80 protein-coding genes and 4 pseudogenes (1 of these 84 cut by a window edge) are annotated in these 115,343 nt (G+C 73.7%); 54 read left to right on the top strand and 30 right to left on the bottom strand.

Annotation, left to right across the window (positions count from 1 at the left end):
• The 3 genes from ACZ5OX_RS23345 to ACZ5OX_RS23335 all read left to right on the top strand — a co-directional run.
• Nucleotides 1-2,722: the 3' portion of an ABC transporter permease gene (locus ACZ5OX_RS23345; RefSeq protein WP_465632615.1), read on the top strand. It extends 602 nt beyond the left edge of the window; the window shows 2,722 of its 3,324 coding nt (coding positions 603-3,324); its start codon lies beyond the left edge, outside the window; its stop codon occupies nt 2,720-2,722.
• Nucleotides 2,719-5,559 (top strand): hypothetical protein, encoded by a 2,841-nt coding sequence (locus ACZ5OX_RS23340; RefSeq protein WP_465632613.1) that lies wholly within the window; start codon nt 2,719-2,721, stop codon nt 5,557-5,559. Before ACZ5OX_RS23345 ends, ACZ5OX_RS23340 begins: the two co-directional genes overlap by 4 nt.
• A gap of 97 nt (nt 5,560-5,656) precedes the next feature.
• Complete coding sequence (locus ACZ5OX_RS23335; RefSeq protein WP_449790175.1) at nt 5,657-6,643, top strand: ABC transporter ATP-binding protein; 987 nt, start codon at nt 5,657-5,659, stop codon at nt 6,641-6,643.
• Nucleotides 6,644-6,707: 64 nt separating this feature from the next.
• On the opposite strand, the gene ACZ5OX_RS23330 is transcribed toward ACZ5OX_RS23335, so the two are convergent.
• Entirely contained in the window at nt 6,708-6,890 is a 183-nt protein-coding gene (locus ACZ5OX_RS23330) for a hypothetical protein (protein ID WP_465632611.1), read from the bottom strand.
• A gap of 165 nt (nt 6,891-7,055) precedes the next feature.
• Entirely contained in the window at nt 7,056-8,606 is a 1,551-nt protein-coding gene (locus tag ACZ5OX_RS23325) for an AMP-binding protein (protein ID WP_465632609.1), read from the bottom strand.
• Nucleotides 8,607-8,785: 179 nt separating this feature from the next.
• Here ACZ5OX_RS23325 and ACZ5OX_RS23320 point away from each other — a divergent pair, with 179 nt between their 5' ends.
• The 4 genes from ACZ5OX_RS23320 to ACZ5OX_RS23305 all read left to right on the top strand — a co-directional run bounded on the left by ACZ5OX_RS23320 (nt 8,786) and on the right by ACZ5OX_RS23305 (nt 12,666).
• Nucleotides 8,786-9,412 (top strand): AAA family ATPase, encoded by a 627-nt coding sequence (locus tag ACZ5OX_RS23320; RefSeq protein WP_465632607.1) that lies wholly within the window; start codon nt 8,786-8,788, stop codon nt 9,410-9,412.
• A 139-nt stretch (nt 9,413-9,551) separates the two neighbouring features.
• Complete coding sequence (locus ACZ5OX_RS23315; protein ID WP_465632605.1) at nt 9,552-10,304, top strand: thioesterase II family protein; 753 nt, start codon at nt 9,552-9,554, stop codon at nt 10,302-10,304.
• Between the two features lie 229 nt (nt 10,305-10,533).
• Nucleotides 10,534-11,769, top strand: coding sequence for a styrene monooxygenase/indole monooxygenase family protein (locus tag ACZ5OX_RS23310; RefSeq protein ID WP_465632603.1), 1,236 nt, complete (start codon nt 10,534-10,536; stop codon nt 11,767-11,769).
• Between the two features lie 384 nt (nt 11,770-12,153).
• The gene (locus ACZ5OX_RS23305) at nt 12,154-12,666 is read left to right on the top strand and encodes a hypothetical protein (RefSeq protein WP_465632601.1); all 513 of its coding nucleotides are present in this window, start codon (nt 12,154-12,156) and stop codon (nt 12,664-12,666) included.
• Nucleotides 12,667-12,860: 194 nt separating this feature from the next.
• Here ACZ5OX_RS23305 and ACZ5OX_RS23300 read toward each other — a convergent pair whose 3' ends face one another.
• Complete coding sequence (locus tag ACZ5OX_RS23300; protein ID WP_465632599.1) at nt 12,861-21,206, bottom strand: SpvB/TcaC N-terminal domain-containing protein; 8,346 nt, start codon at nt 21,204-21,206, stop codon at nt 12,861-12,863.
• A gap of 411 nt (nt 21,207-21,617) precedes the next feature.
• On the opposite strand from ACZ5OX_RS23300, the pseudogene ACZ5OX_RS23295 reads away from it, so the two are divergent.
• The 3 genes and pseudogenes from ACZ5OX_RS23295 to ACZ5OX_RS23285 form a co-directional block, all read left to right on the top strand.
• Nucleotides 21,618-22,000, top strand: a pseudogene (locus tag ACZ5OX_RS23295) (IS630 family transposase); the annotation flags it as partial.
• The gene (locus tag ACZ5OX_RS23290) at nt 21,988-22,173 is read left to right on the top strand and encodes a hypothetical protein (RefSeq protein ID WP_465632746.1); all 186 of its coding nucleotides are present in this window, start codon (nt 21,988-21,990) and stop codon (nt 22,171-22,173) included. The pseudogene ACZ5OX_RS23295 and the gene ACZ5OX_RS23290, both read left to right, overlap by 13 nt.
• 437 nt (nt 22,174-22,610) lie before the next feature.
• On the top strand, nt 22,611-25,877 hold the full coding sequence (locus ACZ5OX_RS23285) for a hypothetical protein (RefSeq protein WP_465632598.1): 3,267 nt from the start codon (nt 22,611-22,613) through the stop codon (nt 25,875-25,877).
• Nucleotides 25,878-25,894: 17 nt separating this feature from the next.
• On the opposite strand, the gene ACZ5OX_RS23280 is transcribed toward ACZ5OX_RS23285, so the two are convergent.
• Together ACZ5OX_RS23280 and ACZ5OX_RS23275 are read right to left on the bottom strand one after the other, a co-directional pair.
• Nucleotides 25,895-26,335: a hypothetical protein gene (locus ACZ5OX_RS23280; RefSeq protein WP_465632596.1), complete on the bottom strand. Its 441-nt coding sequence runs from the start codon at nt 26,333-26,335 to the stop codon at nt 25,895-25,897.
• 108 nt (nt 26,336-26,443) lie between these two features.
• On the bottom strand, nt 26,444-28,351 hold the full coding sequence (locus ACZ5OX_RS23275; protein ID WP_465632594.1) for a DUF4419 domain-containing protein: 1,908 nt from the start codon (nt 28,349-28,351) through the stop codon (nt 26,444-26,446).
• A 236-nt stretch (nt 28,352-28,587) separates the two neighbouring features.
• Between ACZ5OX_RS23275 and ACZ5OX_RS23270 the strand changes: the two genes are divergently transcribed.
• Both ACZ5OX_RS23270 and ACZ5OX_RS23265 read left to right on the top strand, forming a co-directional pair.
• Nucleotides 28,588-29,247 carry a hypothetical protein gene (locus tag ACZ5OX_RS23270; protein ID WP_465632592.1) on the top strand — a complete coding sequence of 220 codons (660 nt, stop codon included), beginning with the start codon at nt 28,588-28,590 and terminating at the stop codon, nt 29,245-29,247.
• A gap of 106 nt (nt 29,248-29,353) precedes the next feature.
• A complete protein-coding gene (locus tag ACZ5OX_RS23265; RefSeq protein ID WP_465632590.1) occupies nt 29,354-30,088 on the top strand; it encodes a DUF6928 family protein in 735 nt (244 codons plus the stop codon).
• Between the two features lie 246 nt (nt 30,089-30,334).
• Here ACZ5OX_RS23265 and ACZ5OX_RS23260 read toward each other — a convergent pair.
• A pseudogene (locus tag ACZ5OX_RS23260) lies at nt 30,335-30,868 on the bottom strand (NAD(P)-dependent oxidoreductase); the annotation flags it as partial.
• Nucleotides 30,869-31,483: 615 nt separating this feature from the next.
• Nucleotides 31,484-32,068 (bottom strand): hypothetical protein, encoded by a 585-nt coding sequence (locus tag ACZ5OX_RS23255; RefSeq protein WP_465632588.1) that lies wholly within the window; start codon nt 32,066-32,068, stop codon nt 31,484-31,486.
• Between the two features lie 9 nt (nt 32,069-32,077).
• On the opposite strand from ACZ5OX_RS23255, the pseudogene ACZ5OX_RS23250 reads away from it, so the two are divergent.
• From ACZ5OX_RS23250 to ACZ5OX_RS23240, 3 genes and pseudogenes are all read left to right on the top strand, one after another.
• Nucleotides 32,078-32,398 (top strand): annotated as a pseudogene (locus tag ACZ5OX_RS23250) (IS5/IS1182 family transposase); the annotation flags it as partial.
• Nucleotides 32,399-32,610: 212 nt separating this feature from the next.
• The gene (locus tag ACZ5OX_RS23245) at nt 32,611-32,832 is read left to right on the top strand and encodes a hypothetical protein (protein ID WP_465632586.1); all 222 of its coding nucleotides are present in this window, start codon (nt 32,611-32,613) and stop codon (nt 32,830-32,832) included.
• A 107-nt stretch (nt 32,833-32,939) separates the two neighbouring features.
• Nucleotides 32,940-34,790 carry an ABC transporter ATP-binding protein gene (locus ACZ5OX_RS23240; protein ID WP_465632584.1) on the top strand — a complete coding sequence of 617 codons (1,851 nt, stop codon included), beginning with the start codon at nt 32,940-32,942 and terminating at the stop codon, nt 34,788-34,790.
• Here the strand turns inward: ACZ5OX_RS23240 and ACZ5OX_RS23235 are convergent.
• On the bottom strand, nt 34,774-35,682 hold the full coding sequence (locus ACZ5OX_RS23235; RefSeq protein ID WP_465632582.1) for an HdeD family acid-resistance protein: 909 nt from the start codon (nt 35,680-35,682) through the stop codon (nt 34,774-34,776). The genes ACZ5OX_RS23240 and ACZ5OX_RS23235 overlap by 17 nt on opposite strands.
• A gap of 175 nt (nt 35,683-35,857) precedes the next feature.
• Between ACZ5OX_RS23235 and ACZ5OX_RS23230 the strand changes: the two are divergent.
• A pseudogene (locus tag ACZ5OX_RS23230) lies at nt 35,858-35,965 on the top strand (transposase); the annotation flags it as partial.
• A 333-nt stretch (nt 35,966-36,298) separates the two neighbouring features.
• On the opposite strand, the gene ACZ5OX_RS23225 reads toward ACZ5OX_RS23230, so the two are convergent.
• The 5 genes from ACZ5OX_RS23225 to ACZ5OX_RS23205 form a co-directional block, all read right to left on the bottom strand.
• Nucleotides 36,299-36,694 carry a hypothetical protein gene (locus ACZ5OX_RS23225; protein WP_392877646.1) on the bottom strand — a complete coding sequence of 132 codons (396 nt, stop codon included), beginning with the start codon at nt 36,692-36,694 and terminating at the stop codon, nt 36,299-36,301.
• Nucleotides 36,695-36,934: 240 nt separating this feature from the next.
• On the bottom strand, nt 36,935-37,840 hold the full coding sequence (locus tag ACZ5OX_RS23220; protein ID WP_465632581.1) for a ketopantoate reductase family protein: 906 nt from the start codon (nt 37,838-37,840) through the stop codon (nt 36,935-36,937).
• A gap of 77 nt (nt 37,841-37,917) precedes the next feature.
• Entirely contained in the window at nt 37,918-38,646 is a 729-nt protein-coding gene (locus ACZ5OX_RS23215) for a hypothetical protein (protein ID WP_465632579.1), read from the bottom strand.
• Nucleotides 38,643-39,233 (bottom strand): hypothetical protein, encoded by a 591-nt coding sequence (locus ACZ5OX_RS23210; protein WP_465632577.1) that lies wholly within the window; start codon nt 39,231-39,233, stop codon nt 38,643-38,645. The genes ACZ5OX_RS23215 and ACZ5OX_RS23210 overlap by 4 nt, the downstream gene beginning before the upstream one ends.
• 133 nt (nt 39,234-39,366) lie before the next feature.
• Complete coding sequence (locus tag ACZ5OX_RS23205; RefSeq protein WP_449790186.1) at nt 39,367-39,858, bottom strand: hypothetical protein; 492 nt, start codon at nt 39,856-39,858, stop codon at nt 39,367-39,369.
• Between the two features lie 113 nt (nt 39,859-39,971).
• Between ACZ5OX_RS23205 and ACZ5OX_RS23200 the strand changes: the two genes are divergently transcribed.
• The 5 genes from ACZ5OX_RS23200 to ACZ5OX_RS23180 all read left to right on the top strand — a co-directional run bounded on the left by ACZ5OX_RS23200 (nt 39,972) and on the right by ACZ5OX_RS23180 (nt 44,691).
• Nucleotides 39,972-40,208, top strand: coding sequence for a hypothetical protein (locus ACZ5OX_RS23200; RefSeq protein WP_465632575.1), 237 nt, complete (start codon nt 39,972-39,974; stop codon nt 40,206-40,208).
• 148 nt (nt 40,209-40,356) lie between these two features.
• Nucleotides 40,357-40,929: a HEAT repeat domain-containing protein gene (locus ACZ5OX_RS23195; protein WP_465632573.1), complete on the top strand. Its 573-nt coding sequence runs from the start codon at nt 40,357-40,359 to the stop codon at nt 40,927-40,929.
• A gap of 97 nt (nt 40,930-41,026) precedes the next feature.
• The gene (locus tag ACZ5OX_RS23190) at nt 41,027-41,791 is read left to right on the top strand and encodes an ABC transporter ATP-binding protein (protein WP_465632736.1); all 765 of its coding nucleotides are present in this window, start codon (nt 41,027-41,029) and stop codon (nt 41,789-41,791) included.
• A gap of 5 nt (nt 41,792-41,796) precedes the next feature.
• Nucleotides 41,797-43,188 carry an FtsX-like permease family protein gene (locus tag ACZ5OX_RS23185; RefSeq protein WP_465632571.1) on the top strand — a complete coding sequence of 464 codons (1,392 nt, stop codon included), beginning with the start codon at nt 41,797-41,799 and terminating at the stop codon, nt 43,186-43,188.
• A gap of 171 nt (nt 43,189-43,359) precedes the next feature.
• Nucleotides 43,360-44,691 (top strand): sensor histidine kinase, encoded by a 1,332-nt coding sequence (locus tag ACZ5OX_RS23180; RefSeq protein ID WP_465632569.1) that lies wholly within the window; start codon nt 43,360-43,362, stop codon nt 44,689-44,691.
• Nucleotides 44,692-44,731: 40 nt separating this feature from the next.
• On the opposite strand, the gene ACZ5OX_RS23175 is transcribed toward ACZ5OX_RS23180, so the two are convergent.
• Nucleotides 44,732-45,397 (bottom strand): response regulator, encoded by a 666-nt coding sequence (locus tag ACZ5OX_RS23175; RefSeq protein WP_465632567.1) that lies wholly within the window; start codon nt 45,395-45,397, stop codon nt 44,732-44,734.
• A gap of 158 nt (nt 45,398-45,555) precedes the next feature.
• Between ACZ5OX_RS23175 and ACZ5OX_RS23170 the strand changes: the two genes are divergently transcribed.
• The 3 genes from ACZ5OX_RS23170 (at nt 45,556) to ACZ5OX_RS23160 (ending at nt 48,337) form a co-directional block, all read left to right on the top strand.
• Complete coding sequence (locus ACZ5OX_RS23170) at nt 45,556-46,155, top strand: MarR family winged helix-turn-helix transcriptional regulator (RefSeq protein WP_465632565.1); 600 nt, start codon at nt 45,556-45,558, stop codon at nt 46,153-46,155.
• Entirely contained in the window at nt 46,152-47,735 is a 1,584-nt protein-coding gene (locus ACZ5OX_RS23165) for an MFS transporter (protein ID WP_465632563.1), read from the top strand. The genes ACZ5OX_RS23170 and ACZ5OX_RS23165 overlap by 4 nt, the downstream gene beginning before the upstream one ends.
• Before the next feature lie 188 nt (nt 47,736-47,923).
• Entirely contained in the window at nt 47,924-48,337 is a 414-nt protein-coding gene (locus ACZ5OX_RS23160) for a hypothetical protein (RefSeq protein ID WP_465632561.1), read from the top strand.
• A gap of 198 nt (nt 48,338-48,535) precedes the next feature.
• On the opposite strand, the gene ACZ5OX_RS23155 is transcribed toward ACZ5OX_RS23160, so the two are convergent.
• The 3 genes from ACZ5OX_RS23155 to ACZ5OX_RS23145 all read right to left on the bottom strand — a co-directional run bounded on the left by ACZ5OX_RS23155 (nt 48,536) and on the right by ACZ5OX_RS23145 (nt 52,057).
• The gene (locus ACZ5OX_RS23155; protein ID WP_465632559.1) at nt 48,536-49,534 is read right to left on the bottom strand and encodes a ScbA/BarX family gamma-butyrolactone biosynthesis protein; all 999 of its coding nucleotides are present in this window, start codon (nt 49,532-49,534) and stop codon (nt 48,536-48,538) included.
• A 207-nt stretch (nt 49,535-49,741) separates the two neighbouring features.
• Entirely contained in the window at nt 49,742-51,106 is a 1,365-nt protein-coding gene (locus tag ACZ5OX_RS23150; protein WP_465632558.1) for an SMI1/KNR4 family protein, read from the bottom strand.
• A gap of 204 nt (nt 51,107-51,310) precedes the next feature.
• Nucleotides 51,311-52,057, bottom strand: a complete 747-nt coding sequence (locus tag ACZ5OX_RS23145) for a TioE family transcriptional regulator (RefSeq protein WP_465632556.1) — start codon at nt 52,055-52,057, stop codon at nt 51,311-51,313.
• Between the two features lie 136 nt (nt 52,058-52,193).
• Between ACZ5OX_RS23145 and ACZ5OX_RS23140 the strand changes: the two genes are divergently transcribed.
• Nucleotides 52,194-53,387 carry an erythromycin esterase family protein gene (locus ACZ5OX_RS23140; RefSeq protein ID WP_465632554.1) on the top strand — a complete coding sequence of 398 codons (1,194 nt, stop codon included), beginning with the start codon at nt 52,194-52,196 and terminating at the stop codon, nt 53,385-53,387.
• Here ACZ5OX_RS23140 and ACZ5OX_RS23135 read toward each other — a convergent pair.
• The gene (locus ACZ5OX_RS23135; RefSeq protein WP_465632552.1) at nt 53,273-54,487 is read right to left on the bottom strand and encodes a LysR family transcriptional regulator; all 1,215 of its coding nucleotides are present in this window, start codon (nt 54,485-54,487) and stop codon (nt 53,273-53,275) included. The genes ACZ5OX_RS23140 and ACZ5OX_RS23135 overlap by 115 nt on opposite strands.
• A 71-nt stretch (nt 54,488-54,558) precedes the next feature.
• On the opposite strand from ACZ5OX_RS23135, the gene ACZ5OX_RS23130 reads away from it, so the two are divergent.
• Nucleotides 54,559-55,221, top strand: a complete 663-nt coding sequence (locus ACZ5OX_RS23130; protein ID WP_465632550.1) for a maleylpyruvate isomerase family mycothiol-dependent enzyme — start codon at nt 54,559-54,561, stop codon at nt 55,219-55,221.
• A gap of 10 nt (nt 55,222-55,231) precedes the next feature.
• On the opposite strand, the gene ACZ5OX_RS23125 is transcribed toward ACZ5OX_RS23130, so the two are convergent.
• A complete protein-coding gene (locus ACZ5OX_RS23125; RefSeq protein ID WP_465632548.1) occupies nt 55,232-55,453 on the bottom strand; it encodes a hypothetical protein in 222 nt (73 codons plus the stop codon).
• 407 nt (nt 55,454-55,860) lie between these two features.
• Between ACZ5OX_RS23125 and ACZ5OX_RS23120 the strand changes: the two genes are divergently transcribed.
• The 9 genes from ACZ5OX_RS23120 (at nt 55,861) to ACZ5OX_RS23080 (ending at nt 72,306) form a co-directional block, all read left to right on the top strand.
• Nucleotides 55,861-56,307, top strand: coding sequence for a tetratricopeptide repeat protein (locus ACZ5OX_RS23120; RefSeq protein WP_465632546.1), 447 nt, complete (start codon nt 55,861-55,863; stop codon nt 56,305-56,307).
• A gap of 233 nt (nt 56,308-56,540) precedes the next feature.
• Nucleotides 56,541-57,716 (top strand): PP2C family protein-serine/threonine phosphatase, encoded by a 1,176-nt coding sequence (locus tag ACZ5OX_RS23115; RefSeq protein ID WP_465632544.1) that lies wholly within the window; start codon nt 56,541-56,543, stop codon nt 57,714-57,716.
• Nucleotides 57,717-58,168: 452 nt separating this feature from the next.
• Nucleotides 58,169-59,536, top strand: coding sequence for an MFS transporter (locus tag ACZ5OX_RS23110; protein ID WP_465632542.1), 1,368 nt, complete (start codon nt 58,169-58,171; stop codon nt 59,534-59,536).
• 139 nt (nt 59,537-59,675) lie between these two features.
• The gene (locus tag ACZ5OX_RS23105; protein ID WP_465632540.1) at nt 59,676-60,989 is read left to right on the top strand and encodes a non-ribosomal peptide synthetase; all 1,314 of its coding nucleotides are present in this window, start codon (nt 59,676-59,678) and stop codon (nt 60,987-60,989) included.
• Between the two features lie 408 nt (nt 60,990-61,397).
• Nucleotides 61,398-64,499 carry a non-ribosomal peptide synthetase gene (locus ACZ5OX_RS23100; protein ID WP_465632538.1) on the top strand — a complete coding sequence of 1,034 codons (3,102 nt, stop codon included), beginning with the start codon at nt 61,398-61,400 and terminating at the stop codon, nt 64,497-64,499.
• The gene (locus tag ACZ5OX_RS23095) at nt 64,496-65,671 is read left to right on the top strand and encodes an acyl-CoA dehydrogenase family protein (RefSeq protein WP_465632536.1); all 1,176 of its coding nucleotides are present in this window, start codon (nt 64,496-64,498) and stop codon (nt 65,669-65,671) included. Before ACZ5OX_RS23100 ends, ACZ5OX_RS23095 begins: the two co-directional genes overlap by 4 nt.
• A gap of 35 nt (nt 65,672-65,706) precedes the next feature.
• Nucleotides 65,707-67,566: an AMP-binding protein gene (locus tag ACZ5OX_RS23090; RefSeq protein ID WP_465632534.1), complete on the top strand. Its 1,860-nt coding sequence runs from the start codon at nt 65,707-65,709 to the stop codon at nt 67,564-67,566.
• 70 nt (nt 67,567-67,636) lie between these two features.
• On the top strand, nt 67,637-69,475 hold the full coding sequence (locus tag ACZ5OX_RS23085; RefSeq protein ID WP_465632532.1) for a non-ribosomal peptide synthetase: 1,839 nt from the start codon (nt 67,637-67,639) through the stop codon (nt 69,473-69,475).
• Nucleotides 69,472-72,306 (top strand): condensation domain-containing protein, encoded by a 2,835-nt coding sequence (locus tag ACZ5OX_RS23080; protein ID WP_465632530.1) that lies wholly within the window; start codon nt 69,472-69,474, stop codon nt 72,304-72,306. Before ACZ5OX_RS23085 ends, ACZ5OX_RS23080 begins: the two co-directional genes overlap by 4 nt.
• 92 nt (nt 72,307-72,398) lie before the next feature.
• On the opposite strand, the gene ACZ5OX_RS23075 is transcribed toward ACZ5OX_RS23080, so the two are convergent.
• The 4 genes from ACZ5OX_RS23075 to ACZ5OX_RS23060 form a co-directional block, all read right to left on the bottom strand.
• On the bottom strand, nt 72,399-72,875 hold the full coding sequence (locus ACZ5OX_RS23075; RefSeq protein ID WP_465632528.1) for a hypothetical protein: 477 nt from the start codon (nt 72,873-72,875) through the stop codon (nt 72,399-72,401).
• An 87-nt stretch (nt 72,876-72,962) separates the two neighbouring features.
• Nucleotides 72,963-74,225 carry a vWA domain-containing protein gene (locus ACZ5OX_RS23070; protein WP_465632526.1) on the bottom strand — a complete coding sequence of 421 codons (1,263 nt, stop codon included), beginning with the start codon at nt 74,223-74,225 and terminating at the stop codon, nt 72,963-72,965.
• Nucleotides 74,226-74,302: 77 nt separating this feature from the next.
• Nucleotides 74,303-75,541, bottom strand: a complete 1,239-nt coding sequence (locus ACZ5OX_RS23065) for an AAA family ATPase (RefSeq protein ID WP_465632524.1) — start codon at nt 75,539-75,541, stop codon at nt 74,303-74,305.
• Nucleotides 75,542-75,693: 152 nt separating this feature from the next.
• Nucleotides 75,694-77,040, bottom strand: coding sequence for a hypothetical protein (locus ACZ5OX_RS23060; RefSeq protein ID WP_465632522.1), 1,347 nt, complete (start codon nt 77,038-77,040; stop codon nt 75,694-75,696).
• Between the two features lie 267 nt (nt 77,041-77,307).
• On the opposite strand from ACZ5OX_RS23060, the gene ACZ5OX_RS23055 reads away from it, so the two are divergent.
• A complete protein-coding gene (locus tag ACZ5OX_RS23055; RefSeq protein WP_465632520.1) occupies nt 77,308-78,003 on the top strand; it encodes a polysaccharide deacetylase family protein in 696 nt (231 codons plus the stop codon).
• A gap of 250 nt (nt 78,004-78,253) precedes the next feature.
• On the opposite strand, the gene tpx is transcribed toward ACZ5OX_RS23055, so the two are convergent.
• The 3 genes from tpx to ACZ5OX_RS23040 form a co-directional block, all read right to left on the bottom strand.
• The gene (gene tpx, locus ACZ5OX_RS23050) at nt 78,254-78,754 is read right to left on the bottom strand and encodes a thiol peroxidase (protein ID WP_465632518.1); all 501 of its coding nucleotides are present in this window, start codon (nt 78,752-78,754) and stop codon (nt 78,254-78,256) included.
• Between the two features lie 499 nt (nt 78,755-79,253).
• Complete coding sequence (locus tag ACZ5OX_RS23045; RefSeq protein WP_465632516.1) at nt 79,254-79,835, bottom strand: hypothetical protein; 582 nt, start codon at nt 79,833-79,835, stop codon at nt 79,254-79,256.
• Nucleotides 79,836-80,118: 283 nt separating this feature from the next.
• Nucleotides 80,119-80,631, bottom strand: a complete 513-nt coding sequence (locus tag ACZ5OX_RS23040) for a SigE family RNA polymerase sigma factor (RefSeq protein ID WP_465632514.1) — start codon at nt 80,629-80,631, stop codon at nt 80,119-80,121.
• Between the two features lie 252 nt (nt 80,632-80,883).
• Between ACZ5OX_RS23040 and ACZ5OX_RS23035 the strand changes: the two genes are divergently transcribed.
• Complete coding sequence (locus ACZ5OX_RS23035) at nt 80,884-81,672, top strand: hypothetical protein (RefSeq protein WP_465632512.1); 789 nt, start codon at nt 80,884-80,886, stop codon at nt 81,670-81,672.
• 186 nt (nt 81,673-81,858) lie between these two features.
• Here the strand turns inward: ACZ5OX_RS23035 and ACZ5OX_RS23030 are convergent, their stop codons facing one another.
• Nucleotides 81,859-82,980, bottom strand: a complete 1,122-nt coding sequence (locus ACZ5OX_RS23030; RefSeq protein WP_465632510.1) for a helix-turn-helix domain-containing protein — start codon at nt 82,978-82,980, stop codon at nt 81,859-81,861.
• 299 nt (nt 82,981-83,279) lie between these two features.
• Here ACZ5OX_RS23030 and ACZ5OX_RS23025 point away from each other — a divergent pair, with 299 nt between their 5' ends.
• The 7 genes from ACZ5OX_RS23025 to ACZ5OX_RS22995 all read left to right on the top strand — a co-directional run bounded on the left by ACZ5OX_RS23025 (nt 83,280) and on the right by ACZ5OX_RS22995 (nt 91,348).
• Nucleotides 83,280-83,858 carry a CHAP domain-containing protein gene (locus ACZ5OX_RS23025; RefSeq protein WP_465632508.1) on the top strand — a complete coding sequence of 193 codons (579 nt, stop codon included), beginning with the start codon at nt 83,280-83,282 and terminating at the stop codon, nt 83,856-83,858.
• Nucleotides 83,859-83,903: 45 nt separating this feature from the next.
• On the top strand, nt 83,904-84,305 hold the full coding sequence (locus ACZ5OX_RS23020) for a peptidase inhibitor family I36 protein (protein ID WP_465632506.1): 402 nt from the start codon (nt 83,904-83,906) through the stop codon (nt 84,303-84,305).
• Nucleotides 84,306-84,633: 328 nt separating this feature from the next.
• Nucleotides 84,634-85,881 (top strand): tetratricopeptide repeat protein, encoded by a 1,248-nt coding sequence (locus ACZ5OX_RS23015; protein ID WP_465632504.1) that lies wholly within the window; start codon nt 84,634-84,636, stop codon nt 85,879-85,881.
• A 115-nt stretch (nt 85,882-85,996) separates the two neighbouring features.
• Complete coding sequence (locus tag ACZ5OX_RS23010) at nt 85,997-87,118, top strand: hypothetical protein (RefSeq protein WP_465632502.1); 1,122 nt, start codon at nt 85,997-85,999, stop codon at nt 87,116-87,118.
• 758 nt (nt 87,119-87,876) lie between these two features.
• Nucleotides 87,877-88,296, top strand: a complete 420-nt coding sequence (locus ACZ5OX_RS23005) for a type VII secretion target (RefSeq protein ID WP_465632500.1) — start codon at nt 87,877-87,879, stop codon at nt 88,294-88,296.
• Between the two features lie 222 nt (nt 88,297-88,518).
• Complete coding sequence (locus ACZ5OX_RS23000; RefSeq protein ID WP_465632498.1) at nt 88,519-90,615, top strand: hypothetical protein; 2,097 nt, start codon at nt 88,519-88,521, stop codon at nt 90,613-90,615.
• 7 nt (nt 90,616-90,622) lie between these two features.
• Nucleotides 90,623-91,348, top strand: coding sequence for a hypothetical protein (locus ACZ5OX_RS22995; protein WP_465632496.1), 726 nt, complete (start codon nt 90,623-90,625; stop codon nt 91,346-91,348).
• 250 nt (nt 91,349-91,598) lie between these two features.
• Here ACZ5OX_RS22995 and ACZ5OX_RS22990 read toward each other — a convergent pair whose 3' ends face one another.
• Complete coding sequence (locus ACZ5OX_RS22990; RefSeq protein ID WP_449793472.1) at nt 91,599-91,799, bottom strand: hypothetical protein; 201 nt, start codon at nt 91,797-91,799, stop codon at nt 91,599-91,601.
• A gap of 839 nt (nt 91,800-92,638) precedes the next feature.
• Between ACZ5OX_RS22990 and ACZ5OX_RS22985 the strand changes: the two genes are divergently transcribed.
• Together ACZ5OX_RS22985 and ACZ5OX_RS22980 are read left to right on the top strand one after the other, a co-directional pair.
• Nucleotides 92,639-93,013: an aggregation-promoting factor C-terminal-like domain-containing protein gene (locus ACZ5OX_RS22985; RefSeq protein WP_465632494.1), complete on the top strand. Its 375-nt coding sequence runs from the start codon at nt 92,639-92,641 to the stop codon at nt 93,011-93,013.
• 440 nt (nt 93,014-93,453) lie between these two features.
• Entirely contained in the window at nt 93,454-95,247 is a 1,794-nt protein-coding gene (locus ACZ5OX_RS22980; protein ID WP_465632734.1) for a S8 family peptidase, read from the top strand.
• Between the two features lie 158 nt (nt 95,248-95,405).
• Here ACZ5OX_RS22980 and ACZ5OX_RS22975 read toward each other — a convergent pair whose 3' ends face one another.
• Both ACZ5OX_RS22975 and ACZ5OX_RS22970 read right to left on the bottom strand, forming a co-directional pair.
• Nucleotides 95,406-97,334, bottom strand: a complete 1,929-nt coding sequence (locus ACZ5OX_RS22975; protein ID WP_465632732.1) for a virginiamycin B lyase family protein — start codon at nt 97,332-97,334, stop codon at nt 95,406-95,408.
• Nucleotides 97,335-97,799 (bottom strand): Vgb family protein, encoded by a 465-nt coding sequence (locus ACZ5OX_RS22970; protein WP_465632492.1) that lies wholly within the window; start codon nt 97,797-97,799, stop codon nt 97,335-97,337. It abuts the gene before it with no gap.
• A gap of 479 nt (nt 97,800-98,278) precedes the next feature.
• Here ACZ5OX_RS22970 and ACZ5OX_RS22965 point away from each other — a divergent pair, with 479 nt between their 5' ends.
• The 8 genes from ACZ5OX_RS22965 (at nt 98,279) to ACZ5OX_RS22930 (ending at nt 115,205) form a co-directional block, all read left to right on the top strand.
• Nucleotides 98,279-98,974 (top strand): alpha/beta hydrolase, encoded by a 696-nt coding sequence (locus ACZ5OX_RS22965; protein ID WP_465632490.1) that lies wholly within the window; start codon nt 98,279-98,281, stop codon nt 98,972-98,974.
• 235 nt (nt 98,975-99,209) lie between these two features.
• A complete protein-coding gene (locus tag ACZ5OX_RS22960) occupies nt 99,210-99,611 on the top strand; it encodes a VOC family protein (protein WP_465632731.1) in 402 nt (133 codons plus the stop codon).
• A gap of 273 nt (nt 99,612-99,884) precedes the next feature.
• The gene (locus ACZ5OX_RS22955) at nt 99,885-101,420 is read left to right on the top strand and encodes a lipase/acyltransferase domain-containing protein (protein ID WP_465632488.1); all 1,536 of its coding nucleotides are present in this window, start codon (nt 99,885-99,887) and stop codon (nt 101,418-101,420) included.
• 117 nt (nt 101,421-101,537) lie between these two features.
• Complete coding sequence (locus tag ACZ5OX_RS22950; RefSeq protein ID WP_465632486.1) at nt 101,538-105,872, top strand: hypothetical protein; 4,335 nt, start codon at nt 101,538-101,540, stop codon at nt 105,870-105,872.
• A 138-nt stretch (nt 105,873-106,010) separates the two neighbouring features.
• A complete protein-coding gene (locus ACZ5OX_RS22945; protein ID WP_465632485.1) occupies nt 106,011-106,355 on the top strand; it encodes an Imm51 family immunity protein in 345 nt (114 codons plus the stop codon).
• A gap of 365 nt (nt 106,356-106,720) precedes the next feature.
• Entirely contained in the window at nt 106,721-109,591 is a 2,871-nt protein-coding gene (locus tag ACZ5OX_RS22940; protein WP_465632483.1) for a helix-turn-helix transcriptional regulator, read from the top strand.
• Nucleotides 109,592-109,600: 9 nt separating this feature from the next.
• Nucleotides 109,601-112,495: an AAA family ATPase gene (locus ACZ5OX_RS22935; RefSeq protein ID WP_465632481.1), complete on the top strand. Its 2,895-nt coding sequence runs from the start codon at nt 109,601-109,603 to the stop codon at nt 112,493-112,495.
• On the top strand, nt 112,467-115,205 hold the full coding sequence (locus tag ACZ5OX_RS22930; protein ID WP_465632479.1) for an ATP-binding protein: 2,739 nt from the start codon (nt 112,467-112,469) through the stop codon (nt 115,203-115,205). The genes ACZ5OX_RS22935 and ACZ5OX_RS22930 overlap by 29 nt, the downstream gene beginning before the upstream one ends.
• The last annotated feature ends 138 nt before the right edge of the window (nt 115,206-115,343 follow it).

The raw sequence follows: 115,343 nt of genomic DNA, 5'->3' as shown, positions 1-115,343 counted from the left end.
CACGCCGCTGACCGTCCGGGTCACCGGCGTCTACCGGGCCACCGACCCGACCGCCCCGTACTGGCGGATCGACCCGGTCGGCGGCCACGAGATCGAGGTCGGCGGCTTCACCACCTACGGCCCGATGATGGTCGACCAGAGCGCCTTCACCACGGCCGGCCTGGTCCAGAGCGGCCGCAGCTGGTCGCTGGACGCCGACTTCTCCGGCATCGACCGGGCCGCCGCGCAGGCCCTCGGCGACCGCGCCCAGAGCCTCGGCGGGGAGCTGCGGACCACCGCCTCCCTCGGCGCGAAGACCGAACTTCCCGACATCATGCACGAGTTGTCCGACAGCATGGTGGTCGCCCGGTCCACCCTGCTGATCGGCGCCCTCCAACTGGCGGTGCTCGCCGCGGCGGCCCTGCTGCTGGTCGTCCACCTGATCTCCGCGCGGCAGGAGTCCGAGAACGAGGTCCTCGCCGCGCGCGGCGCCTCCGCCCTCCGGCTCGGCTCCTTCACCGCCCTGGAGTCGCTGCTGCTGGCCCTGCCCGAGGCCGCGTTCGCGCCGCTGCTCACCCCGGCCCTGGTCCGCGCGCTGGGCGGCCTCGGCAGCTCCCACCAGGTCGCCCTGGACACCGGCATCAGCTGGTCGCTCTGGCCGGTGGCCGCGGCCTGCGCGTTCGCCTGCATCCTGCTGGCCACCGTGCCCAGCGTGGTGCGTGGCGTCGGTGCCGCCCTGCGCCGCCGGGCCGGCCGCCGGCAGGCCGTGGTCTCCGGCGTCGCCCGCAACGGCGGCGACCTCGCCGTGCTGGCCCTGGCCGTTCTCGCCTACCAGCAGCTCGACCAGTACGGTGGCGGGCTGTCCGCCGACTCCAGCGGCCGGCTCGACGTGGACCTGCTGCTGGTCGCCACCCCGACGCTCGCCCTGTGCGCCGGCACCCTCGTGGTGCTGCGGCTGCTCCCGTTCGTCGCCCGGTTCGGCGCCCGCGCGGCGGCCCGGGGCAAGGGCCTCGGCCCCGCCATGGTCGGCTGGCAGCTGGCCCGCCGGCCCGGCCGCGCCACCGGTCCCGTCCTGCTGCTCGTGATGGCCGTGGCCACCGGCGTGCTGGCGCTGGGTCAGCACGCCACCTGGACGGCCTCCCAGCGCGACCAGGCCGTCTTCGCCACGTCGGGCGGACTGCGCATCTCCGGCTCGCACAACGCCCAGATGGGCCAGGGCGGCCGCTACGGCAGCCTGCCCGGCGGCGACCGGCTGGTCCCGGTGGTGCGCGACGAGCAGCCGATGCAGGGCGGCGCCGGCGAGCTGCTGGCCGTGGACTCCGCGGCCTTCGCCTCACGCGTCCCGCTCCGCTCCGACCTGCTCGACGGCCACAGCGGCGCGGAGGTCTTCGGCACGCTCGCCACTCCCGCCCCCGCCCCCGCCATCCCGCTGCCCGGCCACCCGCTGCGGATCGACGCCGACATCGCGGTGAACCAGCAGGACCTGGGGTCCTCCTGGTCCGGCAGCCCGGTCCACCCCGAGGTCCGGCTGCTGCTGCGCGACCGTTTCGGCCTGGTCCACAAGGTCCCGTTCGGCGAGCTCCCGCTGACCGGCCAGGTCCGCGCCTCGATCCCGCTCGGCGCGCTGGTCGACGCCCCGGTGGGCTCGGTCGCCGCCCCGCTGACCGTGGTCGGCGCGACCGTCGGCTTCGGCGACCGCAGCACGGGCGAGGTCACCGTACGGAACCTGGCCGTCTCGGAGACGGCCGACGGACCGTCGACCGCCGTCCCGGTGCCGGCCGGTACCGGGTGGACCCTCAAGCCCCCGGCGCCCCGCCCCGGTGTCAACAGCTCCCCGAAGGCCGAGCTCGCCTCCGAAGCGGCCACCGCCGACAGCCTGTTCACGGTCCGCTACCAGTCCGGCCGCGGCATCGGCGACTCCGTGCGCGCCGTGCTGAGCCCGGCCGGCGCCGCCCTGCCCACCGCCCTCAACGGCGTCGCCACCCGCGACTACCTGAAGGCCCTCGGGGCCTCGGTCGGCGACACCCTCCAGGTCCCGTTCAGCGGGGTCGTCGTCCCGGTCAAGGTGACCGGCGCCGTCGAGGCCGTGCCGGTGGCCGGCCGCCGGGCGCTGGTGCTGGACCTCGACTCGGTCGCCCGGATGCTGTCCGCCCAGGACCGCAACCTGCCGACCCGCACCGAGTGGTGGCTGCCCGCCGCCGGGCCGGGCGACCGCGCCCCGACCGAGGCCGCCGCCGCCCTGCGCGGCGCCCCCGGCAGCCAGGACCTCGCGCTCTACGACGAGGTCTCCGAGGGCCTCCTCGGCGACCCCGTCGGCGCCGCGCCGCAGAGCGCGCTGATGGCCATCGCGATCGCCACCGCCGTGCTCGCCGCGATCGGCTTCGCCGCCGCCGTGGCCGGCTCCGCCCACGAGCGCTCCCGCGACTCCGCGCTGCTGCTCGCCCTGGGTGCCCCGCGCAAGCAGGTCGCCCGCACCGCCGCCATCGAGAACGCGGTGCTGGTCGGCCTCGGCGGCATCGTCGGACTCGCCCTGGGCACCCTGCTCGTCCGGCTGATCGTGCCCTTCGTGGTGCTGACCCCGGCCGCCCGCCGCCCGGTGCCCGAGGCCGTGGTCGAGCTGCCGTACGGTCAGGCGCTGCTGTTCGCGGCCGCGATCGCCGTCGTCCCGCTGCTGTCGGCCTTCCTGATCGGGCGCCGGCGTCGAGACGTGGCCGCCCGGCTGCGCCACGTGGAGGAGATGTGACCACCAAGGCCGGCACCACCGTGCCCACCCCCGCGCCGGCGCCCGCGCCCGCGCGCGCTCCCCGGCCCGCGCCCTGGGTCCGCACCCGGCTGCGCGCGATGCCGCTGGCCGCGCTGCTCACCGCGGCCCTCGCCTTCGTCACCGTCTTCCTGGCGGCCGCGTTCCCGCGCCTCGCGGACCGGGGCGCGGACACCGCGCTCCAGCAGTTCACGCGCAGCCTGGGCGCCAACGTGACCAACCTGGAGGTCACCTCGGGGACGGCCCCCGGCGACACCGCCACCGAGCTGGAGACCCTCCAGCAGAAGCTCGACGCCCAGATCGGACGGCGGTTGCCGCTGAGCCCGGTCGGCCGGGTCTTCGGCACCCGGGTGAAGAACGAGCGCTCGATCTTCAACCCCGGGTACACCCGCTTCTCCCCGAACGCCAACCCGGTGCTCGGCCTGTTCTACCTGCACGGCCTCGCCGACCGGGTGACCCTGACCGCGGGCACCTGGCCGGGCCCCGCCCCGGCCGACGGCCCACTGCCGATCGTGCTGAGCCAGCAGGCCGCCGAGGCCATCGGCATCAAGATCGGCGACGTCATCGAGAGCGGCACCGACGGGCCCGTCCCGCTGCGCAGCACCGTGACCGGCCTCTACCGGGTCAACGACCCCCAGGACCCGTTCTGGGAGGGGCTCGGCTGTCCGGCCAGGGCCTGCCTGGGCCTCAAGGGCGACGAAGCCTGGTACTGGACCAGCGGCTTCGTCGACGGCGGAAGCCTGACCGCGCTGAGCCGCTGGGGTTCGGTCGGCCAGAACTTCTGGCGGCTGCCCGTCGACGCCGGCTCGCTGCGCGCCGACCAGCTCGACCGGACCCGTCAGGCCATCGGCTCGTACACGGCCGGCCCCGGCATGACCAGCCTGATCGACACCACCCTCCGGGCCGACCTGCACGCCACCTCGCTGATGCCGGACGTCCTCTCCCGGGCCACCGACCGCTACCAGGCCGCGGCCCCGCTGGGCGCCATCGGCCCGGCCGGCGTCGCCGGCGTCGCGGTCGTGGTGCTCTGTCTGGCCGCGGCGCTCAGCACCGACCGGCGCACCGCCGAGATCCGGCTGCTCCAGGCCCGCGGCGGCTCGCGCAGCGGAGTGCTGCTGCGGCTGCTCGGCGAGGGCACGGTGACCGTCCTGCCCGCCGCCGTGCTCGGGACGGTCCTCGCGCTGGTGCTGCTGCCGACCCCGCGGTGGGTCGAACCGGTGCTGGTGGCGCTCGCCGTGACCCTGCTCGCGATCCTGGCCTTCCCGGCCCGGGCCGCGCTGCTCTGGCGCCGCCCGCGGGCCGTCGGCGGTCGGCGCCGGATGGTCGGCGAGCTCGCCGTGCTCGCCGTCACCGCCGCGGCCGTGGCCGAGGTCCGCCGTCGCGGTGTCGGTCACCCGGGCGGCGGGGTGGACCCGCTGCTGGTGGCCGCCCCGCTGCTGCTCGCCGTCTCCGGCGGCCTGCTGCTGGCCCGGATCGAGCCGGTCGTGGTCGGCTGGCTGGCCGCACTCGCCGCCCGCGGCCGCGGACTGGTCGGATTCCTCGGCCTGGTCCGGGCCGCCCGCGACGACTCGGGCCGGCGCCGGCCCTCCGTACTGCCCCTGCTCGCCCTGCTGATCGCCGTCACCGCCACCGGGTTCGGCGCCACCGTGCTCGACACGGTGGACCACTCCCGGACGCGTGCCGGGCGGATCGCCACCGGCGGCGACGTGTCCGTCGGCGTCCCGGTCTACGCCAACCTGCCGGAGGCCTTCACCAAGGAGGCCGGCGAACTGCCCGGCGTCCGGGCCGCCACCGGCGCCTGGATCGAGGAGCGGGCCACCTTCATCGGCGGCGACCGGGACACCACCGACGCCATCCTGGTGGTGGTCGAGCCCGGCGCCTACGCGGAGATCTCCCGCACCGTCGGGGTCGGCGGGTACGACCCGGCCAAGCTGGCCGCCGCCCCGGGCGGCAAGGACGCCCCCGTACCCGCGCTGTTCAGCCAGGACCTGGCCAAACGCCTGACGGGGGGCGCGCCCCAGGTGCGCACGCCCAGCGGCAGCCAGATGACCACCACCGTCGCCGGGATCGTCACCGCCACCCCCGCCCTGCCGGACCCCGGCAAGCCCTTCGTGGTGGTGCCGGCCGGCCCCGCCACCGAGCACCTGCCGGAGCTCAAGCGGGCGACCAGGGTGAACAAGTGGTTCGCCGTCGGCGACGTCGACCCGGACCGGGTGCGCGCCCTGCTGCGGGAGCGCGGCATCGGCAGCAGCACCCAGGTGTCGGGCATCGCCAAGCTGGTCAACGACGAGGCCACGGCGGCGGGAAGGACCAGCTCCGGCCTGCCCCCCGGCTACGTGGTGCACAGCAGCCGGGAGAAGACCGCCGAGCTGGCCGACGACCCGGTGCAGCTCGCCGCCGGACGGCTGTTCTGGTACGCGGGCCTCGCCGCCGCCGGGTTCGCCCTGCTGGCCGTGCTGCTGACGCTGCTGCGGGCCGCGCCGGACCGTACGGCGGTGCTCGCCCGGCTGCGCACCATGGGTCTGCGACCCCGGCAGGGCCTGGCGCTGATCATCGCCGAGGCGCTGCCGCAGACCCTGGCGGCGGCCGTCGGCGGCGGCCTGATCGCCGTCGCGGCGGTCGCCCTGCTCGGGGGCGCGTTCGACCTCTCGGCGCTGGTCGGCGCCCCGGTCGGCGAGACCCTGGCCCCGGCGCTGCTGCCGGTGCTGCTGCCCACCGCCGGCCTGACCCTGGTGGTCTGCCTCGGGGTGGTGCTGGAGACGCTGGTCGCCGGCCGGCGCCAGATCGCCTCCGAACTGCGGGCGGGGGAGCGGCAATGAGGCCGGGAACGGCGGCGCGGTCGGGACCGGCGCCGGCCGTCCGGGCAGTGGAGAACGGTGCGATGAAGCGGACAGTCGAGACAGGAGACGAGCGGTGATGAGCACTCCCCAGGAGCGGACGGTCGCCGAGACCCCCAGCCTCCAGGAGCTCCAGCAGCGGGCCCTGGCCGCCGCGGCGCCCAAGGCGCACGGCGAGGGCGCGGCCATCGTCTGCGACCGGCTGGTGCGGATCTTCAGCGCGGAGGGGGTCGAGGTCCAGGCGCTCCAGGGCCTGGAACTGACCATCCGGCAGGGCGACCTGGTCGCCCTGGTCGGCGCTTCGGGCAGCGGCAAGTCCACCCTGCTGACCATCCTCGCCGGCTTGGACGTGCCGACCGCCGGCACCGCCACGGTGGCCGGCTGCGACCTGCTGGAGATGTCCGTCAAGGAGCGGCTGCGCTACCGGCGCGAGGTGGTCGGCTTCATCTGGCAGCAGACCGCCCGCAACCTGCTGCCCTTCCTCACCGCCGCCGAGAACATCGCCCTGCCGATGCAGCTGCGCGGCCGCCGCTCGGGCGCCGGCGGGGCCAGGCAGCAGGCGGCCCGGGTCGCGGAGCTGCTGGAGGCGCTGGAGATCGGGGACCTCGCCCACCGCAGGCCCAACGAACTCTCCGGCGGCCAGCAGCAGCGGGTCGCGATCGCGGTGGCGATGGCCAACAACCCGCCGGTGCTGCTCGCCGACGAGCCCACCGGCGAGCTGGACTCGGAGACCGCGGGGGTGATCTTCGAGTCCTTCCGCACCGTCAACCGGGAGCTCGGCGCCACCGTCGTGATCGTCACCCACGACCCGATGGTCGCGGGCGAGGTCCGCCGCACGGTCGCGATCCGGGACGGGCGGACCGCCAGCGAGGTGCTGCGCCGCACGGTCACGGACGAGCACGGCGAGGAGTCGGTGAACGAGCGCGAGTACGTGATGCTGGACCGCGGCGGCCGGGTGCAGCTGCCGGTCAAGTTCCTGGAGTCGCTCGGCATGGAGCACCGGGTGGCCGTGGACCTCGCGGCCGACCACATCGAGGTCCGGCCGGACGACCTCGCCGGGCACTGAGCCGTACGGGTCAGCGCCCGGGGACGGGTGTCCGGGAGGCGGAGGCCGCCGCCTCCCGGGGTGGTCAGCCGTCGCCGCCCATCCGTTGGAAGAGGCCGCTGCCCTCGGCGTCCGCACGGAGGTCGGGCGGTGCCTCCTGCGCGGCGCGCTCGCCGCGGGAGGTGGCGGTGCAGAGCGCGAAGACGATCAGGGCACTGGCCGCCACGGTGAGGATGCCCAGTGCGGTCAGGACGCGGAGCCAGGTCAAGGAGTGCCTCCCGGGGGATGGTGCGGCCCACACCGACGTGCGCGACGCTGCCGGGGAGGTATCGGCAGGTCGGGCCGCACGGTCGAGTGCCCACGGACGGTTCTTCCCGCCGGGTGGCGCACGAGAGGCCGCACACGTGGGCGCTCGATGCACTCGTAGGGCGCGTCACGCCATGTCGCGCGCCCCAGTGGTGGCGGCCGCCCGTCCCGTCCCGCCGTCCACCCGGGCCCGCAGGGCGTCGAGGTCCGGTTTCCCGAGGCCGTTCAGCGGGATCGCGGGCAGCAGCAGGAGCGTGTCCGGGGCGCTCCGGCCGAAGCCGTGCGCCCGCCCCCACCGGCGCAGCTGCTCGGCCGTCAGCCGCGAGCCGGGCGCCAGCGCGACGGCGGCGTGCACCCGCTCCAGGCGGTCCGGGTCGGTGGTCGTGAACATCACCGCCTCCCGGACCTCGGGGTGGGTGCGCAGCGGCTCCTCGATCTCGCGGGGGAAGACGTGGCGCCCCTCGACGATCGCCATCGGGTCGCGCCGCCCGGCCACCGTCAGATAGCCGGCCGCGTCCAGGCTGCCCAGGTCGCCGGTGTGCAGCCAGCCGTCACTGAGCACCCGCTCGGTCAGCTCCGGGTCGCGCCAGTAGCCGGCCATCGCGGTCGGCGTCCGCACGCAGATCTCCCCGGTGCGGTCCGGCGGCAGCTCGACGCCGTCCTCGTCCAGGATGCGCAGCCCGGTGTCCGGGTACGGGCGGCCGGCGGTGGTCAGCAGACGCGGTGCCAGGTGCTCGTCCGGACTCAGCCGAGTGACCGGCCCGCACTCCGTCAGGCTGTAGGTCTGGTGCAGCACCCGGCCCAGCCGCCGGGTCGCCTCGGCCAGGCGCCGCGGCGCGGGCGCGCAGCCGGTGTAGCCGACCCGGCGCAGGCTCCCGGTGTCGGTCGTGGGCAGCAGCGGGTGGTCCAGCAGCCGGTACAGCAGGTGCGGCGGCAGGAACAACCGGGACACCCGGTGCCGCTCCACCGCGGCCAGCACGGCCCCGGCGTCGAAGCCGTCCTGCATCACCACGGTGCCGCCCGAGGCCAGGGCCAGGTCCGCGGTGGTGCCGCCGCCGTGGCAGAGCGGGGTGCACAGCAGGAACACCGAGCCGGACAGCAGCCGCGGGCGCGGCGGGCGCGCGAAGCGGCGCAGCACCCCCTTCGGGCGCCCGGTGGTGCCGCCGGTGAACTTCACCGCCATCACGTCCTCGGGCCGGTAGCGGGGTTCCAGCGGGGCGGGGGAGCAGGCCGCGGCGAGGTCCAGCAGGTCCGCGCCGAGCCCGAGCGGCGAGGGCCCCAGGGCGAGTAGGACGGCCGAGGGCACGGCCCGCGCGATCCCGTCGGCCGCCGCCGCGCACCGGACCGGGTCGAAGACCAGTGCGGAGGTTCCGACGAACTGCGCCTGCGCCACCTGCTCCGCGACCGGCCAGTCCGGGAACGGCATCGCGACCCGGCAGCCCAGCAGGTTCGCGGCCAGTCGCACCAGCAGCGCCTCCGGCCGGTTCCCGGCCAGCACCGTCACGCCGTCCCCGCGCCCGAGCCCGGCCCGCTCCAGGGCCCGGGCGGCGCGGTGCACCAGGTCCAGGCAGCGCTGCGCGCTCCACACCTCGTCCCCGTAGCGGATCGCCACCCGGGCGGGATCGCCCGCGAGCCCGTCCAGCACCAGCGCGGTGTACGTCGGAGCCGCCTCGGCCATGGCCCCTCCTCCTGTATGACGGGGCGTCAGCCTAGTGGATGCCGGTCCCACGGATGCACTGCGGCGACCGGGGCCCCACCGGCACCGACAGGCGCGCGGGCGGGGGTGAGCGGTGTCGGCGGTTGTTGTTAGGGTTCCCGGTCGGACGTGAACGGGGGCTCGGGCTGGTGGGCGGCGGGGTGGAAGTGGATGCGGTCGTGGCGCCGCGCGGCGTGGTCGATCTGCGGGGCCAGGACGGGGCAGGGTTCGTCACCGTCTACCCGGCCGACGCCGTCGTGGTGGTGTCCGGGCTGCCCGGGGCCGGGAAGAGCACGCTGCTGCGGCGCTGGTCCGGGGTGGCCGTCCGGGCCGTGGACCCACGGACGGTGCACGAGGCCTGCGAGGCCGTGATGCCCGCCGCCCTGCCGTACGCGGTGTACCGGCCCTGGGCCCGGCTGGAGCACTTCCGGCTGCTGCGCTCCTCGGTGCGCGGCGGTGGTCCGCTGCTGGTGCACGACTGCGGCAGCCGTGCCTGGATGCGGCGCTGGCTCGCCCGGGAGGCGGGCCGACGGGGCCGCGAACTGCACCTGGTGCTGCTGGACGTCGGCGCCGCCACCGCGCTGGACGGCCAGCGGGCCCGCGGCCGGCACGCCTCCACCCGGGTCTTCGCCCGCCACCGCCGGGGCCTGGAGCGGCTGCTGGCCGACTTCACCCGGCACGTGCGCTCCGGCGGCCCGATGCCGACGCCCGAGGCCTCGTCCGTGCTGCTGCTGGACGCCGTCTCCCGCTCCCGCGCCGAGGCGGTGCGCTTCGGGCCCGCCGGCTGACCACCGGCCACGGGCGGGGCCGCCACGGGCGAGAACCGGCCTACCCGTGGTCCATGATCGCCGGTTGGCCCCGCGGCGGCGCCCGGCACTGCCAGACTGGGGCCGGCAGAGTTCGACACCGAGAGAGGCCACACCCCGCATGTCCAGCAGCGCCGTCGTCGAGAATCCGTGGTTCCGCAGGTTCAACCCGTCCGACTCCGCGCCCGCCCGGATCGTGATCTTCCCGCACGCGGGCGGCTCGGCCAGCTACTACCTGGAGTACGCCAACGCGCTGGCGCCGCACGCCGACGTGCTCGCGGTCCAGTACCCGGGCCGGCAGAACCGCATCTCCGAGCCGACGATCCCCTCGGTGGCCGGGCTCGCCGAGGAACTCGCCCGGGAGCTGCGGGAGTGGGCGGACCGGCCGCTCGCCTTCTTCGGGCACAGCATGGGCGCGGCCGTGGCCTTCGAGACCGCCCGCTGCTTCGAGCGTGACGGTGTGAAGGGCCCCGACCGGCTGTTCGTCTCGGCCTGCCGCGCGCCCCTGCTGGCCCGGACGAGCAGGATCCACCAGCTCCCGGACGACGAACTGCTCGCCGAGATCTCCGCGCTCGGCGGCACGGACGAGCGGGTCCTCGCCGTCCCCGCCCTACGGGAGTTGATCCTGCCGAGCCTGCGGGCCGACTACACGGCGATCGAGACCTACCACAGCTCCCCGGACGCGACCGTGTCGCTGCCGATCACCGCCCTGGCCGGGGAGTCCGACTCGAACGCCGATGTCCACCAGGTCGGCGAGTGGGAGCGGCACACCACCGGCGCCTTCGATCTGCGGGTCTTCCCAGGCGGGCACTTCTACCTGGCCGACCGGACCGCGGACGTGGTGGAGGTGCTCACCGCGCACCTGCGCGGCTGAGCCGGTCCGGGCGGGCACACCCGGGGCGCTCGGGCGACGGCGGCAGCGGGAGCGGGGGCCGGCAGCGGCCGGCGGTGCGGATCGGACACCGCGCCGGTTCCCGTGCCGGTTCCCGTGCCGGACATCGCTCCGACTTTCGAACCGGTGTGCCCGTACCGGTGACCGGAGCGTGCCCGCTCGACTACTGTGCCTGCTTGACGGGCCATCAGTGGATCACCGGGAGGAAACCGTGCGCCGGATCGCCGTTGTCGGAGCGGGCCAGGCAGGCCTCCAGCTCGCGCTCGGGTTGGTGGCGGACGGGTACCAGGTGACGCTGGTCGCCGAGCGCACCCCGGAGCAGCTGCGCGGCGGCCGGGTGCTGTCCACCCAGGCGATGTTCGGCCCGGCGCTGCGGATCGAGGCGGCGGCCGGGCTGGACCTCTGGGCCGAGCAGGCGCCGGCCGTCTCCTCGGTGCAGGCGGTGCTGGCGGCGCCCCCCGGCGTGCGGGCGCTGGAGTACGCCATGACGCTGGACGAACCCGCCCAGTCGGTGGACCAGCGGCTCAAGCTGGCCGCCTGGCTGGAACTGCTGGCCGAGCGCGGCGGCGAGGTCGAGTACCGCACGCTGGACCGCGCCGGACTGCAGGAACTGGCCCTGCGGCACGAGCTGACCGTGGTCGCGGCCGGGCGCGGCGCCCTGTCCGGGATCTTCGAGCGCGACGCCGTCCGCTCGCCCTTCGACCGGCCGCAGCGGGCACTGTCCTGCCTGTACGCCCACGGCGTCGGCTCGCCGGACCCGGCCGCCGGGCCGAGGGCCCGGATGAACGCCCTGCCCGGCCTCGGCGAGCTGTACCTGCAGCCGGCGCTCACCCTCTCCGGCCCCTGCGACATCCTGCTCTGGGAGGCGCTGCCCGGAAGCCCGCTGGACGCGTTCGGCGACGCCCCGCCGCCGGACGTCCAACTGGCCAGGATCCGCGAGCTGTTGGGCGAGTACCTGCCCTGGGAGGCGGAACTCTGGACGGAAGCCGAGCCGACCGACGCGGGCGCCGGACTGTTCGGCGCGGTCACCCCGGTGGTCCGCCGCCCGGTCGCCGAACTCGGCTCGGGCGTGGACGCCGTCCACGTGCTGGGCCTCGGCGACGCGGTGGTGGTGACCGACCCCATCACCGGACAGGGCGCCAACAACGCCGCCCGCGCGGCCGAGGCCTACCGCCAGGCCGTCGTCGAGCACGGCGACGCCCCCTACACGGCCGACTGGATGTGCCGCACCGCCGAACGGTTCTGGCAGCAACAAGCCCGCCACAGCGTGGAGTTCACAGCCGCGATGCTGACCGTTCCGGCCCACCTCCAGGACGTGTTCGCGGCCGCCGCCGAACACCCGGAAGTCGGCCGCCGGCTCGCCAACACCTACGCCGAACCCAGCGACCACGCCGCCTGGCTGGCCACCCCCGACCTGACCGCCGCCTACCTCGCCACGTTCGGCTAGCACTGCGGATCCCCAGGCCTGCGCCTTCGGGGTCCGGCGGGGCAGCGGCCGTTCTCTCGTGCTTCGTGACTCGACATCTCGAAGCGTGGAGAACGGCCGCCTCCGCTGTCTCGGGAAGAACCGCAGATCAGCAGGTCGGGTGACCTGCGAGGTTAGACGCCAAGCTGAGAGTCGGTCGGCGCGGGGAGCCGGCCTGGCGCTGACGGTCGGTCGGTGCTGACGGCGGGGTGTGCGGGTGGGGCGGCCGAGGCCCGGGTGGGTCGGCGACGCTCGGTGGTCGGAAGGTCTCGATCTGCCAACGAGTGGGGATTCGGTGGACGGTGCGTGTGCGGTTCCTGCTTGAATCGCACGACTCATCCAAACGGAACGGAGCGTTCTCCACCCATGCCTTCACGGATACCCGGTCGCCGCAGGGCCGGCCCGGCCGGATTCGCCGGACTCGTCCTCACCGTCGGCCTGGCGCTGACCGGTTGCGACCCGTCAGCGGCCGACAGCGCCGCCACGGCCTCGGCCACGCCGACCGCGGCCGCCACCACGGCCGCGGCCGCGGTGACCACTCCGCCGGCGGCGCCCGCGGCGCCGGCCCCGGTCAGCACCCCGCCGGCCGAGCCGGCGCCCGCCGCCCCCGTGGCCACGCCCCCGCCCGGTGCCCACTCGCAGGCGCCCGCCACCAAGGCGCCGCAGCCGAAGGTGACCACCGCCCAGCCGCCGACCGACCCCGAGCCCCCCGCGGCGGCCGGGGCCGGCGCCGGGTGCGAGATCCGCTCGAACGCGGGCAACTGCTACGAGGCCGGGCAGTTCTGCCGCAACGCGGACCTGGGCAAGAGCACCCACGAGGCCGGCGGCCGGGTGATCTACTGCCGGATGGTCAGCGGGAAGCCGCACTGGCAGGCCTGAGGCCCCTCGGCCCGGGACGGTCCGCGCTCAGGCGTCGATGACGCCCAGGGTGTCCCAGAACAGGTGCTCGTAGCCCTGGAGCAGCAGCCCGCCGTGTATGGCCGGGGCCACCCCGTTCCACCGGCACTTGGCGGTGGAACGGGGTGGCCCCCGTTCACGGCTACTCGATCGACTCCTGGGCTCACCGGTCCGGGCTAGCTCTTCACGATGCTGTATTTCGGTTGGGCTATGCGTTCGAAGTCGGGGACCGCCGCGAGCGGGATCGCCGTTTCGGTTCCGCCCTTCACGTCGGAGTTGTTGAGGATGGGCACGTTGTACTTGACTTCCGGATGTGCGAGGACAAAGTTCTTGAAGTCCTTGACCTTCACGTCGATCTGGATGATCCCGCGGCCGCCTCCTCTCCTGCCGCCGTCGCTGGCTAGGCCCGCGTAGTAATCGGCCGTCTCCAGCTGCTGGGTCATGTACAGGGCCTCCCCCCTCTCACCTGGTGCCTTCTGCTGGTTCATCGTGAGCCGGCCGAGATCGAGGTGCTGTTCCGCGACGATCTGGTCGGCGTCATAGCTGGTGGTGCCGCGGTAGAACGTGATGGTCGCGTCGTCGTCCGGCTCGTTGGTGGGGGCGGGCGGTGGCGCGGGGACCGTTCCCGGCGTTGCGGCGGTGGTGGGTGCCGGCGGCGTCGTGGTGTTGGTGGGCGGGGTCGCGAGATGTGCGTTGTCGCCGGAGTGGTCGGTGCCCCCGTTCAGCACGCCGACCGTGAACAAAGCGGCGCCCACCGCGATGACGCCCACCACGGCGCCGACAACGGCTCCCGGCGGTCCGCCGAGTGCGGCGCCGGTGCCCGCGGGGACGAGAACCACCCCCACGAGCTTGCCGGTCGGGTCGTTGTAGATCAGGGGGTTGTTGCGTGCGTAGGTGTAGGCGGCCAGGTCGCGGGGCTCGTTGCCGCCGACGCCGTCCAGGTAGTCCGGGAGCATCGGGTCCGTGCTCGCCCACAGTTGGGTGCGCGGGTTGTAATAGCGCGCCCCGTAGTAGTAGAGGCCCGTCTCCGCGTCGAGTTCTTTGCCGGTGAACTGGTACGGGGTGTCGGCGGCGCCGGTGTGTTCCTCGACCCAGGTCTCGCCGTACGGGAAGTACTCCAGGTGCTCCGTCACCTGGCCGTTCTTGTCGGTGACGTAGCCCGAGGAGCCGAGGTGGTCGGAGTGGAAGAACTGCTGCTCGTCCTCGATGCCGGCGGTCTTCACCGTCTGGGTGGTGACGCGGCTGTCGCCGATGAAGATGTGCTTGTAGCCGGTGGTGTCGCGTTCGCTGTAGTAGCGGTTCGGGTAGAGCGACAGGCCCGCGGTGCCGGCCTTGACGACGCGGTCGCCCTTGTCGTCGTACGTGTACGCGACGGTGGCGCCGGCGCAGCCGCCGGGGTCCTGGGTGACGGTGCCCGCCGCGGTGTCCTGGTTGCAGGCGAGGCGGTTCTCCTCGTCCCAGACGTACTGGCGGTGCTTGTCGGCGGCGGCGGTGTTGCGGGTGCCGGTCAGGTTGCCGTTGGCGTCGTAGTCGTTGGCTATCGGGCCGACCGTGCCCGGGCCGTGGGGCTTGCCGGGGCGGTCGTAGGAGTAGGTGTAGTCGTAGGTGGTGCGGTCCTGGACGTCGGGCCCGTTGTTCGGGTCCTCGACCGGTTCGATGGGCCCGGTTCCGCCGCCGGCCGGGAGGGCCGGGGCGCTGCCGCCGATGATCTGGTGGGTCTGGGTCTTGCGGGTGGTGTTGTGGATCGAGTCGTATTCGAGGCTGAGTGTGTAGGAGTTCTTCGCCGCGTTCTTGTCCGTGTAGGTGCCGGACGCCGAGGTGAGTCGGTACAGGTCGTCGTAGCCGTACGTCTGGGTGCTGGGCCCGCCGATGGCGCCGCCCTGGGGCGCGTTGTTGGTGAGCGAGGTGACGTTGCCGGTCTTGTCGTACGTGTAGCCCAGGTCCTGGAAGGCCGTTCCGCCCGACGGCGTGGACTTCAGGGTGGCGAGGCGGCGGTCCTCGGCGTTGTAGGTGTAGGTGGTGCGGACGCCGTTGCCGGCCTGTTGGAGGACCTTCTGGCCGAACTTGTCGTAGGCGATCCGGTCGACATACGGGTAGGTCTCGCCGTTCTTGGTGCCGGTGGCCCGGGTGACCTTGCCACCGGAGTCGTAGCCGTAGGTGAGGGTCTCCCCGTCCGGATAGACCATCGCGAGGACGCGGTTGGTGGCGTCGTAGCGCCAGGAGGTCTCGTAGGTGCGGGGGGCGCCCTGCACCGCGGTGACGGTGCGGGTCTCCTTGGCGACCTCCCCGAGGGCGCCGTAGACGCGCTTCACCGTGCCGGCGGCGTCGCGGACCTCGGTGACGCGGGAGGCGGCGTTGCCGGGGGCCCCCGGGGCTCCGTACTCGTAACTGACGTCGTTCGCGGGGAAGGTCGGGTATCGGATGGCCTTGAGGCGGGAGTACTCGTACTCGTACTCGACGGCCTTGTCGGCGGCACGCAGGTTGGCGGTGATCTTGGAAGTGACGTTCCCGGCGAGGTCGTAGCGGGTCTCGGTGCGGCCCGCGTCGGGGCTGTCGTAGGAGACGCGTCGGCCCAGGCCGTCGTACCCCGCCCTGGTCACGTTGTTCTTGTCGTCGGTGACGGCCGTGATCTGGTTCAGCGGGTCGTGGGCGTAGCTCGTCCACACCGGCTGGGTGTCGTGGAACTCCTTGACGGCGGTGGTCACTTCGCGCGCGTCGGTGTAGGTGACGCGCGTCCTGCCGTTGGCGTCGGTGACGGTGGTCGCGAAGCGGGTGGCGCCGGACCGGTCGGGGCCGAAGCCGTGGGCGGTGCTGGTGGTGGCGCCGTCGGGCTGGACCGTCTTCACCGGCCGGTCGAGGACGTCGAAGGTCTGCTTCGTCGGCGCGACCGTGTCGTAGGCCGGGTTGAAGGTGGTGTTGGCGGCGCCCTTCGGCTCGGTGAGCGGGTAGTACGACGCCACCGTGCGGCCGAGGGCGTCGAAGGTCATGCGGCCGGACACCGTCATGACGTCGCTCGGGTCGGCGCCGGGTGAGGCGGCGACGGAGGCGTCCTTCTTCTCCTGGAGGAGCCGTTGGAGGCCGTCGCTGAAGGTGACCGTGTCGATGGTGTCGTCGCGGACGCCGTCGGCGGCCCGGTCGAGATGCCGCGTGGTGGCGTACGGGACGGGCGCCTCGGGGTGGTACCCGAAGGTGATCGTCGCCTGGCCGGTGCCCTGCTCGTAGGGGCTGGTGACGGTGGCGAGGCGGCCCGCGCTGTCGTACGTCATCGTCACGGACTGGTTGTTCTGGTCCGTGGTCCGGGTGGGGGCTCCGTACCGCAGGTCGTAGGCGGCGGTGGAGCGGTAGCCGAAGTTGTCCTGGACCGACTCGATCTGGACGCCGACGACGGGGTCGTAGGCGTAGGTGAGGGTGGAGCGCTGGCCCGCGGCGTTCGGGGGTTTGGTGACCGTCTTCAGGTTGCCGTCGAGGTGGTAGGCCATGTCGGCGACCGCGGCGGTGGTGCCGTCGAGGTACTCGCGTACCTGGCGTACCTCACCGGTGGCGCAGTCGACGTCGCTCGCGCGGTGGCGGAGCACGTTCCCGGCGGCGTCCTTCTGGGTGATCTCGTCGGCGATGCCGGTGCGGTTCGCCGCGCGGCACTGCGCGTCGGAGGCCGTGTAGGCGTAGGTGGTCTCCAGGTCGTCGGTGGTACCCTCACCGCCGGTGTCGAAGACGCGGGTGACGTTGCCGTAGGCGTCGTAGGCCAGGTGGGTGGTCGTGCCGGACCCGGCGGTGGCCGCGCCTTCGTAGTCCTTCAGTTCGACCTTGGTCAGCTGCGGGAACACGGTGGCGGTGCGGCCGTCCGGCGGGGCGGCCTCGCCGGAGAGGGCGTCGACCAGCGTGTAGGTGTTCAGCGTCTCCTTGTACGGGTGCCCGGCGCCGTCTGCGATGAGGCTGCGGGTGAGGAGTCCTCGGGTGACGAAGCCGTCGGTGCGGAAGTCGTCGGTGCGCACGCGCAGGACGGCGTCGCCGGCGCCCGGGTCGCGCTGTTCGGTGATCACCCGGCCGAAGCCGAGGAATTCGCGTTCGGCGCGGTGGTAGGTGCCCTGCTCGTAGCGGTAGGTGGTCGAGCGGGTGTCCGCGCCGTCGCCCGTGACGCCGTCGAACACGGAGACGCGCGCGAGCACCCAGCGGCTTTCTGGCATGGCCGCGGTGTTGCCGACCCGGGTGTAGTCCAGGTCGATGCGGGCGCCCATCGGGCGCGTCACCGAGCGCAGCAGGTTGGTGCGGCCGGTCTTGTTGACGGCGACCAGGAGTTCGTTGTCCCGGGTGGACCTGACGTGGTCGACGAGGCCGTCGCCGTTGACGTCGCGCAGGCTGGTTTCGGCACGGCTGATGCCGGTGGACGCGTTGGCGCCGGGGTTGAAGACGAAGATGCCGACGGGGGTGGGCAGGCCGACGGTGAAGTACACGCCCGCGCCGAGACTGGCGTTCTTGTCGACGGCGATCTCGGGGAAGCTGCCGCGGAAGGGGGCGGGCGCGGTGAAGCCGGTGCCGGTGTTGAGCGCGACCTTGATCGGGTTGGCGCCGTCGGTGAACACCCGGTCGGTGAGGCCGTCGCCGTTGACGTCGAGCATGCTCGCGTTGGTGTACGAGGTGCCCAGTTCGGCGGACAGCCCGCCCGCGAAGCCGTAGCGGTCGACGTTGAACCCGAGGTTGACGCCGACGTTGCGGGTGGACGCGTCGTTGACCGGTCCGGCCGACCAGGGTTCGCGGGCGGCGAAGGAGTAGCCGAGGTTCAACTGGACGTCGCCGTTGCCGAACACCTTGTCCGGCAGCCCGTCCCCGTTGATGTCGATCAGGTCGACGCGGACGTCGGACTCGCCGCCGCCGAGGCTGCCGCCGATGCCGAGCGAGGGCTGGATCGCGCCGGTTTTGGCGGTGTTGGCGCTGGTGCCCGCGTCGGGCGCGGCCATGCCCAGTGCGCTGGCGATGGTGGCGGTCTCGCTGCCCGCGGAGAGCGACACGTTGCCGGAGACGTTGTCCGCCTCGCGGACGTTGCCGCCGAGGGTGCCGCGCGTGGCGCCGAGCGCGCCGGTCATGTCGGAGAACTGGATCTCCTTGGCGCCCACGACGTCGGGGTAGCGGTCGCCGTTGAGGTCGAGGTAGTCGACCGAACCCGCGGTGATCCCGCCGACCACGGTGCCGCCGAACGGGCCGGCCGCGAGGGTGGTCGACACCTGGCCGGTGACACCGCGGCGCATCACCGCCCGGTCGCCCGCCACGTCGGCGTCGGTGACGATGTCGATGGTGTCCGCGCCGAGGCGGGAACTCGTCGCCATCGCGGCGGTGACCCAGGAGGAATCGTCCTGCGCGGCCCAGCCGCCCTTGGCGGGAACGGGGGCGAACACCGCCAGCCGCGGCATGGTGAGCCGGGGGTTCGCGGCGAAAGGCGCGACGTCCGCTTCCTTGGGCTCCTTGGGAAGTGCGTCCTTGAAGCTCTGGTCCAGCGTGAGTTCGGCCTGCTTGATCGGTTGGGTGGCGCGGTCGCGGTTGCCCTGGTAACCGATCACACCCCAGCCGCGGTAGGGCTGGGCGAAGGCACTCTGCCCGACGGAACCGTGCATGGCGCTGGGCGCCGGGGTGAAGGCCGGCCAGCCGGAGGTCACGTCGTAGGTGACCGACGCGGACTGCTCGACGAGACTGCCGAGCATTCCGGTCTCGGGCGTGGAGTAGTCGATGTAGAGCTCGTCGCCGGCGGTGACCGGCACGGTCAGGTCCAGGTTCCCGTTCAGGCCACCGAAGTAGGTGTCCTTGGCCTGGAAGATCCGTTTGCCGAGCAGTTGCCCGTCGCGCTTCTTCACCGTGAACGCGATCTTGGCCTCACCGAAGAGCCCGAAGTTGAGGGAGATCTTCGGCCGCACCTTCAACTGGCCGGTCTTGGTCGCCTTGTAGGACTGCTGCGGCGCGGTGAGGGTGTCCGCCGGGAACATGTCCATGTCGTACGGCGGGGTGATCACCAGCGTGGGGTCGCCCTTGGCGTCGACGACCGACTCGACCCCCTGCGCGGCCGTGTAGTGCGCCTTCGGTACCCAGCTCACCGCCGAGGCGTCGATCGGGGAGTCGGTCTTCAGCTTCCACGACATCTTCTCGAACATGCTGACCGGAATGCTCACGTCGATCGCGGTGGTGCCGGTCGACGCGGCGGGCAGGACCTTGCGGAACACCTCCGCGCCGGGGTGGACGCCGTTGCCCTTCTCGATCACGACGGTCACGTCGTCGGAGGTCGCCTTGGACTTGACCACGTCACCGGTCAGCCTCAACGTGCCGTTCACCGGCACGGTCACCAAAGACGGCCTGCCGCCGAAGGTGAAGTCGGCCGACGCGCGGAAGACGGTGTTCGCCAGCCCGTTGACGTCCGTACCGGCCGGCAGGTCGGTGTAGGTGACCTGCGGATCCCACGCCACGGTGTCGTACTTGCCGTCCAGAATGGACTGTGTGCGGAAGTAGAGCGCGTCTCCCTTCTTCACCGGAATCGACGCCACATTGCCCGGGGTGAACGCGGTGTGGTCGTCGGGGCCGATCCGCTGCGCCCAGAGTTCGGCGTCCTTGTGCTGGATGGTGACCCGCACGCCGTCGGCCTTGGTGTAGGCCGCCCGCGCCGGGGAGGGGTCCTGGGTCAGCTGTACGGGGCCGTCCACCCGGACGTTGCCGTCGAACGGCGCGACCCAGCGGCGCACCGTGTCCAGCAGCGGCGAGTTGTCCACCTGCTGGTTGAACTGCGCGGTCTGGTCGCCGACGATCTCGCCCGTCACCGCGCCGGCCCCGATCGGCGCCGGGGTGCGGGTGGAGTCCGCGCTGTAGGCGGGCTGCCCGTTGGCGTCCAGGTAGCCGAACAGCACGCCGCCGTTGTTCACCAGGTCGGCGATGCCGTCGCCGTTGACGTCGGTGAAGAACCGGTCCGAGGTGGTCGTGGTGCCCACGAAGTCGAGTTGGGCCGAGGTGGTGAGGATGTACGACTCGATGCCGATCGTGCCGGACAGTGTGCGCTCGGTCGAGATGCCGGGGAGGCCAGTGAGCTTGACCGGCGTGTCGCCGAACTTCGGTTCACCGCCCGGTTTGGCCAGGTTGGGCCGGTAGTACACGTCGTTGCCCTTGCGGAACACCTTGTCCGGCAGGTTGTCGCCGTTCACGTCGGCGAGCGTCGACAGGCCGTCGGACTGGCTTGCGCTGAACCCGACCTTGAGCCCGACGGAACCCTCCTTGGTCGGCAGGCCCTGCACGTTGTAGCCGGCGTACAGGTGCGCGCCGAAGCCGGCCGAGGTGTTCGCCGAAATCGTGCTGGCCTCGCCTTCGCGGATGTTCACCCCGAGGTGGTCGTCCGGCACTGACCACGCCGCCGGGTCGGCGAAGGCGTTGTAGTTCCCCGACGGGTCGCGGATGTCGTCGTAGTAGTCGAAGACGTGGGTGTTGAACACGCGGTTGTCGTCGCCGAACTGTGCCACCCCGGTCAGCAGCGTCTTGGCGAACGCGCCGGTCCGGTAGTTCAGTTCGTAGGCGCGGATCAGCTGGTCATCGAGCTTGACCTCGATCCGGCGCAGCAGGTCGGCGGTCACCCGCTTGAGGCCGAACCGGGCGTCGATCTGCACGTCCGACCGGCGCGGCTCGTTGCGCTCCCGGTCCCGGATGAAGGTCACCGAGTAGCGGCCCTCGGTGTCGCCCTGGCCGGTGTACGTAATGCGCTGCGGGTAGAGGTTGGTGCCCGGCACCGTCGAGTTCGCGCTGCCGCCGTCGCTGACGCGGGCATAGCGGTAGCGCATGACGTTGTCGTGGCCGTCGCGGACCTCACGCGCCGCCCACACGGCCGTGTTGCCCGCGGCGTCGGCCAACGTGGTGTCCGGCGCGCCGCCGAACAGCACACGGGTGCCCTGCTTGTCGGTCACCTCCCACCAGTAGTTGGCGGGCTTGTCGCCGTGCCGCACGACCCGGTCGAACCGGCCCTCGACCCGGGTGTGGAAGACCTTCTCGGCGGTGCGCGGCTGAACCGGTCCGCCGTGCGCCACCGGGGTCAGCTGCTCGCCGTTCAGCAGGTAGGTCTCGGTCTCCAACCCCGGGTCGTACCGCGGCACACCCCACCGGGTGTCCACCGTGATCGACGGGATGCCCAGGTCCCACCCGACGCCGAGCCACCCGTTCGCGGCCTGCGAGTTGTACGCCAGCGCCAACTGCGGCTCCACGCCGGCCCGCCCCTTGGGCAGTTCCAGCGGATACGACAGACGCGCGTCACCGGCGCTGTTCGCCGACGGCGCCTCGACGAGGTTCACCTTGGAGCCGGGGGCGGCCGCCTTGATATCCTTGATCTGGTTCGGGTTGAAGGACGTCCCCTCGGGCCCCTCCGGCCTGGTGACCGCCGACCCCGCGTCCGGCCCCGCCGTGGCGGCTCTGGCCAAGGCTTCGGGCGAGCCGGCCCCGGACAGGACGAGCGCCATGATCAGGACGAAGATCACGCCCGTCCGGCCACGGAGCGCGCGCTGGACAGTCATCTAGGAGCCCCCATACCGCCGGGTGTTCTCGAGCACGAGTCATCCGACGACCCCCGCCCCCCGTTCCACCGAACGGTATTTCGCAGGCGGGTTCATGCGTACACGCTTTCCGGTCAAGGTCGGCCCAACATGGATACAATCCGACAACGGGGTTCTGGAGGTGCCGCTTCTGGTTCTCGTTCATGCAGGTCAGGCATATGCCGGTATCCACGAATGGCGCCCTCTGGACGCACGTTTCCGCGAAGGTGCAGACACCGGATCTCGTCGGAGCCGGTGATCATTCAGGGCACGGATCGTCGCGGCACACCTGGTCGAGCGTTCGGTGTGGCCGGTATTCGGCGTAGTGCCGGAACAGCTGTGCCGGCGACGCCCGGTCCGCCGGTGACGCACGGCGGCCGCGACGACGCGCGTGGAAAGACGGTGAGGGACCAGGGCGCCTGGCCGTGCTTCGCGGACGAGGCCGGCCAGACGCTCCGCCCGCCCGAGGCGCTCACCTGGTCCCGGCGGGGCGACCCTCCCGTGGTGAAGGTCTGCGGCAAGGGCTCCGGGCGGATCTCCCTCGCCGGGATGGTCTGCGCCAAGGCCGGCGAGCGGACCCGGCTGATCTTCCGCGGCGCACCCACCGCGGACGCAAGGGCGACCTCAAGGGCTTCCGCGAGAAGGACTTCGCCCGCCTGCTCGACGACGCGCACCAGCAGCTCGGCCGGCCGGTCGTGCCGGTCTGGGACAACTACACCCACCACGTCGATGCCGCGATGCGCGAGCTGATCGCCGCCCGCTCTTGGCTCACCGTCTCGACCAGCGACTCGTCGTCATCGAACGAGACCTCACCGTGGAGACCCGCGTCCGGGAAGCGGCCGAGGCGTCGGCGGTCGCTGGTCGGCGGTGGCTGGTCGGCGCGTTCCTAGCACTACTGGTCGCGGCCACGATGCAGCTGTGGCTGCTCTCCAGGAGCGCGCACGCGTAGGCATCTGGCGCCGAGTTACACCACCACCTGGTGCGCGGGGGAGAAACGCGAACCACATTTTGGCAATGCCTCTGAGCTTGTCGTTTAACGTCCAGCTTCGACCAAGCGGCTCCGGTGATCACTCGTCCGGGTGTTCCCGGGACGACGGTGCGGCGTTCGCGTAATCCTGAACTCGACTAAGAGGTACAGGACTGATACGAAGGCCGCAGTGATGAGTGTGGTGCAGCAGGGTGTGCAGGGCGAGCCGTTCGCGGAACTGTCACGCTTCCGGGGGTCTTCTACGACTGCCTGACCGGGCGGCGCGACGCGCTGTTCGATGCGCGTGTCGGCAGGTGGATTTGCCAGCAGAGGGGCAGCGTCTTGTTGTGCCGCCGGGGAGAGCGCTACCGCGGAAAACCGGGTGCCCGTGCCGTGTCCGCCGGGCACAATCGTCGCCGATGCCTCAGCTGATTGCCGACCGGTTGCTCGCTGCCGTCGAACCACTGCCCCATTCGCTCCGGCTGCGCGAGGTGGCCCGCACCGCCGCGGCCCTCGCCTCGTCCGACCTGCTGGCCCTGCTCGCCGAACTGGACGGCCGTGGCCTGTATGAACGTCGGCTCGCCGCGCTGGCCGCCTTCGCCGGACGGCAGGCTCGCTATTTGGTCGACCGGATCGATGACCCCGACCCGGTGGTGCGTCGCTACGCGCACCGGGGGATCGGGGAGCTGCCCTTCCCGGGCGACGACCTCGAGTTCACGATGCTCACCGCTTCGAAGGCGGTCCGCGACGAGGTGGCCCGCGCCATCCTGCGGGCCGGGCGCACAGCGGTGGCCGAGCGGTTGATGCCCGTCATCCGCAGACGCTGGGGCGCCGCCGAGGCGGCCCGGCTGCTGCCGGTCTGCTCGGCCGAGGTCGTCGCCGCCGAACTGCCGATGATGGCGCACGCGATCACCTTCTCTACCTCGCTCGGACGCCGCCGCCCGGGCGCCGTGCTGGACGAGGCCGAGCGCCAACTCGCCGATCTGCCGTACGGGTTGCGGCAGGCTTTCTGGGAGTGGCACGCCCTCGGACTGGCAGCTGCCGCCACCCGCGAACCGGCCCGGGTGCTGGAGCTGCTGGAGCGCCACCCCGTGCGCACCCTGCCCGGTCCGCTGCGCGACCGGCTCGCTGACCTCGCCGCCGTCTGCGCCGAGCGGACCGTCCGCCTGCTGCTCGCGCTCGACCGGCACCGCTACGACCCACCGCTGCGGGCCAACGTGGCCCGCCAACTGGTCGAGGCCCGGCCGGACGGCCTCGCCGCGCTCGCGCACCGCCACCACAAGGACCACCTGGCGCTGCTGCGGCAGATGCCCCCGGCCCGGCGGGCCGCCTTCTACGACGAGGTGGCGGCGCTGCCCGGCCCGTACCGCTCCTGGTACTCCGTCGAGGTCCTCACCGTGCTGCCCGCGAAGGAGCGGCATGTGCGGACGCGGGCCCGGCTGGCAGCGGACAGCCAGGACCTGCTTCCACTCGCGCTGCTGCGGGTCGCCGAGGCACGGCCGAGGCTGCTGGCCGAAACCCGCGAGGCCGATGCCTGGGACCGCGGCTGGGCCTGGGCACAGCTGGTCCGCCAAGCCGAACTGTCCGGGGAGCCAGGTGCCCTGCTCGAAGCGCTCGAGCTGCTCACGCGACTGCGCAACGAGCAGGACCCGGTCCGCCGTGAGGCGCTGGACGCGGTCGCGGCGGTGTCGCCGGGGCTATTCGACGACGCCACCGCAGAGCCGCTCGAGCGGCTCACCAAGGACGCTCTGGCGGCCCGGGACTGTTCGGTCGGCACTCGCGCCGCGCTCGTCCGCCTCGCCGGGGCGGTCCTCGGCGAGCACGCGGGCGGGCCGGCCCGCGAACTGCTCGCCTGGGCCATCCGCACCATGGAACGGACCGACGGCGCCGGCCTCACCCTCCCGCCATGTCGCGAAAGCGCGGCGGTCGATGAGCTGCGGCCCGCCCTGGAACGCTCGGCACGGTCCCGGGACGCCGCACTTCTGCTCGCGCTGGCCGAGACACTCGGCACCCGGGCACGACGAGCCCCCGCCCTCGCCGAGCTCCTGGAGCGCGTCCTGCACTCGGGTGGCGACAGCGCCGTCGAACGGGCCGCCGCCCAGCTGCTGTGCGACCCCGTCACCAGCCCCGAACGCGTGGCCAGGCTGCTCGCGCTGAGGCCGTCGACCATCAACCTGGCGCCGGTGCGGGCCGTACTGACCCGGGTCCGCACCGATTTGCTCGGCCCCCTGCTCACCACGGCCTTGACCGCGGCCGACCTCGTCCATGCCGACCGCTGGCTCCCCGCGCAACAGCGCGCGGCCGTCGAACAGCTCGCCCGTACGGTCGGCGACCCCGCACGTGCGCTGGACGAGCGCGCCGCTGCCCTGCGCGCCGCCGCCGGGATCCCCGTCCACGGCGAGGCTCTGCTGCGCCGGTACGCGGACTCGGCCGAGACCGTCCTCGCCGAGGCCGCGCTCTCCGCGCTGCCCTGGACCGAGCGCCCTGCCGGGGCAACGCCCGAGTTGCTCTCTCACGCTGCCGACGACCGAGCCCGAGTCGCCCTGTACGCGGCGGGCCGCGCCGCCCGTTTCACGCCGAGCGCCGAACTCGGCCCGGAGCTGCGCCGGATCGCGCTCGATCCGCGGGCGAAGGTGACCAGCCGCAAGCAGGCCGTCCGGCTCGCCGCCGAGTACCTGGTCCTGGCCGACGCGGCCGTCCTGCTGCGCGAGGCGTACACCGCGCCCGAACAGCACCAGGACGTCCGCGCCGCCGTGCTGGCGACGGTCGGCGAACGGATCGCCGACCTGCCGCTGTGGGACGTGCTCACCGACGCGGCCGACGGACCGCAGGGGCTGCGGACCATGCTCGTCCAGCACCTGCGCGCGCACGAGGTACCCACTGAGCACCGCCCCGCGTTCGCCGGTCTGATGGCCCGACTGGCGATTGACGACGACCTCCTTGTCGCCGCACCCGCGCGCGGGCAACTCGTCGCCTGGGGCCGGCACGTGCCGGAGGCGGTGCGGGCACTCGTCCCGCTGGCGACCGACCTCGCCGAGCGGGACCGGGGGGAGGGAGCGGCCCGGGTTCTGGCCGGGGTGGCGCTGTCGGACGCCCCGCACCCACTCGGCGGCTGTGCGCCGGGCAGTGTCCTGGCGGACGCCCTGACCGCGCTGATCGAGACCGTGCACGCCGGGGAACCGGCTCTCCCCGGTCGTGATCAGCCGGCCCGGCGGCGGATCGCCCTGCTCACCGGCTCGATCTGGAGCCCGGACGCCTCTGCAGAAGCCGTCCGGGCCACTCAGCGCGCGGTTGCCGTACTCCTGCTGACCGAACCCGTGCTGCTGCCGGAGGCCACCCGCCGACTGGTCCCCGTTCTCGACCTGGACGCCCCCGACCTGGGCGACCGCCTTACCGAGCTGGCCGTCCTGGTCGCCGACCGTCCGGCGCTGGCGGTGGCCACCGTCGAGCTGCTGCGCCAGTACGCCAGGGGACAACGGGAGGCTCCCGAACACGCCTTGGCGGCCGCCCGCCGACTGGCCGCCGACGATGGGCTCGCTCCCGGCCTGTTCGCCGTCGTACTGACGACGGCCGGGGAGCAGATCGGCTGGCCCACCGCCTGGCGGGAGGTGCTGCACACGCTGCGTCGTCATCCACTGCCGGACGTCCGTGACGCCGCGCTGGCGGTATTCACCGATCCAGCGTGAGAGGACCCTACGGGGGCTTACGGCTCGGCTCGGACGCGCTCGGGGTCGAGTCGAAGGTCCTGGTAGGTCCAGCAGTCGGCGACCAGCGTGGCAACCTCCGCGCCGCACGGGCAGATGCGGTTGCTGCCGCTCATGCCGTCGGGTCCGCAGCAGCCGACGTGGCGGCGTGGGTCAGGATGGGGGAGCAGACCGATGGTGTCTTCGGGGTGGAGTACGAACGTGCCACAAGGACCACCGGGGACGCGGATGTTCGCCGGCGCGTCGGAGGCGGGGGCGGTCGGCGCGACGTAGGGTGCGCCGAAGGGCTCGGGATCGACGGCGTAGGTGCCATGGGCCAGGGTGACACCCGGCTCGTCGCCCACGTCCCGATCCGCGTAGCGCTGCTCGGGCAGTTCGTCGAGCCTCCGCAGCAGCCCGGTGAAGGGGCGGCCGCACGTGCGGCAGAGGAAGACGGTCACCTGTGCACCCTGGGACTCGCCGGTCCCCGCTGACGACGGCTTTCTGCAGCGCTCGAGCTGGGGTGCCTCGCAGCGAACAGTTGGACCGCGTCTGACCAGTGCACGCGGTCAGAACCGGCGCAGGGCCTCGGCGAGGTCGGTGCCCAGGCGCTCCAGAAGGATGATTTCTCGGGTGTCCCGCAGCAGGTCTCCCACGTACCAGGTCGCGTCGGCTGCCGAGCGCACGTAGCAGTACGTGGCGACCTGGATGGCGTGGGTGGGAGCGATCTCGGCCGGGCACCCGTCCTGGGGCGGCGCCAGGACGGCCCAGTCGAGCGTCAGGGCCCGTGCGGTGGGGCAGCCGGTGGCCGCGCGGAGCCGGGCGTGCGTCCAGCCTTCGGGGAGGAGGTGGTCCGCAGGGTGCGGCTTGGTGGGGAGGAGTTCGGTGACCGCATGGGCGAGACGGGGTCGGAGGTAGTCACCGTCGCGCTCGATGCCGACGATGCCCGCCACGAACTGCATTTCGCGTACGCCGTCAGGACGGGTCCATCGGAAGGGGACCTTGGCGACGTGGGAGGGGAAGGCGTTCTCCAGGTAGCTCTCGCCGCGGCGCCAGCGGAAGGACTCCTTGGGCTTCGGCCCCGCGGGGGTCTGCGTGTGGGCGAAGAGCATCGTGATCCAGCCGGACACGTAGTCGCCGCCGGAGCGTGACTCCCACTTGTAGAGAGACCGCCAGAAGTCCTCGTCCACCTGGCCTCCGGCGGCGGTCGCCGCGATCTCGTCGAGCACCGGGCAGAGCGCGTCGAACCAGGTACGCAGTCCGTCGAACCAGGGCGCGAGCTCGCGGACCCGCTTGGACAGGAGCCTCCAGTCGTCGGCCGCGCCTTCCAGGCGGATGCGCGGGATCCCGCACAGTGAGAGCCATTCGAAGCGGTAGTAGGGGCTGACCACGGACATCAGCGCGACGAGCGCCGAGGAGATGTCATCGGCTGAGGTGGTGCTGAAGCGGGGCAGGAACAGGTCGGTGACATCGGGGCCCAGCTTCTCGCGGAGCGGTTCGAGTACGAGCCGGATGGAGCGGCTCCAGTCCGGCTCCGGGTCGAGCAGGCTGTCGTCGCGGACCTGGATCTCCTGGCGGTGCCCGGGGGTGTCGGTGAAGAGACCGGCGTAGAGGTCGGCGTTGAGCCGTACATGGACGGCGACTTCGTGCACCACCGTGAACCACAGCACGTCGGGTGAGAGGCTCAGCGGCAGGTGGGCGGCGAAGCTGAGATGGACGGCGCGCAGCAGCAGGCTCCAGGTCGGCTCGGCCGCCGGCGCGGACGCGCCTTGCTCCGGACCGGACACCAGCGTGGCGGTGCTGCGGTGGTGCAACCGCACCGGCAGCCCGGAAACGGCCTGCAGGAACGGTTCGTTGTCCACCGTTCGCAGGATGCGAGCCAGCGCCTCGGCGGACTCATCGTCCGGCACCGCGAGATCGATCACCGCCGCAGCCGAGTGGTGAGCCCTGGCGTCCACCGGGCCGACGTTCCGCTGCGCTGGCAGTACCCGGCCGCAGACGGCGCAGGTGAAGTCCCCGTCCTTGACCACATTGTTCTGCCCGCAATCGGGGCAGCACCGGAAGACGAACGCGTGCGTGAATCCGTCGGGCCGCTCGATCCCGGCCCGGTCGAGCGCCTGCGCGACGGCGGGCCAGCAGCCGGAGTCCGGACAGTACCCGGTCGACAGGTTGCTGACCTCGCTCACCCGCCAGCCGCCATCCGGCCGGCGAGCGAGGCCGATCTCGCCGGCCGCGAGTACGTCCGCCCCACCGGCGCACGCCACGTGCTCACTGCGGCGCGGTGCCAACAGCAGCACGCCTTCCAGGCAAACCACATAGGTGAACGGCTCGTCGAGTTCGGCCGGGCGCTGCGTCGCCATCCAGCGGTCCAGGTCGTGGGGCGTGCGGATGCCACATCCCGGGACCCCGCTGTTCGCGACCTCCGCGGCCAGATCCGGCGGCCCGACATATCTGAACGGCGCAAGGGTTCCAGTCATCCCGACAAGGTAGGGCTCACCCGACGGAAAGTCACCAGAGATTCCAGCAGGTCACGCTCGGGTTCTCGGCACGCCGGGGGCCGGATCAAGGAGCACCCGGGAGCCTCCGGGCCTTGCCGTAACACTGCCGCCGCCGACCCCTCCCTCCCCACTGGCGCGATGAGCGCGATCCTGCCCTGAGCCGCAGACAGCTCGTGCTCGTCCGGTTGTCAGCGGTGGCCTGTTGAATGTCCGCCATGAACGTTCACGACCTGGTGTCCGCGTTGGCCGATCCCGATGTCCTGCGTGCCCGGTGTCGGGCGCTGACGCTGCTCGACGTCGTGCTCGACGGCTTCGCCCCGAAGCACGGCTACTTTCCGGGCTGGCGTGAGGGCGTGGACCTGGCCACGATGGAGAATGGTTCCGGTGATCTGTACGGGATCGTCTTCGATCCGGCCGGGGTCTTTCTCTACGGCTTCGACCACGAATGCGACGCCACGCCGTGGCGGGAGTGGCCCAGGGCACACTGGCCCGGGCTGCTGGAGGGCATGCCCGCCATGCTGGCGCACTACCCAGCTGATCCGGAGCTGCAGTTCGAGGGCTTCTTCGACGCGACGGTGTGTGCCTGGCGCGAGACGGGCGCGACCTCGTGGCAGTGCGGTCCTGTGGTATTCGAGCCGGGGGAGTCCGATGGAGCCGGGTGGCTCTTCGGGGTGCTGACCGATGGAAGTGCCGAGGCCGTCTGCAGTGACGCGGAGGACTACTATGAACGGCCCGTCGACCGGCAGGCTGTCGCCGCCCTCCTGGCGGGCGCCCCGCTGAACCCTCGGACGGTCGGCGCGCTCAATCCGGCGGCGGACTTCGAGGCGATAGCCGAGCGCGCCCGCCTACTTGGCTACGCGGTGGCAGACGCCTGAACGAGCGGACGGCTGTGCCTCCGCTTGTTGGTGCTCGTGAGTAGGGTGCGACCGCAACGTGGCCATCGCTGTAGGGAGGACCCTTGGGAGCCAAGACGGTCTGCTTGTGTACGCCGACGGAGACGTGCCGTGCCGCCTGAAGCAGGTGGGTGAGGCGGACCTGAGGCAAACGACCGCCATGATGCGGCGCCTCTACCCGGGCTGGGTGATCGAGGCGGCTGGCGGCTCGACCTTGTGGGACGGGTTGTACCCTCCGGACGGTCTGGCCTACGCGGAAAGCTGGCCGGGCGTGGAATTGGTCTGCGATCGGTGTGTGATGGTTGATCTGCCGTCGCGACTCCCGGGCGAGCTGGTGGCGGCGAGCGCGGGCCGGCGGATGGTGCTGCACGCGATGCACAGCGTGGTCGACTGGTTGGCCTTCGGTGTTTGGGAGGACGGGCGTCTCATCCGCTCGCTGAGTCTGTCCCCGGACAGCGGGATCGTCGAGAACATCGGCGAGCTGCTTCCCTTCGAACTGCCCTACTGGTCCGGGGAGCGCCCGGCCCGGGTCATTCCGTGGCCGGACGGGGACGACGAGCCGTACGCGCTGCCGTTCCACCCGCTGGAGATGGGCGAGGACGCACTGCGTGCGCCATGCGGGTTCATCGTGGAAGGCCGCCCGGACCCTGGCGACGTGGATGCGGACGCCATCGGGCTTCACGGTTACCTTGTGCGGGACGCGGACGCTCCGGATCCCGCCGTGAAGGAGGCCGCGCTCAGAGCGGCCGTGGCGTCCACGGGCCCGCCGAGTGCCTATGTGCTGGGCGCTGACGGCACGTTGATCAAGCGGGACGCTCTCTGACCCATGGCTCCACCGTGACGGTGGCACCAGCTGCGCGCAGATCCTCGGCATGCCGTCGCGCGGCCTTCTCCTCGATCCCTTCGAAGAGCAGGACCGGGGCCCTGACCTGCGCGATTCGGACTGGTGAACATCAGCCAGACGCCCGTTCGACCGCTGGGGGTCAAGTGGTTCTCGGAGAGAGCAGTTTCCGATCCGCTTCGGTGTTTCGGTCTGTGAGACCGGGGCCCTGCGGCCGGAGCCGGCCGGTCAGTCGTCCGAGTCCATGCTACGAGGTCCGGGCCCTCGCGGGGCCAGGCCCTGGGGTGAGGGTGTTTTCGTTGGCGCGGCCGGTGGCGTAGTCGTCGATGTTGCGGGTGGCGTCGATGAGCTGGCTGACGGCGGTGTGGGTTCTTCGTAGACGTCGAGGCCGACGCCGGAGAGGCGTCCGGCGCGCCGGGCCTCGGCCGGGGCGGTGCTGTCGATGAGGCCGCCGCGGCTTGAGTTAATGAGGATGGCGCCGTCCTTCATCGGGGCCGGCGGGGCGAGGTCGATGAGGTGGTGGGTGGTCGGGAGTAGGGGGACGTGCAGGCTCACCAGGTCGGCGCGGGTGAGGAGTTCAGGTCGTTCGGTGTAGTGCATGCTGAGTTCGAGGAAGGTGGGGCTGGGCGCGAACTCCGGTGCGAACCCCCAGCCGAGGAGTTCGGTGCCGAAACCGGCCGCGATCCGGCTGGAGCACTGGCCGATCCTGCCGGTGTCGATCACGCCGACGGTCATCCTGTGGATGTCGTGGCCGAGCAGGCCGTCGAGGCGGAACTCGAACTTCCGGGTGCTGGTGGCGGCGCGGGTGAGTTGGCGGTTGACGTCAACCCGCCTGGGACGCCGGTCCCACCGAGATCGACAGCAATCTGGGCGGGGACCCCGGGTGGAGCCTCAATGCGGAGCAGGACGAATTCGGGCTTCGGCAACTGCGGCAGGGGCTGGCTCACGGGAGGACCTTCTCCCGATGGACCGCCTGGCAACCCCCGTAGGCCCGCGAGACGGGCGACTCATGTCGGGCGGCCGGTCCTGACATCCCCCAATCAGGTTCAGTGGCGCCGGGCTTGTCGACGACGGGCATGTCGCTCAGCTCTTGATCAGCGGGGCGTAGGGCTCATCGTCTGGCGTGAAGATCAGGATGAAGTCCTTGCCCGCCTCGGTCGCGACCTCGCGCAGGCGTGCCAGGACGTCGGCCTCAGTGGGAAGGTCGAAGTCGGCGCTGTCGCCGGAATCGTGACCGTTTACCAGGCCCAGAGCGACGATGCGGCCTCCGTGCTCCAGTGACAGCCTGAGCCGCTCCCGGGCCCGTCGTCGTGGACGGGCCCGGGAGCGTGCCGGTCGGTGCGGAACGGATCGGGTGTCGGATCAGGTCAAGTCAGGTCAGGTCAACTTGACCGACGCGTCGTCGACCAGGAACGCGGTCTTCCCGCTCGTCGAGTGCGCGACCAGCTTGATGCCGACCGTCGAGCCGAACTCGGCTGCCACGTATGGCGTCAGGTCGAAGGACTGGATTCGGTAGCCGTTGGTCGCGTCCAGGTTGGTCCACGTCTTCACGGTCGCCAGGTAGTTGCCGCTCCACTGGTCGTACAGCTCCAGCGAGAGCGTGTCCGCCGGCGGGCCTCCGGGTGCGGAGGACCCCTCGGTGCTGCCGGTGATGTTCAGCCAGAAGGAGAGGTGCTCCCTGGTATACCCGGGGGTGGTTTCCACCCACTGGGTGATGGAGTCGTCGTTGGCGGTGTTCTGGCCGAGCCACGCGTACGTCGAGCCGCTGTGCGCCTGGTGCGCGGTGGACGGCGTGATGATGTTGTACCCGGACGGGTTCCAGACGCCGTGGTCGGCGGTGTGGTTCTCGAAGCCTGGGTCGTTGAGCTGTTCGATCGGGGTGCAGCCGCTCTGCGGGCCGTGGAAGAAACCGGCCTTGAAGGTCTGGCTCTGGGTGTTGCCCTGGTCGTCGCGGCCGGTCACGGTGATGGTCTTCCAGCCGGTCGCGCGCGTCGTGCCGGGTCCCGCGGCAACCGCGCCTACCTGCGTAGACGCCGGATCAAGGCGGTCATCCCGGAGAAGAGAGACCAGGCCGCCAGCAGGAAGAGGAAGGGCAGTAGGGGTGGCCGGCCGGTCGGCCACGACGCGGATCTCTACAAGGAGCGCAACACCGTCGAGCGCCTGATCAACAGGCTGAAGGCCTGGCGAGGCATCGCCACCCGCTGCGACAAGAAGCCCGAAAGCTACCTCGCCGGCCTCCACCTCCGCGCCTCGATGATCTGGGTCGACGACCTCCTGCGAGACGCCGACTGATCGCAACCTCACACAGGCTCCTAGCAGCCGGCGCAGCTCCTCCGGCTCCAGGGCCTCGACCTGGTGTCGAGCGACAACACCACCGGACAATCCGTCAATTTGGACATTGCGGCCAAATTGTCAAATGTCTGTATTTCCCTGATACTGCGCTTGTGGATCCCCGAGTCGAGGATGACGCTGGATGTAGAAGTACATCGAAAGAAGGTGTGACCATGTCATTCCTCGCAAGTATCCGTTCCTTCGTGCGCGACGGTGGAGACTACGGCGGTCGCGGCGGTTACGGTTTCGACGACTTCGCGCGCGACGGTGGAGACTACGGCGGTCGCGGCGGTTACGGCTACGACGACTTCACACGCGACGGTGGTGGTCGCGGCGGCTATGGCGGCTATGGCGGGTACGGCGACTGGGGCGGCGGGGGCGACTGGAACGACTAGTTGCCCTTAGTAGTTGCACGAATCCATTGTGAGAGCGGGCCGGGCAACTGTGCCCGGCCTTGCCGCTGGGTCGGGGGCCGGGGCGGGGCGAGCGGGAAGACCGTGAGATGACCAGGAAACGCTACCTGCGGTTCGTGCTGCGACGGTTTCTCACGGTCGCCGAGACCGCCGACCCAGCTATGGTCCCCACCGCACCACCGGTTCCACTCCGGGAGGTCTTCCAGCGTTTCTGGCCGTATACCAGGGGCGGCCGCCGCTGGCTGGTGGTGCTGCTGGCGCTGGTCGCGGTGGCTCCGGCGATCGAGGTGGCGGAGATCTGGCTTTTCAAGATCGTGATCGACGACATGCTCGTTCCGCACCGGCTGAGCCTGTTCCTCCCGATCGCCCTCGCGTACGCCGTGCTCGCCCTGCTCTCCGGAGTACTGGGATTCGCCGACCGGGTGACCTCCACCTGGGTCAGCGAGCGGTTCCTGCTCATCCTGCGGTCGGACGTCTTTCGGCACCTCCAGGGCCTGTCACTGGGGTTCTTCGAACGGCGGCGGCTCGGCGACGTGCTGTCCCGGGTGACCGGCGACATCGACGCGGTCGAGACCTTTCTGCTCTCCGGGCTCGTCAGCGCGGTCAGCCAGGCGATGCGGCTGGGCATCTATGTCGGCGTACTGCTGGTGCTGCGCTGGGAGCTGACACTGACCGCACTGGTCGCCGCACCGCTGTTCTTCCTCGCCGCCCGCCGCTTCGCGAAGCTGATCCGGGCGGCCTCGCGCGAGCGCCGCAGGCGCGCCGGTTCGATCAGCGCCGTCACCGAGGAGTCGCTCGGCAATATCGCGCTCGTCCAGGCGTACAACCGTCAGGACTGGGAGCATGCCAGGTTCCAGCGCGAGAGCGTCGGTCGGTACCACGCGGCGATGGCCTCCACCCGGATCGGAGCGCTCTACGGGCCGACGGTCGACTTCATCGAACTGCTTGGTGGCATGGTGGTGATGGGGCTCGGGGCCTGGGAGCTGGTGCACGGACGGCTCACGCTCGGCGGGCTGATGGTCTTCCTCGCCCTGCTGAGCAGGCTCTACGGCCCGATCCAGCGCATGTCCGGACTCGGCGCCACCTTCTACGCGGCCTCCGCCGCGGCCGAGCGGATCATCGAACTGCTCGACCAGCGCGCGCAGGTGAGCGAGGCGGCCGCCCCCCGGGCGATCGGCCGCACCCAGGGCGAGATCGAGTTTGACGACGTCACCTTCCGCTATCCGGATACGGAAGCCCCCGCGCTGTCGGGCGTGTCGTTCAAGGTGGCGCCTGGGGAGATGCTGGCCCTGGTCGGCGCCAGCGGCGCGGGCAAGTCCACCGTCGCCAAGTTGCTGCTGCGCTTCTACGACCCGGACGGCGGCACGGTCCGGCTGGACGGCCTCGACCTGCGCGAACTGGCCCTCACCGAGCTGCGCGAGAACGTCGCGGTGGTGCTCCAGGAGACCCTGGTCTTCCACGGCACCGTCCGGGAGAACATCGCCTACGGACGCCCGGAGGCGAGCGAGGACGAGATCCGGGCGGCCGCCCGGGCTGCAGACGCCCACGGGTTCATCAGCCTGCTTCCGGACGGCTACGACACCGTGGTGGGCCAACGCGGCCGGCTGCTCTCCGGCGGCCAGCGCCAGCGTCTGGCCATAGCCCGCGCGATGATCCGGGACGCGCCCGTCCTCGTCCTGGACGAGCCGACCACGGGCCTGGACGCCGAGTCGACCCGGCGGATCATGGGCCCGCTGCGTCTGCTGATGGCTGGCCGCACGACGGTCATCATCTCGCACAACCTGCTCACCGTCCGAGACGCTGACCAGATCGTTCTGCTCGAACAGGGCCGGCTCGCCGCCCACGGCTCGCACGACGAACTCATCGCCCGCAGCTCCGCCTACGCCGCCCTCCACCGGCTGCACCACCCGCCGGACGCCCCCGTCAGGTCCGTCTCCTGAGCCCTCCCGTGGCTTGAAGGTGGCACACCCCGGTGGCCAGCGCAGAGTCGGCACCGCGCCGCACGCCACCAGGCCGACCGCCACGCCGGACAGGTCGCCGAGCCACCCCTCGGCGATCTCGGCGAGCCGTGCCGGGACCGGCGCCGTGCGGCCGAGACCGATCGCGAGGCGGCACACCGCCGGACCGGCCCCGAACCGACCTCCCGCGCGCCGGGCAGCATGGCCATCGACCGTTCTTCTCGCTCTGAGGTCCACCGGCGCCGACCGCCCCCGTGAGGTGCCGCAGCTCGTGGCGCAGCCGGAAGCCGTGGACGACCTCGGTCACCCCGATCGCGATCAGCATGATTCCGGTGACCAGGGTGAGTACGGTGAGGGAGGAAAACGGCGAGACGATCAATACCACGCCGGCGAGTAGGCTGATGATGCCCAGGAAGATCTGCCAGCCCCGTGCGGGCACGACCTCGACCGACACCGCCGAAGCAATGATCATGATGCCGCGCAGCAGCCAGCCGAACCCGATCCACAGGGCCAGGAGGAGGATCGGTTCCGCCGCGCCACGGAGGCAGACCAGGCCCAGCAGCACCAGCAACGCGCCCGATACGAAGTGCAGGGCCCGAAGGTGTCCCGGGACGTGGCCGCCGAAGGTGGCGGCGAGATGGAACGCGCCGGTAGCCAGCAGGTAGATGCCGAACACCACGCCGACCACGCGCAGCGTGGCACCCGGCCACGCCAGCACCACCACGCCGAGCACTACCGCGGCAACCGCGGTGGCGATCAGCAGCTGCCAGGCCGCATCAGCGAGGGCCCTGATCGCGCCGCCGTATGGCAGGGTGTCATGGGCTCCCGTATTCGGCTCGGTGGTCGAACGCGGCCCATCAGAAGAGCGACTCATCGTCACCCTCCTCTCATGGTGTGAGACCGCGTTTGAGATCTGCCGTGTCGTAGGGCTGGCGGGGTCGTTGAGCTCTGTGGGAGTGGTTCTGGGGGTGGGTACCCGTCGGACCTGACGGACGAGCAGTGGGTTTTGGTGGAGCCGCTGCTCCCGCCGGCGAGGGTGGGGCCGAAGGGTGGTCGGCGGGAGAAGCACCCGCGGCGGCGGGATCGTGGACGCGATCTTCTACGTGATCCGCACCGGGTGCGCCTGGCGGCAGCTGCCGAAGGACTTCGCTCCGTGGCCGACGGTGTACTGGTACTTCACCTGGTGGCACGACGACGGCACCGTCGAGCGCATGCACGACGCCCTGCGCGGCCAGGTCCGTGAAGCCTACGGCCGCGACGCCGAGCCGAGCGTCGGGCTGATCGACTCGCAGTCCGTCCGCACCGCCGACACCGTCCCCGCAGCCACCAGGGGATTCGCTACCGTCCGGCGGTGCCCGTGCGGCGGCGACAGGCCGGGCCCGGGGCAGGGACGCGCCCTCGGCCGGGCGGTGCGCCCGGCCGGGAGCCGGTCGAGTGGGCGGCGGGTCAGTCGGTGGCGGCGGGTGGGTGGCGGCGGGTGCTTCGGTTCGTCAGGAGTCCGCGCAGGCCTTGCCGATGTCGCCGGCGGCGTCGGTGATCGGCTTGAAGTCGGGCTGCTTGCCCTTGGAGACCCGGTCGATGGCGTCGTTGACGGCCTTGGAGAGCCGGTCGGCGGCCGCGTCGGCCTTGCCCCCGTTGTCCTGGCGGATCTTCTTCGCATCGTCGGCGACCTTCTTCAGGGCCTCGACGGTGTGGGTGCGGCGGCTGTCGTCGGTGATCTGCCCGACGTTGACCGCCGAATCCGCGAGGTCCTGGACGTCGCCGGTGAGGCTGATCGCCCGCTTTCCGCAGTCCAGGGCCTGGTCGGCGTCGCATGCGGTGAACAGCGGGGCCGCGAGGAGCAGCGCGAGCGTGGTGGCGGCCAGGCGGTACGGCTTCCTTGTCATGTCTGTATCCCTCCCACTGGGTCAACGCCGGTATGCCGTGTGGCGGTTCCGGGTGGCTGTGTGAACTGTTGGGAAAGTCCTTGCTCTCGGGGGAGGTGGTGCCCCGTCGGTTGGTCCGGGTAGGGCGGGGCAAGGGCGGGGCAGGGCAGAGCAGGACGGGGCGGGCGGCAGGGCGGGCGGGGCAGGGTGCCGGGTGTTCACCCCGGGGAGACGTCCGTGGGGTGAACACCCGGGCCGGTCCTACCGGTCGGCGGAGTCGGACAGGTCGCGCACCAGGCCGGCGATGGTCGGGACGGCCACCGCGTGCGCGTCGGCCGCCCGCAGCACGGCGCCGCCGATGGCGTCCAGCTCGGTCGGCCGGCCGGCCTCCACGTCGCGCTGCATCGAGGACTTCATCGCCTCGGGGAGGCGGTCGAAGGAGGCGAGCAGGGTCTGGGCGTCCGCCGGCGCGCCGACCGCCCGGGTGACGGCGGCGATCTCGTCCAGCACGGCGAGGAGTTCGGCCCGGTGCTCGGTGCGCACGGTGCCGATCCCGCTCGCGTGACGGGTGGTGAGCAGGGCGAACGGGGCGAGGAAGGAGAGCTTGCTCCACAGCATCGCCGTCTCGTCCTCGCGCAGCACGACGTCCAGCCCGCTGTGCCGCAGCTGCTCGGCGAACTCGGCCACGGGGGAGCCGGGTTCGGTGGTCGCGCCGAGCTCGACGGTGGCGAACGGGCTGGTGTGCTCGATCCGCCCGGGCGCCGTCCGGGTGGCCTCGACCCGGATGGTGCCGGCCACCACCCGTCCGGCCGGGTAGCGCTCGCGCAGCAGCGCCATGTGGTCCAGGCCGTTGAGCAGCGGCACCATGATCCCGGTGCCGAGCACCTGCGCGGGCATCCGGTCGAGCGCGGCGGCCAGCGCCGTCTCCTTGACCGTCACGAAGGCCGCGTCGACCGGCTCGCGCAGTTCGGTCGCGGCCTCCACCCGGGCGGTGAACTCGCCGAACCGAGCGCTGCGGACGTGCAGTCCGTCCCGCTCGATGGCGGCTGCGGTCGCCTCGCCGGCCAGGCAGACGACCCGGTGGCCGTCGCGGGCGAGCAGCCCGCCGATCAGTCCGCCGACTCCGCCCGGTCCGAGGACGGCGACGGTCAGGGGGGTGGTGGTCATGGTGGCTCCCGTGGATGGATGGATGGGGGCGGGTGGATGGAGGATGGGGGGATGGGAGTGGCGGAGGACGGGCGCGGCTACGGGGCCTCCCAGAAGAACCGGCCCTCAAGACCGTCCGGGCTGAGGAAGCCGAAGCCGTCGCCGTAACCGAAGTTGAGGAAGTACGGGTCGCCCTCGTCAGGGGCGTCCGAGAGGGAGAAGAGGTACCGCCAGGGCGCCGCGACCCGGGCCCGGCCGGCCGGGTAGGACGGGTCCCCACCGAGGTGGTCGTGCACGTGGTCGCCGTCCGGGAAGGGGACCTCGGGGCCCTCGTTGCGCAGGTAGCGCTGGAAGTCGGCCCGTCGGTCCATCGCCCGGTCGACGCCGTCCGGCAGCGGCACCACGTCCAGGTGGTACTCGACCGGGGTCCGCTCGCCGTCGGGTTCGCAGCGCCAGAGCGTACGGCCCCGGGTGCCGGGTGGCCCGATCACCGCGAACGGCGGTATGCGCCCGCCGGGTTGGACCAGCAGCAGGCCGTCGCCCCGCTCCGGGTCGAGGCCGCCCATGAGCTCGTCCTCCTCCTCCAGGAAGAGGTACGCCAGCCGGCCCGGCTCGCCCGGGACGGGGAACTGCCCGATGAACACCAGGGGTTCACCGGTGGTGGGGGAGAGCGGCCAGGTGGGCTCGGCCAACCAGCAGGGCTGGCCGCCGAGTTTGGGGACAGGTGCGGTGATCGGCCGCTCGGCCGGGCGCGGGGACAGCTGCCTGCGAGGGAGGAAGGCGGCGTCGTGCGGACCGGTGGCGGTACCGGTCGGGTGGGGGATCATTCGGCGGCCTCGGTGGGGGCATGGTGCCCGGTGGGTGCTCCGTGCTGTGCGGGTGCTTCGTGTCCGGTGGGTGCGTCCTGCTCGGCGGGGGCGGACAGGGAGGCGTAGTCGAAGGCGAACGGCTTCTCGCGGCGCGGCTTGCGGCCCGGGGCGGGCGGTAGGCGCCGGGGGCCGGGCGCCCGGTGGAGGAAGAGCGCTCCATGGCGGAGGTTGCCGCCGCCGGGATCGGGCACCGGCAGGCCCTCGTCGCGCAGCGCCTCGACCAGCTCGTGCGCCGGCCGGCCCAGCAGGTCGATCCCGTGGTAGCCGACCGGGCAGGCGGGGCGGTCGTCGCTCGGGTTCCGGCCGACCGTGACGGAGTGGAGGCGGTCGTGGTCGTCGGCGCCGAGGGTGACGCTCACCCCGGGCAGCTCGAAGGCCAGCGCCCAGGAGCAGCCGCAGACGAAGGTGCTCCGCACTCCGTCGGGCAGCAGGCCGGCGTGCGGGGCCAGCAGCGCGCGCACCTCCGCCTCGGTGAGGCCGAAGCGGAGCTCGGGCAGCGGGGCGGGCAGGCCGACGCCGCGACCGGGCAGCAGGTCGATGGTCACCTGATCATGATCGCCCGTCGGGTGGTCGGTCGAGGAGCCGGGGGGTAGAAGAGCCGGGGGGTGGAAGAGGCGGTCAGATCGCGTTCGACTGCTGACGGTGTCCGGAAATGACCGCAGGCAGGCTCTCGCCGGGTCAGATGACCTCGGCCTGCCCCGGGGTGACGCAGTAGGAGTACTCGCCGACCTCCACGGTGTAGCCCTTCGGTGGTTCCAGGGATGTCGTCCACCAGATCCCGGTGATCTCCCCGACGGCCGTCGTCTCGCCCGGGGAGTCCGACTCGATGCGGATTCGGACGCGGGTTCCTTCGGGCAGGTCGCTGCGATAACGGGGCGGCATTCCGGGATGAAGCCCTCCCCGGGAGACAAGGAACTCTGGCCGTAGCCCCCAGGGCCTGCCGTCCTCGGTCTCCACCGAGTAGAACGGTCCGACGTAGCCGTCGCGCTCGTCCTGCTCGATAACACACCCGATGATCACACCGCGACTGCCCACGATCTCCGGCCCAAGCCAGCCCAGCTCCTGCATGGGTGGATTCGGCGTCGTCAGTTCCACCAACTCGCCGTAGGCCAGAGTGGCCCGCTCGGGCCAGGGAGTCTCGTCCAACAGCCACCGTTGCTCGACCGTCATGGGCGCCTCTTGTTCCTGGCCTCGGTTGACCCACTGCAGTCTAACGGCGAAGCGGTTGGCCGAAGTGGCCTGGTCAGCCCTCCAGCCGCGTGCTCAGAAGACTTCGCCCACGTGTGCCGGTCAGGGAGGACCACGCGGACGTCGAACAGGTCTCCCTCGGCGGGCTGACCGTCCGTGCCGGACACGGGGCCGTGCTGACCGAACTGGAGTGGAGGTTCCGCGTCCTCACCCCCGTCGACGAACTGGTGGCCCGGGCCGTCCGGCACCGGGACGGGCTCCACGTCGGGCGGTCCGCCTGCCTGTTCGTGCTCGGGGAACGCCGCAGCCGGCAGGCGCCTGGTCGGCGCTGATGGCCCACCACCGGCACCCGGACCCCGCCGCTTCGTCGCCGGCTTCCTGCTCGACGCCCCGTTCCTGCGGCCGGGCGGGCCGGTCGAGTACGAGGGGGAGGAGACGGAGCTGATCGCCGCCTGGACGTCGACCGAACCGGACGACGAGGTGCTCGCCACGCTCCTCGGAGCCCTGGACGGCCGGGAGCACCCCGACGCGGAGCCCATCGGACTGCGCCACGCCGGACACCCCGGTCCCCGGGTGCGCCGCACGGTGCCGAACCTCCTCGGCGCCCCGCTGACCGGGGCGGCGCACGACTGCGTCCTCCGGCTGACCCGGGACCCGGACGCATCGGTCCGGTCCGCCGCCGCCGGATCGCTCGGCGACGCACGGCGCACCCCGGAGACCAGGGCCGCGCTGCTCGCCCTGACCGGGGACGAATCGCCGGACGTCCAGGGCGCCGCCGTCTCCGTCCTCGCCGGCTCCGCGGACCGGACGCCCGAGCTCGCCGACGCCCTGGCCGCACTGCTGGGCGCGGACGACCGGCAGGTGCGCCTGGAGGCCGGCTATGGACTCGCCCTGCGGGACGACCCGCGCACGGCGGCCGCGGTCGGACTGCTGGGGCCGCTGACCGGGCCCGAGTTCGAGCACGACCACCGGGTGAGCACGCTCCGGGCGTGGGCCCGGCGGCGTCGCGATGTGTCCCGCGATGTCTCCCGCGACGTCTCCGAGGGGGTTTAGCACCACCTGTGGGGTTCGGTTTCCCGAACCCCGGATTCGGGTGCCAGCACAATCGATCTCCCGGCCCCGGACGCCCACGATGGAGGGCATGAACGGGATGACGACAGCCGCCGCCACGTTGGCGCACGACGGAGTGACGGGCTCCGCCCTGAGCGCGGCCGGGCTGCACCGGGAGTACGGGCGCGGCGCGGCGGCGGTACGGGCGCTGCGCGGGGTCTCGGTGGCCTTCGCACCGGGGACGTTCACGGCGGTGATGGGGCCGTCGGGCTCCGGCAAGACCACCCTGCTGCACTGCCTGGCCGGCATGGACCGCCCCACCAGGGGCGCCGTGCGGTGGGGCGACACCGAGGTGTCCGGGCTGCCCGAGCGGCGGCTGGCGGAGCTGCGCCGCACCCGGGTGGGGTTCGTGTTCCAGGCCTTCAACCTGATGTCCGCGATGACGGTCGCGCAGAACGTCGAACTGCCGGGGCGGCTGGCCGGACGGCCGCCGGAGCGGGCCCGGGTGCGCGAGGCGCTGGCCCGGGTCGGGCTGGCCGGGCGCGAGCGGCAGCGGCCCGGGCAGCTGTCGGGCGGTCAGCAGCAGCGGGTGGCGATAGCCAGGGCGTTGGTCTCCCGGCCGGAGGTGCTGTTCGCCGACGAGCCGACCGGCGCGCTGGACCGTGCCACCGGGCAGGAGGTCCTGGCCCTGCTGCGAGCGGGCGTCGACGCCGACGGGCAGACGTGCGTGATGGTCACCCACGACCCGGTCGCCGCCGGGTACGCGGACCGGGTGCTGCTGCTGGCCGACGGCCTGCTGATGGACGAGCTGGCCAGGCCGACGGCCGCACAGGTCGGCGAGCGGCTGAGCCGGTTGGGAGGGTGAGCGCGATGAACAGTCCCGTACTGAGTCTCTCGGCGGGGCAGATCCGTCGCCGCCCGGCCTCCTTCGCCGGGCTGGGGACGGCACTGTTCCTGGCGGTGGCGGCGGTGACACTGTTCGGGTCGCTGGTCGCCGCACAGGTCACGGCGCCGGATGCGGCGAAGCGGGCGGCGGTCCCCGGGCCGGGGCTGGTGCTGATCGCCGGGGCGTTCGGCGAGATCGCCGTCCTGGTCGCGCTGTTCGTCGTCGTCAACGCGCTCGGCTTCACCCTGCGCCAGCAGCACCGCGACCTCGCGCTGCTGCGCACCGTCGCGGCGACACCCCGGCAGGTGCGCAGGGTGGTCCGCGCGCAGGTGGCGGTGACGGTCCTGCTGGTGGCCGCGCCCGGCGGCCTGGTGGGATTCCTCGCCGCCCGGGCGTTCCTCGCCGCACTCCAGGAGCGCGGCATGGCCGCACCAGGGCTGCGGATACCCGGGGCGCCGGTGCCGGCGCTGATCGGGACCGGGGTGGCGCTGCTGGTCGGCCTGGCGGCCACCGCCGTGGCGGCCCGCCGGATCACCGGGCCGTCCCCGGCCGTCGCGCTGGCCGAGGGCGGCGGCGGGCCCCGGCGGACGGGACTGCCGCGGCTGCTCGCCGGGGTGGCGGTGCTCGCGGGCGGTGGGCTGCTGCTGCGACTGGCGGCGAGCCGACCGGCCGGAGAGCTGGACAAGGCGGGGCAGGCCTCGTTGCTCGGCTCGCTGGTGCTGCTGGTCGCGGTCGGACTGCTGGCGCCGGTCGCGGCGCGGGGCCTGGTAGCCGTGCTCGGCGCCCCGGTGCGGATGCTGGCGCCCAGGACCGGCTGGCTGGCGGACGCCAACCTGCGCGGCTACGCGGCCCGGCTCTCCTCGGCGGTGGTGCCGGTCGCGCTGCTGGTCGGGCTCTCCGGCACCGTGCTGGTGCTCACCAGCACGGCCGAGCGCGTCGCCCGGGAGACGGGTGCCGCGACCAGCGTCACCAAGGCGAGCGACATCTGGCTGCGTGAGATGGAACTCGGGCTGCTGGTCTGCTTCGCGGCGGTCTCCACGGTCAACACCCTGGTGGCGCTCACCGCCGACCGGCGCCGTGAGTTCGCGCTGCTGCGCCTGGTCGGGGCGACGAGGCGGCAGCTGCTGCGGATGCTCTCCGTGGAGGCGGTCCTGACCACGGCGATCGGTGTGCTGCTGGGGGCGGCGGTGGCGGCCGCGGCCTCGGGGGCGTTCAGCCTGGCGGTGACGGGCTCGGCGGCGCCGGTCGTACCGGGAGCGGCGTGCGCCCGGGTGGTGCTGGGGGCGGCCGTGCTCACGGTTCCGGGGATCGTCGGCACGGGGCTGTGGGCGGTCGGCGGCTCGGCGGTGGAGGCGACGGGCGGGGAACGGGGGTGAGGCGGGGGAGGTAGCGGGCGGTGTCGACGGCGGGCCGGGGCGGTGGGCCTGGCACGGTGTCGGTGGACCGGCTGTCCGGTGGGTCGTGAGCGAGGAAGGGCAGGTGAGTGGGTGGTTCCCGTGGTTCCTGGTGGATGCTGGGGGCCGGTCGGCGGGTGAGTGGTGAGGTGGATGGTGGCTGAGCGGCAGCGGTACCGGTCGGTGCGCGGCGGTGAACTGGCCTTCGCGGTGCTCGGGTTACCGCTCGGGGTGCTCGGCGGGGTGTACGCGGTCGCCGTCCTCTACGCCGGTGCGCTGCTCTCGCTCACTGTACTGGGCCTGCCCTTCGTGGTCGCCGCGCTGCTCGGGGCGACGCGGCTCGGCGGGCTGCACCGGTGGCTGGTCGGGCGGCTGCTCGGGGAGGAGGTGCCCGCACCGCCGCCGCTGCCGCGTCCGTCCGGGGCGTTCGCCCGGGGCCGGGCGGTGCTGACCGATCCGGCGGCCTGGCGGACGCTGCTCTACCTGCTCCTGCGGCTGCCGCTGGGCATGCTCGGCTTCCTCGCCGTGGTCGGACTGCCGCTCGGCAGCGTCTGGCTGGTGGGCTTCCCGCTCTGGGCGCGGATGATGGAGCCGGGCCCGAGGTCGATCGGTCTGCTGGACCTCAGCGCGATCCCGGCCGGCCTCGCGGTGCTGGCCGTCGTCCCCGCCGTGGTGCGAACGCTCGCCGGGGCGGACCGTACGCTGGCCCGCACCCTGCTCGGGCCGGTGCGCTCGCAGCAGCGGGTGCGTCAGCTGGAGGAGGCCCGGGCCACCCTGCTGGCCGACAGCACCGATCGGCTGCGCCGCCTGGAACGCGACCTGCACGACGGCACCCAGGCGCAACTGGTCGCGCTCGCCATCACACTGTCCCTGGCCGACGACGCGCTGGGGGACGGCCCGGTGGGCGAGACAGCGGTGGGTGAGGCCGCGGCGGGCCAGGCCGCGGTGGGTGAGGGGGCGGCGGGCCGGGTCGGCCCCGTGAGGAGCGGTCCGCTCGGCGCGGCCGGGCCCGACCTCGGGCGGCTGCGCACCCTGCTCGACCGGGCTCGCGGGCAGACCGACGACACCATCACCGGCCTGCGCCGGCTGACCCGGGGCATCCATCCGGTGGCGCTGGACGGCGGACTGGCCGAGGCGCTGCCGGGTCTGACCGCCACCTCGCCGGTGCCGGTCGACGTCCGGCTGGACCTGCGGGAGCGTCCCGAGGAGGTGATCGAGCGGGCCGTCTACTTCTGCGCGGCCGAGTTGCTGACCAACGTGGCCAAGCACAGCGGCGCGCGGTCGGCGGAGCTGAGCGTGACGGTGGCCGACGGGAGGGTCCGGCTGACCGTGCGCGACGACGGACACGGCGGGGCCGCGATCGGGACGGGCACCGGGCTGGCCGGCCTGGCCGAGCGGCTCGCTGCCGTGGACGGAACGCTGCGGGTGGACAGCCCGGCCGGCGGGCCGACGGCAGTCAGCGCCGAACTGCCCGGCCGGCTCTGACGTGCGGTCACGGGCCCGAGCCCTCGGGGCCGCGTCCGATTCAGGCGCCGCTCTCCGCGAGGTAGGCGAGCACGGCCTTGACCCGCCGGTTGTCCGCGTCGGTCGCGGGCAGCTCGAACTTACCGAACACGGCGGCGACGTGTTTCTCCACCGCCCGTTCCGAGACCACCAGCAGCGCGGCGATCGAGCGGTTGGAGTGCCCCTGCGCCATCAACTCCAGCACCTCCCGCTCGCGCGGGGTGAGCGCGTCCACCCGGTTGCGCCGCCCGCCGTGCATCAGGCCGTCGACGATCTCCGGGTCGAGGGCCGTGCCGCCCGCGGCGACCCGGTGCAGGGCGTCCACGAACTCGGAGGTGCGGGCCACGCGTTCCTTGAGCAGGTAGCCGATGCCGGCGGCGCCGTCGGCCAGCAGCCGGGCCGCCCAGGCGGTCTCGACGTGCTGGGAGAAGACCAGGATGCCGACCTCGGGCAGCGCGGCCCGGATCTCCACCGCGGCCCGGATGCCCTCGTCGGTGTGGGTGGGCGGCATCCGGATGTCCACCACGGCCACGTCGGGCCGGTGCCCGGTGACGGCGGCGATCAGCTCGGGCGCCGTCCCGGCGGTGGCGACCACGGCGCATCCCCGGGCGGTGAGGAGCTCGACCATGCCGTCCCGGAGGATCACCGAGTCCTCGGCGAGGACGACGCGGAGCTGCTTGTCGATCATGCCGTCATTATCCGGTCCGGGGCTCCGGGCGCTCCGGGGCTCTGGCGCTCCGGGCCCTCCGGGCGCTCCGGGCAGGCCGGGTTTCGGGCGGTCCGGGGTTCCGGGAAATCCTTCAGTCCAGACTGGACAGTCCAGCCTGATGAAACTACCGTGGAGTCGTGACCGAGAAGCGAACCGCCCGCGCCGCCACCGCGGCCCGCAACGCCCCGCCCGAGTCCGTCGCGTCCGCCGAGACCGCCGGGCCTGCCGGGCCCGCCGAGTCCGCCGAGACCGCTGAGTTCACGGGATCCGCCGAGCCCGCGGAGGTCGCCCGGGCCGGCGCCTCCGTGGTTCCCGACACCGCGGCGTCGGCCGCCCGTGAGCTGCGCGCCGTGTTCAGCCGGTTGCGCCGCACCCTCCGGGAGACCGGCGGCTCCAGCGACCTGACCCCGTCCCAGACCGCCGTGCTCAGTCGGCTGATCGGTGACGGTCCGGCCTCCGCCAGTGCGCTGGCCGCCGCCGAGCGGGTCCGTCCGCAGTCGATGGCCGCCACCCTCGCCGCGCTCGAACAGCACGGGCTGGTCGGACGGCGCCCCGACCCCCAGGACGGGCGCCGTCAGCTGGTCAGCCTCACCGAGGTCGGCCTGGCGTACGTCGCGGACAGCCGCCAGGCCCGCCAGGAGTGGCTGACCCTGGCCATGGCGGAGCACTACACCGAGGCCGAGCGTGCCACCATGCTGGAGGCGCTGGCCCTGATGGACCGGTTGAACCGGCGATGACCGGCCCGGCCGCTCTGCTGGCCCGGCTCCTTCCCCGCCGTCAGCAGCCAGCTCCGGACGGCGGGTTCGACCGCCGACTGATCGCACCGATGGTGCTCGGCTCGGTGCTCAACCCGATCAACTCGTCGATGATCGCGGTGGCCCTGGTGCCCGTGGGCGCCGCCTTCGGTGCGCCGCCCGCCGAGACCGCCTGGCTGGTCACCGCGCTCTACCTGGCCACCGCCGTCGGTCAGCCGGTGATCGGGCGCCTGGTGGACACCCACGGCCCGCGCCGGCTCTACCTCGCCGGGACGGCGCTGGTCGGCCTCGCCGGGCTGCTCGGCGCGCTCGCCCCGTCGCTCGGGCTGCTGATCGCCGCCCGGGTGCTGCTCGGGCTGGGCACCTCCGCGGCCTACCCCGCCGCGATGCACCTGACCCGTGGCGAGGCCGAGCGGACCGGGCGGTCCAGCCCCACCGGGGTGCTGACGGTCCTGGCCGTCGCCAACCAGACCGTCGCCGTGGTCGGCCCCACACTCGGCGGGTTGCTGATCGGCGCGGGCGGCTGGCGGACGGTCTTCGCCGTCAACGTCCCGCTGTCGCTGGCCTGTCTGGCGCTCGGTGCCGCCCGGCTGCCCGTCACCGAGCGCCACCCCGACGGCGGCAACGGCTCCCGTCCCGACCGTCCCGACCGTCCCGATGGCCCTGAAGGCCCCGACCGCCCAGACGGCCCGGAGCGCCCCGCCCGTCCGGAGCGCCCAGACGGCCCGGAGCGCCCCGCCCGTCCGGAGCGCCCCGACGGCCCGGAGCGCCCCGACGGCCCCGCCCGCCCGGAGCGCCTCGACCACGCCGGGATCGCACTGTTCGCCGTCCTCCTGCTCGCCCTGATGCTGTTCCTGATGAAGCCCGACCCGGTGCGCTGGTACCTGCCGGCGCTCGCCGTCCTGGCGGCCGTCGCCTTCACCGTCCGCGAGCGGCGGGCCCGTACCCCCTTCATCGACCTGCGGGCGCTCGCCGCCAACCGCCCGCTGATCGCCACCTACCTGCGCCAGGTCCTCGGCTACACCGCCGTCTACGCCTTCCTCTACGGCTACACCCAGTGGCTGGAGGAGGGGCGCGGCCTGTCGGCCGCCACCACCGGACTGGTGCTGCTGCCGCTCTCGCTGACCGCCCTCACGGCCGCCGGCCTCAGCGGCCGCAGCCCGGGCGTGCGCGGCAAGCTGCTGGTCGGTTCCGCCTGCCAGATCGTCTCCTGCGCCGCCCTGTTGCTGGTGCACGCGAGCAGCCCGGGCGCCCTGCTGATCGCGGTCGGGGTACTGGCGGGCGTCTCCCAGGGGCTGATCGGGCTCGGCACCCAGACCGCTCTCTACCACCAGGCCGACCCGGCCGCCATCGCCTCGGCGGCCGGGCTGCTGCGCACCTTCATGTACCTCGGGGCCATGGCGGCCTCGGCCGCGAACGCCGCCTTCTTCCCGCACGGCGCCACCACGGGCGGGCTGCACCACCTCGCGCTGTTCATGCTCGGTGGAGCGGCTCTGCTCTTTCTCCTCACGGTGCCGGACCGTTCCCTCGGCCGATTGGGAAAGCCGCCGACGGAACAGTGACGATGGATCGGCTGGACCTGGTCACGAGGCCTGGCGGCAGGTGCACACCACTTCGGGAGGCGCCTCGCCCGGGCCGTGGTCGATGCTCATGAGAACGGGAGGCACCTCGTGGACCCTTCTGCCGGACTGCCAGGGCCAGGCGTCGAATCGGCTGCGCGCCGATGTCAGCGGCCCCCTAGGGTGGTCTGATGTTCGATCATTTGGAGATCGGGGTGTTGCCGCCGGGACCCCGGTTCGCTGCCCAGGTGCGGTTCCGGGTCAACGGCGAGGACGTGGTCGGTGAGGCGGTTCGAGAAGGCGGCCGCGGACCGTATGCGGCCGATGTGCTGCCAGCCGGCCGTGCCGGCTCTCTTCGGGCGACCGATGAACCGCGCCGCCTGGAACTGGGGGAACCGGAGTGCACCGGTGGCTGTTGTGGCTTCCTGACCGTGGTCGTGCAGCGGTTCGGGGAGATCGTGCAGTGGTCGGACTGGGAGATGCCGCGGGCGTCTCCACTCGACCCCGATCCCTACCCTCTGCCAGAGTTCCAGTTTGACGCGACTCAGTACGACGCCGAACTGGCTCGGGCTGAGGCGGACCGTTCGTGGCGGGTGCGACCGTAGCCCAGCACTGCGCGACTCCCGGGTGAGTTCGAGCAGCGTGCGCCGATCGTTTGACCCGTGCTCCTCGTCCAGCGTTCCTCGTCCAGCCGGTCGCGTACCGGGCGAGCCGTCGGCATGTGGACGGCCCGCCGGACCGGGAGGGTCGGGCGGGCCGTTCGGGCGGTGCGGCGGTGGTGGCGGGGTCGGTGGTGGTCCGGGTCAGTGGTGGTCCGGGTGGTCGGTGAGCACGGTGGTGAAGATCGGCTCGCCGTGCTGGTGGCCGGTCACCGTGATGGTGACGGCGTCCGGGGTCTCACCGGGGATGTGCCGGGCGGTGATCGTGGTGGGGGCGTCGTGTTCGGCGTACCGGTGGAAGGTGGTGGCCGCGGCGGCCGGGGTGATGGTGGCCGGGCTGATCAGCGCGTTGGCCGCCTGTCGGGCCGCCTCCAGCAGCACCATGCCGGGCATGTGGTCGTTGGCGTGGTCGAAGAGGGTCGGGTGCCGGAAGTCGGGGGTGAGGTGCCAGCTTCCGGGGGCGTCCGCCGGGGTCAGTACGACGTCGCACGGGCGGAGTCGGCCGACCCGGGCCGGCGGGAGCGGTTCGGCGGTCACGAGCGGTGTCGACGGGTGCTCGGCGTCGTGGCGTCCCTGGCGCAGCCGCTGGTAGGTGGAGTCCGGGACGGTGGTGAAGCGGGTGTGCCCGGTGGCGGCGAGCTGCGGGCCCCGTCGGACGACGGTTTCCAGCGTGAAGTCGACCGCGGTGCCGGAGCGGCGCGGCCGGGCGAGGAGCTGGACGTCCAGGGTGAGGTCGGTCGGCGTGGCACCGATCAGCAGCTGGTGCGGGCGGGTGGTGTAGTCGAGGTTCCACATCATGAACTTGTGGTCGAGCGGTACGCCGAACCGCGTGTGGGCGAGGTAGAGCCCGGCTTGGCGAATCGTTTCAGCAGCTTGGAGCGGGTCGTGCCGGGTGCCGTCCGGGGTGCTGAAGAAGGTGTGGGCGCGCGGCCACCGCGCGGTGACGGTGAAGGCGGTGTCCGTCAGCTGCTCGCTGCCGGTGAGGAAGACCTCGGCGCCGCAGACCCGGTGGACGTACTCCTTGGCGACGGTACTGGTCGGGCAGGGCGCCGGGGTTGTTGGTGCGGCCGGGTCGAGGAGGGGTGCGGAGTCCGTTTCGATGGCGAGGGCGGGCGTGGGCGTGCGGGAGGCAAGCAGAGTCATGGGGAGCACTCCGAGGGACCGGTGACGGGCGGGGTGGGCTGCTCAGGGCTCGTAAGATACGTACCTACCGGTTTGGTTTTCAAGGAGACAGAACAATCGTTCGGCGGCCCGGTGTGATCGTACGGGCACGGTGAGTGGGTGGCTGGGGTCTGAGCCGAACTGGCCCAGCGGATCCCGGGAGTCCTGGACGAGATCACAGGCGTGGGATCAGCTGGCGGGCAGGTCCGACGGGTCGAGGTTCCCCTTGACGATGGTGTGGGGGATCGGCGGGCGGTCCCAGAGGGCGAGGAGGTCGTTGACCACGCTCACGACGGCCACCGGGTGCTCGTTTCCGTGCGCCTCGATGTCGGCGGCGGAGAGTCCGCGGGGGACCGCCCCGTTGTTGAGGAGGACGCGCCACTCGCCGGGTCCGAGGGAGAGGAATTCCAGCCCGGGCAGCCCGGTGATCTCCAGCGGCTCGGCGAGCGTGCCGGGGCGTGCGGTGAGTGTGCGGACCCGGGGCAGCCCGACGATGGGGGCGAGACTGAGGGGCGCGCCGCTGCGGTCGGAGATCTGCACCACTTCCAGCTCGGGGTGCGCGGCGGACTCGAGGTCGACCAGGTCGTGGTGGTCGCCGACCCGGGCGATGGCCGGCGACCGCCGCTCCGGGCGGCGGGCCGGGACGCTGCTCTCGAAGCCGTTGAGGACCAGTTCCGTCAGGGATTCGCCGTACGGTTCGGCGCCGATGCTCTGCTCGTGGTCGATGAGGATGACCTGTCCGAGGTGGCCGCGCGGGCCGGGCGTCAGGTCGACGGCGAACAGGTCACCGCCGTTGCTGCCGAAGACGATCCAGCCGGGCGAGCCGACCAGGCCCTGGACGGCGGAGTCGGGCGGGGTGACGACCGCCTTCGTCGCCGCGAACTGCCACGGGCAGGGCCGCCGGTCCGCGTCCAGGGCGAACAGGTCTTCCAGGGAGGAGAGTTCGCAGCCGACGGCGGATTCGGCGGCCTGCTGTTCCGCGAAGTCGGCCGCCCAGTCGCCGGATCCGTCCGGACCGGCCGGGCACACCCTGGTCGCCCGGTAGAGCGCCTTGAGCTCCTCGGGCAGTGCGACGCCGAGCCGCTCCTCGGTGGCGGCGATCTCCTCCTCGGTCGCACCGACGGCGTCGGGGAGCCTCTCGCGCAGCGTCCGCTCCAGCAGGGCCGGGTCCGCGGACGGCGCCGGCACCGCCCCGGGCATCGGGTCGGGCAGGCGGCGCCAGGGTTCGGGGACGGCGTCCTCGACCAGGACGAGCGTGCCCGGGCTCGGGTTCCGGAGGCCGTACTCCACGGCTGGGCTGGTGCCGAACACGTGCAGGACCGCCTGCCCGTCCGGCGAGACGTCCGCCACGAACAGCGCCTCGTGGCTGCCGGCCTCCACGAGTGCGCGCTGCACCGGCGCCACGGCCCGGCCGAGGGATCGCTGCTCGCTCAGGGGCAGACTCCACCCCGTCCGGCTGATGCTTCCCACCACGGGGCGGGTGCGGTCGGGACGCACGGCCCGGAGGAGCGTCAGCAGCGGCTCCCAGGTGGCGAAGTCGTGGAGCGCGGGCACAGGTGTCCTCCGAACGGTACGGCGGGTCTTGGTTGGTGGGTGGTGGGTGGTGACGCGAAGGACCCTACCGACCGTCACCGACACCGGTGGCTCCGGATTGCTCCGGGGTGGAACGGGGCGAGGAGGGTTCCCGGTCCCCGCCACGGCTGGGCGGGTTCGACGGCGGCACGACCCGCTCGACGGCGAGGACGGAGGTCAACCCCGTCAGGGCGTCTCGGGGCGCAGCCTCAGGTAGTCGTCGAGGCGGGCCGAGGCGGTGAGCATCGCCAGGCCCCGGGTGGTGAGGCGCTGCTGCCAGCCGTCGAGGGCGGCGGCCGGCTCGCCGGTGCCACCCGCCGTGCGGATCTGCCGCAGTACGGCGGCGATGCGGTCCAACAGGTAGCCGCCCCGGCGGAGCAGGTGGGCGAGTTCGGCGTCGCGGACGTCGGACGGGAGGTAGCGGCGGTGGCCGGTGGCGCGGTCCCGGGCGGGGGCGAGGATGCCGGCGGCCTCCCAGGCCCGCAGGGTCGCGGGGGTGACACCGAGCCGGTGGGCGACCTCGCCGACGGAGCGCGGGCCGGGCAGCGCGGGCAGTCCGGTTCCGGCGGTGGTGCCGCCGGTCAGGTGGGTGCCGCTGGCCGGGCGGGTGCCGCCGGTCAGGTGGCCGACGGCCTCGCGGACGGTGGCGAGGGTCTCCCGGTCACGCAGCAACTGGGCGTGGCCCCGGTCGAGTTCGGTGAGGGCGTCGCCGATCCGGTCGGCATGGACGGCGGTCATCACCGCGGCGGCGGCCGCGCGTCCGTACGCCGGGACGAGGGCGAGGTAGGCGCGTAGGGCGGCCGCGTGCTGCTCGGTGTAGATCCGGTATCCGGTGGGCGTGCGTTCGGCGGGCGGGAGGCAGCCGTCGCGCTCGTAGTTGCGGATCGCCTGGGTCGAGATGCCGTGCTCGCGCGCGAGGTCGGCGGGTCGCATGGTCGTCTCCCGTTCCGGGCCGGTTGGGCGTGCGGGGCCGATCGATCGTTCGGGGCCGTTTGAGGCTTTCTGTCGTCGCTGAGCGCCGGTGACGGAAAAAGTCTCAACCGTTCCTTCAAGGATACGCTTGAGGTCCATGAACCAGGACATGCATGACTTCGTCACCCCGGCGTGCGAGCTTCTGGGCCTCGGTGAGCCGACCCACCAGGAGCCGGCGTTCGGGCTGGTCCGCAACGAGCTGTTCGCCCGACTGGTCGACCGGGGCTTCCGTTCGATCGCCCTGGAGACCGACCGGGTCGCCGCCTTCGCCGTGGACGCCTACGTCCGGGAGGGCGTCGGCACCCTCGACTCGGCGATGCGGGACGGCTTCACCCATGGCTTCGGGGACCTCGAACCCAACCGCCGACTCGTCGCCTGGATGAGGGAGTTCAACCGGGAACGGCCGGCCGGCGAGCGACTGGCCCTGCACGGCTTCGACATCCCGACCGAGACCACCAGCGCACCCAGCCCGCGCCGCTACCTCGAACACGCCTGCGACTACCTCGGGCTCGGCCTCGACCTCGGCCTCGAAATCGCCCGTCTGGTGGGTGAGGACGAGCGCTGGAGCCGCACGGAGGCGGTGATGGACCCGGAACAGTCGCCCGGCGGCACCGCCGAGGCGGCGCGGCTGCGCTGCCTCGCCGACGACCTCCTCCTCCGACTCGACATGCGGGCGCCGGAACTGATCGCGGCGACCTCGTCCGCGGAGTGGTGCGCGGCCCGCACCCGGCTGACCGCCGGGATCGGACTGCTGCGCTACCACGCGCAGTCGGCGGTCCCGGGCCTCACGGCGAGCGACCGGATCAGCGCCCTGTCCGGCGTGCGGGACGCGCTGATGGCGCGGAACCTGCTCGACATCCGCACGGTCGAGGCCCGGCGCGGACCGACCCTGGTCTTCTCCCACAACCTGCACCTGCAACGGAACCCGAGCGCCTGGTCGTTCGGCGAGCTGGACTGCCGGTGGTCGGGGGCGGGCCGCACCGTGGCCGCGCTGCTGGGCGAGCGGTACGCCTTCGTCGCCGGGAGCCTGGGGCGCAGCGAGGCGATCGGGCTGGCCGAGCCGGCACCGGGGACGTACGAGTCCCACCTGCAAGCGCGCGGTACGGTCTGGGAGTTGACGGACACCGCACTGCCGGTCGAAGCCCGTACGCGCACCGACACCGTCCCGCGGCAGGGCTACTTCCCGCTCGACCGGGAGGTGCTCGACGGCGCGGACGCGCTGCTGCACGTCGCCGACGGCGCGGCGGTGCAGCCCGCCACCGGCGGAGCGGCGGTGCCGGCCGGAGGCTGAGCGGCGGCAGGCCCGGGGTAGGCCTGCCGCAGGTGGGCCACCAGGGCGGCGGTCGGCGGTGAGGCGGGCTGCCCGGTCGACCAGGCCAGCGCGATCCGGACCCGGGGGACGGGGTCGGTCAGCGGGCGCACCCGCAGACCCGGCACCGGGCCCGGGTCCGGTACGACGGCCACCCCCAGGCCGTGCGCGGCGAGTTCGGCCAACTGCGGTGGCGCGGCCGCCTCGACGCCGACCGCCGGTTCGACACCGGCCTCGGCCAGGGCGCTCTCCAGCGCGGTGCGCAGACCGGTGCCGCGCGGGGTGCTCAGCAGGGCGTGCCCGGCGAGCGCGGCGACCGGCAGCGAGCGCCAGCCGGGCGCGGAGCCGACGGAGCCGCCGGCGGGGCCGGGGCCCGATACCGCGCCCGAGGCGTCGGCAGGGCCAGGGCTGGGTCCGGGGCCAGGACCGGGACCAGGACCAGGGCCGGGGCCAGGACCGGGACCAGGACCGGGATCAGGACCCGGGCCTCCCACGAGCGGGTGCCCCACCGCACAGGCCGCGACCAGCGGGATCTCCAGCACCGTGTGCAGGGCGAGCCCGGTCAGCGCCGACCAGCCGTCGTCGCCCTCCCGCCCGCTCGCGGGGGCGGGCAGGCCGACGACGGCGAGGTCCAGCCGGCCCTCGCGCAGGGCGGTGAGCATCCGTGCGGTGGTGTCCTCGGCGAGCGAGAAGTCGATGCCGGGGTGTTCCTGGCGGAACGCCGCGAGCGTGGTGGCGAGCCCGGGGAAGGTCCCCAGCCCGGACGGCGGGGTCAGGGCAGCCCCGGCGACCATGCCCAGTCGTACGTGCCCGCGCCGCAGCCCGCCGAACTCCTGGGCCGCGCGGTGGGCCGCCGCCGCGGAGGCGAGGGCCGCCCGGGCGTGCGGCAGCACCGCCTCGCCGGCCGGGGTGAGCCGCACGGTGCGGCCCGAGCGGTCGAGCAGTCGGTGGCCCAGCTCCCGTTCCAGCTGCCGGATCTGGGAGCTCACCCCGGGCTGGGTCAGGTGCAGCAGCTGCGCGGCCCGGGTGAAGCTGCCGTGCTGGGCGACGGTGACGAAGTACCGGAGCTGCCGCAGTTCCATAACTCCCGATCATAAGTGCCAGAACTTCCCGCTCTTGGACGGGCGTACGGTTCCGGCCGCAGGCTGGACGCATGGAAACCGTGCCGCGCAACGAGGACACCGGACAGCTCCACTGGATCCGCGAGCAGATCGCGGCCGAGCGCCGTGAACTCGCCCGGGTGTTCGCCGCCTTCACCCCCGAGCAGTGGAACTCGCCCTCGCTGTGCGCGGGTTGGCGGGTTCGCGAGGTGGCGGCGCACATGAGCACCGGCTTCCGGTACTCGACGGCGCGCACGGCCGTCGAACTCGCCCGCTCCGGCGGCAACCTGCACCGCATGGCCGACCGGATCGCCCGCCGCGACGCGGCCGCCATGAGCGAGCGCGAACTCGCCGCCGCCCTGGCCGATCACGCCGATCACCCCTGGCGTCCGCCCGTCGGCGGCCGGATCGCCGCCCTCGCCCACGACGCCGTCCACGGGCTCGACATCACCGTGGCGCTCGGTCTGCCCGGCCGCCTCCCGCTGCCCCGGGCGGCCGCCCTGCTGTCCGCCCTCACCCCACGCGGCCTGCGGTTCTTCGGGGCCCGACTGGACGGAGTCCGACTGGTGGCGACGGACACCGGCTGGTCGCACGGCGAGGGGCCGCTGACCGTGGAGGGGCGGGCGGAGCACCTGCTGCTGGTGGCCTACGGACGCCGGGTCCCGGAGGGCCTGCTGACGGGGCCCGGTGCGGGGCGGTTCGTCGCCGGCGGGTGAGCGCGCGTCCTCACCTGTGCCGGGTCCGGAGCCACTCGGTGAGGGTGGCGTGCAACAGCTCGGCCTGGGCGCGGTCCAGGATCACCGTCGCCGCGGAGCCCGGGCCCTGCGAGCCGTCCTCCGGTGGCCGGCCGAGGCCGAGCCGGAGGTGCTCCACCGGGACGGGCCGACCGCCCTCGGGTTCCGGAAGGCCGCTGAACCGCACGTCGGGATGGCAGCGGTCGGGGATCACGCCGAGCTCCAGCCAGCCCCCGCGGGGGTCGTCGTCGGCGGGGCTGACGTGTGAGCCCTGGTAGGACCCTCGGGGCGGGCGCGTTGCCGTGGCTGTCGTCGCCGAGGTACAGCCAGGTGGCGAAGACGGACGTCGGGTCCTCCTCGGGGAACCGGATCGTTCACCGGCGTGCTGCACACCTGGGGCGTCGCCCTCCACCTGGTCGGCAACGACAGCTACCAGGACAACGTCCTGCCCAGCGGGCTACCCGCCGGCTCTCCGGAAGGGGCCCTCGACTGCGCGGGTGACCTCTACCTCACCGCACCGGCCGTCCGACCAACGCCCCTCTACGAAACCGGCCGACCGGCATCACCTAGTCTTCACGGAAGCCCGATCGCACGAAGCTCCGAGCCATGACAGGGACGGCCATGCAACTGCCCGATGAGGTCCATGCCGAGATCACCGAGCTGTGTCAGGAGGGTGATGCCCTGGTCGGAATGGGAGAGCTCGACGAGGCCGTGCTGCGCTACATCGAAGCCCTCCGGCTGCTGCCGGGCGATCCCCGGGACTGGGCGGCCTCGACCTGGATCTACGTCGCGATCGGAGACGTGCACTTCCGACGCGGTGTTCACGACAAGGCCCACAAGTGCTTCCACAACGCCGCTCAGTGCCCTGACGGACTCGGCAATCCATACATCCACCTTCGGTTGGGCCAGACCACCTTCGAGCTGGGCGACCACGACCGAGCTGCGGATGAGCTGATCAGGGCCTATATGGGTGGCGGACCCGAAATCTTCGAAGAGGACGACCCCAAGTATCTCGAGTTCCTGCGGACCCGTGTGGACCTGAACCACTCCGGCAGCGCAGGCTCCTGACGGCTCACCGTCGACGAGCCGCCGGGGCCAACGCGGGCCACCCGGCGGCAACCATGAGGGACGCCTGGAATTCGGCCTCTACCCCGACACCCCGCCGGCCTGACCCCTCCGCGCCTGTTCGAGGAGAGGCCCTGGAGCGGGGCCAGGGCGGCCGTCCTGCGGGTTTCGTGGGGCCGTGACTACGATCGGAAGAAGTCCTTCCGGATGGTGGTGAGACGGAAGCCAGGTCGCCGATGGCCCCGAGGTCCGCGCAGTGGCCGCCGTACGTGCGGGTCGCGCCGTGGTTGCTGACCGCCGGCGGGCTGGTGTGGAACGCGCTGGAACCGACCGACTACTGGGGCGACCCACTGCTCGCGGCGGCGGCCGTGCTGGCGGGGGCGCTGCTGGCGCTGGGGGACACCGTCGCGGTGGGGGCGGCCAACGTCCTGGGCATCCTGGTGCTGTTCACCCAGGACGGATCGCTCGGGACCGGCGCCGGCTACCTGGAGCTGGCGAACACGGCGTTCGCGGCGCTGCTCGGGATCTGGGTGAACCGCGTGGTGGCCCGGCACGGCCGGCAGTTGGCGCGGGTGCGGTCGGTGGCCGAGGCGGCGCAGCGGGCCGTGCTGCCGGAGCCGCCCGCGCGGGTCGGGCGACTGTCGGTCGCGGCCTGCTACCGCGCCGCCCAGGACGAGGCGCTGATCGGCGGGGACGCGTACGCGCTGCAGGTCACCCCGTACGGCGTGCGCGGGCTGATCGCCGATGTGCGGGGCAAGGGGCTGCACGCGGTCGGGGCGGTCTCGGTGCTGCTGGGCGCCTTCCGGGAGGACTCGCACCGGCTGCCGGACCTGTCCGCGCTCGCCGACGCGCTGGAGGACTCGCTGCTGCGGGAGAGCGAGCGGATGAGCGAGGAGGTGCGGCTGGAGGGGTTCATCACCGCCCTGCTGGTCGAGTTCCCGCCGGGGGAGGAGAGCGTGCGCACGCTCGACTGCGGGCACCCCGGCCCGTACCTGCTGGGCCCGTACCCGTCGGGCGGGCCCGCGCCGCCGGTGCGCCGGCTGGACGCGGCGGACCCGGGGCTGCCGCTGGGGATGGGCGGGCTGGGCGGGGCGCGTCCGGCGCCGGAGAGCCGGCCGTTTCCGGCCGGGTGCACGCTGCTGCTGGTGACCGACGGGGTCACCGAGGCCCGGGACGCGGCGGGGGAGTTCTACGACCCGGTGCTCGGCCTGGCCCCGCTGGGGCCGTTCGCCGGGCCGGGGGAGGTGCTGGACGCGCTGGTGGTGGACGTCGGGCGGTGGACCGGCGGGCCCAGGGACGACGACATGGCGCTGCTGGCGATCACCCGCCGGGCGGCGCGGGCGTCGGAACAGGGACCGGCACCGGCACGGACGCAGGCGCGGATGCGGGCGTGGGCCGAGACGGACGGGTAGTCGAAGCGTGCGGCGGCGCGGCCCCGAGCCGGGCGGCCCGTTTCGGTGGCGGCCCGTTTCGAGGGTGGCCCGTTTCGGGGGCGGCTCGTAACCCGCCCGGTGATCCCCTTCTACGGCTCGCTTCGGTCACGCCGGTATCACGATGAGGTGTCGCTGGGGATGCACTCCATGGAATCCGGCCAAGTTGAAGGCCGCCGTCCGGTGGCTGGAAAGCCTGCGTCCGAATATCGGACAAGAAAATGGACGGATGGGCCCGGGGGTGATCGGAGTGCCCGTCGGCCGGTGCCGCCTAGGCCGACGGGCGCCGCGGGCGGCGCGGCAGCACGGGAGGCCGCCGTAAGGAGCGCGCAAGGGCCGGTCGGGGGAGTGGCGGGATTCGGCCGACCTGCGGTCCGTCCGGAAACGAACCTGGTGCTTGCCCCGTGTCGAAGAGGTGACCGAGAGTCGCACCGATGAACGAGAAGCCCAGCTCCCGCCAGGCCCGTCTGCTCGGCCACCGCGATTTCCGACTCCTGTTGACCGGAGCCGCGGCGGCCCAGACGGGCAGTCAGGTCACCCTGGTCGCCCTTCCGTTGGTGGCGGTGATGGTGCTCGACGCCACGCCGTTCCAGGTCGGCCTGCTGACCGCCGCCGAGACCGCCGCCTTCCTGCTCGTCGGCCTCCCGGCAGGCGCCTGGCTGGACCGGATGCGCAAGCTGCCGGTGCTGATCCGGGCCGACGTGGTGCGCTGCCTGGCCGTGGGGTCGATCCCTCCGGCCGCCGCGTTCGGGGTGCTGACCATGCCGCAGCTCTACGTCGTGGCGCTGGTCACCGGGGTGGCGACGGTGTTCTTCGACGTCGCCCACCAGTCCTTCCTGCCCGCCGTCCTGCCGCGCGAGCAGCTGGTCGGCGGCAACGGGGCGCTGGAGACGGTCCGCTCCTCGGCGCAGATCGCCGGTCCAGGCCTCGGCGGCGGACTGGTCCAGCTGCTCGGGGCGCCGCTCGCCATCGTGGCCGACGCCTGCGGCTACCTGGCTTCCGCGCTGCTGCTCGTCCGGATCAAGGCCGAGGAGCCGCGACCGGAACCCGCGCCGGGGCGCTCGCTGCGCGCCGAGGTCGGGGAGGGCGTGCGCTTCGTGCTCGGCCACCCGCTGCTGCGGGCGATCGCGACCGCCACCGCCACGTCGAACCTGTTCTCCGCGGTGCTGACCGCCGTGCAGACGGTGTTCTGGGTGCGGGTGCTCGACCTGTCGCCGGGCGCCATCGGCGTACTGCTGTCGGTCTCCGCCGTCGGCGGACTGGCCGGTGCGCTGTGCGCAGGGCAGCTCGCCCGGTGGATCGGCCAGGCCCGGCTGATCTGGGTGTCCACCGTGGTGACGGCGCCGTTCGCGCTGCTGTGGCCGCTGTCCGGCAGCGGCGCGGGCGTGGTGCTCTTCGGTCTGGCCTCCGGGGTGGTGCTGTTCGGCGCCGTGGCCTACAACGTCGCCCAGGTGAGCTTCCGCCAGAGCGTCTGCCCGCCGGAGCTGCTCGGCCGGATGAACGCCACCATGCGCTTCCTGGTGTGGGGCACCCTGCCGATCGGCGCCCTGGTCGGCGGCGTGGTCGCCGACGCGGCCGGGCCGCGCACCGCACTCTGGCTCTGCGCCGCGGGCTTCCTGCTGGTGCCGCTGCCGCTGCTGCTCTCGCCGCTGCGCCGGATGCGCGAGCTGCCGGGCCCCGACCGCACGGGCGGCCAGGCCCCGGGCAAGGACGCTGCCGAGGGCGCCACCGAGGACGTCACCGCGGGCGCCACCAAGGGCGCCACCGACGAGGAGAGTGCCGTGAGCCCCAGCGCGCCCTGACCGTCGGCCCGCCCGTACCACCCGGACCTGAGCAACGCCCCGGCCGAATCCCAACCGAACCCCCTGACCGACTTCCCCGGCCGAATCCCCCCGACCGATCCCCGACCCGAGCCGCGACCGGAAACCGGAGACCGTTCCCGTGCACGCCAGCATCACCGCCGCCTACCTCGCCCGGTACCGCTCAGCCGCCGCCGAATCCCCGGTGGAGCTGCTCCCGCTGACCGGCGCCCAGCGGCGCTTCCTGATCACCCGCCGGCTCACGCCGCAGAGCCGCACCGACATCGTCCCGCTGCTGTTCGCCTACCCGCGCGGCACCCTCGACCTGGACCGACTGGTCCGCGCCGCGGCCGCGGTGGCCGCCCACCACCCGGCGCTGTGCGGCGGCTTCGCGACCGTGCGCGGCACACCCGTGCTGCGCGCCGGCGGCCCCTCGGCCGAGGCCGCCCGGATCGCCGTCGCCCCCGGCGGCACCGCCCGCGCGGCGCTGCGCTCGGCCCTGCTGGACTGGCCCGCCGACGGACCCGCGCTGCGCCTGCTGGTCGCCGCGGACCCGGACGGGGACGAGGAACTGCTCGCCCTCGCACTCGACCACGCCGCCTGCGACGAGCAGTCGCTCGGCGTGCTCACCGCCGAGCTCAGTGCCGCCTACGAGCAGGACGAGTCGCCGGCCGACGGGCCCGCCCCCCAGGCGCTGGCCGACTTCCGGCAGGCCGTCGAACTGCAGCTCGCCGCCGAGGACGCCGCCGGCGGCCCCGCCGCGCGGGCCCACTGGGGCCGGCGGCTGGGCGGCGTGACCGGGGCGGGCGGCAGCGCCGCCACGTCCACCGGCATGCTCACCGAGCGGCTGCCCGCCGCCGAGGGCGCCGCCCGCGGCGCCGTCTTCCCCGCGCTGCTGGACGCGGTCGGCTCGGCCCTGCACCGGGCCCACCGGGCGGCGGGGGCGGACCGGACGGAGGCCGGGGGAGGGCGGCTCGCACTCGGCTACCCGTGGGGCGGCCGACCGGTGGGTGCGCCCACCGTGCTCGGCTGCTTCCTCAACACCCTGGTGCACCCGGCGACTTCGGAGCGGTCCACGGACCTGGACGCCCTCGCGGACGCCTGGTGGGACGACCTGGACCACGCCGGCACCCCCTTCGACGAGGTGGTCCGCGCCGCCCGCACCGCCGGGGCCCCGTGGTCGGGCGCCCTGGACGCCCTGCTCACCATGGAGGACACGCACCGCCGCCCGCCGCTGGTGCTCGGCGGCGCCGCCGGCCGGGAGGTCCACCTGGAGGGGCGCCCGCTCGCCGCGCCACTGGCCGTCTCCGCCTCGAACGGCGACGACCTGCTGATCCGACTGGCCTGGGACCGCGACCGCTTCCCCGAGGCCGACGCCCACGCGGCCTTCGGTGAACTACTCGCCGTGCTGCGTCACCACCTGCACGCCCGGCCGTCCCCGGTCCCGCAGGCCTGAACGGGCCTGCCCGAAGACGGCAGGCGTGAACGGGCCTGCCCGAACACGCCCCGCCCTCCGGGGCCCGCCCGAACACGCCCCGCTGCTCGGGCGGCCCGCACCTGCCCCGCCCTCCCGGGCCCGCCCCTTCGAACCCACGCGTTCCGAACCAGCCCGCCTCGTACGCCCGCGCCCGCACGCCCCAGGCTGTCGGCCCACCCCGCGGGCCCCGAACTCCCACACCGGACCCACCACATCGGATCCACCACGCCCGCCCGCGCGCGTCCTGCACGCCGCCGGACGGGATCCCCGGGCCCCGGGCCGCACCTCACCCAGGTGCGGCCCGGCCCACCGGCCGACGCGGGAACACCCCACGCCCGCTTCCGGCCACAGCAGTGCCGACACGCCCACCACACAAGGGAATCGACCATGTTCGCACTCACGCCGTCGCAAGAGATCGTCTGGCTGCACGAACAGATGCTGCCGGGCAGCCGCGCCTACAACTTCACCGCCGTCCTCGACCTGTGGGGCACCCTCGACCGGGACGCGCTGCACACCGGCCTCGCCGCCGTGCTGGCCCAGCACCCCGGCCTGCGGCTGGAGTTGGTGCCCAGCCCGGAGGGCCTGCCCGGCCAGCGGGTCGCCGAGGACTGTGAACCGGAGCTGCGCCAGAGCGACTTCGGCACCGAGCAGGACCCGGAGGCCGCCTTCCGCCGGCTGCTCGCCGCCGAGGCCGAGGAGCCGTTGGACACCGGGCGGGCACCGGTGCTGCGCTGGCACCTGGTCCGGCTCGCCGAGGACCACCACCGGCTGATCCACGTCGAGCACCACCTCGTCCACGACGGCCACTCCTTCGCGATCCTGCTGCGCGACCTGTTCACCGTCTACCGCGCCACCGTCCTCGGCGAGCCGTACGAGCTGCCCGTCGCCCCCTCGTACGAGGACCACGCCCGCGCCGCCGCCGACCTCCCCCGCGACCGCGGACTCGACTTCTGGACCAGGGAGCTGGCCGACGCGCCGCGCGAGGTCACGCTGCCCGGGCTGGCCCGGCCGCGCGCCGAACGGCGCCACCGCGGCGGCCAGTTGCGCCAGTCGATCGGCGCCGACCTGGCCGAGCGGCTGCGCGAGCGCAGCAAGGCGGACGGCCACACCCCGTTCAGCACCCTGCTCGCCCTGTTCGCCGAACTGCTGCGCCGGCACAGCGGCCACCGCGAGCTGGTGATCGGCACCGCCGTCGGCAACCGGCCGGAGGGCTTCGAGGGCACCGTCGGCATGTTCGTCAACACCGTCCCGCTGCGCCTGCGGCTGGACCCGACGGCCCCCGGCACCGAGGCCGTCGACGAGGTGACCGACGTCCTGCTGCGCGCGCTGCCGTACCAGGACCTTCCGGTCCAGGAGCTGACCCGCCGGCTCGGACTGCACACCACCGGCGCCGACAACCCGCTGTTCAACGTGATGTTCAGCGCGCACGACGCGGCCCTGCCCGACGTCCAGGCACCCGGCCTGGAGGTCTCGCTGTACGAGGGCTTCAACACCGGTACCACCCGCTTCGACCTCGACCTGGTGCTGCTGCCCGACGACCGCCGGGTGGTCGGCGAGAAGCACGGCGCCGCCGGGATGACCCTGGTCTGGGACTACGACGCCGACCTGTTCCGCGAGTCCGACGCGGTGCTGCTCTCCGAGCGACTGCTGGAGCTGCTGCGCTGCTACCTGGACCGCCCGCAGGCGCCGATCGCCGACCTGGACCCCGCGCCCGAGGCCGCGCAGGCCACCCCGGTCGCCCCGATCGCCCTGGCCGCCCTCGACCCGGCTTCCGCTCACGACCCGGCCTCGCTCGCCCTGATGGCCGGCACCGAGCGGATCAGCTACGGCGAACTCGACCGAAGGGTCGCCGAGTTGGTCGAGCGGCTGCGCGCCGCCGGGGTCGCGCCGGGCCAGCCGGTGGCCGCCGTGCTGCCGCGCGGCGCCGACAGCGTGGTCGCCCTGCTCGCCTGCCTGCGCCACGGCGCCGTCTACGCGCCGCTGTCCACCGAGGACCCGGCCGCCCGGCTCGGCCTGCTGCTGGAGCGGCTGAACCCGGCACTCGTCCTCGCCACCCGGCAGAGCGCGCTCGCGCTGCCCGCCGAGGGCTTCACCCCGGCGCTGCTGGACGGCCCGGCGTTCCCGAAGGCCGAGCCCGCCGCCGTCCTGGACGGCGCCGCCTACCTGATCCACACCTCCGGCTCCACCGGCGTGCCCAAGCCCGTCCAGGTCGGCCGCGGGGCCCTCGCCGGGTACGTCGCCGCGATCGTCGACCGCTACGAACTCACCTCCGCCGACCGGGTGCTGCTGTTCGCCCGGCCGTCCTTCGACGTGGCCCTGGAGGAGGTGCTGCCCGCCCTCGCGGCCGGCGCCGCCCTCGTCGTGCCGCAGCGCGAGGTGCCCACCGGCCCCGAGCTGGTGGCCGTACTGGCCGCCCGCGGCGTCACCGTCGCCAACCTGCCGACCAGCTACCTGCTCGCCGTCCGCGAGGACCTGCGCGAGGCGCTGGGCGACGGCCGCTGGACGCCCCGGCTGCTGGTGCTCGGCGGCGAGCGGCTGCCCGCCCGGGCCCTGGCCGGTCTGACCGAGGCCACCACCGTGCTGAACGCCTACGGCGTCACCGAGGCCACCGTCACCTCCACCGTGTACGAGGTCACCGCCGCCGACGTCGCCGAGGACGGTGAGATCCCGCTCGGGGCCGAACTCGGCGGCGTGCTGGTCCACGTCCTGGACGACACCCTGCGCCCGCTCGCCCCCGGCTGCGTCGGCGAACTCGTCGTCGGCGGCGCCATGGTGGCAGACGGCTACCTGGGCCTGCCGGAGCCGACCGCGGCCCGCTTCGTGACCGTCCCCGCGCTCGGCGACGCCCGCGTCTACCGCACCGGCGACCGCGGCTTCCGCGACCTGGACGGCCGGCTGCGCTTCCTCGGCCGCGCCGACAACCAGGTCAAGCTGCGCGGCCACCGGATCGAGCTGGAGGAGATCGAGGCCGCCGCCTCCGCCGAACTCGGCGGCCGCTCCTGCGCGGTGCTGCTGCACACCGACCCGCGGACCGGCCCCCGCCTGGTCGGCTTCCTGGAGGGCTCCGACCGCCCCGACCAGGCCGCCCTGCACGAGGCGCTGGCCCGCCGGCTGCCCGGCGGACTCGTCCCGGCGAGCTGGACGGCCGTCGCCGCGATGCCGACCCTGCCCGGCGGCAAGCCCGACCGGGCCGCCCTCGCCCGACTGGCGGACGAGGCCCAGGACGCCCCCGAGGCGGGGGACAGCGCGCCGAGCGAGTTCACCGACCCCGGCCAGCGGCTGATCGCCGCCGCCTGGCGCGAGGTGCTCGGCCACGACCGCTTCACCGCGGACTCGCACTTCTTCGAGGTCGGCGGCCACTCGCTGCTCGCCGCCCAGCTCGCCGCCCAGCTGGAGCCGCACCTCGGCAGCCGCCCGCCGTTGCGCACCCTGTTCCGCCACGCCGTGCTGGCCGACCAGGCCAAGGCCCTCACCGGAGGTGTCAAGTGAGCTCCCCCTCCGCCGTCCTGGAAGACGGCCACCGCGAACTCGTCGAGGCCTTCGAGAGCTTCGTGCGCCGCGAACTCGTCCCGCTGGCCGCCGAGTTGCCCGAGACCGCCGACCAGGTCCCGGCCGACCTGCGGAGCTACGTCCGCAAGCGCTCCGCCGCCCTCGGCTTCTACGCGGGCGACTACCCCGAGGAACTCGGCGGCGCCGGCATGCCGTTCACCGCCGTCGTCCTGCTGCACCACGCCGCCGGGCGCAGCGGCTGCGTGCTCGCCCCGTACGCGCTGGCCGGCGCCGACGGGCCCAGCCCGCTGCTGCGGCACGGCACCCCCGAACAGGTCGAGCGCCACCTGGTCCCGCTGGTGCGCGGCGAGCAGACCCGCTGCCTCGCCCTCACCGAGCCGAACGCCGGCTCCGACGCGTTCCGCCTCGCCACCACCGCCGTGCGCACCGGCGACGGCTGGGTGCTCAACGGCCGCAAGACCTTCGTCAGCAACGCCGAGCACGCCGGGATCGCGCTGGTCGTCGCCGCCACCGACCTCGGGGACGGCGCCGGGCCCACGAGCGGCGCCACCGCCTTCGTGCTGCCGATGGACCAGCCCGGACTGCGGCTCGGCCAGCGGTACGAGGGCATGTCCGGCGAGCCGCTGTCCGAGCTGCTGCTGGACGGGGTCACCGTCGGCCCGGAGGCCGTCATCGGCGGCGAGGAGGGCGTCGGCGCGGCCACCGCCCTCGCCATCGACAGCCTCTCGCGCGGTCGGCTGGTGGTCGCCGCGATGTGCAACGGCATCGCCGAGCACGCGCTGCGGATCGGTGTCGAGTACGCCAAGGACCGGCGCGCGTTCGGCCGGGTGATCGGCGAGTACCAGCACGTCCAGGAGCACCTGGTCGCCACCCGGGCCGAGGTCGAGGCCTCCAAGCTGCTCACCCTCGCCTGCGCCCGGCTGGTCGACGAGGGCACCGAGTCGCCCGAGAACGCGGCACTCGCCAAGCTCACCGCCTCCGAGACCGCCGTGCGCGCGGTGGACCGCTCGCTCCAGGTGCACGGGGCCACCGGCTGGGTGCGCGGGCACCCGCTGGAGTTCCTGTACCGCTACGTCCGGATGACCACGATCATCGAGGGGACCTCGGAGGTCCAGAAGGTGATCATCGCCCGCTCGATGGGCCTGAACTGACGACTCGTCACCTACGTTGCGTCACCTTCCTGGAGATGATGATGGAACACCTTGACACCACCGAGGCCCCGAGCACCAAGGCCCCGAGCACCGAGGGCCCGAGCACCGAGGGCCTGAGCATCGCCTACGGCCGTCCGCACCAGGACGGCGCGGTGCTCGACCTGTTCACCACCTGGGTGCACCGCACCCCCGACGCCCCCGCCCTGATCGACGGCGAGCAGGTCCACAGCTACGCCGAACTCGACCGCCTCGCCGACACCGTGGCCGAGGCGCTGCGCGGCAGGGTCGGCCCGGGCGACCTGCTCGGCGTCTGCCTCGGCCACTCGGTCTCGCTGGTCGCCGTCACCCTGGCCGCCGCCAAGCTCGGCGCCGTCCACCTGCCGCTCGGCCCGCGCCCCGGCGAGCGCCGGCTTCGCGCCGTCGCCGAGCAGCTCCGCCCGGCCTGCCTGGTCGGCGAGCCGGACCTGCTGCCGCCCGGCGGCGAGCGGCTGCCGCTGGACCTGCCCACCCCCGGTGTGGTGGCCGCCCTGAACTCCGGCGAGCAGGTACGCGTCCCGGGTGGCACCCACTACGCGGTGCTCACCTCCGGCTCCACCGGAACCCCGAAGGCCGTCGCCGTCACCGAGCCCGCGCTCGGCGCGCTGCTCCAGTGGTACCGCGGGCTGACCGGCCTCGGCCCCGGGGAGCGGCACAGCCTGCTGATCGGCGTCGCCTTCGACCCGCACGTGCAGGAACTGTGGGCCGGCCTCACCTCCGGCGCGGCCCTGGTCGTCGCCCCCGAGGCGGTCCGCTGGGACACCGGCGCGCTCACCGACTGGTGGCGCGAGGCCGGCGTCACCGCGTCCATCCTGCCCACCCCGCTGGCCGAGCCCGTCCTCGGCCGGCCCTGGCCCGCCGGCCTGGCGCTGCGCCACCTGGTGATCGGCGGCGACCGGCTGCGCCTGGCCCCCGGGCCGGACGTCACCGCGACCGTCCACAACGCCTACGGGCCCGCCGAGGCCACCGTCACCACCACCACCCACACCATGGCCCCCGGCGGCGACCACGGCGCCGGCGCCCCGCCGATCGGCCTGCCGATCGACGGCGCCGTCCTCCTGGTCACCGACGAGGACGGCCGGCCGGTGCCGCGCGGCACGGCCGGCGAGCTGCGGATCGGCGGCCGAGGCCTGGCCGCCGGGTACCTCGACCCCGAGCTGACCGCCCGCCGCTTCGTCGACGCGCCCGCCGGCGTGGTCGGCACCGACCGGGTCTACCGCACCGGTGACCGGGTGGTCATGCGACCGGACGGCGTGCTGGAGTTCCACGGCCGCCTGGACGACCAGGTCAAGGTCAGCGGCGTGCGGATCGAACCCGCCGAGGTCGAGGCCGCCTTCGAACGCGACCCGAAGGTGCGGCGGGCGGTCGTCGCCGCCGAGCAGGCGCCGACCGGCGGGGCGCGGCTGCTCGCCTTCGTCCAGGCCGAGGACGGCGCCGACCCCGCGGCGCTGCTCGACGCCGTCCGCCCCTGGCTGCCCGAGCAAGCCGTGCCCTCCGCCGTCCGGCTGGTGGAGCGCTTCCCGCTGGACGCCAACGGCAAGGTGGACCGCCAGGCCCTGCTGGCCGACGCGCCGGCGGCGGGCCGGGACGAGACGGCCCCGAGCGAGGAGGGGAGCACCCCGGTCGAGCGCACCGTGCTCAAGCTCTGCCGCGAGCTGATCGGCCGTGGCGACCTCGGACCGCAGGACAACTTCCTGGCCGCGGGCGGCAACTCGCTCGCCGCGGCGAGACTGCTGGAGGCCCTGGAGAACGAGTACGGCGTCCGGCTGCGCGCCCCCCTGGTGCTGCGCCAGCCGGACCTGCGGGCCGTCGCCCGACTGGTCGAGGAGCGGGTGGCCGAGCTGACCACCACCGCCTGACCCGCCCGAACCTCCTCAGCGCGGCGCCCCGGCCCACCCGGCCGGGGCGCCCGGAAGGGAACCACCACCCATGACCACCACGACCTCGCCCGCCTCGGCCTCGGCCCCCGCGAACCCGTCCGGCCTGAGCGCCGCGACCCTGCCCGCGCTGCCCGTGCCCGCACTGATCGCCCGGCAGGCCGGACTGCGGCCCGACGCGCTCGCCGTGACCGACGGCTCCACCGTCCTGACCTACCGCGAACTCGTCGACGCCGCAGGCCGGTTGGCCGCCGTCCTGGCCGCCCGGGGGATCGGCCCCGGCAGCGCCGTCGGCCTGCTGTGCGCCCACTCGACCCGGCTCGTCGTCGCCCAGCTCGCCGTCTGGCGGGCCGGCGCGCTCGTCGTCCCGATCGACCCCTCCTACCCGCGCCCCCGGATCGCCGAGATGACCGCCGACGCGGACGTCCGGCTCGTCCTCGGAGACAAGGCCCTGCTCGCCGAGGCCGGGCTCCCCGAGGAGCGCACCCTCGTGCTGACCGAGCGCGGCACCGAGGCCACCGACGGCACGGCACCCGACGCCGCCGACCCGGCCGCGCCCGCCCTGCTCTACTACACCTCCGGCTCCACCGGCCGCCCCAAGGGCGTCCTCGTCCCGCACGGCGCCGTCACCGACCTGGTCACCGCCGAGGACACCGTCGCCCTCGGCCCGCGCGACCGGATGCTCCTCCACTCCACCGTCTCCTTCGACGCCGCCACCTTCGAGCTGTGGACCCCGCTCGCCCGCGGCGCCGCCGTGGCCGTCTCCCCGACCGAGCGGCCCAGCGCCGAGGACCTCGTCCGCGACGTCGAGCGCTTCGGCGTCACCGCCGTCTTCCTCACCACCGCGCTCTTCCACCATCTGGCCGCCCGGCGGTCCCGCGTCTTCGGCGTGCTGCGCACCGTCGTCGTCGGCGGCGAGGCGATCTCCGCCGAGCACGCGGGCGCCGTGCTGCGGGCCTTCCCCTGGCTCGAACTGGTCAACGGGTACGGGCCGACCGAGGCCACCACCTTCACCACCCTGCACTGGATCACCCGCGCCGACTGCGCCGGCTCCGTCCCGATCGGCCGGACCTTCGGCGGCGCCCGCGCCCACGTCCTGGACGAGCAGCTCGCGCCGGTGGCGCCGGGCGCCGTCGGCGAGCTGTGGATCGCCGGCGACCGGCTGGCCCTCGGCTACCTCGACCGGCCGGAGCTGACCGCCGAGCGCTTCCGCGAACTGCCGGGCATCGGACGCGCCTACCGCAGCGGCGACCGGGTCCGCCGACTGCCGGACGGCTCCCTGGAGTACCACGGGCGCACCGACGACCAGGTCAAGGTGCGCGGCTTCCGGATCGAACCCGGCGAGGTCGAGCACGCGCTGCTCCAGCTGCCCGAGGTCGCCGAGGCGGCCGTCGTGGTCCGCCGGGCCGGGCAGGCCGACGCCGCGCTCACCGCCTGCCTGGTGCTCGCCGAGGGCGCCCGCCCGGCCGTCGAGACGCTGCGCGCCCGCCTCGCCGAGCAGCTGCCCGCCCACCTGGTGCCCACCGCCTGGACCGTACTCGCCGCGCTGCCGCTGACCGGCAGCGGAAAGGTGGACCGGCGGGCGCTGGCCGCCGACGGTCCGGCCGAGGCGCAGCCGTCCGCCGGGGCCGAACTCGGCCCGATCCAGCAGGTCGTCGCCGAGGCGTGGAGCCGGGCCCTGGAACGCCCGATCACCGACCCGGCCGCCGACTTCCTCGCCGAGGGCGGGCACTCGCTGCTCGCCATGTGGGTGGTGGACGACCTGCGCGAGGACCTCGGGGTCGAGCTGTCGCTCGCCGACTTCCTCGCCCATCCGACCGTCGCCGCCCAGGCCGAGCTGCTGGAACGCGCCCTGCTGGCCGCCGACGACACCCCCGGAGCCGACCGATGAGCACCGTCGACCAGACCGACCTGCTGCGCCGTGCCCGCGGCCGCCGCGCCGCCGCCACGCCCGCCGCCGCGCCCGCCCGCCCCGTCGCGGCCGGTGACCAGGCCCCCCTCTCACACGCCCAGCAGCGGATGTGGCTGATGGACCACCTCGGCCAGGGCGGCGCCCTCTACAACGTGCCGGTCGCCACCCGGCTGCGCGGCCCGCTCGACCGGGCGGCCCTCGCCACCGCGCTCACCGGCCTGACCGAGCGGCACGCCGTGCTGCGCACCCGCTACCCGCGCCGGGGCGACCAGCCGTACCAGCAGGTCGACCCGGTCACCCCGGTGCCGCTTCCGGTGCTGGACGCCACCGGACCGGAGCAGCTCGCCGCCGAGGCCGCCCGGCCGTTCGACCTCGCCACCGGGCCCGTGCTGCGCGCCGTGCTCCTGCGGCACGGGCCCGAGGACCACACGCTCCTACTGACGATCCATCACATCGCCATCGACGGTGGAGCGTTGCGGTTCGTCGCGGAGGACCTCGCCGAGCTGTACCGTGCCGCGCGCGACGGCGTGCCGGACCGGCTTGCGGCCCCGGCCCCGTCGTACGCCGACTACGCCCGCCAGGAGCGCGCCCGGGACGCCGAGTTGACGGCCGCCGCCGACACCCTCGCGGCCGGGCTGTCCGGGGCGCGCCCCCTGTCGCTGCTGCGGCCCGTCCCGCCCGGCGCCCGCGAGCGCCGCGCCGTGCTGCACACCGCGCCGCTGGAGCCGGCGGTGGTGGAGGAGCTGCGCGTCCTCGGCGCGCGGCACGGCGCCACGCTGTTCACCGTCGTGCTGGCCGCCGCGTTCGCCGCACTGCACATCGCCTCCGGGCAGGACGACCTCGTCCTCGGCTGCGCCAGCGGCCACCGCGGGCGGCCCGAGTTCCGCCGGACCGTCGGACTCGCGGTCAACACCCTCGCCGTGCGGGCGGATCCGTCCGGGGACCCGTCGTTCGCCGAACTGCTCGGCCTGGTCCGCGCCGCCCTGCTCGACGCGCAGCAGCACCACGAGGTGCCCCTCGACCTGGTGGTCGAGCGGCTCGGCGCGGCCGCGCGCGGCGCGGACGGCACCCCGCTGCTCTCGGTCAGCTGCGACCTCGTCCAGGGCGTCGACCCGCTGGTGCTGCCCGGCCTCGACGCCGAGAACGTGGAACTCGACCTGGGGCTGGCCAAGTTCGGCCTCACCCTGCTGGTGGAGGACGGCCCGGAGCCGCGCTGCCTGCTGCAGCACGACGGGGACGCGCTGGACCAGGACACCGCCGCCCGGCTGCTCGACGCCTTCGCGGCGCTGCTCACCGCCGTGGCCGGTGACCCGCGGCGGCGGCTGTCCGAGCTGCCCGGAGAGCGGTTGACGGTCGCCGAACACCCGGTCGTGGAAGCCCTGTCGGCCCATCCCGCGGTGGTCGAGGCGGCCGTGGTCGACAACCCCGACGGCCCGCCGCTCGCCTACGCGGTGGTGCGCGGTCCGGTCGTCCCGAGCGGGACCGACCTGCGGGCCGCCCTGCGCGGACGCCTCCCGGCCGGCGAACTGCCGCTCGCCGTCACCCTGGTGGACCGGTTGCCCCGCCACCCCGACGGCACCCCCGACCGCGACCGGCTGCCCGGCGCCGCGCCGCTGCCCGACCCGGCTGCGCCGTCCGACCAGGCTCCGCCGCAGGAAGGCCCGCTGGACGTCGTACGGCAGGCGTTCGGCGAACTCCTCGGCACCACCGCGCCCGCCGACGGCGACTTCTTCGCCCTCGGCGGCCACTCCCTGGTCGCCGTCCAGCTCGCCGAACGCCTGCGCACCCGCACCGGGCTGCCGCTCACCGGCCTCGACATCCTGGAACAGCGCACCCCCCGTGCCCTCGCCGCCCTGCTCGCCACCCGCGCCGACGAGCGCAGCGCCGCCCTCGCCCGGGCCGGCGCCCGCCCGCGGACCACCGGCGCCCGCACCGGCACCGTCCTGCTCACCGGCGCCACCGGCGGGGTCGGCGCGGCCGTGCTCCAGGAACTGATGGCCCAGGGCCGGCCGGTCCGGGTGCTGGTCCGGCCCGAGTCCGCGCACCTGCCCGCACTGAACGGCGCCGAGGTGGCGGAGGGCGACCTCGGGGACCTCGACAGCCTGCGCCGGGCCGTCGAGGGCGTGGACGCCGTCATCCACTCCGCCTGCACCTTCACCGAGCACGCCACCGACCTCGCCGCGATGCGCGCCCTGGTGGACGGCTGGCGGGGCGGCCCGTTCGTCTTCGTCAGCAGCATCGACGCGTACGGCCGCCCGGCGGGCACCGAAGTCGCCGAGGGCGGACCGAGCGGCGCTCCCGTCACCCCGTACGGGCAGGCCAAGCTGGACTGCGAGCGGATCCTCTTCGAGGCCGCCGCCACCGGCCGCGGCCAGGCCACCGCCGTCCGCGCGCCGATCGTCTGGGGCCCGCACCACCGCCTGCGCGACCAGCTCCGCTGGGGTGCCACCGGTCCGCTCTACCAGGCCGCCCTGGCCGGCCTGCCGATCGCGGTGCCGCCCGCCGACGCGTGGTACGGCGCCTCGTGGGTGCACTCCGCCGCCCTGGCCCGCGCCCTCACCGCCTGCCTCACCCCGGACCACCCCGCCGCCGGCCGGGTCGTCAACGCGGTGAGCGGGCACGTCTCCTGGGCCGACTTCACCACCGAACTGGTCCGCCTGCTCGGCTCCGACAGCCCCGTCGCCGCCACCCCCAGCGCCGAGGAGGAACTCCACCGCCCCTGGCACTACCGGGCGGACACCCTGGCCGGCCCCCTCGCCCCCGAGCCCGGCGAGGACTGGCGCGACGTTCTGGCGGCCATGGTCCGCTGAGCGCCCGCCCCGGGCGGAGGGGCCGGCGGCCGGCCCCTCCGCCCATCGCCGGCCTCTCCGCCCGCGGTTGGTCCCTCCGGCGGCAACGCCCGCTACCGGCGGCGCCGCAGGCGGGAGGCCGCGATGTTGCGGGTGCGCCGGGTACGGCCGCGCTCGGCGAGGAGGCCCAGGACCCGCCGGGACGAGGACTCCTCGGCGAGGCGCGCCTGGAGCCAGGTGTCCGCCTCGGACACCTGCTCCTCCTCCCACGGCTCGTCCAGGGTGATCGCCCGCAGCAGCGCCCAGTCCCGCAGGCGCCGGACGGCGAAGGGGTCGGCCGCCGTGGCGTCGGCCAACTCCCGTTGCCAGGCCGGGAAGCCCGGTTCCGTCAGCAGCTCCGCCGCCCGCCGGTCCAGGTACTCGCAGACCGTGCAGCTCGCCATCGAGCGCTCCGGGTCGGTCAGCACCCGGGCCGCGAGGCCGGCCGCGTCCTCGGGCGCCACCTCCGCGAAGGCCCTGCGGTACCGCGCGAACCGTACGTGCTCGTCCGGCTCGAAGCCTTCCGCGCCGGCCGCCGCCGTCGGCGTCACCGAGCTGTCCCCTTCCGTCGCCGCCCCGGCCAGGGGCCCATGTCCGTCACCTGCCCGATCCTCGCACGGCCGCGACCGGACGCTCGCTCAGCCGATGGTCACCACCCGCGCCCACTGCGGTGGAGCGCTCGGCCGGTACTCCGCCCGGTTCTCGTTGTACCGGATCGGCCTCGGGAAGAGCCCGACCACCGTGCGGCAGGCCGGGGCGGCGAAGGGCCACGGGGTCTGGCCGTCGGTCAGGACCACCAACACGTCCGGGCGGGGATGACCGCGCAGGGCGGCGTCGAAGCCGGTGCGCAGGTCGGTGCCGCCCCCGCCGATCAGCGGGATGCCCTCGGCCCGGCAGAGCTGGTGGACGGCCTGGGCGGCCGCGTCGCAGGGGACGACGGTGACCTGGTCGCGGCGGCCGCCGACGGCCCGGCCGATCGCCGCGACCTCCAGCAGCGCGCTGCCCAGTTCGTCGTCCGAGACCGAGCCGGAGGTGTCGATGATCACCGAGACCCGGGGCGGGCGCCGCCGCAGGCTCGGCAGCAGCACGCCCGGCACCCCGGCCGAGCGGCGGGCGGGGCGGCCGTAGCTGTAGTCCTCGCCCGCTCCCGCGCCGGACACCGCCGAGCGCACCGCCGCGCCCAGCAGCTGCCGCCACGGCTGCGGCGGGTGGAACGCCTCCTCGGCCCAGCGCTTCCAGCCCGCCGGGGCGGTGCCGGGGCGGCCCCGGATGCCCTCGGCGACCCGGAAGCGCACCGCGTCGCGCTCCTGGGCGGTGAGCCCGTGACCGCCGTCGGGGCCGAGGTCCCACGGGCGGTCCAGGCCGTCGGCGCCACTGCCGCACTCCAGCCAGGCCGCCTCCAGGTGGCCCGGGTGGGAGCGGTACCGGCGTACGTACTCCTCCATGAGCAGCCCCTCCGGCAGCTGGAGCATCTCCGCCCTGATGGCGCCGGCCGGACTGGTCAGACCCTCGCCGTACACGTCGTCGTTGATCTCGCAGTCGGCGGCGATGTTCATCCGCAGCCGGGCGGCCGGGCCCTCCAGGCCGAGTTCCCGGGCGAGCCGGTCGCCGCGCCCGTGGTGGTCGCGCAGCAGGTGCGAGACCTCGTGCACCCAGACGCCGGCCAGCTGGTCCACCGGGGTGCGGGCGACGAAGGCCGGCGAGGCGTAGCAGCGCCAGTACCGGTCCACGGCCATGGTCGGCACCTGCCGGGACTCCACCAGGTGGAGGGCGAACAGCGCCGTCGCCAGGTAGGGGCGGACCCTGGCGGCGTACAGCCGGGCGGCGTACAGCTTCTCCAGGTCCAGCGGCGGGGACGGCGCGTTCGCGGTGCCGCCGGGGCTTTTCGTCGCAGCGCTCATCGGCGCGCCGCCCGTCGTGCGGTTCGTCGGCCCGCCGCCTGCCGTGTGGCTCGTCGGCCCGCCGCTCGCCGTGCCGCTCATCGCCCCGCCGCCCGCGCCTGCCCGATGCCGACGAGGTCGGCCCGGCGGGAGACCGCGAGCGCCGGGGTGAGCCGCTCGATCGCCGCCGGCACGTCCCAGTCCTCCCGGCGCAGCGAGGCCAGCGTGGTCGCCGGGACGACCAGCAGGTCCGGCGCGCCCGTCTCCAGGGCCCGGACCAGCAGCGCCCAGGCCGCGTCCCAGCGCGCCCGGTCCGGCCGGTTGCGGACCGCCGCGACCACCCCGTCCAGCACCGCCTGGCGCAGGTCCCCGCGTTCGGGCAGCACCGCGCCGGCCGGGTCGGCGAGCAGGTCCTCCGGATCCGGCAGGTCCATCCGGTCCATGTACGCCATCAGCTCCAGCCCCGGGCCGTCCCCGACCGCACCTCGCACCAGCAGCGAGAGCACCTCCCGGGAGGACCCGGCCGCGGTCGCGAAGGCGATCAGCCGCAGCGTCATGTCCCAGCTGCGCGGGGAAGGCCAGGCGCCGCCGCGCCGGGTCTCGGTGGTGGGCAGCCGGTGCACCAGCTCGGGGCGGGCCGCCAGCAGCCCGCACACCGCGCGCCGGGCCAGTGCGACGGCGGCCGGCAGCGCCTGCGGGTCGAGCCGGGGCAGGGTGGCCACCGGCCAGACACCGCCGAGGCCGCGCACCACCACCTCGTGGTCGTGCGCCCACTGGAGGTGGACGAAGCGGTTGGCCAGCGGCGGACTCAGCTCCCAGCCGTCGGCCGCCGAGGAACGCGGGTTGGCGGCGGCCACGATCCGTACGCCGGGCGGGAGTTCGAGCGTGCCGATGCGCCGCTCCAGGACCAGCCGGAGCAGTGCGGCCTGGACGGCGGGTGGCGCGGTGGACAGCTCGTCCAGGAACAGCAGACCGTGGCCGGCCCGCACCAGCCGCACCGCCCAGTCCGGCGGGGCCATCGGGACGCCCTGCTGCGCCGGGTCGTCGCCGACGATGGGCAGGCCGGAGAAGTCGGAGGGCTCGTGGACGCTGGCGATCACCGTGGTCAGCGGCAGTTCCAGGGCCTCGGCGAGCTGGTTGAGCGCGGCGGTCTTGCCGATGCCGGGCTCGCCCCAGAGCAGCACGGGCAGGTCGGCGGCGACGGCCAGGGTGAGCGCCTCCAGTTGGGTGTCGGCGCGGGGTTCGGTGGTGGTGTCGGCCAGCAGGTCGAGTAGCTGCCGGGCGACATCGAGGCGGGCGACGTCGAGGCGGGCGGCTTCGGGAGTGCGGACGGGCATGGGTGATCACCTCAAGTTGTCTGGTGCGTAAGGGTGTTCAGAGCGGGGAGGTCGGCGGTCGGCGGTCGGCGGTCGGCGGTCGGCGGTCGGCGCCGTGGGCTTCGGCTTCCGCGTCGGCGTGGGCGTCGTCGGCGTCGGCGTCAGCTTCGGCGTCAGCGGAGCGAGGCGTGGCGCGGGCGTGGGCGGAAGGCCGCGCCGCCAGGGCGGGTGCTGTGGCGTACGCGTGGCGACGGGTAGGTGACGAGAACGGGCCCGGTGAGGCCCGCCCGGTAGAGGCCGTAGGCGATCCGCCGCTCGGCCGCCGCCGCCAGCTCGTCGCGCAGCGGTCCGTCGCGCAGCACCGCTTCCGGTCCGAGCAGGGCCTCGACCACGGCCAGTGCCCCGGCGGTGTCGCCGTGGTCCAACCGCTCGCGCACACCGGTCAGTTGGGCAGGCCGGCGGTGCGCGAGGTCGATCGCCCGCAGACAGGGCAGCGGGGTGCCGGACAGGGCGGCCAGCAGCTCCTCGCGGCGCAGCTCGGCCGGCTCGTGGTCGAGCGGGACGAGCGCCCCGTCGACCAGCCCGATCCGGTGCCGCGCCCCTCGGCAGTCCACCAGCCGGTGGGGCTCGGGCCCTGTCGCCGCCCGCGCCAGGGGTGCCTGCCCGGGCGCCAGCGCGGCCGCTACCAGGGGGTGCAGCCGCTCGGCCTCGATCGCCCCGCTGCGGAGCAGGTCGAGGTCGGGTGGCACCCAGGTCGCGGCATCGGGCAGCAGCGGTAGTCCCGAGACGTTGCCGAGGGCCTCCGTCGTCGACCCGTCCGGTCCGAGCAGCAGCCGCCGACGACTTCCGAGCCGTACCACCACGGGGCCGGGCGGCAGCCCGTCGGCGCGCAGCAGCAACTCGGCCTCGGCGGCCCAGCGGTCGGCGGCCCAGCGTCGGGACTGATCGCCAAGTTCCGTAGTGGTCGGACCCGTTGGCGGATCCCCGGTTCCGGCCCGGACGGTCAGCTCCGCGCTGCGCCCGGCGTCCCAGAGGTGCCGGTGCAGGTCGTAGCGGAACCGTCGGCTGGGACGCGGGTGCGGGTGCGGCGACCGGCCGTCGTCAGCGAGCCCGTCCCAGAGCGCCAGGCTGATCCGTTGCCCGTACTCCGCCCAGGCGGGCGGCGTGCGAACCACGAGGAAGACCGGCGGCTCGCCGGGGTAGCGGGTCAGCGGCACGGTGAGCCCGGGCCGCAGCAGCCCGTCGGGAGCGGACCTCGGTAGGTGCCAGCGCAGCAACTCCGGTGCCAGGCAGCGGAGATCGGCCCGTAACCGGTCGGCGAGCTCCCGTCCGTGGATGCGGGTGACGTCCCGCAGGCGGAAGTCGACCTCGACGTTGGCGGCGGCGCAGGCCCCGGCCCAGTCGCCGACCAGGCGGCGGGCGGTGGCGGTTTCGATCATGGAGGGCGGCACGGCGTACTCGCGTACGCGCCGCCAGAAGGAGAGGCGGGAGTCGTTCCCGTGTGCGGGGTGAGTGGGCATCAGCACTCACTCTTCGCGGACGGGACCCCCATTCTGTGAGCAGCGTGAGTGGTCATCGCGGGGGAGCATAGCCTCCCCGCACCGTTGTTCGCCACACCGTTCCGAGTCGCCGGGTGTTCCGCGGCCCCGGTGCGGCGGGGCCTGCCCCCGGCCTCCGCCGTGCGACTGGCCGATTCCGTTCGTCGGCGACCGGTGAGGGCTCGCGGCGGACGGCCCGCCGCGAGCAGACTGGCCGAGGCACGGGAGTTCCGACCCCAGGGGGCAGGCATGTCCGTACGACCCGGCAGGCGCAAGGCAGTCGGCAGGCTCCGGACCGCGATCGGCGCCCTCGTCGTCGCCCTGGCGGCGGGAGCCGCGGTGGCCCTGCCCGTCGCGGACGCGGAGGCGGCCGGCAGCAAGGGCGGCAAGGTGGTCTACCTGACCTTCGACGACGGCCCCAGCCCCGCGTACACGCCCAAGGTCCTGGCGACGCTCGCCCGGTACGGGGTGCGCGCGACCTTCTTCGAGATCGGGCAGAACGTCGCCGCCCACCCCTCGGTGACCGCGCAGGTCGCCAGGCAGGGCCACAGCGTGCAGAACCACTCCTGGTCGCACCCGGACCTGCGCAAGCTCTCCGCCGCCGCGCTCAACGCCCAGGTGGCCGACACCGACAAGGCCATCCGGGCGCAGACCGGCCGCACCCCGAGCTGCCTGCGCCCGCCGTACGGCGCGGTCAACGGCACGGTGCGCTCGAAGGCCTCGGCGCTCGGCAAGCAGGTCGTGCTCTGGTCCGTGGACCCGGCGGACTGGTCCCGCCCCGGCACGGCCGCGATCAGGTCCCGGGTGCTGAACAACGTCCGCCCCGGCTCGGTGATCCTGCTGCACGACGGCGGCGGCGACCGCAGCCAGACGGTGGCCGCCCTGCCGGAGATCATCTCCACGCTCAAGGCGCGCGGGTACGGCTTCGCCACCCTCTGCGGCTGAGTCCGCCCGTCGAACGGCAGCGAGCCCGGTCAGCTGCGGCCGTTGAGCACGAGTGCCCAGGCGAGGCAAGCCAGGGCGACGGTCGGTGCCGGCGCGGTGAGGGCCCCCGGCCGGTTGGTGGGTGGGTGAAGGCCCGCCCCCTCAGCCCTTGGTCCCGCCCCCGGGGCGGGGGTGGGTCGCGGGGTGTGGGGGCGGGCCTTCGTGGTACGCAAAAAAGGGGTGGCGCCCGTCGGATGGGGTGCGGGGTGGGTCAGTTGAGGGCGGCGAGTGCGGCGTCGTAGTTCGGCTCGTCGGCGATCTCCGCGACCAGCTCGGTGTGGAGGACGGTGTCGTTCTCGTCGAGGACGACGACGGCGCGGGCGGTGAGGCCGGCGAGGGGGCCGTCGGCGATGGCGACGCCGTAGGTGTCGTGGAAGTCGCGGGCGCGCAGGGTGGAGAGGGTCTTGACGTTGTCGAGGCCTTCGGCGCCGCAGAAGCGGGCCTGGGCGAAGGGGAGGTCGGCGGAGATGCACAGCACGACGGTGTTGTCGAGCGAGCCGGCCTTGGCGTTGAACGCGCGCACCGAGTTCGCGCAGGTCGGGGTGTCGATGCTGGGGAAGATGTTGAGGACCTTGCGCTTGCCGGCGAAGTCCTTCAGGGACACGTCGGCGAGTCCTTCGCCGACGAGGGTGAATGCGGGGGCCTGGGTGCCGGTGGCGGGCAGTGCGCCGCCGACCTGTACCGGGTTGCCCTTCAGCGTGACCTGAGCCATGAAAAGTCTCCTACCAGCGGTATGCGGGATGCAACGCGCCGATCCTACTGCCCGTCCCTGTTCCCGCCAGGGGGCGACCACCGATCCGGCTGCCCCGAGGTTCCCCCGAGGTGCGGAGGGTCGCCGGAGACGGGAGCCGTCACCGGAGAGGGACTCGCCCCGACGCGGCCGAGGCACCTCGACTCCCTGCCGGAGCACCGTCTCCACCCCGCGTTCCACAGCCGCCGGACGGCCGCCTTGGACCACGAGGTCGTGGGCGCCTTCATCCGGAGCACGGAGCGCAACGGCGTCAGGCGGCGCAACCGCTGTGCGGTTCAAGCCAAGTCGGGGTGCCGACGGCGGCCGGTGGGCGGCTCCGCTTCCACGCGCCGGAGCGCGCGCCTTGGTCCTCGGGCTGCTCCCGAAGCCGCGACTCGACGCCATCGCCGCCGAACCCTGCTCCAGCAGGCACGTCCACCTCGCCTGGTGTGAACATCGCCGCGCCGAACAGCGCGTTCTGTCAGCGGTTCTTGCCCGTGGGCTGGGTCTTCTGGTTGTAGATCTCCTTGCCGTCCGCGTTGTAGGCGTGGACGTAGGGGGCCGGGGGGAAGGAGTTCGCGTTGTGGCCGGTGGAGATGGCGGCCGTGTGGACGAACGCGCCGTCCGCCATGACGGCCGGGTACTGCGTCGGGTCGTCGCCGTAGCTGATGGTGACCTTGGCGACATCGGGCGTGTAGTGCCCGGCGCCCAGCGAGAGGAACTGTCCGGCACCGGTCGGCGCGTTGAAGCTGTCGAAGAACTCGACCAGGTGACCGGCGCCCCACAGGCGGTCGTTGATGAACGTCGCGGGGACGGACATGCTGCTGCCCTTGCTGCCCTTCGACTCGCACTGCACGTACTGGTCGGCGGAGTTGACGGCGATGACCACGCCGTCGGTGTCCGACGAGGCGACGGGAGTACGGACCGCGATCACCGCGTGGTACTGCGACGCCTCGGAGCCCAGGCAGGAGGCCAGGATCTGGGCGGCGGTCCCGGCGTCGATCGGGGCCGTCGCCGTGCTGGTGACGGTGAAAGCGGCCGGGGGGCGGGGGGAGGCCGGCACGGAGGGGGCGTCCGTGGCGGCTGCTCCTTGTTGTGGTCCCGGTGAGTGCTGTGGCCCCGGCGAGTGTTGTGGTCCCGATGAGTGTTGTGGTCCCGGTGAGTGCAGCACGGACGGGAGAACCAGGCACAGGGCTGCCGCGGTGCAGGCCGCGGTCGCGCCCAGGGCGTGCCGGAGGTGGCGGCGCCGGTCGGCGCGTCGGCGGATCTCCGCAGCGGGCAGGGCCGGTGCGGGCATCTGCGTGCCGAGCAGCCGCAGCCGGTCGGCGAGGGGGTCGTGGATGGGCTCAGACACGGAGCTTTCCTTCCTCGCTGGTGGGGGTCTGGTCAGCGAGTCTGGCCGCGAGCGCGGTCCGGCCGCGGGCGAGGCGGCTCTTGACGGCGCTGACGCTGGCGCCGGTCTCGGCCGCGACCTGCTCGACGGAGAGGTCGCACATGTGGTGCAGGACCAGGGCGTCTCGCTGTGCCTCGGGCAGGTCGCGGAGCGCGGCGACCAGCATCAGGTGCTCCTCGGAGGGCGGCTCGACGGTGGGGGGTTCTTGGCGGTGGTGGCGTCCGGCCAAGTGCAGGCCCCGGGCGAGACGCCGCCAGCGGGAGTGTGCCAGCCGCCGGGCCGTGGTCCGGATCCATGCCTCCGGGGCCTCGTCCGGGTCGAACGTGCGCCTTCGGTCCCACGCGCGGATGAAGGCCTCCTGGACCACGTCCTGTGCTTCGGACCAGTTGCCGGTTAACGCGTACAGCTGCCCGGTCAGGCGGGAGAAGGACGCGGCGTAGAACGCGTCGAACTCCTGTGGCGTCATCAAGGGCCTCTCTTCTGGGACTGTCCGTCAGTTCACGGCACAGGCGGCTCGCGAGGAAGCGCTCCTCGGCCGCGGCGGTGGAGCCGTGCGTCCTGGGCGGAGCCTCCCGCCCTGTACGCACGAGCGCCGCCCCGGGGTCGCACCGACGGCCTATGACCTGGATCACGTGTGCGGGGTGCGACCTGCCGGGCGTCGGGAGGCGTACAGGGGTGCCGGCGTCAACCGGACGCCCGCAGGAAAGGACACGGATTCATGCGCATCCGCCCGGTCATGCTCATCGCCGCCACCGCCACCGCCGCGGCCATCGCGACCGCGGGGGGAATGGCCACTGCCGCGCCCGGCACCCCCACGGCCACCCCCACGGCCCACGGCAAGCCCGCCGAGGCGCCCGCCGCCACGGCCCACGGCGCCGGCTCGGCCGACGCCCCGGTGGTCTCCGGCAGCGGCTCGTCCGCCACCCCTGTGACTGCCGCCCCGGCCGCTTTCACCGTCACCAGCACGGCGACGGCCCCGATCGACGCCGGGACCGCCGCCCAGATCCTGGCCTCCTGCCTGGGCTCCGAGGCGTCGCAGTACCACGCGGTGATCGCGGTCCGTACTCCCGTCGCCTCGTCGGACACCGACGGCGTGGTCGTCGCCGTCAACTCCGCCGGCCAGTACGTGCAGTGCGAGTCGAAGGGCAGCAAGGGCAGCAGCATGTCCGTCCCCGCGACGTTCATCAACGACCGCCTGTGGGGCGCCGGTCACCTGGTCGAGTTCTTCGACAGCTTCAGCGCGCCGACCGGTGCCGGACAGTTCCTCTCGCTGGGCGCCGGGCACTACACGCCCGATGTCGCCAAGGTCACCATCAGCTACGGCGACGACCCGACGCAGTACCCGGCCGTCATGGCGGGCGGCGCGTTCGTCCACACGGCCGCCATCTCCACCGGCCACAACGCGAACTCCTTCCCCCCGGCCCCCTACGTCCACGCCTACAACGCGGACGGCAAGGAGATCTACAACCAGAAGACCCAGCCCAATGTCAAGGGCGCCCACCAGTAGGCGTTACTTCAGGGCTTGGTGGTGGGGCGGTCATCCCGGCGGTAGCGCGGGGTCGCGCGGCGGATGAGCACACGCAGTGTGACGACGAGTGGATCCGCTCCACCACCCGCCTCTTGTCGGCCCGGACCGGGCGGGTACGCACAGGGGCGTCCGTGCGGTTGACGCAGAGAGTCGCGTTCACGATCCCTAGCAGGGCACGTCGCCGCGGCAGCGCCACAGGGTCTCGCGGTCCGGGTGGACGTGGGCGTTCGGAGAGAGCATGTGGCCGACCCACTGCTGCCCGTTCCCGGCGGCGACGAAGGCCTCCGCCTGGTAGGCGAGCGGTGTGCCGCGGCGGGGGGTGACGCACTCCTCCGGATCGCTGGTGAAGGTGGCCCCGGGGGCGACGGTGGTGTGCACGACGGAGCGCCCGGGGTCACAGGAGTGCAGGACACCCGACCAGAAGCCGGCCACCTTCGCGGTCACCTCGACCGGCGCGTCCGTCGGATTGTCGACCCGGACCGCGAACAACACCTGGCGGGGCTGCACCATCGCACAGGCGCGCAGCCAGGTGCCGGACGGCCCGGCCTTCGGCGCCGAGCAGCGGCTGTCCCCGCCGAGCGCGCCGACCTCCACCGCCTGGGCGAGGCCCTCGGCCGACTCCGCCGACTCTGCCGCCGCCTCCGCCGACTCCGTCGCCGGCCCCCGCCGGGCCGCGCCCGCGGACGGCGCCGTCACCACCGAGGCGGTGTCGTCGGGCCCGCCGTTCCCCGCCCACAGCGTCCCGCCGGCCACGACCACGGCCACGGCCACGAGCGCCAGGGCCCCGGACGCCGCACCCCGCCGACGCCGCCACTGCCGCGCGACCCGCCACACCGCCGGCCGGGCGTCCGGTGACCCGTCAGCGACCTCCGGACGCACCGGGACCGGTACGGCGGCGGCCGCGGCGGTGGGGACGGCAGCGGCGGTCCGGCGCGCCGCGCGGCGGTCGCGCTGCCCGTGGTCCGCCGCCAGCCGGGCCTGCCGGTGCCAGCGTTGCCAGCGGGCCAGCTCCGCCGGGTCCGTGCCGAAGATCCGGGCGAGTTCGGCGAGGACGGCGAGGTCGGGCAGCTCGGTGCGGCTCGGGTCGAGGTAGCGGCTGATCGAGGAGGTGCTCAGCCCCCGGACGTTGGAGCCGCTGAGCCGGTCCCGCAGTCGGGCCGCCACCCGGTCCAGGGACAGGCCGCACGCGCCGAGCCCGTCGTTCAGTGCGCGGACGAGCAGGACCCTGGGGCGCTCCCGCTCCTCCGCCGTGGCCCCCGCGGTCTCGTCCGACGGTTCGTCATGCATGCGCTGTTGTCCCAATCGCTGTCCCGGTGGGCATCGTTTCCGCACGTCGGAGCGGTGGGACGGGAAGTGGGCGAGCTCTGGGACGCCACGCTGGCCGAGGGGCCTGGTGACGGCCCGGGAGCGTCCGCAGGATGGTCCCACGACGTCGCACCGACTCGTCGCCTCGTCGCCTCGTCGACTCGCCGACTCCCGCCGCGCCACCGCCTCCCGGTCCCCGTGTGCCTCCGGCACGCCCGCCGACTGTAGGGGAGGCGCCCGGGCGACGGGCAGGACCGGTTCACCCCAATGGAGGAGCTCTCATGAAGCTGTACAGGCGCATCTCGACCGCCGCCGCGCTGGCCGCTCTCACCCTGCTGCCGGTGCTCGGCACGGCGACCGCCGCTCCGGCGGTGTCCGCCGCCCCCGTGCGGGACCGCGTCGTCTCGGTGGCCCGGGGGGAGGTCACCCCCGACGGCGCCTCGCCGGAGAAGACCGGTTCCTGCGACAAGTACTTCGCCTACCACAGGAACGGCGGATCCTGCGCGAAGACTCCGTGGTGCGCGGCCTTCGCCGAGTGGACGTGGCACCAGGCCGGGATCGAGGAGACGCCCGACGTCCTCGCCGCGCGCGGCATCGGCAAGTGGGGCAGGGAGAAGGGACTGTTCCACACCCGCGGCGCGTACACCCCGAAGCCGGGCGACCTGGTGATCTACGGCGAGCCGGACGGCGGCACACCCGGCCACGTCGGCGTGGTCGCCGCCGTCCACCGCGACGGGACCCTCGACACCGTCGACGGCAACCTCGGCGACGCGGTCGCCCTCCGCACCCGCCTCGACCCCTCGAAGGTGAGCACCAACCACCAGCCCGTCTCGGGCTACGTCAGCCCGCCCGGCGCCTGAACCCCCTCGCACCGCCCGCACCCCCGAACCGGAAGGACCATCGTCATGGAACGCTCCGCCCGTCAGGGCCTCGGCCTGATCGCCTCGCTCGCCGCAGCCGCGGCCGCCCTGCTCGCCGCCCCGCAGCCCGCCCACGCCGGCCTGGACCCGTGGTCGTGCGTGGAGGGACGCGTCTGCGCCTACAGCGGCCCCAACGGGACGGGACAGGTCTGCGCCTGGCCCTACGACGACCCGGACTGGCAGGCCGGGGACACCTGCAGCTGGTCCGCCACCACCAAGGTCCGCTCGGTCTACAACCATGGCACCTCCGGCAGGCCCGTCGGCTTCTACACCGGTGCCGACTACACCGGCCAGCGAGTGGTGTGCACGGCGGCCGGCGCCAAGGGCAACTTCTCGCAGAACGGCGGCACCGGCGTCCACCTCCGCTCCCACCGCTGGAGCTGCTAGCGCCCTCCTGAAGGTGTCCCGGCCCCCGCCCGGCGGGGACCGGGACACTCTGCCGCCGCCACGGCCTCGTCAACTCCGGCGGTGTGGTGGCCGGAAGCGTGCGCGACGTCCACGTCCACGGTGCCGCAACCGCGGCCCCGGTCTGGCCCGTACAGATCGGTGCGCTGCCCGCCGTCGCCGACTGCTACCGCCACCGCCCGTCCCCGGACGGCACTCTGCGGGCCGGCGGCGCCGTGGTCCTGAGCGGGCCGGCGGGCCTCGGCAAGACCCAGGCCTGCGCCCACCGCGCCCACACGGCACTGCGGACGGGCGCCGTGGGCCTGGTCCTGTGGATCGACGCGTCGACCACAGCGCCGCCGGGAACCACACCCTCGCCAGGGACCTCACCATCCGCCTCCACGCGGTACACCGGCGCTTGTTCGGCGCCGCCCACCCCTTCACCCTCGCCTGCGCCGCCAACCTCGCCCTCTACCTGCGCCTCGGCGGCGACCCCCGCCCAGCTGTCACCCACGGCCAAGCGGCGGTCGCGGCGCTGGACGAATCCCTGGGCCCACTCCACCCCTTCACCCTCAAGGCGACGATCAACCTCCCCCGGTACGCGACCTGTCGCCCTCGAACGGAACCTGGAACGCTGTCGTGTACGGATCCCGGGAAGGGAGCACACATGGCGGGTTGGTACCGACGCAGGGCGGAGCTGGCCCGAGTGGGCGGGGAGGTCAGGGCCCAGCAGTTGCTGTCCGATCTCGCCCGCGCGGCCCGGGCCGCCGACCTGCCGGACCGGGCCGCTGCGAACATACGGATCACCGCCCGGGTCATCGGCCACACCAAAGCCTTCGAAGCAGCTGGCAGGGACCTCCACACCGCCCTGCTTGGCCTGTGCTCCACGGCATTCGCCGTCATGGCAGTGAACACCCGGCTATTGGAGCCCCTTTGGCTCCAGGCGGTACTCTCCGGTCTCGCCGTGGCCGCCGTGCTCATGACGAAGGCCCGGTGGTCGGTCTTCGCTACCGGCCTGCGTCGGCTGGGCGGCACATGGTCGGTTCCCGCACGTGCCGTTCTCGCCGCCGCCGCCCTCGGCCCCCACGCAGCCAGCCCGAACCGCAGACGCCGCGCCGCGACCCGAAAGGTCAGCTCCCGCCTCCGCGACCTGGAACGAGCCCTCCTCGCCCGGGAAAGAGGTGTCGGCCGGCCGCGACGCCACCAGATCCGGATCCACCGCCGACTCGTCGTCGCCGCCCTGCGCCAAGCCGAACTCCGCCTCGACACCCAGCACCGCAACGACCTGCTCGAAACGTTGTTGACCATCAGCACCAACCACACCAGGGGCCACTACGCGGCCCTCCTGCCCGCCGAGCAGCTCGAAGGCCTGGAACCCGTCAAGGACCGCACCCTGCTGTGGGCCTCGCTGCGCACCGGGGCCGGGGTGGCGGCCGTCACGGCCACGGTCTGGGCGGGAGAGTGGTTCGGCCTGTCCAACCCGGTTCTGATGCTGGGCGCGCTCGCGGTGTTCAGCTTGGCGTTCCGCCGCCACGCCGAAAGGGTGCCCGACGCCGTCCTGGCGAGGCTGTCCGGCTGAAAGGCCAAGCAAGGCCGCTGAGTGACGGGTGACTGCGCCTCAGAGGGGTCTGGAAACCGATTGGCCAGCCGCCGGCGAGCTGCGATGATGCCACCGTTTCCCAGACGGAGGACATTTGTTCGTTTTCGTGTGTGCGGGGTGCGGCGCTGAGCTGACCACTCCGCTGTCCCGGGTCGCCCTGCCGGTCCACGCCCATCAGACGTACGGGAACGGGATTCAGCTTCCGGTACTCATGGAGTCGGGCACCTTCGCCGTGGACCCGGAGCCCTGGGGGCCGCCGTGGCGGACGTGGGAGGAGATCCATCCGGACGAGGCGGCCGCCCGCGGTGTCTACGCGCCGGTCTACGCCCTGTCCGACGGCGCGCCGGGCGCGATCGTCATCGCGCCCGGTGACACCCGCGGAACCGTGCTGATCCCGGACAATCGCGGAGGCGGCTACTGTTGCGGCCTTGACGGGGCCGACGGCCCCAACGTGGCCTGCGTGGAGTGCGCCTTGCCCGTGGCGAGCCGGATCGACGACTGCTCGCTCTGGCAGGCCATGTGGCTCGCCCCGAACGCCGTGCGCCGCCTCCCCGTTGAAGGCGCCGACGTGGCACCGCTCACCTGGGCGGAGCTGATGGCGGAAGGGAAGCGCACGCCCCCGTTCGAGCCGATCGCCACATGGGGGTCGCGGATGGGGGTGGGCCACTGGTCGAACCACTGGTGGTCGTGGAGCCCGCAGTGGGAGGCGGCGGCCGGGCGGGCGCTCGCCCACTTGCTGGTGGCTTCGGAGGGCTGGCCGGTGATCCTGCCGGACGGTTTGGTCGGAGAGGTGTTCCAACGCGCGCTCGACGCCCTGCTGCCCGCGGGTCCGCCGGCGCGGCGCGCAGTCCTGGCCGGACCGGGACGGCCGACTCCCGGCAGGGACGCCGACATCCTCCTCGTGCCATCCCATCCGCAGACGGGGGAAGTCTGGACCCCGGCCGACACGGCGGCGTACCCGGTGCCGTTGCCGTTCGGGGTGTGGTTGTGGCTGGTCCTCCCCGAGCGGGACCTGCCCGTCCCCGCGTCGGGCGGCCTACCCGACGGCGTCCTCCGCGACGACTTCGACCCGCCCGCGCCGCGCCCCCGTCACCTGTTCCGGGCCGACTCGGAAACGTTCCGACACACCCTGGTTCGACTGCCGGACGTCCGCAGCCCGTGGCTGCGCGAGATCCTCGACGGCCTCATGCGGTACAGTCCCGCCGGCTTCTTCTAGCCCACGCCACGGTCACTGGTCGGCCGGGCCAACCCCTACCGAGTCGAGCCGTGGCCGGTTCTGGCCCAAGCCCTCTCAGCGAGGCGACTCGGCGTCAGAGGAGAAGAACACGTTTGCGTACCCGTGCGGATGTGGCGGGAGTAGGAGGCGATGGTGGCTCCATGAGCGGTGGTCATCGCGTCGCGCCGGCCGCCCCACCCAAGGCCGGCCGCTCCCGGCGCGGTCGGGTGATTCTGTGGCCCTGACGGGCTCTCACACTACGGTGCACGGAGTTGGACCGTAGGGCGGGTGGAGGCTGATGCAGCCGGCAGCAGAGTTCGTCTATCTGATCACCACTGGGAGCAGTGGCACGGCGACGATTGGACGCAGCACCGCGCCCCGTCCGCTTCACCTCCCACCCGAACCTGGACGGCAGCGGGTCGGTCGGTGCCGGCGTTGGCTCGATGCGGGCAGCCGCACCCGCGCGGATCCTCGGGACTCACGCCTACAGGCCGCTGCCAAGCCCTGCCCGGAGCGGAACCGGATGTGGTCGGCGGGCCGACCGTTCACCCGTTGAGGAGGACGACGGGCGACGCCGGCTGTCACGCCTCACCCCAGCCGTTCGGTGTCGCACTGGTGTTGGCTTGGTCAGGGTGAGCGGACTCCCCGGAATCGGACGTATGCGCTGCGCAGCTGATGGGTACGATCGAACGGTCTTTCGTTGGGGGAGGGCTGGTTTCGATCAGCCGTAGGGGGTGGGGCGGTCCATGTCTGATCGCGTGACCGAGTTCGACCGCATGATGAACCCGTGGGCATACGACGCGAACGGCAATCTGACCGCGAAAGCCAGAGGCCAGGAGGCTGCCCGGACGCAGATCAACTCGGCAGGCGCGGCGGCCGGCGGCTTCTCGGTCGACCTGGCGTCGCTCGACAGCGCTGCCGCGACTGCCGACCAGATCAACTGCCGTCTGGGAGGCGAGTGCGAGAGCGCTGACGACGAGATGGCCGCGGTCGCGGGCGGGCTCGCCGGCTTCGGCATCGGCGCGGCGTGCAAGGAAGCGTCGGCGACTTGGGACAAGCAGATTCAGTCGCTTTCGAAGGTCATCGGCGGGCTCGCGCAGAACGTGCGGTTGACGGCCAAGAACTATCGCGATGCCAATGCGGCTATCGCGGGTACCTTCCAGCCCAACGGGGGTTGATGCGTCGTGGTGGGTTTTCATGACCTGACGAACGCGAAGGTGGACTGCCTGGGGACGGCTGCGGGTGCCTGGGACGAGGTCGCCGCGAAGCTGAAGGCGCTGGACGGCGAGTGGAACAGCGGCGTCGTCGTCAAGGTGAACGGTTCCGGGTGGAGCGGCAAGAGCGCCGAGTCGGCGAAGCCGGCTCTCCAGCGCGGTAACGATCAGCTGGACGCGGCCGCGGTGGAAGCGGCCGCGCTGGCGTCCGTGCTGCGGCAGGCGGCGACCGAGATCCAGGCCGCCAAGGACACGGCGAACGCGCTGGTCACCGAAGCGGTCGCGGCGGGACTCACCGTCAGTGCCGACGGTACGGTCAGCTGGCCGGATCCCGACAAGGCGATCCGGCAGGATCCACAGGCGGCGGCCGCGTACCACGAGAAGTACCGGTCGAAGGCCGGCGATATCCGAGCCAGGATGGACGCGGTTCTTCGCGACGCCTCGGAGGCGGACGAGCGGGCCTGTTTCGCCCTGCGCGCCGACGCCTCCACGGACAAGGACGGATCCTTCAACGCACAGGCCGTCGGCGGCGGCGCGGAAGCGGACGCCAAGCGGGCGGTCCAGCTGGCCGCCAAGGGAAACAAGCTGTCGGACGCGGAACTCGTCGAGCTCAACAGCCTGCTGCACGCGCACGCGGCCGACGCGCAGTTCACGACCAGGTTCTACCAGGACATCGGCCCCAAGGGGCTCCTGGTGTTCTGGAACAGCATGGTCGGCGACGACAACAGTGTCGCGGGCGCGAGCGACGCCCGCTGGAAGCAGTACCAGGAGTTGCAGAAGAACCTCGGGACCGCGCTGGCCACCGCCACACGCAGTTCCAACCAGCCACACCTGTCGGACCAGTGGGCGGCCGACCTGCGCAAGGCCGGAGCCGAGCCGCTCTGGGAGACACCGGAGACAACGGCAGGCAAGCCATGGGTCCCACGGGGCTACCAGGTGCTGGCCGGGATCCTGCGCACCGGGAACTACGATCCGCACTTCCTGAACCCGATCGCCGAGCACGTCCTCCAGCTCGACTCCAAGGACACACACCCGACCATGCGGTTCTGGAGTCCGGCGCTCCTGAGTAAGAGCCCCGAACGGCTGGGCTTCAACATCCTCGGGCAGGACGGCGGAGCCGGATTCGAGCCGGTGACGGGAATCATGGAAGCGCTGGCCCACAGCCCGGAGGCGGCCACCAAGTTCTTCCACGACAAGCCCACCGCCTACAACACCGACGGCACGGTCAACCCCGGCGGCAGCCCCAAACCCGCCGACTACCTGCACTACCTGGCCCACGACAAGGAATTCAGAGGAGACACCGTCTCCCAGAACAAGGACATCGTGGCCGGCGCCCTGGCCAGCGGACCCACCGCGTTCGGGCACGCTCTGGAGGCCGCGACAAGCGGGCACCCGTACGACGACCTGCCCTCCACACCGACGAAGCACACCGTCGACCAGGCGGACGTCATGAGCAAGGTCATGAAGGAGTTCGGACGGGACGAGGGTGGCAGCCTCGCCCGCATCACCGACAAGTCCGGTGCCGGCGCACCCGTGGCGGCCCTACGACCGAGCCTGGGGAACATGACCGCCGACTACATGGGTGACATCCAGCGCGCGATGTCACCGTGGGACCACACACTGCCAGTGAACGGCGAACCTGCAAGGCTCAGCACATCTGACGTCCGTTCCGTGCTGAACGTCATCGGTCGTGACCCGGGGGCCTACGGCAGCGTCATCAACGCCCAGCAGGCCTACACCACGGCTTTGATCCACGGGACCTTCGCCGGTGGTGAGACCGACACCGCGAAGCTCGCCATCCCGGTGGAGAACGCCGCCAACGCCGGAGGAGCGGTGGCCGGCGTACTCAACGAAGCCCGGGCCGATGCGGTGTTCAAGCAGCACGCCGCCTCGGACAAGGAGTTCAACGACGCGGTTCAGAACGGCTCATTCTGGGCCAAGACAGCTTTCAGCACGACCCTGGGTGGCATCACCGGAGGTGTCGCCAGTGCGGCCGGTGCATCCGAAGCATCGGACTTCATCGTCGACCAGATCCTGCAAGGGGTCACGGCGAGCGTCCAGCAGGACACCACGGCGGCCGCCCAGGCGGAAGCCGGCCAGCAGTCGGACGGGGGCCGGAACTCCAACGCGATCAGTGCGGCCCAGGCGGTCCGGGACGCCGCGAAGGGCTCATCCCTGACACAGGCGCAGATCGAGGACCTCGCGGCACGGGTCGGCGGTCAGGCCGCGCAGGGCGGCGCGGTGGGCGCCGGGGCGAACAGCACCGCCAACGGAAAGAAGTGACACCCACATGTCGCGGTTCCGGGTCGACGGCAGCGGGAAGCGCGCCGACCCGGCACCGGAAATCGCAGCCGGCGAGAACACCGGCTGCCGTGAAAGGAGAAGCGTACGGGTGAAGGTCCGTCGATCACGGCTGGCCACAGCCGCCCTACTTGTCGTCGTGGCCGGCGGCCTGTTCCTGTGGCAGCGGACCCAGGACCCGGGCACCGCTCAACAACCGGCAGCTCGAATCCCGCTCGGCGAGTGCCAGGGCACCCTTGACGACAAACGATTCAGCGAGATCCTGCACTCCACCTCGACGGCCACGGTGCAGGCGACGTTCACACCGCCTACAGAGTCCACACCGGCCTACCTGTCGTGCACGGTGATCGGCAACAACCAGCAGAGGCTGGTCGTTACCGCCGTCGGCGCCGCCACCGAGGCGGCACGCATCCACAACGAAGGACAGCAGGTAGCGAAGGACTTCCTGCCGTTCTCCGACGGCGAAGCCGGTCAGCGCTCCTCCGTGGTGCGCTTCCCCTGCGTGGTCAGGACGACGCCCGATGGTCCGGACCGCACCTGGTACTACACGGCGGCCCTCGAACTCCGGACATCGGCGGGCTCATCCAATCCGCCGCCCGGACGGCAGAAGATGGCCGATCTCTCCGTGGCGTTCGCCCGCCAGGCGATCGACAAGGCACCACTGGGGTGTACGAACACCATCCAACTGCCGAACGGGCCGGTCGTCTTCAGCTGACCCAGGCGGGCGGCACCGGAGCGGCGTCCTGTCGGTCGCGCCGCTGCTGCGCAGCACGGCGGAGTCATAGGCCGACCTGGCGCTCGGGCCGGGGTGAGCCAGGCGCAGGCAGCTCGAACTCGAACCTGCCCCACGCCTCACCGAACCGTTCCCCCCTCGCCCCCTCGACACCGCGCGGCTGCGCCGGTAGGCCGGCGCGCAACCACGGCGGCCGGGCGGCGGCCATGGCCTGGCCCGGCCGGCCGCCCGGTCAGTGGGTGGCTTCGGCGGCGACGCCGACGAGCTGGAGGATGGCGTGGCCCCAGGAGGTGGCGGCGATCAGGACGCCGAAGGTGACGGCGGTGAAGACGGTGAGCGCCTCGTCGGCGCGGCTGCGGGCCTCGGTGCGGCGCCGGAGCCGCAGGACGATGATGATCGCCAGGAATGCCGTCGCGCTGATCGTGTACTGCACTGCTCCACCCCGACCCGGTATTTGCTCTGTGTGAGGCCCCGGTTACCCGGGGCCTACTGCATTCGGGTGAGCATGCCAGAGCCGTTCCCCGTCCGAGGCCGGTTCGGGAAAACGCGGTGGGTGCGAACGGCCCCGCGCCGCGTTGTTGGACAACTCCTGTCCCGCGGCAGGCGATCTTGATCGTTTGCCACACAATCTTGATCGGCATCAGCCGGGCTGGTGGCAGTCGAGGAGCGGCACCCCGTTGCCGGGCCGTTCGGGTCGAGGTTGGTGCGCACCTCTCTGGCAAGGACCCCTGACGGGCGGAAGCGCAGCGGGGCCGTACCGACTGGGCGGGCCGACGACGGTGGCGCCGTTGCCGGCATTGGCGGGGTGTGGCCGCGCTCACAGTGACGGCCCGGTCGGCGGTGACTCAGGGTGGTGGCCGTGGGGCGGTCGGTGCTGCCGTCGGGCCCGGGGCGGTGAGTGCGCTCACATGCGGATGAGGGGCACGACGACGGCTAGGAATGTCCGTTTTGCCCGTTTTTACTGGGGGTGGGTGGTGTTTGCGCAGGTCAGGGAGGGTGGATCGCTCCGGACGGGCCGTTCCTTCGAATCGGAGCCGCTCTCCTCGCTACGACGGCGCATCGTAGCCGGGGGGTCTTGGCGGGCCCGGTTCCGGTCTGGCAACTTGGCATTCGTCGCCAGCCACACCGGCACCTGTCCCGCCGGATGCGGCTTACCGCCAAGCCACGCCCCGCGACCGTTACGGCCCCTGTCCGGCCACGGTCCAAAAACGGGGAGTGACTCGGCCCAACCCGATTGAGGTCTTGCTCTACATGCCCGCTTTCAAGCTCCGTATGCGTACCTCTGCCGCGATCCTCGCCGGCGCCGCCGGTGTGACCGCCCTGGGCGCCGCCGTGGTCCCCGCGGTCGCTTCGGCCGCGGACGCCTCCCCGCAGGCCCTCGCCGCCCAGATCGTGCCGGCGGACCAGCTGGCCTCGTTCAGCCAGATCATCTCCCACGAGTCGGGCTGGAACGTGACGGCGACCAACCCGAGCTCGGGCTCGTACGGACTGGGCCAGGCACTGCCGGCCTCCAAGATGGCCTCCGCCGGCGCCGACTGGAAGACCAACCCGTCCACCCAGATCAAGTGGGCGCTGGACTACATGAACACCCGCTACGGCAGCCCGAACGCCGCCTGGAACTTCTGGCAGTCCCACCACTGGTACTAAGCCGACCCATCGGCTTCCCCTCACCCCGGGGGCCGGACAGGGACCACCGGAGTGACCCACGAGGGCCTGTGCCCGCGCGAAAGCGCGGCCACAGGCCCTCGTGCCGTTCCCCGAACGTCCGGGACGCAGCCGTCCGGGCGCGTCATGCTCTGCTGCCGGCATTCGCCGACCGCCGGCGAACCGGTGGCCGGCTCGCAGCATCCCCGCCGGCTGCCGCAAGCGCCCCGCCCGGGGCGCCGGGATGCCATGACATCAAAACGTAACGCTTCCGTGAAAAGTCGTCAGGCGTAAAGTCTTCCCCAACTCCTGTTCAATCTGGCATGTTTCCTTCAAATCCCGCGCGATCCCCCTCACGCACGGGCCGAATCGGAGGACACGTGTCACCCCTGATATCCCGGCGGCTCGGCCGCCCGGCCGCGGCCCTCGCCGTACTCTCGGCCATGGCGCTCGCCACCCCCACCGCGTTCGCTACCGCCGCCACCGCGACCACCACCCCCACCGTCCCCGGCGCGGTCTCCGCACACGCCGCCCAAGCGTCCGCCGCCCAGGCCCCCGGCGCCCAGGCCCCCGCCGTCGCGGGCACCGCGGCCGGTTGGGCCGCCGGCACCCGCGCCTACCTGGTGATCAGCGCCCCGGCCGACGTCGCCGCCGCCAAGGCCGCCGTCGCGGCCAAGGGCGGTACGGTCTTCTCGAGTTACGACCAGATCGGCGTCATCGTCGCCCACTCCACCAGCACCGGCTTCGCCGCCGCGCTGCGGACCGTCACCGGCATCCAGCAGGTCGGCGCGACCCGTACCTCCGACGTGCCGGCCGATGCCTACAGCCCGGCCCTGCCCGCCAACCCCGCCCAGGCGGTCACCACGCTCACCGAGTCCAACCGCTGGGACATGACCCAGATCAAGGCCGACCAGGCCTGGAACGTCACCACCGGCTCGCCGTCCGTCAAGGTCGGCGTGCTCGACACCGGCGTGGACGACCAGCACCAGGACCTCGCGCCGAACTTCGACGCCGCCGACTCGGTCTCCTGCGCCTACGGCAAGCCCGACACCCGCAGCGGCGCCTGGCGCGACGTGGACACCCACGGCACCCACGTCGCCGGCACCATCGCGGCCGCGAAGAACGGCAAGGGCGTCATCGGCGTCGCGCCGGGCGTGAAGATCGCCTCGGTCCGGATCGCCGAGCCGACCAGCACCCTCTTCTTCGCCGAGAACACCGTCTGCGGCTTCGTCTGGGCCGGTGACCACGGCTTCAAGGTCACCAACAACAGCTACTACACCGACCCGTGGCAGTTCAACTGCCCGAACGACCTCGACCAGGCGGCCCTCATCGAGGGCGTCAAGCGCGCCCAGGAGTACGCCGAGGGCAAGGGCTCGCTGCAGGTCGCGGCGGCCGGCAACTCCAACTACGACCTGGCCAACAAGACCACCGACACCGCGAGCCCGAACGACTCCACCCCGACCACCCGGACCATCAGCAACGCCTGCCTCGACATCCCCACCGAACTCCCCGGCGTGGTGACCGTCGCTGCCACGGGCAGCGGCAGCGGCAAGGCCTCCTACTCCAACTTCGGCCGGGGCGTCATCGACGTCGCTGCGCCCGGCGGCGACGGCGCCACCGGCGTCTACTCGACCCTGCCCGGCGGCAAGTACGGTACCAAGAGCGGCACTTCGATGGCCTCCCCGCACGTCACCGGCGTCGCCGCGCTGATCGCGAGCGCCGACCCGACGCTCACCCCGGCCGACATCCGGACCCGCCTCGCGAGCCAGGCCAACGACCTGGCCTGCCCCGCCTCCGACAGCCGCTGCACCGGCACCAATGCCAACAACAGCTTCTTCGGCGAGGGCCAGGTCGACGCGCTGAAGGCCGTCGGCGGCGCCACCCCGCCCACCGGCACGTACTTCGAGAACACCGCCGACGTGGCGATCCCCGACAACACCACGGTGGAGAGCCCGATCACCGTCACCGGCGTCACCGGCAACGCGCCCGCGACGCTCAAGGTCGGCGTGGACATCAAGCACACCTACCGCGGTGACCTCGTCCTCTCCCTCGTCGCCCCGAACGGCACGGTCTACCTCCTGGAGGACCTCGCCGACAGCGACAGCACCGACAACGTCGCCAAGACCTACACCGTCAACGCCGCCGCGAGCGCGGCGAACGGCACCTGGAAGCTCCGGGTGAAGGACGGCGCCGCCGGCGACACCGGCACGATCGACGCCTGGAACCTCACCTTCTGAACCGTCTGAACCGCCTGAACCTTCTGAACCGTGCGAACCGTCCCGGCCGCCCGACGCCCCACGGCGTCGGGCGGCCGGTCTTGCGAGCCGGCAGCGAGCGGGACGCCGACGGCCACCGGGGTGGCGTACCCGGCGACGCCGCGTCGAATCAGCGCGTTTCAGCGCGTCCCCACGTCCAGCGTCCAGTAGTGCTGGAACTCGGTGCTGCCCGTCGGCCGGGCCTGGTGGTAGTAGCCCACGCCGGCTTCCAGGGCCGCGCAGTTGAGGATGAGGTTGCGGTGCGCCCAGTGCCATGTCGAGTCCCGCTGCATCCAGTACTCCACGGCCTGAGCGGGACTGGGGGCGGGCTCGGGCTGCCCCTGCTGGAAGTAGACGTTCTCCCCGCGGTAGGTGTGGTAGCCCGCGAGGTCCATGGGTTCGCCGTCGTCCCACACCAGTTTCCCGTCGGGCCCCCGATGCATGTTCGTGTCCAGCTGGACCTGGGCGCTGGGAACGGTGGACAGGTAACTGCTGTGGTCGTACGCGGTGTTCCTGAGCTGCGGGGAGAACTGGAAGGGGCTGGGGCAGGCGCTCATCTTCGCCTCTCCCTGCGGGTCCGGTTCGAGAAGGGGGTACAACTCCGGGTGCGTCCGTGCCCGGTTGACGAGGTCGAAGAGCTCCTGTTCCAGCGGATCCGGCGCGGGACCGGCGCCCGAGGTGATCTGTCCGATCATGCCGCTGAAGTACTCGGCGAACCACAGGTTCCCGTCCGGTCCGGACGCGATGGCGTACGGGTGGCCGTCCGCGGTGGGCAGCGGGTACTCGGTGACGGATCCCGTCGACGTGATGCGCCCGATCCGGTTGCCCGTGGACTCGGTGAACCACATGTTTCCGTCGGAGCCGAACGCGATGGCGTACGGGGAACTGCCCGGGTTGGGCAGTGGGTGTTCGGTGACGGACCCCTTCGATGTGATCCGCCCGATCCGGTCGGCCCTGGACTCGGTGAACCACAGGCTTCCGTCCGGGGCGGCCGCGATGCCGGTCGGTCCGCTGTCGGGGGTCGGCAGGGAGAATTCGGTGACGGATCCCGTCGGGGTGATCTGCCCGATCGTGCCACTCCAGTAGTCGGTGAACCAGAGGTTTCCGCCCGGTCCCGCCACGATCCCCAGCGGGCGACCGCCCTCGGTGGGCAGGGTGAATTCGGCGATGTCCCCGGCCGGGGTGATGCGCCCGATCGTGCCGTCCCAGTACTCGGTGAACCAGAGATTGCCGTCGGGCCCGGCCGTGATGCCGAACGGGAAGGCATCCGAACGGGGCACGCGGAACTCGGCGATGTCCCCGGCCGGGGTGATCCGCCCGACCGCACCGCCGAAGTACTCGGTGAACCACAGGTTGCCGTCGGGCCCGGCCGTGATGCCGAACGGGAGGCTGACCGGGGTGGGCAGCGGGAACTCGGTGACGGATCCCGTCGAAGTGATCCGTCCGATGCGGCTGCCAGTGGACTCGGTGAACCACAGGTTGCCGTCCGGCCCGGCCGCGATCCCGAGCGGATGGCTGTTCTGTACGGGCAAGGGGTATTCGGTGATGGACCCGCCCGGGGTGATCTGCCCGATCACACCGTTGTCGTATTCGCTGAACCACAGGTTGCCGTCCGGCCCCACGACGATCCCGGTCGGCCCGCTGTCCGCGGGGGGCAGGTGGAATTCGGTGACGGACCCGTCCGGGGTGATCCGCCCGATCTTGCCGCTGAGGTACTCGGTGAACCACAGGTTCCCGTCCGGCCCCGCCACGATCCCCGAGGGCTGGCCGCCCGCGGTGAGCACGGGGTGCTCGGCGATGTCCCCGCCCAGGGTGATCCGTCCGATCCGATTCCCGGCGCCCTCGACGAACCACAGGTTGCCGTCCGGCCCGGCCGTGATGTCCCACGGGGAGCTGTCCGAGGTGGGGACGGGGTGTTCCGTGATGGTCCCGCTGGTGGTGATCCGTCCGATCCGGTTGCCGGTGGACTCGGTGAACCACAGGCTGCCGTCCGGACCGGCCGTGATGCCCGTCGGGCCGCTGCCCGCGTCGGTCAGCGGGTGTTCGGTGATGGACCCGTCCGGGGCGATCTACCCGATCACACCCTTGTTGTACTCCGTGAACCACAGGTTGCCGTCCGGCCCGGCCGTGATGCCCCACGGGAAGCTGTTCGGGCTGGGGACGCGGTACTCGGTGACGGCGCCGGCCGGGGTGATCCGCCCGATCATGCCGCTGTCGTACTCGGTGAACCACAGGTTCCCGTCCGGGCCGGCGGTGATCCCCGTCGGCCCGCCGTTCGCGGTGGGCAGGGGATACTCGGTGACGGCCCCACCCGGGGTGATCCGTCCGACCAACCCCCGGTCGTACTCGGTGAACCACAAGTTGCCGTCCGGCCCGACCGTCAGGTCCCAGGGGTAGGGGGAGCTACCCGGGGTGGACAGGGCGTACTCGGTGACGACCCCGGGGAGAGCCGTGGCCGGCGCGCCCGCCCGGAAGGAATGCGGCAGACGCCCTCGACGAAGGCCGCGCAGGGTGAAGGGTGTGGGTGTGGGCATGGGAAAACCTCATCCGCGTCCACCGCGGCACCGGCCCCGGTACGGGGGCGTCGTCGCGGCGCAAGCGGCCGGGTGGCCGGGTAACCGAGTGGCCGAGTAGGCGAGTGGTCGAGCAACCGAGCAACCGAGTAACCGGGTAACCGAGTGGCCGAGCCGGGCTCGGTGCCGAACGGCGGGGCCGATCCGGGACGAGCCGTTCGTGGTCGCATCCCCGGCCCGCACCGCGTGCCCCCTGCCCGCACCGTGTGCGGCGAGCACGGCGGGGATCGACACCCGTCCTGCTTCCGCTTTCAGCCTGTTGCCCCGTGTGGGTGATCGCAACTTGCGCGTTCCCGGGGCCGCTGAACGGAGCCCCGAGCGCACTCGATGAGGAAGCCGACGTGCCGCGGCGAGCGGGTCCGGTCGCCACCGGCGCGTCGTGCGGCATCCGCCGCCCCGGGTGGTGAACGTGATCTGTCGAGGCCGACCTGGAGGTGGCGATGAGAGTCGTGTTCGTGCACGGGGCGTGCGTTCGGGACGGGTCGTGGTGGTGGCACCGCACCGCCGAGCTGCTGCGGGAACGGGGGGTGCCCAGTGCGGCCCCGGCGCTGCCCAGCTGCGGCGAGACGGGCGTGCCCGGCGGCCTCGGCGGGCCGGGTCTCCCGGAGGACGTCGCCGCGGTGCGGGAGATGCTGAGGGCGAGCGACGAGCCGACCGTCGTGGTCGCCCACAGCTACGGCGGTATCGTCACCGCCGAAGCCGCCGCGGGAGTCGGGTCGGTGCGCCACCTGCTGCTGGTCTCCAGCTACCTGCCCGAGGTCGGGCAGAGCCTGTCGCAGTTCGGCGACGGCCGCCCCGCCCCCTTCCTCGACGTCGACCCCGACAGCGGCACGTTCGGGGTCCGCCCGGAGTCGCTCGCGGGCACCTTCCTGCAGGACTGCGACCCGGAGGTCCAGGCGCAGGCGGCCGACCACCTCGCCCGGCAGAGTCTCCAGGTGACGGGGCAGCAGGTCGGCGCGGCCGCATGGCGGCAACTGCCCTCCACCTACCTCGTCTGCGCTCAGGACCGGGGCACCCCGCCGCGGCTGCAACGCGAGTTCGCCCGCCGCGCCGGCCTCGTCGTCGAGCTCGATGCCGGCCACCACCCGTTCCTGTCCCAGCCCGCGGCGGTCCGGGACCTGCTGCTGAGCCTGTGACGACAGCCGTGGGGGAGAACCGGGCCGGCGATCGGAGGAAGAAACCGGAGGAGGCCTGCCGGGACGTCGTGGACCGCGGACCGGTGGGTCGCCACGAGCCGGGGCAGTTGGCGAACGCGTATTCGTCCGCGATGTCGAACACGTCGGCACAGTGCGGGCATTGGGCGTCGCCGAAGAGGTAGGTGCTTTCGCAGGCAAGATCCTCCTGCCCGTCCCGGACGGCCGTCTCGGGCCGATGACGGTGGCCGGGTGCGGGCGGAGGGTGCCGGACCTGGAGCGGGCCGTCGTCTCCTTCGGCTGGCTGTTGGAGGCCCTGGGCTACACGCTCTTCCAGAGCTGGGGCAACGGCCGCAGTTGGAAGCTCGGAGCGACGTACCTGGTCTTCGAGCAGTCTCCCGCCCTCACCGCCGGCCGGCACGACCGGTGCCGGCCCGGGCTGAACCATCTGGCGTTCCACGTCGAAGACCACCACACCGTGGAGGCACTGGCCGCCGAGGCGCCGCGGCACGGCTGGAACCTGATGTTCCCCGACCGCCACCCGCACGCCGGCGGCGAACAGAGCTACGCCGCCTACCTGGAGAACACCGACGGCTTCGAGGTCGAACTCGTCGCCGTCAACCTTCCCGAACCGGACTGACGACGATCACCCCGGCCACAGGTCCGGACGACAGGTCCCACCCCGGGCCGGCTCTCCTACCCGGTCCCCGTCCGGGGGCTTGCCCGCGCGGCCGGAGGCGGCGCCTGGTACACGGTTTCGAAGGACGGAACCACGGTGCAGTTGTGGGAGCCTGCGACACCGGGACGAGCCACTACACCGGCTCCGCACGCCCGGCAGCGGTCGTCCACGGCTCGCGGCCGTTCTTGACGAAGCCGCACGCGTGGCGGGCCTGCTCCCCTATCGTCGGGTGGCATGGGGAGCTTGGGGGACGGCGGGTTCGGCGGTGCGGTGCCCTACTCGGGCGTGCCGCCGGTGTTCGAGGACCGGACGCCGGACGCGTGTGTCGTGGTGCCGGGCATCATGGGCAGCGTCCTGGAGGACGCTGCGACGGGCCGCCCGCTGTGGGGTGTGGACCTCGGGATGCTGACGGGTGCGTCGGCCGGTGAGGGGCTGTTCGGTGCGCTGCGGGCGGACGCGTCGGAGCGGGCCGCCGACGCGGACACCTTCCGGCGGGCGCCGCTGACCCGCGTTCGGGCGACCGGGCTGCTGGCGAAGCCGTGGTGGCTGCCCGTCCTGGAGGGCCTGGACCCCTACGGCGAGGCGGTCAAGAGCCTGCGGGAGGTCACGCTGGCGCCGGAGGCGGTGGCGCCGTTCCCGTACGACTGGCGCCTCGCCGTCGCCTACAACGGGGCGTTGCTCGCCCGCGCGGCCCGCGCGCACCTGACCGGCTGGCGGGAGCGGGTCGCCGCCCGGCCCGAGTGGCGGGCCGCCGGTGGGCGGCAGCCGCGGCTGCTGTTCGCCGCGCACTCGATGGGCGGGCTGGTGGTGCGGGCCGCGTTGGAGCAGGACCCCGAACTCGCGGCCGACACCAGGGCGGTGGTCACCGTCGGGACCCCGTTCCTCGGCTCCGTGAAGTCCGTCCTCACCCTCAACCTCCTGCATGCCGGGGCGAAACCGGCCAGGCTGCTGCGACAGGTGCAGGCGATGGCGGCGACCCTGCCGGGCGTCCACGACCTGCTGCCCGACTACCGCTGCCTGGACCGCGGACTGGACGTCGACCGCCTCACCCCCTCCGATGTCGCCCGGCTCGGCGGCGACGAACACCTGGCCGCCCGCTCGCTCGACGAGCACACCCGCCGCTGGGAGCACCCGTTCGCGATGCCCGGGCACCGCGCGATCGTCGGCGAGGCGCAGGCCACCGTGCAGACCCTCGACGAACAGCAGCGCGCCGGGCAGGCGGTCGCCGTCGGACGGCACCACTCCTTCGACGCCGGCGAGGACGGCGAACTCGTCCGCGACCCGGCCACCGGCATCCCCGCCCGCCGCGACTCCCGCGGCGACGGCACCGTCCACACGCCGTCCGCCCAGGCCGGCGGCACCGAGGCACGCACCTACGTCTTCGGCCAGCACGGCACCCTGATGCGCCACGACGACGTCCTGCGCCAGCTCCGCAACATCGCGCTGGAACGCCCCCAGGGGCCTCGCCTCTCCGGTACCAGCGCCGGGCCGGGCCTGGAGACCCCGCAGCTCGGCGGGACGTTCGGGCAGCCGCTCACCCTCCACGCGACCGGCCTCGACACCCCGGCCAGGGGGAGCCTCACCGTCCGCAGCGCCACCACCGGCCGCATCGGCCACCCCCTCACCCTCCGCCGCGACCCCGACCGCACGGACGGCGCCCTCGCCGCCCGCTTCACCGCGGACGCGCCCGACCTGTACCGCGTGACCCTGGACGTCGAGGACCACGTACCGATCACCCAGCTCGTCCTCGTCAGCCCACCCGACGCCTGAGCCGCAAACCCCGCCCGACGCCTGAGCCGGAAACGCCGCCCCGACCGCGCCCGACGCCTGAGCCGCAAACCCCGCCCGACGCCTGACCCCGCCCGACGCCTGAATCGGAATCCCGCCTTGGCCACACCCGTCGGCACCGACCGGAACCCGACCGAACCGCCTCCCGAGGGCGGCGGGATCGAGCTGTTCCCGGTGAACTTCACCGCCTACCGGCAGCACCCCGCCCTGGACACCGAGGCCCACGTCCGCGTGATCGCCGACCTGCTCGCCCCCTACGGTCCGCGCGTCAACAGCTGGACCACCCCCGAGGACGAACGGGACCGGCAGGCCGTCGAGGACCGGCTCGGCGAGTGGAAGCGGCCCGCCGCCTCCCGCGGCGGCAACACGGTGCTCTACTGGGTCGGCCACGGCAGCGCCGAACACCTCGCCCACCACCGCACCCCGGCTCCCATCGACGACGGGATCTCCCCGGAGGAGGTCGCCCGCGCCATCGGCAGCCGCCAGATCCACCCCGACAACGAGGACAGTTGGGCGATCGTCGTCATCGACGCCTGCTTCTCCCGGGACTTCGCCCAGGAGGTGCACCGGATCCTCCTCGACAGGAAGTACCGCGACGCCGGCCGCTACCTGCTGCTGTCCACCGCGGCCGAGGGCTACACCGAACTCGGCGCCTTCACCGGCGCCCTCCGCCGCGTCCTGACCGTCACCTTCCGCGGGAAGCCCGACATCGGCCTCGCCGAACTGGGCGTCGAACTCAACCGCGAACTCCGCGGCGGCTACCGCGGCGACCGGGCCGTGCCCGGCGACCGGCTCGTGCGGCTCACCCCCGATGCCGCCACCTCCGTGTCCGCGCCGCTGGACCAGCTCGCCGAACTCCAGGCCGTCATCGACCGGTTGCCCACCGACGAGCAGCGCCACTTCCTCCCCAAGGCGTCCGGTGCCGAACTCGGCGAACTCGCCTGGTACTTCCACGGCCGCACCGAGGAACGCGACCACATCCTGCGCTGGTTGGCCACCGCGACCCGTGGCGCCCTCGTCGTCACCGGCCCCGCCGGCTCCGGCAAGTCGGCCCTCCTCGGCCACGTCCTGCTGCACACCCGTACCCGGCTGCGCGACGTCCTCGTCCGCCACGGCCACCTGACCGCGCTGCCCGCCGAAGTGCCGTGCCCGGACGACCCGTTCGACCTCGTCGCCCACCTCTCCGGCCTCAGCCTCGCCCGCGCCGTCCGGCTCCTCGCCGAAGCCGCCGGCCTGCCCGACCTCGCCCGGCAGGCCGACGACGGCCGGCCACCCGCCGTCCTCGCCGCCCGACTCGTCGCCCGGCTGCGCGCCCGGCCGACCCGGCTGACGCTGCTGTTCGACGCCCTCGACGAAGCCGAGCAGCCGCTGCTCATCGCCGGCCTCCTCCTGCGCCCCCTCGCCGCCCTGCCCGCCGTCCGGGTCGTCATCGGCACCCGCGGCTCCACCCAGGAAGGCCCCGACCAGCCCGCCCCCACCGACACCGACATCCTCGACGCGCTCCGCCCCCGGTCGGACCGCCCCCGGCCGACCCGTCGCGAGGCCGGACCGTGGGCCGACGTCGAACCGTGGGCCGACGTCGAACACGTCGAGGTGAAGCAGGACCCGAAGGCCCTCGCCGGATACCTGCGCGCCAAGCTCGCCGCCGCCAGACAGCGCGGCGCTCTCGACGCCGACGACACGACCATCGAGGACGTCGTCCACCGGCTCGTCACCGACCACCGGCAACACGGCGCCGAACCACAGCAGTTCCTCTACGTCCGCCTTGCCGCCCACGAACTCCTCAACGACCCGGGCCTCCTCACCGACCCCACCCCCCTGATCGGCCGCACCCACCGCCACCTGTTCACCCGCGCCCTCCAGCGGCTCCATCGCACCAACCCGGACTACGCCCCGCTCCTGCGCGCCCTCGGTCTCGCCCAGGGCCGCGGCCTGCCCGCCCAGGACGGCATCTGGGCCCTTGCCGCCGACGCCCTTGCCGCCGACGCCCTCGCCGCCGACGCCCTCGACAGCCGTACCGACACCGGCGCCGGCATCCCCGAGCTGCTGCGGGACGCCGCTCCGTACCTCACCCTCGACCACGAACACGAGCGGAGCGTCTACCGCCTCGCCCACCGCACCTTCACCGAACACTTCACCGCGGCCCCGGACACGGCTCGTGGCCATGCCCTCCTCACCGCCGCCCTCGCCCGGCACGGCCGGCAGAGCCTGGGCGCGCAGGAGGACGCCACCGCCCCGCCGGCCGCGGTCGTCAGCCCTTACATCCACCACCACCTCGCCGCCCACGCCCGCCTGGGCCACGCCGCCGGGGCACTCCACACCCTCGCCGGCCACACCGAGGTCCTGGACGCCCTCGACCTCACCAGCATCACCGCCGCGGCCTTCGACCACGGCCTGCCCTCCCACGAACTGCCCCCGGCCATCGCCGGAACCGTCCTGCTCCAGCACCACGCCCGCGACACCGCCGCCACCGAGCAGTCGGCGGGCAGTACGGCCGGCTGGCGGCGTTGGTGGCGCCGGCTCGGCACCAGCTACATCCAAGGCGCCCCGCCCCCGCCCGAAGCACCTCTCCGCAACCCGCGCGGATGGCCTCCGGAACTGACCGTCGGCGAAGTCCGGCAACGTCAACTCCACCTGCAACTCACCGGCCACACCGACAAGGTGACCTCGGTGGCGGTGTTCACCGCGCCCGACGGCACTCCGCGGCTGGCCTCGGCCGGCGCGGACCGGACGGTGCGGATCTGGGACCCGGCGACCCGCGCCCAGGACGGCCCCTCCCTCACCGGCCACACCGACAAGGTGCGTGCGGTGGCCGCGTTCACCGCGCACGACGGCACCGTGCGGCTGGCCTCGGGCGGCGACGACGGGGCGGTGCGGATCTGGGACCCGACCATCGGAACCCAGGACGGAGTACCCCTCACCGGCCACACCGACGAGGTGACCTCGGTGGCGGTGTTCACCGCGCCGGACGGCACCGCGCGGCTGGCCTCGGGCGGCGCGGACCGGACGGTGCGGATCTGGGACCCGGCGACCCGCGCCCAGGAGGGCCGAACCCTCACCGGCCACACCGACGAGGTGAACGCGGTGGCGGTGTTCACCGCGCCCGACGGCACCGTGCGGCTGGCCACGGGCAGCGACGACAAGACGGTGCGGATCTGGAACCCCGCCACCGGCACCCAGGACGGCCGAACCCTCACCGGCCACACCGGCGTCGTGCTCGCCGTGGTGGCGTTCACCGCGGCCGACGGCACCGCGCGCGTGGCCACGAGCGGCGGCGACGGGACGGTGCGGATCTGGAACCCCGCCACCGGCGCCCAGGAGGGCGACACCCTCACCGGCCACAGCTTCGGAGTGGCGGCGATGACGGTGCTCACCGCGGCCGACGGCACGCCGCGCGTGGCCACCGGCAGCTACGACGGGGCGGTGCGGGTCTGGAACCCGGCCACCGGCGCCCTGGAAGCCGTACCCGTCACCAGCGACGACCACTGGGTGAGCGCGGTGGTCCGGTTCACCGCGGCCGACGGCACTCCGCGCCTGGCCACCGGCGGCGAGGACCACTCGGTGCGGATCTGGAACCCGGCCGCCCGCCCCCAGGACGGCGAACCCGTCGACGACGGCATCTACGGAGTGATGGCGGTGGCGGTGTTCACCGCGCCCGACGGTACCCCGCGTTTGGCCACCGGCAGCCACGACAAGACGGTGCGGTTCTGGAACCTGACGACCGGTAGGCAGGAAGGCGCGCCCCTCACCGGCCACACCGGCTGGCTGCGTGCGATGGCGGTGTTCACCGCGCCCGACGGCACGCCGCGCCTGGCCGCCGGCGACGGCGACGGGACGGTGCGGATCTGGAACCCCGCCACCCGCGCCCAGGAGGGCGTGCCCCTCACCGGGAACGGCAGGGGGGTGGATTCGCTGATGGTGGTCACCCCGGCCGACGGCACGCCGCGCCTGGCCGTCGACGACGGCGACGGGAACGTGCGGATCTGGAACCCGGTCACCTGCGCCCAGGAGCGCGGCCCGCTCACCGGGAGCACCAGCGGGGCGCGGAAAGCGGCGGTGTTCGCCGCGGCCGACGGCACTGCGCGCCTGGCCGTCGGCGGCGGTGACGGGACGGTGCGGGTCTGGAACCCGGCCACCGGCGCCCTGGAAGGCGCACCCCTCACCTGCCACGACCACTGGGTGAGCGCGGTGGTGGCGTTCGACGCGCCCGACGGCACGGCGCGGGTGGCCAGCTGCAGCATCGACAAGACGGTGCGGATCTGGGACCCGAACACCCGGACCGGGCAGACGCTGTCCCTGGCGGACGGAGTCGAGGCACTGGCGGTGGGCCACGGGCTGCTCATCGCGGGCACCCCGTCGGGCTACCTCGCGATCGACATCTCGTCCCTGCCCACCGACCCCGCCGGCACCGGCACCCCGGACGCGCCGCTGTGACCATCTCCGACCTCCCGCACGCCCCGTCCCCTCCCGTCACCTGCCCCACCAGGGTGGTCCGCCGTCGGCGGGGAAGGGCGGTTCAAGGCACCGCTCGTAGGGGCCGGGTCTGTCGGTGGGACTTCGTACGGTCGACGCATGATCGATCGCGAATCCTTCTCCCCGTTGCTGTTCTTCGAGTTCGACCACAAGCCGGGCACGTTCTGCCTGATTCTGGGTGACAGCGACCTGGTCGCCGCCGAGGACGTGTTCGCCGAGTGCGGGCAGCACAGCAACGGCTACGGCTGGGAGGACGTGGCCAGGTCGGCCCTGTCGGCCCGCGCTCCGCAACCGGCCGGCCGACTCGACGGCGGCCTCGAGTTCGACTCCGAGGCCGGCATGTTCTGCGCCTTCGGCGAGGACGCCGATGCCCTCAAGGTCCTGGGGACGCTCTTGCAGGAGGCATGGCGGGACCGGTCCGTGCTCAGGGAGTACCTCGGCTGAAAGCGCGTTCGGCCGCGCGGGTGTGTTCGGCGTGTGGCGCGGCGCCGAGGATTCGCCCGGGAATGGTCGGTCGGTGTGGCTCCGGGCCGGATTCCGTGGCCGGCAGGACGTGTGTGGTGCGGTTCACGTCGCCGGATCCGGTGCGGTCGCCGCCCGGGTATCGGGCCTGGCCGGAGCCCGGCTGCGGGGGACGGGCGGGCTCCGGACGCGCTAGCGCAAAGTTGATTGTTCATCACCGCAGGTAAGGGTTAACAGCCTTACTAAGGTTATTATCGGCTCTGATCGGACATGGCCGGCTCCACCGGTGAGCCGCAGCCGACCGAATCACGTCTATCACTCGGGGGCGGGGATGCAGGGTTTCGGGGATGGGAGACGTCATGGGCGTGCACAGCGCCATGGGGCGGGGAACCGGGGAACGCGGGATCGATCGGGCCGGTGAACTGGCGCGGCTGCTCGAACTGGCGGACCAGGTGCGCGGGGGCGCAGCACGGGCGGTCCTGGTCCGCGGACCCGCCGGTATCGGGCGCACCGGGCTGCTGGACGCGGTGGCCCGGCGGGTGTCGGCCGGTGGCATGACGGTGCGCCGCTCGACGGGCCGGGCACCGGGGATCAAGGGGGAGGAAGACGGGCACGGTTACCGGTCCGTTCGCGAACTATTCGGCGTGGAGCCGGAATTCACCCGGACCGGAACCTCGACGGCGGCCTTCGTCGCCCAGCGCGAGGTCTACGCGCACGCGGTGGACCTGCTGGCCGCCGGCCCGCTGGCGCTCGTCCTGGACGACGCGCAGTGGTGCGACGATGAGTCGCTGCGGTGCGTGCACTTCCTGTTGCGCCGCGCGGCCTCGCGCCCGCTGCTGGTGCTGCTGTCCCAGCGCACCGCGTGCGAGGGCCCGGGCACGACGATGCTCACCGAGATCCTGGCCCAGGGCCGCTGCTCCGTCATGGAGCTCGGGCCCCTGACCGAGGCCGAGACCGGTCAGGCGGTGGCCCGCGCCCTGGGCGGCCCGCCGGACGGGCGGTTCGTGCGGCGCTGCCGGTCGCTCTCCGGGGGGAACCCGCTGCTCCTGGGGCGGCTGCTCACCAGGCTCGGCGCGGCCTCGGTGCGGCCCGACGGGGGCGGGCTGCACCGCCTGCGGACGCTGGGCGAGGCGGTCGACGCCGAATCGGTCCGTACGGCGCTGGCCGGCGCGCCGTACCAGGTGCGCCAGGTGGCCTCGGCGGTGGCCGTCCTCGGCCGCGCCGACCCCGAGCTGCTCGGGGCGCTCTGCGGGGTCGGCGGCACCCGACTGCCCCTGGCGCTGGAGGAGTTACGACGCGTCGAGCTGATCGGTTCCGGCGCCGGGGCACCGATGGCGGAGGCGGTGCGGGCGGCGGTGCTGGCCGACCTGCCGGCCCCTGAGCTGGAGCGGCTGCGACTGCGGGCGGCCCGGGTGCTCAACGACGCCGGGTGCCCGGTGACCGAAGTGGCGGACCAGCTGGCCCTGTTGCCCGAGCTGACGGAGCCGTGGATGCTCACCGTGCTGCGCGAGGCGGCTGTCCAGGCGCCCGACGGGGCGACCGCGCGGGCGGCGGCGCAGTACCTGTGCCGGGCACTGGACGCCGAGCTCAGCGGGGCCGAGCGCAGGAACGTGCGGATCGAACTGGCCAGGGCCTCGGCCCGGGTGGCACCGACCGTCGCCCGGGAGCAGCTGCGGCAGGCCCTGCGGGAGAGCGACGCCGTGCGGGAACGGGCGTCGATCGCCATCGAGTACGGGCAGGCCGCCCTCGGTTCACGCGACCTCCCCCACGCGGTCCGGGTGCTCGGTGAGACGCTCGCCGACCTGCGGCGGCAGCTGGGCGGGGACCCGGCCCCGGCCGACCGGGAGCTGTGCACCTCGCTGGAGTCCGCCCTGCTGCTGGCCGCTGTGAACGGGAAGTCGACCATGGCACAGGTCGGCACGCTGGTCAGGCGCTGGCCGGTGCCCCGGGGCGACAGCCCGGCCGAGCGCCAACTGCTCTCCGGCATGAGCGTGTTCGCCGCGCTGGACGGCCGCTCGGCCCGGCAGGCCGCGGCGCTGGCCCGGCAGGCGATGCGGGTGGAGGAGACCACGCCCGCCGGATGGGAGGTGCTCGCCTCCTCGATGGTCCTCGGCCTGGCGGACGAGGTCGACGAGGCCCTCGCGGGGCTGACCCGGCCGCTGTCCGACGGCATCGTCACGTACGAGCCCTGGATGCGCCTGTCCGCACTGGCCCAGCGTTCCGACATCCTGCACAGCGTCGGCGATCTCGCCGGGGCGCACGCCGACGCCCGCGCGGCCGTCGCCCTCGGGTCGCAGGACGGCCGGGCCGCGACCTGGGCGATGCCCGCCGTCGTGCTGGGCAGCGTGCTGCTCTCGCGGGGCGAGGTGGGCAAGGCCACCACCGTGCTCGACCGGATCAGCCCCGTCGGCCTGGAACGGCAGATCTGGGAGTGGCACCACTACCTGTACGTCAGGGGCAGGCTCCGGCGCGCGATCGGCGACCTCGACGGTGCGGTGGAGCTGTGGCTGCGGTGCGGCCGGAGCCTGGCGGAAGCCGGGGTGGCCAATCCGCTGCTGGCGCCGTGGTGGCTGGCCGCCGCCACCACGTTGGCCGGCCAGGGCCGTGCCGCGGCGGCGGCCGGCATCGTGGCGCAGGCCCAGGAGGCGGTGGCCGGCTGGGACACCGCGCGCGCCCGCGGGCTCGGCCTGGTGGCCGCGGGGGCGATCGCCGAGGGGGGCGCGGCGCGCACCGACCTGCTCGCCGAGGCGGTGGAGGTGCTCGCGCACTCCCCGGCCCGGCTCGCCCAGGCCGAGGCGCGTTACCGGCTCGGCCGGGAGCTGCTGCTGCGCGGCGACCTGCCGGGCGCGCGCCGGCACCTGCGGCAGGTGATCGAGACGGCCACCCGGTGCGGCTACCACCTGCTCAGCGCCGCCGCGCGCCGGCTGCTCGCCGCCGCGGGCGGCCGGATGCCGCAGATCGCCGCCTCGCCGCTCGACTCCCTCACCCGCAGCGAGCGCCGGATCGCCACCCTCGCCGGGACGGGGGTCAGCAACCGGGAGATCGCCGAGACGCTGTTCATCACCTCCCGGACGGTGGAGATGCACCTGACCAACGTCTACCGGAAGCTCGACGTCCGGGGACGTACGGACCTGGTACCGGCGCTCGGGTCCGACGGCGCTGCCCCGAGACGGAGCCCGAGGAGTGAAACGGGGAACATCCGCGTACCGAGTCGCTAGGGGCTGGCAGTGGCAGTGGCCAAGGGGAAGACCGAGGAAGCGGCGCACCGGATGCCGGCCGATGCGGGCCGGCCGGGTGGGCGCCTCGTCGAGCGGGACCGGGAGGAGCGGCTGCTGCGCGACCTGCTCGCCGGGCTGCGGTCAGGCCGTTCGGCACTGGTCGAGGTGCGGGGCGAACCCGGTGCCGGACGCAGTGCGCTGCTGCGCCGGGCCGAGGAGTTCGCCGCCGGGGCCGGGGTGCGGGTCGCCTGCGCACAGGCGTCCTGGGAGGAGACGGGGGTCCGCCACACGGTGGCGGCCCGGCTGCACGCGGCGATCGCGCCGCGGGCCTCGCCGCTGGCACGGGAACTGCTGGGCCACGACACGGCGGAGGGTGCCACCCTGTCAGGGCGGCTGTGCCGGGCCTTCCTCGCGGCGGCCCGCACCCAGCCGCTGCTGGTCGTGGTCGACGACGTCCAGTGGGCCGACCAGGAGTCGCTGCGCTTCCTCCAGGCGCTGGCACGCCGTCTGGCCGACGCCCCGCTGCTGCTGCTGACCTCGCGCAGCGACGCCCTGCCTCCGGCGCTCGGCGAGCGGATCGAGCTGTGTCCCCTGGCCGATCCGGACGCCGTCGCCGACCACACCCTCCACCTCGCCCCGCTGTCCGCGGCCGGGGTGGGCGAGGTGCTGGCCGAAGCCCTCGGGGAGCCGGTCGAGCCGGAGTTCGCCGTGGCCGCGGCGATCGCGGTGGACGGCAACCCCGGCGTGCTGCGCGCGGTGGCCGACGACCTCGCCCGACCCGGCCGGCCGGAGGCGCCCGAACGGGCGGCGAGGATGCGCGCGTGCGCGGCGGAAGCGGTCCGGGAACGGGCCGTCCGCACCCTGGCCGTCCTGCCCCCGGTACTGCTGGACGTGCTGCGGGTGGTCGCGGCGTGCGGGCCGGACGGCTCCTTGGACATGATCGCCGCACTGGCCCCGCCGCGGGCGGTGGGTGCGGCGCAGGCCCTGGAACTCCTTTCCGGGACAGGCCTGTTGACGCCGGGGGAGCGGCCGGCGTTCCGGGCCGCGCGGGCCGCGGAGGCCGCCCTGGCGGGCCTCGGCGCAGAGCGGCGCGAGGAACTGTTCGCCCGCGCGGCCGAGTGGGCGAACCGGGCGGGGCTCCCCGACGGCGCGGTGGTCAGGATGCTGCTCGGGGCCAGGGGGATCGGTGCGCCCTGGGCGGTCGCGGTGCTGCGCCGGGAGGCGGAGCGCCTGCGGGTCCTCGGCGACGCGGCGGCCTCGATGCGGCTGCTGCAGCGCGCGCTGCGCGAACCGGTGGGCGCCCGGCCGCGGGTGGAGATCCTCACCGAGCTGAGCGTGCTGGCGCTCCCCGGTTCGCCGGAGGGCAGTGACCGCTTCCTGCGCCAGGCACTGCTCGCCCCGGCGGGGGCGAGCGCCGGGTCCGCCTGGGTGCGCGCCGCCGACCTGCTGGTGGCGCGGGGCGACTTCACCTCGGCGGTGCCGCTCATCGCCGGTCTGTGCGACCGCCCGGAGCTCGGCGAGCGGGACCGCGCCGCGCTCCGGGCGCTGTACTGGCTCGCCAAGCACGGCCAGGACGGGGCGGTGCAGGAGCCGCACCGGCCGGCGGTGGCGGCCCTTCCCCGGCGGCCCGTCGAACCCGCCGAGGCGGGGGCCGCCGCCTGGCGGGCGGCCCTGCGCGGGCAGGACATCGCCCGGACCCGGGAGTGCGCCCGCGTCGCACTCTCGCCCGCGGCCCTGGACGGGACGTCGCTGACCGCGCAGGTGGCGGCCTGCCACGCGCTCGTCCTCACCGAGGACGTGGCCGAGGCGCACCTGGGCCTGGACGCCGTCCTGGTACGCGCGCACCGCGCCAACGCCCGCGCCGTCGCCGCCCTGGCACTGCTGATCAAGGCACTGGCGCTGCTGGGCGAGGGACACGCCGAGGAGGCCGCGGTCCAGTTGGAGCGGGCCGAGGAGGAACTGCCGGTGCGGGGCTGGCATCCGCTGATGGCCCCGGGACTGGTCGCCCTGAAGACGATGGTGTGCCTGGAGCGGGGCGACCTGGCCGGGGCGGAGCGCTCCGCCGCGGTGGCGCGGCCGGAGGAGGCCGAGGGCAGCATGGCCCGGGCCTACCTGGCCTACGCCCGTGGCCGGGTGCGGCTGGCTCGCGGCGACGCCGCCGGGGCGCTGGGCGACCTGCGCGAGTGCGGACGGCTGCTGCTCGCCCGACAGGTGGCCAACCCCGGCCTGCTGCCCTGGCGTTCGGCGGCCGCACAGGCCCACGCGCTGGCCGGGGACGACGCCGGGGCCGCCGAACTGGTCGCCGAGGAGCGCCGCCTCGCGTTGGTCTGGGGCGCGCCGCGCGCGCTCGCGCGGGCCCTGCTCGCCGCGGGAGCCGCCGAGCGGGAGCCGGGGCCGGCGGTGCCCGTCCTGCTGCCCGGTCCTGATTCCGGTGCCGGGCGACTCGGCGCGGGTGAACCCGCGAGCTGGCAGTACCGGCAGGCGCTGGTCGCGGTGGGCACGGCGGCGGTGTCAGGACCGGGGGCCGTCGACCGGCTGCTGAGGATCGGGATCGCCCCGGGCGCCGGCCCGCGGCGCCGGGCGGCTCCGGCTGCCGGACCGGCACCCGCGCCCGGGGCCGCGGAGCCACCGCCGGCAGGCAGAGCGCGACCGCCGGCGGGCCCGGCGTACGGGCCGGCCCCACACGGCCTGACCTCCGCCGAGCGGCGCGTCGCCGCGCTCGCCGCCGAAGGCCTGGCCAACCGCACCATCGCGGCCGAACTCTCGGTGACCCTGCGCACCGTCGAGCTGCATCTGACCAAGGCGTACCGCAAGTTGGGCATCTCCGGGCGTCCGGAGCTGGCCCAGGCGCTGGGGCGCGACGAAAGGAACGAAAATGGCGCGCCTGCTCGGCCGGCGGCGTGAGTTCGACGCACTCACCGCGGCGATGGAGGCGGCCACGGGGAGCCGTGGCTCGCTGCTCGTCGTCACCGGGGGGATCGGGACCGGCCGGACCGCTCTGCTGCGGGCGCTGCCCCCGCTCGCGCGGCAGCGCGGACTGCGGGTGCTCAGCGCCAGCGGGGCCCTGCTGGAACGGGACCTGGACCTCGGGGTGGTGGACCAGCTGCTGGAGCCGCTGCTGCCCGGGGCGGCCCTCGATCCGTCCCACGGCGCCCGGCTCTTCGAGGAACTCCTGTGTTCGGTCGCCGATTTCAGCGCCCGCGAGCCGCTGCTCATCCTGGTGGACGACCTCCAGTGGGCGGACGCCGCCTCGCTGCGGTGGCTCGGCCGGCTGACGCAGCGGCTGGCGAACCTGCGCATCGCGCTCGTCGTCGCCGTCCGGGAGGGGGATCCGCGGGCGGAGGAGCCGTGGATCCACGGGATGTCCGACCGCGCCTCGCGGGTGCTGCGGCTGGAGCCGCTCTCCCCGGCGGGCACGGCGGCGCTGGTGGCCGCGCGGCTCGACGGGCCCGCGGACCCCGCCCTGGCGGCGGCCTGCCACGAGGCCTGCGCCGGCAACCCGATGCTCGTGACCGCGATGCTGGCCGAACTGGTCAAGGCGGGCGGGGCGTCCGCCGACCCGGCCGGGACGGTGGCCGGACTGCGGCTGTCGGCCGTGCGCGAGCGGCTGCTCGTCGCGCTGGGATCCCAGCCCGCACCCGTCAGGTCCCTGGCGAAGGCGCTCGCCGTGCTCGGCGAGGACGCGGACCCGGAGCTGGTGGGGCGGCTGGCGGGGCTCGACGAGACCGGCCGGTCCGAAGCGGTCCGGGTACTGCGCCGCCTCGGACTGCTGACCGGCGGCCCGGCGGTGCGCTTCGTCCACCGGTGCGTACGCGACACGGTCGAGGAGTCGATGACGCCGGTGGAGCAGGAGCACGGCCGCCGTCGCGCCGCCGTCCTGCTCCACGACGGCGGCTACCCGGCCGAGCAGGCGGCGGCGCAACTGCTGGCCACGACCTCGTGCCAGGACGACTGGGCGACCGAGGTCCTGCGCTCCGCCGCGACGGCGGCGGTGCGTCGCGCCGCGCCGCAGGACGCCGCGCGGTACCTGCGGCGCGTGCTGCTGGACGGCCCGCCGACCGGCCCGGAGCGGGCGGCCCTGCTGCTGGACCTGGCCGCCATCGAGCGCGCCTTCGACCCCGCGGCCGCCATGCGCCACGTCGTCCAGGCGCTGCTGCTGCTCCCGTCGGCCGAGCAGCGGGCCCTGGCGGTGCGGTGGATCCCTCCCGCGCTGCTCGGCGGCAGCCCGCCGTCCAGCCTCGAACTGGTCGCGACGGCGGCCGAGGAGCTGGCCGGGGACCGGCCGCGCGCCGGCGCCGACCCCGAACCGGCGCTGTGGGCCGAGACACGGCTGCGGCACGCGACGGTGGCCGGCCCCGGGCTGCTCGCCGGGTCCGTCGAGCGGCTGCGCGCCCTCGGTCCCACGCCACCGCTGCAGACCGCGGCCGAGCGCGAGCTGGTCACCGTCCTGCTGCACGGTGCCACCGTGGCGCAGCGGTCCTCGGCGGCGGAGGTCGCGCCGCTGGCGAACCGGATCCTGGGCTACGAGCCGGCCTCGCCGGCCCATGTGCACACCGCCCTGCCGCTGTTGACCGACACGCTGGTCGCGGCGGAGTCGATCGAGATCCTCGGCCCCTGGCTGGAGGCCGCCGGGGAGGCGGCCCGCCACGAGCGGGCTCCGGTGCCGCGGGCGCTGATCGGCCTCGAACTCACGCAGCTGCTGCTGGCCCGGGGCCTGTTCGCGCGGGCCCGGGCGCAGGCCCGCGAGGTGCTGGACCTGGGGGCGGCACGCTGGGCACCGATCCAGTCGATGGCCGCCGTGGTCCGGGCCGCCGTCGAGACCGGCGACGGCGAGCTGGCGGACCGTCTGCTGGCCTCCTACGGCGAGAGCGTCGACCACGGCCACAGCCCCTCGATGCTGCAACTGGTGCGGGCCTCGGGCGCGGTGGCCCGCGGCGACCTGCCGACCGCGCTGGAGTACGTGCTGGACTGGGGGCGCTCGGTCGAACGGGCCGACTGGCGCAACCCCGCGGTCGTCCCCTGGCGGACCTGGGCCGCGGACCTGCACCTGAAGACGGGCCAGGGCGCGCGGGCCCACGACCTCGTCGACGAGGAACTGGCGCGGGCGCTGGCCTGGGGTGCGCCCGGGCCGATCGGACGCGCCCAGCGGGTCAAGGGCGAACTGACCGGGGGCGAGGGCGGCATCGCCCTGCTGCGCGCCTCGCTGGCCACCCTGGAGGGGGCGGTCAACGGCATGGAGCGGGCCAGGACCTCCGTGCTGCTCGGCCGGCGGCTGCGGGCCCAGGGACACGCGGAGGCCGAGGCGCACCTGCGCCGGGGCCGGGAACAGGCGCTGGCCTGCGGAGCTTCCCGGCTGGCGGACCGGGCCGCACGTGAACTGCTGGAGCTGGCCCAGTCCCTGGGGCCGGCCGCGCTGACCCGGGCCGAGCGGAGGGTCGCCGCGCTCGCCGCGCAGGGGGTGTCCAACAAGGAGATCGCCACCAGGCTGGAGGTGAGCACGCGGGCGGTCGAGAAGCACCTCACCCAGGCCTACCGCAAGCTGGACGTCGGGGGGCGGGCCGAACTCGTCGGCGTGGCACATCTGTTGCCGAGCGAGGCGGAACCGCTCGACTGAGCCGGCGCGGCCCCGGGCCGCCCGGGGCCGGGGGGGGGGGGGGGGGGGGGGGGGGGGGAGGGGGGGGGCGGGGGGGGGGGGGGGGGGGAGGGGGGGGGGGGGACGGGTCGTGAGGGGAGGGGGGTTCTGGGCATACCG

It is taken from the genome of Kitasatospora sp. NPDC032121, assembly GCF_055580145.1.
Note: the sequence above shows the minus strand (reverse complement) of the source record. Positions and strands in the feature narration are given on the sequence as shown.

Bases quoted from the DNA above. Each gene is read 5' to 3' on its own strand.
- ACZ5OX_RS23335 (WP_449790175.1), top strand. From the start codon at position 5,657: ATGAGCACTCCCCAGGAGCGGACGGTCGCCGAGACCCCCAGCCTCCAG.
- ACZ5OX_RS23325 (WP_465632609.1), bottom strand. From the start codon at position 8,606: ATGGCCGAGGCGGCTCCGACGTACACCGCGCTGGTGCTGGACGGGCTC.
- ACZ5OX_RS23315 (WP_465632605.1), top strand. From the start codon at position 9,552: ATGTCCAGCAGCGCCGTCGTCGAGAATCCGTGGTTCCGCAGGTTCAAC.
- ACZ5OX_RS23305 (WP_465632601.1), top strand. From the start codon at position 12,154: ATGCCTTCACGGATACCCGGTCGCCGCAGGGCCGGCCCGGCCGGATTC.
- ACZ5OX_RS23300 (WP_465632599.1), bottom strand. From the start codon at position 21,206: ATGACTGTCCAGCGCGCGCTCCGTGGCCGGACGGGCGTGATCTTCGTC.
- ACZ5OX_RS23285 (WP_465632598.1), top strand. From the start codon at position 22,611: ATGCCTCAGCTGATTGCCGACCGGTTGCTCGCTGCCGTCGAACCACTG.
- ACZ5OX_RS23275 (WP_465632594.1), bottom strand. From the start codon at position 28,351: ATGACTGGAACCCTTGCGCCGTTCAGATATGTCGGGCCGCCGGATCTG.
- ACZ5OX_RS23270 (WP_465632592.1), top strand. From the start codon at position 28,588: ATGAACGTTCACGACCTGGTGTCCGCGTTGGCCGATCCCGATGTCCTG.
- ACZ5OX_RS23245 (WP_465632586.1), top strand. From the start codon at position 32,611: ATGTCATTCCTCGCAAGTATCCGTTCCTTCGTGCGCGACGGTGGAGAC.
- ACZ5OX_RS23240 (WP_465632584.1), top strand. From the start codon at position 32,940: ATGACCAGGAAACGCTACCTGCGGTTCGTGCTGCGACGGTTTCTCACG.
- ACZ5OX_RS23235 (WP_465632582.1), bottom strand. From the start codon at position 35,682: ATGAGTCGCTCTTCTGATGGGCCGCGTTCGACCACCGAGCCGAATACG.
- ACZ5OX_RS23225 (WP_392877646.1), bottom strand. From the start codon at position 36,694: ATGACAAGGAAGCCGTACCGCCTGGCCGCCACCACGCTCGCGCTGCTC.
- ACZ5OX_RS23220 (WP_465632581.1), bottom strand. From the start codon at position 37,840: ATGACCACCACCCCCCTGACCGTCGCCGTCCTCGGACCGGGCGGAGTC.
- ACZ5OX_RS23215 (WP_465632579.1), bottom strand. From the start codon at position 38,646: ATGATCCCCCACCCGACCGGTACCGCCACCGGTCCGCACGACGCCGCC.
- ACZ5OX_RS23205 (WP_449790186.1), bottom strand. From the start codon at position 39,858: ATGACGGTCGAGCAACGGTGGCTGTTGGACGAGACTCCCTGGCCCGAG.
- ACZ5OX_RS23190 (WP_465632736.1), top strand. From the start codon at position 41,027: ATGACGACAGCCGCCGCCACGTTGGCGCACGACGGAGTGACGGGCTCC.
- ACZ5OX_RS23185 (WP_465632571.1), top strand. From the start codon at position 41,797: ATGAACAGTCCCGTACTGAGTCTCTCGGCGGGGCAGATCCGTCGCCGC.
- ACZ5OX_RS23180 (WP_465632569.1), top strand. From the start codon at position 43,360: ATGGTGGCTGAGCGGCAGCGGTACCGGTCGGTGCGCGGCGGTGAACTG.
- ACZ5OX_RS23175 (WP_465632567.1), bottom strand. From the start codon at position 45,397: ATGATCGACAAGCAGCTCCGCGTCGTCCTCGCCGAGGACTCGGTGATC.
- ACZ5OX_RS23165 (WP_465632563.1), top strand. From the start codon at position 46,152: ATGACCGGCCCGGCCGCTCTGCTGGCCCGGCTCCTTCCCCGCCGTCAG.
- ACZ5OX_RS23160 (WP_465632561.1), top strand. From the start codon at position 47,924: ATGTTCGATCATTTGGAGATCGGGGTGTTGCCGCCGGGACCCCGGTTC.
- ACZ5OX_RS23155 (WP_465632559.1), bottom strand. From the start codon at position 49,534: ATGACTCTGCTTGCCTCCCGCACGCCCACGCCCGCCCTCGCCATCGAA.
- ACZ5OX_RS23145 (WP_465632556.1), bottom strand. From the start codon at position 52,057: ATGCGACCCGCCGACCTCGCGCGCGAGCACGGCATCTCGACCCAGGCG.
- ACZ5OX_RS23140 (WP_465632554.1), top strand. From the start codon at position 52,194: ATGAACCAGGACATGCATGACTTCGTCACCCCGGCGTGCGAGCTTCTG.
- ACZ5OX_RS23135 (WP_465632552.1), bottom strand. From the start codon at position 54,487: ATGGAACTGCGGCAGCTCCGGTACTTCGTCACCGTCGCCCAGCACGGC.
- ACZ5OX_RS23130 (WP_465632550.1), top strand. From the start codon at position 54,559: ATGGAAACCGTGCCGCGCAACGAGGACACCGGACAGCTCCACTGGATC.
- ACZ5OX_RS23120 (WP_465632546.1), top strand. From the start codon at position 55,861: ATGCAACTGCCCGATGAGGTCCATGCCGAGATCACCGAGCTGTGTCAG.
- ACZ5OX_RS23115 (WP_465632544.1), top strand. From the start codon at position 56,541: ATGGCCCCGAGGTCCGCGCAGTGGCCGCCGTACGTGCGGGTCGCGCCG.
- ACZ5OX_RS23110 (WP_465632542.1), top strand. From the start codon at position 58,169: ATGAACGAGAAGCCCAGCTCCCGCCAGGCCCGTCTGCTCGGCCACCGC.
- ACZ5OX_RS23100 (WP_465632538.1), top strand. From the start codon at position 61,398: ATGTTCGCACTCACGCCGTCGCAAGAGATCGTCTGGCTGCACGAACAG.
- ACZ5OX_RS23090 (WP_465632534.1), top strand. From the start codon at position 65,707: ATGATGATGGAACACCTTGACACCACCGAGGCCCCGAGCACCAAGGCC.
- ACZ5OX_RS23085 (WP_465632532.1), top strand. From the start codon at position 67,637: ATGACCACCACGACCTCGCCCGCCTCGGCCTCGGCCCCCGCGAACCCG.
- ACZ5OX_RS23080 (WP_465632530.1), top strand. From the start codon at position 69,472: ATGAGCACCGTCGACCAGACCGACCTGCTGCGCCGTGCCCGCGGCCGC.
- ACZ5OX_RS23070 (WP_465632526.1), bottom strand. From the start codon at position 74,225: ATGAGCGCTGCGACGAAAAGCCCCGGCGGCACCGCGAACGCGCCGTCC.
- ACZ5OX_RS23065 (WP_465632524.1), bottom strand. From the start codon at position 75,541: ATGCCCGTCCGCACTCCCGAAGCCGCCCGCCTCGACGTCGCCCGCCTC.
- ACZ5OX_RS23060 (WP_465632522.1), bottom strand. From the start codon at position 77,040: ATGCCCACTCACCCCGCACACGGGAACGACTCCCGCCTCTCCTTCTGG.
- ACZ5OX_RS23055 (WP_465632520.1), top strand. From the start codon at position 77,308: ATGTCCGTACGACCCGGCAGGCGCAAGGCAGTCGGCAGGCTCCGGACC.
- tpx (WP_465632518.1), bottom strand. From the start codon at position 78,754: ATGGCTCAGGTCACGCTGAAGGGCAACCCGGTACAGGTCGGCGGCGCA.
- ACZ5OX_RS23040 (WP_465632514.1), bottom strand. From the start codon at position 80,631: ATGACGCCACAGGAGTTCGACGCGTTCTACGCCGCGTCCTTCTCCCGC.
- ACZ5OX_RS23035 (WP_465632512.1), top strand. From the start codon at position 80,884: ATGCGCATCCGCCCGGTCATGCTCATCGCCGCCACCGCCACCGCCGCG.
- ACZ5OX_RS23030 (WP_465632510.1), bottom strand. From the start codon at position 82,980: ATGCATGACGAACCGTCGGACGAGACCGCGGGGGCCACGGCGGAGGAG.
- ACZ5OX_RS23025 (WP_465632508.1), top strand. From the start codon at position 83,280: ATGAAGCTGTACAGGCGCATCTCGACCGCCGCCGCGCTGGCCGCTCTC.
- ACZ5OX_RS23020 (WP_465632506.1), top strand. From the start codon at position 83,904: ATGGAACGCTCCGCCCGTCAGGGCCTCGGCCTGATCGCCTCGCTCGCC.
- ACZ5OX_RS22995 (WP_465632496.1), top strand. From the start codon at position 90,623: ATGTCGCGGTTCCGGGTCGACGGCAGCGGGAAGCGCGCCGACCCGGCA.
- ACZ5OX_RS22985 (WP_465632494.1), top strand. From the start codon at position 92,639: ATGCGTACCTCTGCCGCGATCCTCGCCGGCGCCGCCGGTGTGACCGCC.
- ACZ5OX_RS22980 (WP_465632734.1), top strand. From the start codon at position 93,454: ATGGCGCTCGCCACCCCCACCGCGTTCGCTACCGCCGCCACCGCGACC.
- ACZ5OX_RS22970 (WP_465632492.1), bottom strand. From the start codon at position 97,799: ATGCCCACACCCACACCCTTCACCCTGCGCGGCCTTCGTCGAGGGCGT.
- ACZ5OX_RS22965 (WP_465632490.1), top strand. From the start codon at position 98,279: ATGAGAGTCGTGTTCGTGCACGGGGCGTGCGTTCGGGACGGGTCGTGG.
- ACZ5OX_RS22960 (WP_465632731.1), top strand. From the start codon at position 99,210: ATGACGGTGGCCGGGTGCGGGCGGAGGGTGCCGGACCTGGAGCGGGCC.
- ACZ5OX_RS22955 (WP_465632488.1), top strand. From the start codon at position 99,885: ATGGGGAGCTTGGGGGACGGCGGGTTCGGCGGTGCGGTGCCCTACTCG.
- ACZ5OX_RS22945 (WP_465632485.1), top strand. From the start codon at position 106,011: ATGATCGATCGCGAATCCTTCTCCCCGTTGCTGTTCTTCGAGTTCGAC.
- ACZ5OX_RS22940 (WP_465632483.1), top strand. From the start codon at position 106,721: ATGGGAGACGTCATGGGCGTGCACAGCGCCATGGGGCGGGGAACCGGG.
- ACZ5OX_RS22930 (WP_465632479.1), top strand. From the start codon at position 112,467: ATGGCGCGCCTGCTCGGCCGGCGGCGTGAGTTCGACGCACTCACCGCG.